The following is a 115,343-nucleotide window of genomic DNA, read 5'->3' on the forward strand; positions in this document are numbered from 1 at the left end:
GGGTGAGATGCCCTCTCGCCGAAAGACCAAGGGTTCCTGCTTAAAGCTAATCTGAGCAGGGTGAGCCGGCCCCTAAGACGAGCCCGAAGGGGGTAGTCGATGGGAACCACGTTAATATTCGTGGGCCTGGTGGTGTGTGACGGATCTCTTATGTTGTCGGTCCTTATCGGATTGGACCGGCTTCGACGAGGTTCCAGGAAATAGCCCCACCGTATAGACCGTACCCGAAACCGACACAGGTGGTCTGGTAGAGTATACCAAGGCGCTTGAGAGAAGTGTACTGAAGGAACTCGGCAAATTGCCTCCGTACCTTCGGAAGAAGGAGGCCCTTGTTCTGCGCAAGCAGTTCAAGGGGGCACAGGCCAGGGGGTAGCGACTGTTTAGCAAAAACACAGGACTCTGCTAAGTCGGCTTCAAGACGACGTATAGGGTCTGACGCCTGCCCGGTGCCTGAAGGTTAAGTGGAGGGGTGCAAGCTCCGAAATGAAGCCCAGGTAAACGGCGGCCGTAACTATAACGGTCCTAAGGTAGCGAAATTCCTTGTCGGGTAAGTTCCGACCTGCACGAATGGCGTAACGACTTCCCCACTGTCTCCAGTACATGCTCAGCGAAATTGAATTCTCCGTGAAGATGCGGAGTACCCGCGGTTAGACGGAAAGACCCCGTGCACCTTTACTGCAGCTTCAGAGTGGCATTAGGAAAGAACTGTGTAGCATAGGTGGGAGGCTTTGAAGCGACGGCGCCAGCTGTCGTGGAGCCATAGGTGAAATACCACCCTGTTGTTTTCTGATGTCTAACCTCGCACCGTTAGCCGGTGTAGGGACCCTCTGTGGCGGGTAGTTTGACTGGGGCGGTCGCCTCCTAAAGAGTAACGGAGGCGCGCGATGGTGGGCTCAGGCCGGTTGGAAACCGGCTGTTAGAGTGCAATGGCATAAGCCCGCCTGACTGCGAGACTGACAAGTCGAGCAGAGACGAAAGTCGGTCATAGTGATCCGGTGGTCCCTCGTGGAAGGGCCATCGCTCAACGGATAAAAGGTACGCCGGGGATAACAGGCTGATAACCCCCAAGAGCTCATATCGACGGGGTTGTTTGGCACCTCGATGTCGGCTCATCACATCCTGGGGCTGGAGCAGGTCCCAAGGGTTTGGCTGTTCGCCAATTAAAGTGGTACGTGAGCTGGGTTCAGAACGTCGCGAGACAGTTTGGTCCCTATCTGCCGTGGGCGTCGATATTTGAGAGGAGTTGACCCTAGTACGAGAGGACCGGGTTGAACATACCTCTGGTGGACCTGTCATTGCGCCAGCAGTGCAGCAGGGTAGCTATGTATGGACGGGATAACCGCTGAAAGCATCTAAGCGGGAAGCCTCCCTCAAGATAAGATATCACAGAGCCGTCGAAGACCACGACGTTGATAGGCCGGATGTGGAAGCGCAGTAATGCGTGGAGCTAACCGGTCCTAATTGCTCTATTCGCGCTTGATGAATCCCACCATCAACGACAGGATTGGACGAGCTGAGGCTCCGCCGAGCCACGCTTCATGCGGGGCTTGGAGAGACCCAGACCTTCCATCTGTCGAGACTAGATAAGTGCACGATTTCTAGAACTTCGTTGTTGCGCCGGCTCCATAGCTTGGTGGCCATAGCGTCTGTGACCCACCCGATCCCATCTCGAACTCGGCCGTGAAACCAGACTGCGCCGATGGTACTATTGCTTAAGCAGTGGAAGAGTAGGTCGCCGCCAGGCTTTGAAGCCGGCGCAGCAAACGAAGAAACCCATTCACATGTTTTTGCTTGGCCTCAGGTGCCGGCAGCCGCATCCGCGGCTTTGGCTTCCGCACCATAAGGTGCAACGGCCGGTCGGCCTTGCGGAGTCTCCGGCTCCGGCCGCCACGCAAAGCGAAATTGGCGCGGGATGGAGCAGCCCGGTAGCTCGTCAGGCTCATAACCTGAAGGTCGCAGGTTCAAATCCTGCTCCCGCAACCACCAATACAGAACTCCCTCGGAGCCCACCGGCTCCGGGGGAGTTTTCGTTTGCGGCCAAGGCCATGAGCGTCGTGACCGACGCCACGACCTCCGCCTCGGGGCCCGCACCGTCTCCAGGATAAATCGTGACGCTCTCGATGAGGGAGGACAAAGTCTCAGCCGCCTGCCGGCGGACCGCCTTGTCGTTGAGCGCCGCCCTAAGGTCCGCGACCTTCTCCTCGAACCGCTTGAGCAGCACCGGGTGGGGAAGGATCTCCGCAGTTGATCCGCCGACCATCTTCGACGTCATGGCGACGGGCAACATCGAGCTTTTTTCCGCCTATGTCCTGAAAGGGTTTAGGCAGGCCGCCGCTCAGGCAGTTGAGGAGCGCGAGCGCGTCGCTCGGGCGCGGTCCACGCTGCTGGAATATTATGATGGGGATGCGGAGCGTACGGAAGCATTTCTCCGAGGACCGCACCCACTGCTCGGAGGTGAGACGCCGCTCCAGAAGTCCCTGCGCTCGGACGAGGATGCTGCGGAGGTTATCGCCCTCGCGCGCGTCGATGTTGTCGGTGCCGTGCTTCGAGTGCTCGGCGGACTAGCCAAAGCCTGGTCCCTGACGGACTTGGAGCAAGCCCGCTTGCTCGGAGTAGAGCTGGCACAGCTGGAAGCGTGGCAGATAACAGAGCCGGATCAAATCCCACCGGACCTTCTCGAAAGGGCGTCCCTTCTGTTGGGAATCTTCAAGGCGATTAATACGCTGTTGCCGATCCCGGAGCGTGCGGATGCCTGGATCCGCAAGCCCAATGCGGCCCGGCTTTTTGCGGGGCGAGCACCCATCGGATTGATGCTGGCCGGGCTCGACGGCATGCGCGGGCTGTACAGGTTCCTGCGCCATCAGGCGGAATAGGAAGTACGGCCCATGTCTAACCTTTTGGCCGACCGCAGGCCGTTTCCCCGGGGAAACGCGGGGCCGTATGGCGGGGTGTCATTGTCTTGAACGATCCCCTCCAGGTTAATTGACGGGGATCGCCGCCGCTCCGCGCGTGCTGCGCGGAAGGGTGCGAACGTGCACCGATTGGCGCTACCGCAACGTCTATCGACTGGCGCTGTAGCCGCTACGCGCTTGAGAGGAGTTCGGCATGGACATTCGTCGTTACGACAACCGCGTCGTGGTCATGACGCGCGCTAGCGGCGGGATCGGACGTCAACATGCCGGGGATCTCGCGGTGCGGCGCGAAGATCGTCGCGAGCGATATCGGTGCGAGCTTGGACTGGATGGCGAGCAGGGACGATAACCGAGGGAAAAGACGAAGGGCGTGATGCGGAACTGGCCGTTGCACGTCATGCTGATGATCGCAGGGCGGCGGCTTCGCGGTCCGCTCGATCGCTTCCCACCGCAACATCGCCGAGCGGCTGTCGCACGCAACGCAGGCGCCGGTGCTGTTGCGGGCCTCTCATCTTGCGTCGGGCAGGAAACGCTCCTTCTTGTCAGTCACCCCTCATAGACGTCAAAACGGACCGCGCGCGCTTGTGCTGACTTACCCGGCCGCTGGGCTCAGCCGCATCCGAGAATGCCACCGTCGATCGGTATCTGAGCTCCCGTCAGATACGAACCCGCGCGCGAGCATAGAAAGACCACGATGCCCCCGATGTCGTCCGGGCGCCCCAGCCGGCCCAGCGGAATGCGGCTCAGCAGCGCTGACTCGTCAGTGTCTTTGGTGCGCATGTGCGCCGTCATCTTCGTAGGAAAAAAGCCGGGGACGACCGCGTTGACGGTGATGTTCCGGCCGGCTAAGTCGCCCGCAAGATCGCGCGTGAGCATGTGCATGGCGGCCTTGGACGCGGCATAGCTGTAGGCGGAAAGTCGTTCCGGTCTCATACCCGCGATGGAGCCCACGTTGACGATGCGGGCTGGTTCATCCGCCGATGCTGTTTGCGTGAGCTGTGGCAGCAGCTCCCGGATCAGCGCGAAGGGCGCCTGAACGTTGACCGCCATCACCGTCGGCCAAGCGTCGTCCGGAAACGTCTCGATGGGAGCACCCCAAGTCTTGCCGGCATTATTGACGAGGATGTGGCAATCCTCGGCCGCATCCCCGAACCGCTTTGCCAGGTCGATCGCCGCCACGGGCGAAGAAAGATCAGCCGGAAGCGCGATGCAGCGCCCAAGCGCCGACATCTCCGCCGCCGCCGCACGACAGCGGTCCGCGGTCCGAGACGTTATCGCGACCGTCGCGCCGGCGCGCAGCAGCGCCTCCGCAATCATCCGTCCTAGGCCCTGCGCGCCGCCGGTGACCAACGCGGACTTCCCAGCCACGCTGAAGAGGTCGCCGCTCATGCTCCTGCATCCGAAATGTGCTCGCGGCGATTGCCGGCGTGGCTGAACCTCCAGCTATGCCCGGTGCCGGAGCGGACAGTCATCGATCTTCCTTCGCCTGCCTGGAACGTCACGGATCGCTCAGGCGGAGGAAGGTACGAGACTCTTATTTTAGCCACGCCCCGATCCCCAAAATATTTGCTCCGGAAAATGAGACCGTCCAGGTTGCTCCGCCCGAATTACGCATCGAAGGCGTACATGATCGACTCAGAGCCGGTAAGCCGCAGCGCCTTGTACGGTGCATATTCGTCGCTGCTGATGAAGCCCTTCAACGACGTCAGGTCCGGGAACTTGATGATCGCTCCCATGTCGGGCAGCACCGCATCTCCCTCGATGATCTCCACGTTGGGCGTGGCGGCTACATATTCGCCTCCGAAGCGGGCAACGATGGCAGGAGCTTCCGCCCGATATTCCTCGCGCCAGGAGGCGTCTTGGACGGTCATTGCGACGATTAGATATGCAGGCATGATAGTTCCTTCCAGTATGGCCAATCAGGCGTCCACGGCCGATAATGATTCCAGATCGTCGGCAGCAGTGGCCAGTCGGTGAACGAACACCTCCGTGGTCTCGACCGGCTGCATGTCGGGCATCGAGCCCGATGGCCGGTAGGTGAGTGTCCAATAGGCGAGAGCGCCGAGCACTTGGGCGCGATAATGTCGGAACGCCTCGGCGTAATCGAGCGTCGGCCCGCCGTGCGCGGCAAGCCTGTCGAGATAATAGTGGAGCAGATCCTGCTCTTGCGCGCGACGCGCTTCGACGGGCAGCGCGGTGCCGAGCGTATACGCGACGTCGCGCGCCCAATGCCCCCGGCCGAATGCCTGCCAGTCGCTCAGCCCCATCTGGCCGTCCGGCCGGCGATACCAGTTCTTGAGGTGCACGTCGCTGTGGGTGAGAGTCTCGACCTGTCCCGCCTGCCAGTTTACCGCCGCGAGCGTCGTCTCCCACACACGGCCCCGCTGTTGGAACAGGCGGGCGGGCACCAGGTGTTCGGCCGCTTCTAGCCCTTCCTCGCAGCACACGCCGATGCCGTGCTGGCGATCCATGTTGTTCAGCCGCCAGTGGAACGGGAGAAGGCTGGCGAACTCGGTCTTGAGCCGGGGATCGTCGTAGAAGGGGCCGTGCAGCGAGGCGAGCAGATTGAGTTGGCTTTCGACCGACGCCCGGGTGAGCCTGGTGCGTTCGCTGCAGAACTCCACCTCTCCGGCCATGTCGCGCAGCAGCACGATCGCCGCCCAGGAATCCTTGTTATAGTCGGCATGGAAGGCGACTGGCGCGTCGAGTGTGAGGATTGGCCGGAAGCGGCGATAGAAGGTCACCTCGCTGAACGTTGCCGAGGCCGAGAGGAGAAGCCGGTTGGCGAGCCCCTGCGCGGCCTTGCAGAAGACGGTGCGGGGCAGCCCGGCGTCGCGGCCCACGGCGTTATAGTCGATGAACAGGCGGCGGCGATTGCACGTTCCGTCGTCGACCGCGTCCATCCAAAAGGCGGTCACCGTGCTGCCCGGCGTGTCCCGACAGAGGATCGCGCTTAGCCATTCCGGCGTGATCGCCTCGTAAAAGGGCGGAACCTCAGACGCATTGTAAACCTTGCGAGCCTCGGCGACATCGCTGTGGTAGGCCGCCTCGATGCGCTCGTGCTTCGACAGCATTCGGTCCTCCCGCTCCGTTCTTCGCCTGACCCGTCTGGCTTACGGGTTACGCTGGCCCGCTTCTTGTTCGGAGTGGCTGCGATGGAGGTGGGACGTCGTTAGCCGACCCGCGCAGTTCGATGCGTGCCGCACGGCCTAAGGGGCTTCACTGGTCCGCACCTCGCTCGCTGGCGTCGCAAGGAGAGAGGGTCGATGTTCTCAAGCGGCTCCTCGCGCGTCTCTACCCGCAGCAGCGTGGCAAGGGCATGCAGGCCGGCGCCGTGGACCCTGCGCGATGGTATCTACGTGCTGCGGCTCGATAACAGGCTGATGGTGAAGCGGCTTGCTTGAAACCCGGTGGGGAAGGGATCTCGATCAAGAGTGACAATCGCTAGTATCTGAATTGGCAGAAGATCGAGCCTACCCGGATCGACATTATTGGCTGAGTGTTATGGCTCGGCCGCATGCTGAGTTGAGCACCGCGTCCCGACTCCCGAGCATTACGATGAAGCAGTTGAGCCTGCGCGCCGTCGTTCAACGGCCAGAATCATTCACTGGTCGGCTCGGCGGCAACGGCGGCCATGGCGCCGAAAGCGCCTAAGTCGGGAAGCGGACGTTCGCGAGCTGTCAGCAACGATGCCCGATAGCGGCGAGGCCGTTAATGGCCACACAAGGCTTAGCAAATGCCTGCGATGGTCGCTGGGTGCGGATAGCCGCTCCGTGCAAGACTGCCATCCGGCCGTTCGGTAGGTCCATGTAGGTAGGTCGCGCGCGTCGCTTCGAGCGGCGTCAACTAGCCAAACGGAGAGCCGAATGGATAAACTCGAGCACATCATCAGCGACATCCGCGGGGTGTTCGATACGCTCGGCGAGCACACATCGTTGGACGAGATGCGGCAGAAGCTCGATCGTCTGTTCGGGAGCGGCGTTCGCGACGATAGCATCCGCCACGATAGCGTCGAATTCGGGCGGTCTGGCGGAGAGCTGATGGCCGCGGACGCTTCCCCAGAAGGCGCCCCCACAGTTCTGTATTTGCACGGCGGCGGTTATGCGGTCTGTTCGATTGAGTCTCACCGGGATCTTTGCGAACGCCTAGCCAAGGCGGTTGAGGGACGGGTGCTCGCGGTTGATTATCGCCTGGCTCCTGAAAACCCTTACCCGGCTGCTCTCGACGACGCGTTGGCCGGTTATGAGTGGCTCCTTCGAGAGGGTTACCCGGCAGGCTCCATTGCCATCGCGGGTGATTCTGCGGGTGGTGGGTTGGCCGTGGCAACGGCGCTGGCAATCAAGGAGCGGGGACTGCCGCTTCCTGGATGTGTGGCGGTCATGTCACCTTGGGTCGATCTCGAGCTGAAGGGCGCGAGCATGGACGAGAGAGCAGATGTCGATCCGATCGTTGAGCGGGCGGCTCTCGAGAATTGGGTCGCCTGCTATACGCCGACCGCGGACGTGACCAATCCCTTCATATCACCGCTGCACGGTGATTTTTCCGGATTTCCGCCGCTTCTCGTCCAGGTTGGAGGAAGAGAGGCGCTGTACGATGATGCAACGCGGCTCGTTGAGCGGGCCAAGCAAGCCGGGGTGGATGCAAAGCTCCAAAGCTTTCCGGAGCAGATCCACGTCTTCCAGATCTTTGGCTACCGACTTGAAGCGGCGCGTGCTGCAATATCGGACCTCGGCGACTTCATCCGCGAACGAGTGGTGGCATGACCCAGGCAAGGGTTTGCCGACACGCGTGAGGTCTTCGCGGCGATGATGTCCGACCCCGAACTGTCGGGCTAGGAATGACTTCCGTTTCCAAGTCGGAAGTGGAGATCGCCTGAGCACTTGTAAGGAGCGTCCAATGAAGCACACGTTGGTCTCGCTGACCGCAGCCAAGGCAGGCCAGGAAGCCGAGTTCAAGCAGTGGTACAGCGACACACATGTGAAGGAGGTGCTGGCGATACCCGGCATTTCGAACGCACGCGTCTCCAAGGTCGGAGCGGCCTTTGGATACATGCCTTGGCAGCAGGTTGCGATGTTCGATCTCGACTTCGCGAATCCCGAAGACGCCCTCGGCGAGATCCAGGCACGAATCAAAAACGGCAAGATTGGGCTTCACCCCTCGGTAGAGATGACAGCGGTCTCCCTTTTTACGTTCGAGACGCCGTGACCGCCTTCGATTCGCCTAAAGGACCTTTGGCCGGCATTCGGATCGTCGAGATCGACGGCATCGGGCCGCTGCCTTTGGCGGGAATGATACTCGCGGACATGGGCGCTGACATCATCCGTGTCACCAGGCCCGAGAACCGCGCTGGCGACTGGCCGGATGTCGGCGGTAGCGTCATCCATCGCAATCGCCGTTTCGTTCAGCTCGATCTTAAGTCTGCAGGCGGTCGCGCCGCTCTGATGGAGCTGGCAAGTAGGGCCGACGTCCTCATGGAGGCCTTCCGGCCCGGCACGATGGAGAAGCTTGGCCTGGGACCCGAATCCTGCCATCGGGTAAACCAGCTTCTGGTGTACGCTCGGCTTAGCGGATGGGGCCAGGATGGGCCGATGCGTACGGCTGCCGGCCACGACATAAATTATCTTGCGCTGTCAGGAGCATTGCACAGCTTGGGGCCCCGTGACCGACCACCGTTCCCGCCACTCAACTTCGTCGCGGACTATGGCGGGGGGACCATGTTCCTCATCTCTGGAATACTCGCCGCTCTCCTCGCGGGGACGCGTGGCGCGCGGGCACAAGTTGTTGATGTTGCTATCGCGGACACGGTGGCCACCCTGATGGCCAATTACTACTCATTTCTCGCAAGCGGGTTTTGGTCAGTCCAACGGGAAGCCAATCTGCTCGACGGCGCCGCGCCTTTCTATCGCTGTTACGAGTGTGCCGACGGAAGATACGTCGCAGTTGGGGCTTTGGAACCGCGATTTTTCCGAGAGTTGCTGCACGGTCTCGGCATTTCGGAAACCGTGGATCAGCACGATCCGTTAGGCTGGGCAGCGTTGCGGAAACGGTTCTCGGACATTTTTATCACGCGTCCGCGTGACGACTGGGCAGCGCTGTTTGCTGAAAGTGATGCTTGCGTCAGCCCTGTGCTCGATATGAAGGAGGCAGTGGCCAATCCCCAGTTCGTTGCACGTGGCTCCCACCATCGCCGCTCGGAGATCGTGCAACCTAGTGCGTCCCCCCGCTTCACCGCCGAACCGCCTCCTCCATCATTCGACCCCGTGGAACTCGCCGCGCATGAGATCGACGCCGTGTGGCGAACGGGGCGCTAGCGCCTAGAAGCAAGATTCGTCTCGGTCGGTACTGGTAAAGCCGGCTTGGCCTAGGAGCTGGGCGCGGCTCAGCTGGAAAGGAAGAATGTGATCGAGCTTCGGGATTACAGAGACAAGTATAGCGTCGCGCGCTTCGAACGAAGCGGCGGGATATTGGAGATCACCCTCCAGTCACCAAACGGCGGTCCTCTGGTCTGGGGCAAAGAAAGCCACTCGCAGCTGGGTCATCTGTGGGCCGATGTCGGAGCGGATCGCGACAACGAGGTGATTATCGTAACGGGCACCGGCGACGCTTTCATCCCCTCCATCGATATGTCCGGGGTGACCATTCCCGGTCCGGAGGACTGGGATGAGATAATGTCGAACGGCAAGCGCATTCGGCGCAACCTCCTTGCGATCGAGGTGCCCATGATCGCCGCCATCAACGGCCCAGCGCGCGTCCACTCCGAACAGGGGCTGCTCTGCGATATCGTGATCGCCTCTGAGGCCGCCGACTTCCAGGACGCGGCACACTTCATCAATGGGTTGGTTCCGGGTGATTTCGTGCAAGCCGTCTACATGAGTCTGCTCGGCAACAACCGCGGCCGATACTTCTTGTACATGGGTGAGATCATCAATGCACAGGACGCCAAGAGGTTGGGCCTCATTTCGGAAGTGGTACCAGCGGCCGGGTTGATGGAGCGCGCGCGAACGATCGCCCGCCACATCATGAAGCAGACGCGCATGGTTCGGAAGCACACAAGGGCCGTCACCATGGACCCGTGGCGTCGGCTCTATGCTGATCATCACGACATGGGGACGGCGCTTGAAGCGCTCGGCATCTGGGGCGCCGCCTATCCACCCTCCACGAAACGTCGTCCGTTCTAGATCAACCAAGAAACGCCAGGCCAATCGCTTGCAAGAGGCAATCAATGCGAACTCATTTTGATGTCCTAGTAGTCGGCGCAGGAATGGCGGGGATCTATAGCGTCTACCGCTTCCGGAACGACGGCCTCAGCGTTCATGCGCTTGAGGCCGGGAGCGGCGTCGGCGGTACCTGGTTCTGGAATCGTTATCCCGGCGCCCGTTGCGACGTCGAGAGTCTCGACTACAGCTTCTCCTTTTCCGACGACCTCCAGCGCGAATGGAAGTGGAGCGAGCAGTTTGCTGCCCAGCCGGAAATTCGCGCATATCTCGATGCGGTCGTCGATCGGTTCGGCCTTGGCGATCATTTTACGTTCAACGCGACGGTGGAGAGCGCCGCTTGGGATACAGAGAGATCTCTGTGGCTCGTTGAAGCAGCGGGTAAGTCCTACTCAGCGAAATATCTGATCATGGCGACAGGCCTGCTCAGCGTTCCAGTGGACCCGCAGATCCCGGGTCTCGAACGGTTCTCCGGTGACGTGCTCCGCACGGCGGAGTGGCCGGAGGGTGTGGAACTTTCCGGCCGCGCCGTCGGGCTGTTCGGCAACGGCTCCTCCGGCATGCAGGTGCTTCCGGCGGTGGCCGAAGTGGCGAAACGGATCACCTTGTTTCAACGCACCGGCGCCTATGCAGTGCCCGTGCGCAATGCGCCCATCACCAATGAGGAGCATGAGGCGGCCTGTGCCACCTACGCTGCCCGGCGGGAGGCCACGCGGAAATCGGCTGTCGGAACCTACTGGTCAGCTTATTTCAACGGAGAGAAGAGCGTATTCGAAGTTGATGAAGCCGAGCGGCTACGCGAATTCGAGAAATTCTGGGACATGGGCGGCCCCGGCTTCCTAATCGCTTACAATGACCTGCTCACGGATTTGAAGGCAAACAAGCTGGCCTCCGATTTCGCACGCGACCAGATCCGGTCGATCGTGAAAGATCCGGTCCTTGCAGAGAAGCTGCAACCCCCTTCGGAACTGCCCCTGGGCTGCAAGCGGCTCGCAGTTGAAAACGGCTATTTTGATGCTTTCAACCGCGACAACGTCGATCTTGTCTCCCTCAAGGAAGAGCCGCTCATTTCCGTTGAGCCCGACGGGATCCGCCTTGAGGACCGCTTCATTCCGCTCGACACGATCATCCTTGCCACCGGGTTTGACGCCTATTCCGGAGCCATGCTGAAAATGCGCATCCGAGGCGACGGAGTCGAACTGCGCGATGCGTGGGCAGAAGGACCCGAAAATTATCTAGGATTGGGAATGGCGGGGTTCCCGAACCTCTTCACGATCAACGGCGCCAATGCGCCGGCATCGAATTTCTTCCTTGTAACCGAGGCACAGGTCGACTGGCTCTCAGGGCTCATCGCCCACGCCGAGAAGGTCGGGGCGCGACGGATCGACACCGCGAAGGCGGGCGAAGTCGAATGGCGCCGGCACATCGAGGAAGTGGCCGCGTACGTCACCGTTACAAATCATTGTGTCACCTGGTTTCGCGGCACGAACATCGAAGGCAGGCCAGCCAAGGTCATGAACTACCTCGCCGGCCTGAACGCCTGGAATGATTACGCGGCCGCAGTGGAGCAGGAGGGCTATCGCCACTTCAGCTTCGGGATGAGCAAAGAGCCCTCCACGCTATAGGATTATCGATGATGCGCGACATGGAAAACAAGGTGATCGTTATGACTGGCGCGGCCAGCGGGATCGGGCGTGCTGCGGCCGAGCTCGCGGCGAGACGGGGGGCCAAAGTCGTTATCGCGGATATCGCTGAGGAACAGGGTGATAAGGTGGTGGATCTGATCCGCAGGGAGGGGGGAACTGCGACTTTTCTCCGTACGGACGTGACGAGCGAAGACGACATTCGCCGAATGGTGGATCATGCGGTCGACACCTATGGTCAGCTCGATGGAGCATTTAACAACGCCGGCATGCCGCCAACCTCGCGTCCGCTCCACGAAGTGACTCATGCCGAGTGGCAGCGTCACATCGCGGTGAATCTGACATCTGTTTTCCTTTGCATGAAATATGAGATCCCAGCGATGCTGGAGAAGCGCAAAGGTTCAATCGTCAACACCGCATCTGCAGCCGCCGTGCGCGGCAATATCGGCTTCTCGGAATATATCGCTGCCAAGCATGGCGTTCTTGGCCTCGGCCGGGCGGCGGGAGTCGAATACGGATCGGCGGGAATTCGCGTGAACACCGTTCTGCCTGGCGCCATCAAGACGCCGATGCTTCAGGATGCGATGGAGCTTGGGCTTAACGTATTCTCCGGCCCCAAATACCCAATGCAGCGACCAGGCGAGCCGAGTGAGCTCGGTGAAGCCGTCGTCTGGCTTCTTTCCGATGCCGCCTCTTATGTCACCGCGGCGCACCTCGCCGTCGACGGCGGCAGCACCGCCACCTGATCAGTTGAGCCGAGGAGTGACCGAAATGGATATACGCTATGATGATCGGGTCGTTGTTATCACTGGAGCCGCGGGAGGCATCGGGAGCCAATATGCTCGCGAGTTCGCTGCGCGAGGCGCGAAGGTCGTGGCGAACGATATTGGCGCAAGCCTCGATGGCAAAAGTATCTCTTCCGACGCCTTGACCAGCCTCGCGGCCGAGTTGGAACGGTCGGGGGCCGAGGTGGCCTTAAGCGTCGACGACATCACCGACCCGGCCGGCGCCGAAGCTCTAATCCGGATGGCCACCGATACGTTCGGCCGTGTGGATGTGCTCATCAACAACGCCGGTATCACTCGCAATAACCTGATCGAGCAGATGCCAGTAGACGACTACCGAGCCCTGCTCGACGTTCATCTTTTCGGATCGTTTCATTGCAGCAAAGCGGCGTGGCCAGTCATGCAGAAACAGGGCTACGGCCGGGTCCTGATGACTACCTCGCAATCTGGCCTCTACGGCATGGAGACGCACGCCAACTACAGCTCGGCAAAAGCTGGTCTGGTCGGGCTTGGATTGGCGCTCAGCCTCGAGGGGCGGGAGCACGGGATCAACGTGAACGTGATCAGCCCTATGGCCACGACACGAATGAGCGAAGCCTTCTTAACCGAGGAAATGAAGATCGCGATGCATCCGCGTTCGGTTGCGGCGATGGCGCTATGGCTGTGCTCCGAGGGTTGTTCGGAAACAGGGCAGATCCTGGAAGCGGGGATGGGCTATTTCGCCAAGGTTGCGCTCGTCGAGGCCGAGGGTTTGATCATCCCGCCAGCGACTGTAACTGCCGAGGTCGTGCGTGATAGGTTCGGTGAGATAACCGATATGTCCAACGCAAGCTCATTCGCATCCGTTGCTGATTATTTGCAGCGGGTGGGCGGACGTGTTTTCGCGCCTGCCGATTAACACCCTGCCTAGCAGGTCAAAGCAAGCCGGACCGCCAGTGCTCAGGTATCCACTCCTTAAATTCGAACTGCGCTCCTGCCGAGGAGAAGCGGTCGCAACGGGAGAGGGACTATGAGGTCTATGGCTTACAGCAAGCGCATCCTGCGGTCTGCAGCGGGCATGGCAGCCGTTGCCGGTTCCACGGCGGCGATGGCTCAACCCGCGCCAAGTACGCCGGAAGTCGAGGTTGCCGCCGCCCCCCAGGCGTCGGAGCTGCAAACCTCCGCAGTTGACGCCTCGGTCTCTAATAAGGACGAGGGCGAGATTATCGTCACCGCGCAAAAGCGCGAACAGGCGCTGCAGGATGTCCCCATGAGCGTCACTGCGGCAACTGGGAAGCAATTGGAAACCGCGGGGGTCGAGCAGATCGGCGACCTTGCCAAGATTGTCCCAGCGCTCAGCGTGGGACGCTCGCAATTCGGGTTTCCGATCATCTCCATGCGCGGTGTGAACTTGAATCTCGCTTATCTTTCAGCCCAGCCAACCGTAAGCACCTATGTCGATCAAGCGCTGCTCGCCTACCCTGCGATGACGCAAGGGGTATTCCTCGACGTGCAGAGGATCGAGGTCCTGAAAGGACCACAGGGCACTTTGTTTGGAGCTAACGTCACCGGCGGCGCGATCAACATCATTGCGGCCAAGCCGACCCGCGACTTGCGCTACGGCCTGCGAACCGAGGTCAACCATTTCGGTGGCGTTGACCTGGAGGGCTATGTCAGCGGCCCTGTGTCGGACACGTTGCGGGCCCGGATTGCGGCGTCGACTAAGCAGTTCGGAGCTTGGCAGCACTGCTATTTTGGCTGCAACCAGGAGAATGGAAAGCGAAGCGAAGGTGCTGCGCGCCTGCTGCTCGACTGGACTCCCACTGAAACCTTGACCGTGTCCCTGAACCTCAACGGCAATTATGACCGCGGGGAACCACAGCAGTTCCAGATCGCTTCGAAGGCGATCGTCTTCCCCCCCGGTGTGCCGGGCTATGCTGAATATCCGCTGCCGCCTGCCGACAATCGCGCGGCCGATTTCTTCTTTCCAGAAGGGCAGCGCACCAAGAAGAGGGATCGAACCCTTCAGGCCGTACTAAGGGCGGATCTCGACTTGGACTGGGCGGTACTCACCTCCATCACCAATTATGGCGACACCAAGCGCTTTGCCAATTTCGACGGCGACGGATCGGTTCTACCGCTCGGTTTCAATCAGACGTTTGGCCGCATCAAGAGCTTCAACCAGGAATTGCGGTTGGGCGGCGCGGCGCTTGGTAATACGCTGAATTATGTTGTCGGAGCCGCGTATCAGGACGACGAGATCCTCGATGGCCAGAGCGCGCAGTGGTTCGGCTATTCGGGCATCCCCATTGGTTCCGACGCGCTGATTGAGAATCCGGTCACATATCGCTCGGTTGGTCTGTTCGCCAGCGGGGATTGGGAACTCGCGCCGGGGCTAACTCTCACTCTCGGGGCGCGCTACGCCTGGATAAAGGAAACGACTGGCGGCTGCTTCGCCGACGGCGGTTCAGGGCAACTGGCGGGACTATTTGGCTTCGTGTCTGGCCAACTCCGTGCCGCCTTTGGGCAGCCTCCGCTTCCGGCCGGCACCTTTGGCCCTGGCAAGTGCTTTGCACTCGACGATCGTCCCGAGGTGCTCGGCACCGACCGCGCCTTCTCCCCATTCAACGAGGTTCTCGAACAGAAGGAAAACAATTTCTCGTGGAAGTCCGGCCTGAGCTGGGAAGCTACCGACGATGTTCTGCTATACGGACTGGTCAGTCGCGGCTTCAAAGCTGGCAGCATCACACCCGGCTACAACACCGTCGCTACTCAGTTTGCCAAGATAAAACAGGAGCAGCTTACGGCCTACGAATTAGGCGTTAAATCACAGTTTGCAGACCGCCGTATCACGTTCAACGCCGCCGCATTCTATTACGACTACAAGGACAAGCAGTTCGCGACAATTGAGCCGGGCATCATTGGCGATCAGCCGGTGGTCGTGAATATTCCTAAGTCGGAGGTGCTGGGTTTCGAAACCGAATTGCTCGCCAATGTTACCCGGAATTTCACGCTACGCGCCTCTCTTACGTACCTGGACACGAAAGTTGGACCCTACGTCTCCTATGTGGGGCTCGGCACTTTCAGAGAGATCGAGGGAACCCGCTTCAACCTCGCACCCGAATGGAGCGGCAACATCGATGCGGAATATCGCGCGCCACTGACCAGCTCGCTCGAGGGTTATGTCGGTGCGACGTTCGGGTTCAACAGTTCGACGTACGGCGTGCTTGGCGAGCCGGAGCCTTACTTCATCAAGGCATGGCAAGTGTTCGATGCGCGCATCGGTATCGAATCGGAGCAGGGCTGGTCGGCAGGTCTGTTCGCTCGAAACCTGACCGACGAATATTATTGGAATAACGCCACCTCGGGGAATGATGCAGTGCTAAAGACCACTGGGATGCCGCGGACATTCGGCGCGGTGTTCAGCTACCGCTTTTGACCTGGCAGGGCATGGAGGCAGGCATGGCGAACGAAGCGAACACCTATGATGTGGTCATCGTCGGGGCAGGATTTGCTGGCCTCTACGCGCTCTACAAGTTCCGGTCGCTGGGTTACCGCTGCCGAGTGCTCGAAGCCGGCAGCGGCGTTGGGGGAGTTTGGTACTGGAATCGTTATCCGGGCGCGCGGTGCGACGTAGAGAGCGTCGATTACAGCTATGGCTTTTCCGAAGAGCTCCAGCAGGAGTGGACCTGGACGGAGCGTTACGCGAGTCAGCCCGAAATTCGAGCCTATCTGGACCATGTTGCAGATCGCTTCGATCTACGCCCGGACATCCAGCTCAACACGTTCGTAAAGGCGGCTCGGATCGATTCGCAGTCGAACAAGTGGCGCATCAGCACTGGGCAGGGACAGGAGCTCTCCGCGACCTACTGCATCATGGCGACCGGACCGCTCTCCGTCCCGATCAAGCCCGACATTCCCGGGCTCGAGCAGTTCGAGGGACCGACCTATTACACCAGCTCCTGGCCAGAGAAGGGCGTCGACTTCAACGGGCTTTCAGTGGGGCTCGTTGGCACGGGGTCGTCGGGCGTGCAGGCGACGCCAGTGATAGCCGAGTCAGCCGCGCAATTGACCGTATTTCAACGCACCCCGAACTATAGCGTGCCGGCCCGAAACGAACCGCTAAACCCCGCCAAAATGGCTGACGTCAAAGCGCGCTATCCGGAGCTCCGTGCCATCTGCCGCCGGTCGGGTTTCGGGAACAGTGCCTGGTCGGCTGAGCAGACCGCCGGCCGCCGAGCGTTGGAAATGTCGCCCGAACATCGCGATCGCATATTTGAGGAGCAATGGGCGCTTGGTGGCCCCGGCTTCCTGACTGTCTTTCCGGATCTCATGACCAACCCGCAGGTTAACGAGACGGCCGGTGAGTTCGTCCGCCGGAAGATACGGGAGGCGGTGGAAGATCCCGCGGTCGCGGACGCGCTAACGCCTCCTGACGACCAACTGATCGGCTGCAAGCGTATCTGCGTCGATACCGATTATTTCGTGACCTTCAACCGACCCAATGTCTCGCTCGTCGACGTGAAGAAGGACAGGATTATCGGGATTGAAGCCAAAGGCCTGCGGACGGAGAATGGCTTCTATCCTCTCGATGCACTGGTTCTCGCAACCGGCTTTGACGCGCTGACAGGAGCACTCGTTCGCATCGATATCAGAGGTGTCGAGGGCATGTCGCTGCGGGAGAAGTGGGAACACGGACCGCTTAATTATCTTGGCATGGCCGTGAGCGGCTTCCCCAATCTGTTCATTATCAATGGCCCGGGAAGTCCGTCCGTGACGGCCAACCTCGTGCTTACCTCCGAACTGCAGGTGGACTGGCTCGCCGAGCTGATCACGGATGCGGAGAAGGGCGGGGCTACTCAGATTAGCGTCGAGAACGACGCCGAAGATGAATGGGTCAAGCTCGTCAACGACATTGCCCAGCAAACGATTTTCACGGCTGGCTGCAATAGCTGGTTCGTTGGTGCCAATGTGCCTGGGAAACCACGGCTGTTCACCGCGTTCGCCGGTGGGATCCCTGCATATATTGCGGCGATCGAAGATGCGAAGACGGCCGGCTACCGGGGCTTCAGCTTCGAGAGGGTGAATGAACTGGAGCGCGCATAGAAGGTTTGGCAGCTGGTGATAAATCTTGAGGGCAAGGTCGCACTCGTGACGGGGGCAGCCTCGCCGAGCGGCCTCGGGTTTGGGATTGCGCGCCGGCTGGCGCAACAAGGCGCTGCGATATTCATCACGGATGTCGATGGCCGGGTTCGCGATCGGGCGAGCGAGCTTGAGCGCGCCGGACATCGAGCAATGGCGGACCTCCACGACGTCCGGAAGTCCGGAGAATGGTCGGCTATCATCGAAACCGTGGTGGCAGGCCTCGGCCACCTCGACATCCTCGTCAATAACGCAGGCATCGCGATTGCTAAGCCAGTGCCGCAGCAGAGTGATGAGGAGTGGTGCCGCCAGATCGACATCAATCTGAGCGGAACGTATTACGGGTGTGTAGCGGCGGTAGAGCAGATGCGACAACAGGGAGGAGGCGGCTCGATCGTCAACATATCCTCCATCTCAGGGCTTGTCGGCTCGCACTCCACCACCGGGTACGCGGCGAGCAAGGGCGGCATCCGTATGCTGACCAAGTCGCTGGCGCTGGAAGGGGCTGTGGAGGGGATTCGCGTGAACAGCGTCCATCCAGGCATGATTTGGAGCGAGATCCACGAGCGCGCGCAGGCCGAAACGCCCGACACCTATGCCGCGTTGATGGCAAACGCGATCCCCATGGGACGGATGGGCACTCCCGACGACGTCGCCGCGATGGTTGCCTTCCTTGCTTCGGACGATGCTAGCTACATCACCGGCGCTGAATTCATCGTCGACGGCGGATTTACCGCCCGCTGAACCTGGAGCCGATCAATGCCTAGCCTCGAACATGAAATGACGGTCGCGGCGCTGGCCCAAGCCGGGATGGGCTCCAAAGCCTTTGCCGAGCAGCGCGCCTTTTACGATGCTGCACTGGGGGCCATCGCACTTCCGGCCAATGTTCCAATTGAAACGGTGGAAATCGCTGGACGTGAGGCCGATCTTGTTTTGGCGCCGGGCGCCCGCAGCGACCGCGTTGTTCTCCACCTGCATGGTGGCGGCTACGTTCTCGGATCGAACCGGATGTACCGCGAGTTCAGCACACGGTTGAGCCTGGCAACCGGGCTTAAACTCCTCGTGCCCGACTATCGCCTCGCGCCGGAGAACCAGTTCCCGGCTGCGTTGGACGATGCGGAAGCTGCGTATCGCTGGCTCCTGCAACAAGGCCACCTTCCGCGTGAGATTGCGATATCGGGGGACTCTGCGGGAGGTGGGCTTGCGCTGGCGCTCGCGATGAGGCTGCGCGACAGCAATGTGGCGCTACCGGCTGCGATGGTGCTGATGTCGCCTTGGACGGACCTCTCTTTATCTGGGCCGGCGAGTCAGCCGGGCGCGGTTGATGATCCCGTGATGGACCGATCGAACCTGATTGCCATGGCGCGAGCTTATGCGGGTGAGGCTATTGACCACCCTTCGGTCTCCCCTTCGCGAGGATCCGTCGCCGGGCTACCACCGATCTTGATCTTCGTGGGCACCCGCGAGTTGTTGTTTGACGATGCACGAGATCTCGCCGCGAGCCTGGCCGCCGCGGGTGTCGAGCATCGGTTGATTGAGGGCAAGGATCTGATCCATTGCTGGCCAGTCATGGCGGCTAACGCCCCGGAATCCCATTCCGCTTTATCCCAAGTCCACGATTTTCTCGCGGCTGCTCTCTCTTCCGAATAGCGCGCGCTTGACTCTTGTAGTGCAATCTGAAGTTATAGCGCACTATAAAAACAAAAAAGCGGAGAGTTGGATGATGAAAGGTCGCGGGAATGCGGCGGGTGCTGCATGTTTGGGAGCCCCTGCTATGATGGTTGGGACGGTCGGACGGCTTGCCTACCTTGGGCGTTTCGGGACTCATGACGTTCGGGTCATGGGTGCGGCTACCATCTACGTGTCGGTCGACAAGGCGTTCACACTGCGCATCGCGGGCACCGAGCGACAGGCGATCAGCGCGTATGTGCCCGCATATGAGCCACATCAGGTTATCAGCGATGACAGATTCGGGGCCCAGCTTGTTATCGAGCCCGAAACGTTCAACGATCCCGTCTTTCCGGACGGACTCCTGACCATTTCGCAGCAGAGGCGCGTCGCCGAGCAGATACTGGCAGGCTTTAGCGACGGGGCCGAACAATTAGAAGATTGTGCCGCCTTCGACCGCCTATTCTTTGGGCGGGAGCTGGCTAGCCGTAAGCTAGACGCGCGGGTGCGAGACGTGGCCGGGCAGATCAGCGCGAGCCCCTCGGAGAAGCATTCCGCCGATTATCATTCGCAAGCCATCGGGCTGTCCGTTTCCCGTTTCTCGCATCTATTCCGAGCGGAAGCTGGAACCACGTTCCGCCGGTACTGCGCTTGGAAGCGGGCGCGGGGAGTCATGCCACTAGCCAAGAACGTCGAAAGCTTGGTCGAGACGGCGCTGTCGGCCGGTTATGCGGATTCCACCCATTTTTGCCATTCGATCCGCCATTTTTTTGGAATTAGACCGCGTGACCTGGTCGAAATCATGGCGCCTGAAGACTTCCGCGTGGCACTTGCAGGCTTGGCAGCTGGCAACGCGTACCCCTCGTGAGGCGGATCTGTGAGTGAGGTAGGACTCGGCGAGGTTAGCGAGCGGCGACCGAATGCGCCGCGCAGCCGGCAGGGCCAGCTTCGGCGTCAGGCGATACTCGACGCCGCGGAGACGCTCATCCGTGGAGCGAATTCAACTGACTTCACCATGCTGAAGCTTGCCGAATGTTCAGGGGTGAGCCCAGCAACGCCTTACAACATCTTCGGCGGTAAGAGCTCCATCCTCTACGCGCTCTTGACACGCTCTCTCGACAGAATCTTCTTAGGGTTCGACGAAGCGACAGCGCTGATGGAGCCACACGAAGTCGTTGTTTTCGCCGGCAAGGCGGCAGCCGATTTCTTCATCGCCGACCCGAACTACTATCGTCCGCTTTACCTCTACCTCATTGGAGTCCCGGACCCCCTGTATCGCCCCGCCTACATGAACCGTGCCCTGAACTATTGGCGTAACGCGCTGCTACCGCTTCAAAGAGGCGGATATCTGGGAGATGATCGTGCACGCGATGCGCTCGCACGTGGGCTGATGATACAGTTTATCGGCTCGATCGACATGTGGGCACAGGGGGAGCTCAATCATGAGCACTTTCGGGCTCACATACGATACGGGCTCACGGCGTTGCTGGTTCACGTCACACGCGACGATTGGGGATCGCTCCTGAACAATGAGCGTCGCGAAGCGCTTGAGGCGATGCCACTCAAAATGGACTTTGGAGGTCAGCCCTCCTGACGGGCGTCGTAATGACGGGCATAGGCGGCGCGAAGGCCTGTCTTGATGAGTTTCCCAGTATTTGTCTGCGGAAGTTCCGGGACGAAAACGACATCGTCTGGGACCCACCAGCGAGCTACTTTGCCCTGGAAATGATCCAGAACCTGCTGGCGGTCTAGGGGCAGGTCCGACTGCGCGACGACTAGAAGAAGGGGGCGCTCGTCCCACTTCGGGTGTGGGACTGGAATGGCTGCCGCCCGAGTGATGCCGGGCAGTTCCATTGCAATCTGCTCGAGCTTCGCCGAGCTGATCCATTCGCCTCCCGATTTAATGATATCCTTCGCGCGATCGACAATTTCCATGAAGCCGAGTTGGTCGATTGTGGCAATGTCGCCGGTATCCAGCCAGCCATTGTCGAGCGCGGCTTCACTCTGTCCGAAGTACGCTTCGACCACCCAGTGCCCGCGGACCATGAGCGTGCCGCTGGTCACGCCGTCCCGAGGAACTTCCTTCCCTTGGTCGTCAACCACCTTCATCTCGATCCCACAGATACCCCGGCCTTGTTTGCGCTGGTTGGCAAGCCGCTGTTCGATCGGCCAGTCTGCCATGTCAGGCTTCTCGCGATTAATCGCGCCGATGGGGCTGGTCTCCGTCATTCCCCAGCCGTGGATGACCGGGATCCCGAATTCACTGTAGAATTGGTGGACGATCGGAAACGGGCAGGCGGCACCGCCTGCCTGCAGTCGTTCGACCGTCGGGATTGCTTCTCCAGTGTCCTGCAAGTGTCGGAGCAGCGCTGCCCATATTGTGGGCACGCCGACCGCGAAGGTGACCTTCTCCTGTTGGATCAGCCGTGTCACTGAGGGGCCGTCAAGAAGCGAGAGCTGCGAAAAGACCAGTTTCGCGCCGACCATTGGGCAAGTGTAGGGGAAGGCCCAGCAATTGGCATGAAACATTGGCACCAGCGGCAGTACGACATCTGCCGCACCGAGATTGAAAGCATCCTTCGAGTTCGCCGCATAAGCGTGAAGCACAGTTGACCGATGAGTGTAGAGCACACCCTTCGGATTTCCGGCAGTGCCGGACGTATAGCAAAGCGAGGATGGAAGCCGCTCGTCGAAGTCGGGCCACTCGTACTCTGAATTCCCCTCGGCAAGGAAGGTTTCGTAGTCGTGGAGACGTATGCGTCCGGGGAAGCGCGTGGATTGCGGCAACCCGCCAACCACGACAATGTCCGTGACGGAACCGATCTGCGTTCCGATTTCCTCAACCAGGGGCAAAAAGTCCCTGTCCACGAACAACACCCGGTCGTCGGCATCGCCAATGATGTAGACGAGTTGCTGAAGGAACAGGCGAGGATTGATCGTGTGGCAAATTGCACCCATGCAGCTCACGCCATAATAGAGTTCGAAGTGCCATTGGCTGTTGGTCATCAGAGTCGCGATTCGATCGCCCATTCGAATGCCGAGCCGGACGAGGCTACACGAGAGCTGCCGTGCCCTTCGCTCAATGTCTTGATAGTTGGAGCGGACGAGCCCCTGGGCCGTCATCGTGACCACTTCACGGTTCGCGTGCTCTCGCGACGCGAATTGGATCAGCTGCTTTATAAGAAGCGGGTGCTCCTGCATTGAGCGGGGCATAGATGTCGTTCTCCTCGACTCCGTTCTATTTCCGGCGCCCTGAGGATTCTTGTCTTGGGCGGCTACCGGGCAGCCGCCATCAATGCGAGAGCAAACCGGTTGGAAGCCTCGCCGATTGCCTGGGACATGGAGGTGCTGGGTCCGGGCGGGAGCTTACGTCGCGACGGCCCGAGCAGTAGCGTCTGCTAGCCCTGACGACTACACCCCGCACAGAGAGTTTACCGCGCCAACCGAGTCCAAGTCGTCGCACGCTGTTGAAAGGCGGTGAACGAAAAGGCGGGTCGTGCAAACAGGCTGCATTTTGGGCATCGCGTCAGATGGAATAAGTGTCATCGTCCACCATGCCAGTGCCGTCAGCATCTGTGCGCGATACATTACAAAAGCATCGTCAAACTCAAGACGCGGTCCGCCAGCTTCTGCCAAAAGATCTAAGTAGACCGTAAGATAGGCTCGTTCGTTGCTGCGCCTGGTGTCGGGTCGCAGTGCCGTACCGAGAAGATAGGCGAGGTCACGTGCCCAATGACCCCGACCGCTTGCCTGCCAATCGCCAATCCCCATCGCTCCGTCCCGTCGCCGATACCAGTTCTTGAGATGGACGTCGCCATGCGTGAATGTTTCTGGCTGCCCTTCCTGCCAAGCGACCGCTCGTTCTGTCGCTTCCCACACCCGATCACCCATTGCGAAAAGGGCCGGCGGCACCACTTCCTCCGCTGCGTGAAGCCCACGGCGAGAACAGGCCCCTATGCCGTGCAGTTTGTTGAGGTCGTGAAATCGCCTGTGGAAGGGGATGATGTCGGCCAAATCTGCATGAAACCGCGGACTTTCATAAAATCGTGCGTGCATCGTCGCGAGCAGCCTTAGCTGGCTGCGCACTTCGCGATGGCCGACAACCGTCTCCTCGGAGCAGAATTCCACGTCGCCTGTGAGGTCGCGCATAACGATGATTGAGGCCCAGGATTCAGGATCATAGGCCGCGAAAAGCGCTGATGGGCAGTCGATCGGCAGCTCGCCTCGGAGCCGGTTGAAAAAGGTAACCTCGCTGAAGGCTGCAGAGGAAGACAACAAGATCCGATTAGGAAGATCGAAGGTCGCTTTACAGAAGACACTTGGCGGCAGCCCGTCCGACTCGGCTGCTGTGTTGTACTCCAACAAGAGTCTTCGGCGATTTGTTGTGCCGTTATAGACATTGTCGAAGGAAAATCGTGTTACCGCAGCACCTTGAACATTCCTGCAAAGGATTTCAGTCAGCCATTGCGGGGTGATCGCATCGTAGAATGGGGGAACTTCCCGGCAGTGGATGACGGTCCGTCCCGCAGCGAGGTCGCGCCGGTAGGCGCTTGTGATCTGCTCGGTTAGGTTAATTTCGTCCATCCGCCAGCCCCTTGAGCACCACGCCTGCTGTCCAGCACCTGAAAATCCCTCGAGAAGCCAAGGGCCCCCGCCGTCTGCTGGAATTTATCAATGCGGCAGTGTCGATGCCGCCTTCAGCTACTTAAAGCTTTAAGTCGCTCGGTGGCGCTCTGCTTGGTCAGAATGAAGCGGCTGTAACCCTCTTCGACTGCCTGCTCACACTCTTCTCGATAGCCAGCATAGCCACCGAGATATATCATCATCCGATGGGGCTTTCCCGGGATATTGTCGCCTTGGTACCAGCTCTTCACCTTAGTAAATAGCGTCTGATCCGCGAGTTCGGCAACGATCCTTGACCAGCGTTTCTCTTCGTCAACGGTGGGCTCAATGCTCTCAAGGCCGTTCTGCTCAAGAAAATCGAAGCACCGCTCAATCCAGTCGGCTTGGTATTCGGCGATCTGGATGGGAGCCCAGAACCCGCTTGGGCTGCCTGGGCCATTCATGAATAGCAGGTTTGGAAATCCATGGCACATGAGGCCAGCATAGGTTTCGACACCGCCCGCCCAGTGCTCCTTGATCGTCTCCCCGCCGCGCCCGCGGATGTCGATGTTCTCGATAGCGCCGGTTAGGGCGTCGAAGCCGGTTGCAAAGACGATCACATCGCAGGGAATAAACTTTTCACCCACGACAATCCCATCCGGCGTCGCCCGCTGGATGGGCTCCTCGTTGACATCTATTAAAGTCACATTGTCTTGATTGAATGTCTCGTAGTAGTCGGTCTCGGTTGCCAGCCGACGCGCAAGGATTGGAAAGCCTTTTGGAACGAGCTTTTCTGCAGTTTCCGGATCCTTGACTCGCTCGCGGATCTTGTTTCTCACATACTCGGCCAAGGTCTCGTTGGCTGCAGGATCAACCAGCAGGTCCTTGAACGCGGTGTAGAAGCTCAAGCCACCGGCTGCCCAGCGCTCGTCATAGACGGACTGCCGCTCCTCGTCGCTCACATCCATGGCGTTCTTGGTCGGGTTTGGCGAGTCCATGAAAGTCAGCGGGAGAAACCCAGCTAATGTCTGAAGCTGCTTCTCACGTATTTCCTTGTACTGCGACTTGATAGCGCGATCGAAGTCAGGATCGGTCGGCCGATTTCGCACTGGGATGCAAAAAGAAGGGGTTCTTTGCAGGACCGTCAGATGAGAGGCGACTTTGCCAATTTCCTGAATGCACTGCACGCCAGTCGAGCCGGTGCCGATTACAACCACCCGTCTGCCGCTGAGGTCGACGTCCTCTGGCCACTGAGAGGTGAACAGCTGCATGCCCTCATAGTTCTCAAGACCGTCAATGGGCACCGCTTTAGGAATATACAGCAAGCCGGTAGCCAAGATGCAGAACTTAGCTCGTATTTTCTCACCTGCTGTCGTTGTGAGGGTCCATCGCTGGGCTTGCTCGTCATAGATGGTCGAGGCAATAGGGCTGTTAAACTGGATATGTGGCCGCAGATTAAAACGATCCGCTACGTGATTGGCATATCGAAGCAACTCGGGTTGAGCCGAATATCGCTCGGACCACTTCCATTCCTGCTGCAGTTCCTCCGAGAAAGAATACGAATATTCCAAGCTCTCGATGTCCACCCGCGCACCGGGATACCGGTTCCAGTACCAGGTGCCGCCGACACCACTCCCGGCTTCGAACAGCTTCACGTTCCGCTCGCTGTTTAACGCACGATAGAGCATGTGGAGTCCGGCGAACCCAGCGCCGACAATGGCCACGTCAAGTTCCGTAGTGTTGGCTGAGGCAAGCGTGCTCGTCATTTCTCTAGTTCCTGCTTTGAGCCGAACGATGCGATTTGAAGTGCGCGAATTAAGTGAGCTCGACGCGGCGATCGCGCCGGCGTTGGTTGCCGCGCTTGGGCGTAAGTGCTCGGCGGCGCCCGGCACCCCCATTCAGAGCAGTCCTGGTACATCACGAGTTTGAAGTAGAGTATCGGTCGATGGGCATCTTGTTCCCACATGCTGTGTGCCTCGGCGCGTCTGTCATCATGATGAGGACGCGAGCATCGGCTGAGCCTGCGTCGGATAGCGACGACGATCCCACCTGTGGTTTTCAGCCTGAGCAGAGGTCCAGAAGGTCGTGATCGCCGCTAGATCGGTGCGGAGGTCATTGTAGATCGTGGGGCCCTGTCAAACGCCGATCTCTCACTGGAGGCGTGGCGTAGCGCCTATATGCAAGAACTCGCTCGGGAAGCTTGTTAGGCCCGTTCCAGCGGCGTTTCGCTAAGGTCATGTGGGACGGTGCAGCCGCCAGCGCACAACGAACTTAGCGGGCGCGCGCGAGATCCAGGGACGGATGAACAATGGCGGATGTCTTCATCTACGATCACGTACGAACTCCGCGCGGTCGGGGGCGACCAGACGGTGCCCTTCACGAAATTCCGGCGGTTCAGCTAGCGACGCAGGTGCTCGAGGCGATCCGCGATCGAAACAGCCTCGACACCGCGCTTCTCGACGACGTTGTCATCGGCTGTGCACAACCCGTGGCCGAGCAAGGGGGGGGGTTGGCGCGAGCCGCTGTCGTGAACTCCGGCTATGCGAAATCCGTCGCGGGGCAGCAGATCCACCGCTTCTGCGCCTCCGGGCTGGAGGCGGTCAACAATGTCGCGGGCCAGATCGCCTCCGGCATGGCGCAGGCAGGCATCGGGGGCGGCGTGGAGTCGATGAGCCGCGTCCAAATGGGCTATGACAGCGGTGCCTGGGCCGCCGACCCGCGGGTCGCCTTCCACAATTATTTTGCGCCGCAGGGTATTGGCGCCGAGCTCATTGCGACGCTGGACGGCTATTCACGGAAGGATGTCGACAGTTACGCCGCGGAGAGCCAGCGCCGTGCGGCCGAGGCCTGGAGCGAGGGGCGCTTCGGCAAGTCGCTGGTTCCCGTGAGGGACGTGCTCGGAGAGGTCGTCCTCGACCGCGACGAGCACATGCGCCCGGAAACGACGGTCGAGAGCTTGGGCTCGCTAAAGCTGGCCTTTCCCGCATTAGGCGCTCTTGGGTTCGATCGGGTGGCGCGCGAGCGCTATCCGGAGATTGAAGAACTTTCCTACGTTCACACCGGCGGCAACAGTTCGGGGATCGTCGACGGCTCCGGTGCCGTCCTGCTCGGGAGTGCGGAGTTCGGCAAGGCCGCGAGTCTGAAACCCCGCGCCCGGGTCCGTGCCTGGGCCTCGATCGGCTCCGATCCGACGATCATGCTGACCGCTCCTGCCGATGTCGCGCGGAAGGCGCTGAAGAACGCCGGCATTGCCAAGGACGAAATCGATCTGTGGGAGCTCAATGAAGCGTTTGCTTCGGTGGTGCTGCGCTTCATGCGCGACCTCGATCTCGATCATGACAGCGTGAACGTCAATGGCGGCGCAATCGCCATGGGCCATCCGCTCGGCGCCACGGGGGCGATGATTCTCGGCACCGTCCTGGACGAACTCGAGCGCCGCGATCTCAATACCGCCATGACGCTGCTGTGCGCCGGTAACGGCCTGGGCACTGCGACGATCATCGAGCGCGTCTGACGAGCCTCTACAAAAGCGAGAAGCACATCATGCGTCATATCAAGTTGCAAAAGGGCGCCGACGGGATCGCCGTCCTCACCCTCGACAACGCCGACGAGTCGATGAACATCGTAACCGACTCCTGGCTCGCGGAAATGAGCGAGGCGATTGCCGAGGTGAAAGCCGACGACGCCGTCAAGGGCCTCGTCATCACCTCGGGCAAGACGGCATTCATGGCAGGCGCCGACCTGAAACTCCTCGTCGACGGCTACGGCAAGCTCAGCCGGCGCGAAGCCTATGCGTTCAGCCAGAGGGCGAGTGCGATGCACCGGGCGCTCGAAACGATGGGCAAACCCGTGGCGGCTGCCATCAACGGACTTTGCCTCGGCGGCGGCTTCGAGTTGGCGCTCGCCTGCCATTTTCGTGTGCTCGTGGAGCATCCCAAGGCGGTCGTCGGCCTGCCGGAGGTCAACGTCGGTCTGCTGCCCGGATCGGGCGGCACGCAGCGCCTGCCCCGCATCGCAGGCGTGAAGGCGGCGCTTGACCTGCTTCTGTCGGGGCGCCTGGTAAAACCCGCGGAAGCCCTGAAGCTTAAGGTCATCGATGCCATCGTAACGACGGACGAGCTGATCACAAAGGCCAAGGCGCTCATCCTTTCGGCTGAGGGCGCCGAGCAGGTCTGGGATCGAAAAGGCTTCGTACTGCCCGAGAGTCGCGGAATGGTGCTTCCCGAGGCGGCAGCCACGTTCACGATGGCGACGGCCGGCGTGGCGGGCAAGTCCGGCTACAACCTGCCGGCTCCGGTCGCGATCCTCTCCTGTGTGTTCGAAGGCGTGCAGCTTCCCTTCGATCGGGCGCTCTCCGTCGAGAGCAAATACTTCGCCACGCTCCTAACGGATCCGGTCGCGCGGAACATCATCCGGACGAGCTTCATTTCGAAGCAGGGGGCGGAGAAGGGCGCGCGTCGGCCGGAAGGTTTCGACAAGAAAGAAGTGCGCAAGGTCGGAATCCTCGGTGCGGGCATGATGGGTGCAGGTATCGCGCTCGTCGCGGCGCAGGCCGGCATCGAAGTTGTTCTGATCGACCGCGATGTCGCAGCGGCCGAGAGGGGCAAGGACTATGCTGTCAAGGTGCTCGGCAAGGCGGTGGAGAAGGGAAGGTCGACGCAAGCGTCTGCCGATGCGGTGCTGGCGCGAATCCGGCCGACAGATGATTATGGCCAACTTTCGGGCGCCGAGCTCATCATCGAGGCGGTGTTCGAAGATATCGGTATCAAAGCCGACGTGACCAGGAAGGCCGAAGCGGTGGTTCCGCCGACCGGGATCTTCGCCACCAACACGTCCACCTTGCCGATCACGGGGCTCGCTGAAGCCTCCGTGCGTCCCGGTCAGTTCATAGGCTTGCACTTCTTCTCGCCCGTCGAGCGGATGCAGCTGGTTGAGGTTATCCTGGGGAAGGCGACGGCGCCCGAGACGCTGGCGCGAAGCCTCGACTTCGTCGCGCAGATCAGGAAAACGCCGATCGTCGTCAACGACAGCCGCGGCTTCTACACCAGCCGGGTTTTCCAGATGCTCATCCACGAGGGCGCCGCGATGCTGGCGGATGGCATCAAGCCGGCACTCATCGAGAATGCCGCCAGGTCAGCGGGCCTCCCAGTTGGGCCGCTCGCGCTCCTCGACGAGGTAACGATCGACCTGCCGCTGAAGATCGTTCAGCAGGCGATCGAGCAGGAAGGCTCCAGCTTTGTGCCGCCTGCGGGAACACCGGTCATGCAGAGGATGCAGGCACTCGGGCGCAGCAGCCGCAAATCCGGAGGCGCATTCTACGATTATCCGGAAGGCGGCAAGAAGCAGCTCTGGAAGGGCCTCTCGGAGGTCTTCCCCCCGTCAGCCAGTCAGCCCGACCTCGAGGAGCTGAAGAAGCGCTTTCTGTACGCGCAAGCCATGGAAACGGCGCGGTGTCTGGAAGAGGGCGTGCTCGAGACTCCGCAGGACGCCGATCTTGGCGCCGTCTACGGCTGGGGCTTCCCGCTGTGGACTGGCGGTACGATCAGCTACATCGACACGGTCGGGATCGAGAGATTTGTCGCGGAGGCTGACATGCTCGCCCAGCGATACGGGGCGCGCTTTCTGCCTTCGCCGTGGCTTCGTGAGAAGGCTGCGAGAGGCGAGGGCTTCTATGCTGACACCGTCGCGGCAAAGATTTTGGAGCCGGCATGCGCCGCCTGATTTTCGAGCCGGAGCACGAGCAGTTCCGGGACAGCGTGCGCGGCTTCATGGAAGCCGAGGTTGCGCCGCATGGCGAGCGCTTTCGCGAGCAGGGGGCCGTCGACCGGGAGCTCTACGTGAAGGCGGGGGCGCAGGGTCTGCTCTGCACCTGGGCCGACCCGATATATGGCGGCGCCGGAGTCGATGATTTTCGCTTCGAGCAGATCATCATCGAAGAAAATATGCGGCACGGAGACATCGGGTTTTACATCAACCTGCACAGCGATCTGGTCGCTCCGTACATAGCCAAGCTCGGAAACGATCAGCAGAAGCAACGCTGGATGCCTGGCATCGTCAGCGGGGAAACGATTCTCGCCATTGCGATGACCGAGCCGTCGGCGGGGTCCGACCTTGCCGGCATGAAAACCCGAGCTGAGGACAAGGGCGACTATTGGCTCCTGAATGGAGCCAAGACCTATATCTCGAACGGCATTCTCTCCGACCTGATTATCGTCGCTGCGCGTACCGACCCGTCGTCCAAGCATGGCCTTGGGTTGTTCGTCGTTGAGCGGGGGATGGACGGCTTTGAACGCGGCCGCAAGTTGGCGAAGATGGGCCTGAAGTCGCAGGATACGGCCGAGCTTTTCTTCAGCGATGTACGCGTCCCAAAAGCGAATGTGCTAGGCGACCCTGCATCGGGCTTCAAATATCTGGCACGCTTCCTTGCGCAGGAACGGCTGGTCGCGGCGATCGGCTTCGTAGCGACAGCCCAAACCGCTTTCGACCTGACGCTCGAATATGTGAAGGAGCGCCGCGCATTCGGAAAGCCAATTGGTGCCTTCCAGAACACGCGCTTCAAGATGGCGTCCATGCGCGCCGAGCTCGACATGGCCCAGACTTTCGTCGACCAGTGCGTGCTACTCCTCAACGACGGCGATCTGAGCCCGGAGGACGCATCTACCGCGAAGCTGCTGACTTCCGAAATTGAGGGTCGGGTAATGGACGAGTGCGTCCAACTCCACGGTGGGGCTGGCTATATGGACGAGTACCGCATCAGCCGCATGTACACCGACGCGCGCATTAGCCGCATCTTCGCGGGCACGTCGGAAATCATGAAGGAGATCATCGGCCGCAGCCTAGGGCTCGACGAACGCAAGATGCACTAGGGTCGCGTGAAAGGAACATCGACATGCGGTTTGATGGGCGGGTTGTGATCGTTACTGGGGCGGGGCAGGGCCTTGGCCGCGCACACGCGCTCGAATTCGGCCGGCGCGGCGCACGCGTGATAGTCAACGATCTTGGCGGCGGGCTGAGAGGCGAGGGGGCCGATGCGTCGCTGGCGCAACGTGTGGCAGACGAGATCGTCGAAGGCGGCGGCGAAGCGGCGGCCAGCAGCGACAGCGTCGAACAGGGCCCGCGGATCGTGGAGGCGGCGCTCGACCACTTCGGACGGATCGATGTGGTGATCAACAACGCCGGAATTCTGCGCGACGCAAGCTTCGCCAAGATGACCGATGAGGATTGGGACCTGGTCTATCGCGTCCACCTCGAAGGCTCGTACCGGGTGACTCGTGCCACGTGGCCTCACATGCGTAAGCAGCAGTTCGGCCGTGTACTTATGACCACGTCGGCAGCGGGGCTCTACGGCAATTTCGGACAGGCGAATTACGCGGCCGCGAAGCTTGGCCTGGTTGGCCTCGCCCAGACGCTCGCGGTGGAAGGCCGCGAGCGCAACATTCATGTGAACGCGATCGCACCGACGGCGGGTTCGCGCATCACCGCAACAGTGTTCCCGGAACCACTGCTCGATGCGCTGAAGCCCGAATTGGTGACGCCGCTCGCCGTGCGCCTTTGCCACGAGGATGCCCAGGAGACGGGGCAGGTGTTCGAGGTCGGGGGTGGCTGGGTCACGCGGCTACGCTGGCAGCAGTCGGCCGGCGCGTTCTTTGACAAGGGCGCCCCGCTCACCGCTGAATCCCTCAACGCGCGCTGGGACGAAGTCCAGTCGTTCGATCACGTGCTGTACCCTGAACGCATCAACGATACCTTTGCAGTCCTCGGTCACAAGATCGGGCTGCACATCGCGCTCTAGCGAGCAATTTTCTCGGCTCGCCGATGTGCGCGAGCTGCCAAGCTCAGCGTCTCGGTGCAAGACGGCCAAAGGGCTATTCGGTCTAGCTGCAGCCGTGGCGAAGCCTTCTCTGCGAAGACGGCCACTATTTGGGAGAACCGCGGATGAGGATGCTGGATGGCAAAGTCGTTGTCGTCACCGGGGGATCGAGCGGGATAGGGCGAGCAATAGCTCTGGCGGCAGCACGGCACGGCGCGGCAGCCGTTGTAGTCGGCGACATTCGAGAGACACCGCGGGAGGGCGGTCAGCCGATCGTTGAAGAGCTACGGCAGCACGGGGCTACAGCGCATTATTGCGAGACTGACGTCTCCCGGCCGGAGAGCGTTGCCGGCCTGATGGCGGTGGCGGCGGAACTGGGCGGCGTAGACCTGATGGCATGCAACGCTGGTATCTTAATTGACGCGGATGGCGCGGACGTCACCATAGAAGGTTACCGGCGGGTCATGAGCATTAATGCCGACGGGGTCTTGTATTCCGCTCAGGCCGCTGCGGCTCAGATGAAAGACAAGCAGAAGTCCGGAAGCATTGTGCTGACGTCCAGTATCGGCGGGATGCGTGGATTTGGGCGCGCCGTCGCCTATTCGTCAAGCAAGGGCGCTGTCCGAATGATGGCTGCTTCCCTTGCGGATGCCCTTGGTCCAGACGGCATTCGAGTTAATGCCGTCTGCCCCGGCTTCGTCGCCACGCAAATGATGGCACTCGGACCGGTTGGAGATGACAGCGCCAACTCTGTCTTTGGGCAGAACACTCCGTTGCGGCGATTGGGCAAGCCCGCCGAGATCGGCGAGGCGGTTTGCTGGCTCGGCTCAGATCTAGCGTCTTTTGTGACGGGAGTTTCCTTGCCGGTCGACGGTGGTTTGTCCTCAGTCATTTACTGACTATCCGCATCTTGCGGCACGCCGGTATCATCAAGATGCTAGTTTAAAGCTGGGGCAGTGAACTCCTGTTCCTGCCTGCCCTGCGAAGTGGGTGGGTCTAGGCTCGGTTAGTGGCGTGCACGCAAGGGGCGATCCCCTAACCTCAAGTGGCGGGATGCGCGGCTGTGCAGCCTTATTGTGAAGGGCACCGCAGGAAGCCCATCGTTGTGCGTTATCGCGACGCCTTGCACCCAGGAAATCTGAACCGGGCAGTGCCTGACGGAGGTGGTGAGCATCTGCGCCAGCTGCTCGAAAAAACCGAAAGGGCAGCTTTCCGCATCGGCGATGCACAAGCGGGACGGCCGCGTTCGGCCAAGTCGAGCCGAAAGTCGGCCGAGCGTGGCGCCAGAGACGGTTATTCTGACCGTCCCTCTCTGTTGATCACGATTGCGTGGTCCGTCAGCCGAACACGAGTTCTGCAAAGGCCAAATCCTGCTCCCGCAACCAACAATACAGAACTCCCTCGGAACCCACCGGCTCCGGGGGAGTTTTCGTTTGCGGCCAAGGCCATCAGCGTCGTGATCGAAGCCACGACCTCCGCCTCTGGGCCCGCACCATCCCCAGGATAGATCGTCACGCTCTCGATGAGGGAGGCCAGCGTCGACGCCGCCTGCTGACGTACGACGTCGTCATTGAGCGCCGTTCGCAGGTCGGCCGGCCGAGACGCTCCGGGTCGAGGGGCGGTCCGGCGCCACCATCAGCTGGTCGTGCGCACGCCTGCGACCGACATCCTCATCGCAACTGGACGACGCCCGAACACCACGGGGATCGGCCTTGAGGAGGCCGGTGTCGCGCTAGATGACAGGGGCTATATTGCCGTGAACGAGCGGCTGGAGACCAGCGCGCCCGGCGTCTGGGCGATCGGGGAATGCGCCGGCAGTCCGCAGTTCACGCACGTGTCTCTCGACGATTTTCGGGTCATTCGCGACAATCTGGCCGGAGGAGATCGCACCACACGCAACCGGCTCGTTCCTTATTGCATGTTCATCGATCCACCTCTCGCACGCGTCGGGTTGAGCGAGGGCGAGGCCGAACGCAGAGGCATTCCGGTGCGGGTCGCCAAACTGCCGATAACCGCCGTGCTCAGGACGCGGACGACGGGCGACGATCAGGGATTCATGAAGACGGTCGTCCGCATGGATGACGATCGCATTCTCGGGTTCACAATGGTCGGGCACGAGGCAGGCGAGGTTATGGCCGCCGTGCAAACGGCGATGATGGCAGAATTGCCCTTTACCCGTTTTCGGGATGCGATCATGACCCACCCGACAATGGCAGAAGGTTTGGGCACGCTCTATTCGCAGGTGCCTGCACGCACGCACTAGCATGCGCCTCCCGGTCTCGCATCGATAGGTACCTGAGACCTTTCGGTCGACGGAGCGCTGAGCGAAAAGAAGGGTTGACCGGCCCCCTTCGCAGTTCGATGTTTAGAGTACGGGTAAGATCGTGCTAAGCACGGGACCGTCCAGGAACTTTGCAGCTCGAGAATGTCATCCGCCGACATCCTCTTCTCGAGTTGCGTTTTGTCTGCTCCGCAGGCCGCCGGCCTTCTCGATGAATTCGATCACTCGATCGAGGCCATCTTGCGTTTTCAAATTCGTGAACAGGAAAGGGCGCTCGCCACGCATCCGTTTGGCGTCCCGATCCATCACCTCGAGGCTAGCTCCGACATGGGGCGCAAGGTCCACCTTGTTGATGATGAGAAGGTCCGAGCGGGTGATGCCGGGACCACCCTTGCGAGGAATCTTCTCGCCGGCGGAGACGTCGATCACGTAGATCATGATATCCGCAAGCTCTGGGCTGAAGGTGGCAGCGAGATTGTCGCCGCCGGACTCGATTAGGACGATGTCGAGGTCGGGGAAACGGGCGTTCATCTGGTCAATCGCGGCGAGGTTCATAGACGCGTCCTCGCGGATCGCAGTGTGTGGGCACCCGCCCGTTTCGACGCCCATGATGCGTTCGCGCGGCAGGGCTTCGGCGCGCGTCAGGATCTCGGCATCTTCCTTCGTATAGATGTCGTTGGTGATCGCGGCGATGTCGTAGTGGTCTCGCATTGCCTTGCAAAGACATTCCATCAGGGCAGTCTTGCCTGAGCCGACGGGGCCGCCGATACCGATGCGCAGAGGGCCGTAATTCGAGTTCATGAGCGGAAGAGCCTCGTATACTGGGTTTCGTGGAGCATGGACGAAATGTCGGCGAGGATGCAGGCCGAACCGATATCCTCGCGGTCTGCCGCCATGGCCTCGTCCGCAATCGCAAGGATCGTGGGCTCCAGCTCGGCCGAGACTCTCAGCCCGTCCGTCTGCCCCAACGGTACGAGCCTCACGCCGGCGGCGACGAGATTTGCAGCAAATGCATGGAGATAAGCGACGATCACCGCCTCGAGCGGCAGCTCATGAGCAGCTGAGGCAACACCACAAGCGACAGGCAACGCGACCTGGACGGGACAGGCTTCGGCGAACTCATCTATGGCAGCATGCGGCCAGGCCGCCCTGACCGCCGTCTGGAATGCCGCCCCTTGGCTGAGGCTCTCCAACCTTCGTTCGGCACTGGGTTGCAGCGCCGCAGCAAGCTCGGCGGTTTCCCGCGCATCCGCCCAACGCAAGGACATGACCGCGCGCCAGATCTCGCAAAGGATGATAGCGTCCGACCTTCCGGCGCCATAGCGCAGGAGACCCTCGATCCAGTCCGCCAGCGAGCGCGCAGTCTGGACGTCGCCGACCTCGACCGCCCGCTCGAGCCCGTGGCTGTAGCTGAAAGCGCCGATCGGAAAGGCAGGGGAGAACCACGTCTGGAGCTTGACGAGCCCCTCATGAGAGAGCGCCATTCCGGGCGCTCGCGGCTCAACCGTGCTGGCGGAGATGTCCATCTTAGTCATGATCGACATGATGGTGATGACTGCGACTGGCGCCGTCGGTGCCGGCATAAGCGCCACCTTCCGGATCGAATGCAGCATCAACGCGCACGACCTTACCGCCCAGACCTTCCACCATGGCAGCGATGACATGGTCTCTCCGAATCCGCAGGCGGTCACCGAGGAGTTGGGTCGGCAAGTGGCGATTACCGAGATGCCATGCGATCCGCACGAGGCTTGGAAGGTCCGCCGCAGTGATTTCGATAAGCGGCTCCGACGCGGCGCTCACGCGGACTATCGAGCCATTCGCGAGCACCAACCCATCGCCGTCACGGAGAGCCCGCGCCCTTGGAAGATCGAGCAGGAAGCCAAGGCCCGCTTCTCCAGTCATCGTTAGACGCCGACGATGGCGATCATTAAAGTCCAGCACCACGGTGTCGACAGCGGTCGACTCATCCCAGGCGCCGGAGGGCAGGGTTTCATTGCAGGTTAATCTGGGCAAGCCCGTCTCTCCGGTCAGAACAGGAAATAGCGCTGCGCCATCGGCAGCATTTCGGCAGGCTCGCAGGTCAGCAACTCGCCATCCGCGCGCACTTCATAGGTTTCCGGATCAACCTCGATGTGAGGGGTCGCTGAATTGTGCACCATGGCGGCTTTGGTCAGACCTCCTCGGGTGTTGCTCACCGGCAAAGTCGGCTTGGTGAGAGCCAGTTTCTCGCCGACGCCCCTCGAATGGGCAGCTGGGCTCAGGAAGATCAACGCGGATGCGCTCGTAGCTCGCCCGAAAGCGCTGAACATAGGGCGGCTGTGCATCGGCTGGGGTGACCATATCGACCCGTTGGGATCGCCCATCATGGCCCTGGCGATCATGCCCATCTTAAGAACGAGATCCGGCTTCACCGCGAAGAACGCTGGATTCCAGACAACGAGATCGGCGAACTTGCCGACCTCAACCGAGCCGATATGCTCGGCCAGACCGTGCGTCGTGGCGGGGTTGATTGTGACTTTGGCGATGTAGCGCTTCACCCGGAAATTGTCGTTGTCGCCGGTCTCCTCGGGCAGGCGGCCGCGCTGCAGACGCATCTTGTGCGCCGTTTGGAAGGTACGGATGATCGTCTCGCCGACGCGGCCCATCGCCTGGCTGTCGGAAGCCACGATCGAGAAGGCGCCCATGTCGTGGAGGATGTCTTCGGCAGCGATGGTTTCCTTGCGGATGCGGCTTTCGGCGAAGGCGAGATCCTCCGGGATCTTCGGGTTGAGGTGATGAACGATCATCAGCATGTCGAGATGTTCGTCGATCGTGTTGACCGTGAACGGCCTCGTCGTGTTGTTGGAGGAGGGGAGGACATTGGCAAACCCGGCTAGCTTGATGATGTCGGGCGCATGACCTCCGCCGGACCCTTCGGTGTGGAAAGCATGGAGCGTGCGTCCCTTGATCGCGGCAATGGTCGTCTCGACGAACCCGGCCTCGTTCAGGGAATCGGCGTGGAGCATCACCTGAACATCATGATCGTCGGCGACCGAGAGGCAGCAGTCGAGGGCGGCGGGCGTCGAGCCCCAATCCTCATGTACCTTGAGGCAGGAGGCGCCAGCTTCAATCTGCTCGATGAGGGCCTCGGGCCGGGAGGAGCTTCCCTTCCCGGCGATCGCGACGTTGACGGGGGCGCCGTCCAGGGCCTGCAGCATGCGACTGATATGCCAAGGTCCTGGGGTGCAGTTGGTGGCAGTGGAGCCCGTGGCAGGTCCAGTTCCGCCGCCGACCATTGTCGTTACGCCTGCGCTCAGCGCCTCATCAATCTGCTGTGGGCAGATGAAGTGGATGTGGGTGTCTATCGCGCCCGCAGTGACGATCCTCCCCTCGGCCGAGATCACCTCGGTCCCCGCGCCGATGACGATGTCCACGTCCGGCTGGACGTCCGGGTTGCCCGCGTTGCCGATGCCCGAGACCCGCCCATCCTTGATGCCGATGTCGGCCTTCACGACTCCCCAATGGTCGATGATGATCGCGTTGGTGATGACAGTGTCGACTGCGCCTTCGGCGCGCGTCGTCTGCGACTGGCCCATGCCGTCGCGAACCACCTTGCCGCCGCCGAACTGTGCTTCCTCGCCATTCATGGTGAGGTCACGTTCGATCTCGATGATTAGTTCGGTGTCGGCTAGGCGAAGCCGGTCGCCGACTGTCGGACCGAACATAGCGGAATAATCCGGGCGCGACATTCGGTAGGCCATGCACCTCTCCCTTCAGGCTCTAGTCGAGAGCGCCATTAACCTCGGAGTTGAACCCGAAAATACGGCGTGCGCCGCCGAATGGGACCAGCGTCACGTCGCGGGATTGGCCAGGCTCGAAGCGCACAGCGGTGCCTGCGGGGATGTCGAGCCGGAGCCCGCGCGTCTTGTCGCGATCGAAGTCGAGATGATCGTTCGCTTCCGAGAAATGATAGTGGGAACCGACCTGTACCGGGCGGTCGCCGCGATTTGCGACGTGCAGCGTGGTCGTGGGCCGGCCGATGTTGAGTTCGACCTCGCCGTCTTCAAAGAAAAACTCGCCGGGTATCATGCCAAACCTCCGACGAGCACGAGACCGAAGCCGGCGATAGCTGCGCCGAGGCCGCGCGCGAACGGCGGGCGCCGCTGCGCCAGCGAGGTTCCGACCCAGAGCCCGGCGGCGAGCAGCAGGATTGTCGAGGTGCCGAGGCCTAGGCCGATCGCCAGCGCGTTACCGCTTGTCTCAGAGCCGTGGGCATGGCCGTGGAAGACGGCGAACAGGCCCGCGAGGCCCATCGAAGCGGCGAGCGGCAGGCGCACGGCGGCCGCGATCAGAAGTCCGAGGATGAGGACGGAGGCCGCTATACCGGGTTCGACGCCGGGGAGGGAGCCGCCTGAGGCAGCGAGAAGGAAACCTCCGACCATCGCAGCCACGAAGGCAACCGGAACCTGCCGCGTAGCTTTTCGGCCGAGAACGGCGGCCCATAGCCCGATCGCGATCATCGCTGCGACGTGATCGAGCCCGAGCAGAGGATGCGCCACGCCGCCCACGAACCCGTCGGTCCGGCCGTCAAGGGCCGGGTGAGCGAGAGCCGGCGCAGCCAGCACCATCAGTGCTGCTCCGGCAAGAAAAAGACGAACGGGCATTCGGTCCTCCTGTTCTCAACGAATGGGTTCGTGCACGGAAACGAGCTTCACGCCGTCCGGGAAGGTCGCCTCAACCTGGACGCTCGGGATCATCTCCGGCACGCCCTCCAGCACCTGATTTCTCTCGATGACATGGGCGCCGGCCTCCATCAGGTCTGCAACCGAGCGTCCGTCGCGCGCGCCCTCCACGATGAAGTCGCTGATCAGCGCCACGGCCTCGGGATGGTTGAGCTTGAGGCCCCGTTCGAGCCTTCGCCGGGCGACACTGGCCGCGATCGCTACCAAGAGCTTGTCCTTCTCGCGGGGCGTCAGCAGCATTGTCTTACCTCAGCAGGACCAGAACCGTGGGAGAGGGAGGGGCGCCCGCAAGCAGGCTAGCGCTGGAATAATGGAATGTCTCAACGAGGCGCCGATCGGCGCTGCCACCCGCGCCACGAGGATATCGCCGATGATGCTGGCGCCAGCCGGGCTTCCGGGAGCGAGGCTGAACGCGGCACGAAGCTCGTCGCGCTTGGCCGCCAGATCGCGCCCGACGTGCAGCAGCGACGCGAACGCCTTGTGGCCGTTTAGGGTCGCGGAGGAGCCTAGAGTCGAAGCCACGGGGTCGTCGATCCGGATGGCGTCCGCATAGAGTAGGTGCCCGTCGCGACGGACCGTCCAGAAGTCTGAAAGGCTGCCTTGCTTTACGGATTCACCCATCGCCGCGCGCCCGAATATCAGCGTCTCTGCGATCGTGATCTCGGCATCATGCGCGAGTTCAACCTCGAGCCTCCGTCGCACACGACCCCGATCAAAAACGATGGTCTCCTGAGGAATCCAGTCGAGCCGCGCAGCGCGGTCGACCCGAAGACGTTGCTCGATGGAGGCGTCACCGCCGGCCGAACGATAAATATGCTCGCACGCAGGAGTGGTAACGGTCGCGCTGGCCCCTTCACCCACGGCGACCTCGATCGATAGGCGATCGCCGCCGGTGAGACCACCGCTGATGTTCATCAGCGCCAGTTCGGGAATTAAACTTGAGCCAGAACGCGGGAGCCGAGCCTTCAGGCAACCCGATTGATAGAAGTGGGAGACGCGGGTTTCTCCGTCACGAGCGCGGCGGAAACTGACGTTCAACTCCCCACGCGCCCTTGGAAGCGCGGGGGACGGCTTACTCGAACTGGCTGGCGACGTGGCAGCGTTCATCGAGGGCGCCTCGCTCGCGAAATGACTTCGCAGCAGGTGAACCGCTGAACCGCGCAATGGTTCACCCAGGCAGTGGCTGCAGCCTCCGAAGAGCAGACGGGCGGCTTCCGGCCAGAATAAGCCGAAGAGCGGCACATGAATGAGCGCTCGATTCCGGCGAGCAGTCGGTACGTGGTGGATGACCGACTCTGGGTGTCGCCTGCCATGCCGACGCGCGGCCCAGAGTCACGCCGCCAGCCTAGTAGCGAGCACTCAGTGCCACCGGCTTCGTTGACCATCTTGTAGGTGTTGACCCCAAACCCTTCCATGTGCCGGTAGCTCGCTGGAACTCCACGCGGACTGAGCAGGTGAGTCAGCAGTTTCATCGATTCAGGAGTCTGACTCATGAAGTCGAAGATCCGGTTTGGCTCCTGCCGAAACGTCACCGGGTCGGGCTTTAGAGAGTGGATCACGTCCGGGAATTTGATTCGCATCGCGGATGAAGAAGACGGCGAGGTTGTTGCCAACCAGGTCCCAGTTGCCGTGCGACTTCAGAGGAATCCCGTCCGCCGATGACGGTGGAGAAGCGAATAGCGAGCGGCGTCTTCTTGCCGGGCGTCTGGAACACGATGGCCCGCGTGTATTTTGACGCCGGCTCGTCGCCGATCTTTCCAGTGACCTCAAGCTCCCCATAGCAGACAAAGCCGCGCGCGTGGACGACGCGCTCCGGGATTCGTTCTCGGTCGAAATGCGTGATCTTCTCCAGGAACTGGTAGTTTTCCAGCGTAGCGGGACCGCGCGAGCCAACGGTGCGTGTGGACTGGTTGTGGGAAATTGGGTGCCCTTGACGATTTGTCAGGATGCGGGCGTTTTCGTCATTCTCACGGTCTTCCACAATGCTCTCCATCTCGCGAAGATCGCCGGAAGGAGAGGCCCACAAAACGCTACCCGAGCGTCCGATTTCCGTGCGAAACGGCCAAGAACGAACAAACGTCCGGCCGTCGAGTGCGTTCCTGCCTATATGCTCGAGCAGATCGCCGACCTCGGCCTCGTGTTGGCGTCGCCGTCGCCATCGTCGGGGCGCTACTGATTTCCTCGTGCATGAATGTGGGGTACATTGTCAGCAAGCCCATTCGAGTCAGGTGTGTGGCGCGATTACGAGTGCTCCAGTGTCCATGTAGTCCAGCTGTTATGGTCGACCGCCTCGGAGGCTGAGGGTCCCACATGACATCCGCAACTTTTATGTCGGTTGTTCTACGCGCCGGGACCGCGCTTGCCGCAGCGGCGTCGGCGGCTGCCTGGGCAGCGCCTAAACCGACAGACATACAAGGCCTGGAAGCCAAGGTTCGCGCACAGGACGATCGTATCCGCCAGCTCGAGGATCAGGTGCAGCGGCTTCTGGCGCGTGTGCCCGATCCGCAACCCGCCAGCGCTCAGGCACCGCCGCCCGGCGCGAGTGCGCCGGCGCCTGCGCAGAGCGAGGCCAAAGCGTCCGGTGAGGGCGAAGAGGTCACGATCAAGCTGCGCGGGCGCGTTCAGGTCGATGCCTCGCTCGGCAGCGGCGAGGATGTCTCGTTCGGGACCCAGATACGGCGCTTCTACCTGGGCGCCGAGGGCAAGCTCGGCGGCGGGTTCCGCTACCTCGCCGAGGCCGATTTCGCCGGCAACGACGTCAGCCTGCAGGACGTGCTGATTGGATACGAGATCGATCCGGACACCGAACTCGTGGTCGGCCATTTCAAGCCGTCCAACACGAACGACGATCTTACCTCGGACGTCCACACCTTGTTCCTCGAGCGTTCGGCCTATGCGAGCGTGTTCGCCCCCGGCCGCCGGATCGGGGCCGGCGTCCATCATGCCGGCCGCGACTGGGGCGTGCGGGTAGGGCTGTTCGGCGAGCGTGAGGACCGGGCGCTCGATACCGACCGGGCCGAGGCCTGGCTGGCGAGCGGGCGGGTCCATGCCGATCTTCTCCCCGGCGACGACGTGCTGCACGTCGCCGTCTCCGGCTATTATTCCGAGCCCTCCAGCAGCGAACGATCGGTGCGGATCACGCAGAAGCCGGAATTGAATCGCGCACCGACCGTCCTCGACACCGGCGTCTTCGACCCCGACCACGGCATGTTCGGCGGCGCCGAGCTCGCCTTCGCCCACGGTCCCTTCACCGTCCAGGCCGAAGGCGGCGCGCTGAGCTACGAGGGCGCGACCGCCGGTCCGCTGTTCTGGGGTGTATCAGCACAGGCTTCTTGGCGGTGGACCGGCGAATCCCGTCCCTATGACGTCGCCTCCGGCACGTTCGGCCGCGTAAAGCCCGACCGCTCGTTCGCCGACGGCGGCGCCGGCGCGTTCGAAACCGGGGTGCGCTTCACCCATGTCGATCTTGACGACGGCAACCTGCTCGGCGGCAGGCTCACGACCTACGGCATCGTCCTCAACTGGTTCCCCGTCACGCGGGTGCGGGTGAGCGGGAACTTCATCCATGCCGAGACCGACCGGCTGATCGGGCCCGACCTCAAGCACAACCTCTTCGCGGTCCGCGGCGCGGTCGATTGGTGAGGCACAGCGAGTCTCGAGGAGCTGTTCGCCCCCCACGTTGCGTCTGAAGGGGCCGTACGATCCGCCTAGGTTGGCGAGACGGTCGAGTATCCAATCGGCAAAGACCGCAGGGGCTATCTCGTCTCGGCAACCGGATCGGTCGAGATCGACGGCGTCCGTGTGAATGCCCGCGATGGCGCGGCAATCGGAGAAGTCGACACGCTTCGAGTGAATGCCCGCGAGGACAGCGAAGTCGTCCTCGTTAACGCCGAGTAATCAGTTCAAGGGAGGGGCCGCGGCAACGAAGCTATGGCGCGTGTCGTGTTGCGCCGAGGAAGCTCTAGACAGTGTGAAGGATGAGCCCAAGCATTGTTACCTGGAAGAGGATAATCAATACCACGCCGAGGTAATGCGGTGGTGCCTGCTCCACCTTATTTTCGTCCGAGAAATCGCTTGCGGCAGGGAAGGAGCCCCAGGGGGCTCGAGCATGCCACTGGGGGATAGCTGCTGCTTTCACCTGCTGTGCGCGACCAGGACGATTATTATACTCCGTAAATCGATGTGCAGCGTTCAGAGTATTCAAGAGTTTTCTCCAAATGTTATTATTAAGAAATTGAAATGGCGAGATCGCCGCCGGGATGCGACTTTCAAGCAAACGACCGTTAGCTCATGTTGCGCTGTCGAATATCTTCCTTCCAAACGCCGGAAGTCGGATTCCGAGGAGGGGAAGCGGACGCGCCGGCTAGCTTGGTAGCGAAACCAGTGACTTTGCTGCCTGCTTCTAGGACGAAGCGGTCCGACCTCACGGACTTACTTCGCAACCTGCTGTCCGGACGTGTAGCCGAGCCCAAATAGTTAGCTTTCCCAATAATGGGATACCTACATATACTGTTTGAGATTTCGGCTGTGCCAAAACACAGTTATAATAAGAATGTCCGATAGGCGGGCCCCAAGTTGCGGTCCTGGTAGGACGGCAGACTAGGGGCCTAATCGTGCGTTGGGCTGCTTCCGGGAGGTAGATCCGAGCGCCGAAATCTTCGGTTGTTGGACATGGTTTCTATAAGGGGGGTGGGCCTGGATTGTCAAGATGTGGAAAATCGCGCGGGACTGAAACGCTGACCTTCGCTTCTGCGTCCGAAGCTGCAACTAGCCCCGATCCGCCCTCCGATAAAACTCGACGTGGAACCGCACCGGGCCAAGCGGCTCAACATGATGCAGCACGGTCGGCTCGACGATGCCGGGCGGCGTGTCGAGCGCCAATATCCGTTCGCTGGGCGGTCGGCGTGGATCGGTCACTACATAGCGGAGCTTGCCCGCCTCCATTCTTATGACGCCCCACGTCCCGCGCTTGGTCGAGTGATCGCGGAGCAATCCAGGAGGCACCGTTTCCTCGGTGAAGGTCGGGGTTCGCTGATACGGCTCGAGATCCGCGGGCAATGTCGTATTCATGCGATCCCGCCTCCGCGTTCGGTATCGGGATGGTCGGCCATGTGGGCATACTTCTCCGTTCGGCCAGCAGACGCAACAGGCTGATCGATTGAGTCAGCGCCGATATCTCCCTTAACTGAGGACAACTGTTCGGAAGTTTAGAAAAGAAGCCTCGATTTTATACGCCTCCCGGAAAGTGACGCACGAACCCAGATCCTTTGAAGAGGCCACAAAGGCTCAGTCATAGGAGTATTCAACATGAAGCGTTTCATTTTGCCAGTGGCAGCGGCTGTGCTCGCGACAGGCGCTGCGTCGTCAGCCGCCGCCGAGCCGTTCAACGGCCCCTATGTCGGCGTCCAGGGCGGCTGGAGCCAGAATGATCTTGGCAGCCCCTCCACGCCGCAGGGCATCGTGAATGTGGATCGTTCGGACGACGCGGTCTCCGGCGGCGTCTACACCGGCTATGACCTCAAGGTGAGCCCGAGGGTCGTGCTCGGCGCCGAGGCCGGCGTGCAGTTCGGCGCGAACGACAGCATCACGCGGGGCAATGTGACGGTGGATCCGAAGCGCTCGATCGATCTGACGGCGCGCGCCGGCTATCTCGTCAATGACGATACCCTTCTGTACGCGCGCGGCGGCTACACCAACACGCGTGTGCGCACGGCGATCGAGGAGCCGGCCGGGATACGCTCGGCCACAGCCAATCGCGACGGGTGGCTCGTTGGCGGCGGTGTCGAACACGCGCTGAGCGACAATGTTTCGGCACGGGCCGAATATCGCTACTCCGATCTTGGCGATGGCGGCGGCAAGTTCGACCGGCACCAGGCCCTGTTTGGAATATCCTACCGCTTCTAATCGTTGCGGGATCGGCGGAGGCGCCGCTTAGGCGTCTCGGCCGGTCTGCGCGACGCGCGTGCCTTCAAGTCTCTTCCTGGCGGCTCCGGCCCGCATCGACGAAGCGCTGGAGCAGCCATGAGGCCGCTGGGCCCGGCGGCGTGTCACTCCGATAAATGCCCGACATCCGATAGCTGATACCCGTGTCGTCCGGCATCGCCAGTTCGACCAATCGGCCCGAAGCCAGATCTGCATCGATCATCGGCCGGGGCATGCTTCCCCATCCAATCCCTTCACGAAGCAGCGCCAGCTTGGCGCCAAGGTCGCCGAGCCGCCAGGTGTGAGGGCTCACGACTCCAAAGTCCTTCCCTTGCGTGAGCGGCGAGCGATCCGTCAGGACCAGCTGGATATGCTCTCGGCCCTCTCCGGGCCGCAATTCCCCCGTCTGCGCCAATGGATGATTGGGTGATGCCACAGGGATCAGCGGCACGGACCCGATGATGACGTTTTCGAGCCCAGGCATATCGGCGGCAAGAGGCCCGCTCACGCCGATGACGGCTTTGCGGTCCAGCACCAGCGCGGTGACGGCACCCAGCGTCTCCACATGAAGGTTCAGCGCAACGGTGGGAAACTCTTCGTAGAAGGCGCTCAGCGCCTTCCCGAGCCACTGGAAAGGAAGCATCGCGTCCACCACAATGTCGATCTTCGCCTCCAGCCCCTGCAACAGCCCGCGTGCCTTGGCCCGGAGACCGTCCATGCTCTGGTCTATGATTTGCGCCTCGGCGAGAACCGCTTGCCCGGCCGCGGTTAGGCGTGGCCGGCGGGTGCCCTGCCGCTGGAATAGCTTGAGGCCGAGCTGCGCTTCCAGGTTCGCGATGCCGTAGCTTATCACCGAAGTGGCCCGGTTGAGACGCCGGCCGGCGGCCGCGAAGCTGCCGGTCTCCACGACGGTGAGAAAGATCCTCAGCTGGTCAAAGGTGGGCGTGCCTGGTTCCATCATTTCAACTCTGCAGGAAGAGTCCGGGTGAATCGTTCCAACGATCGGAAAAGACAATAGCCGTATAACCGATCTCGCGGCGCCCGGCCGCTTTTCTATTTTGTGGAACGAACCATTCGAGATTTGTCGGCTCCAACGAACGCCATTGGGTTCCCATATCGCAACGGTGGACGCAATTACGGAGGAAAAAGTGGCAACTGCACCAGCGACTTCGCTCAGCGACGGGCCCGAGTTCATATTGGCGAGCGCGCCGCACCGTGTCGGCCGCGTCTCGCTTGTCGTACACGATCTCGAACGCGTTTCTGAATTCTACCAGTCCGTCCTGGGGCTGCGGGTCGTCGAGGAGGTATCCGGCCGCGTGCGCTTGGGCACGAGCTCTTCCGTCCTTCTTGAGCTTGCGCATGAACCGGCGGCTCGACTGCGCAATCCGCAGGAAGCCGGCCTCTTCCACACCGCCTTCCTCCTCCCCCGACGCGACGCGCTTGGCGCCTGGTTGTCGCATGCGGCGGCGGCAGGCGTGAGGCTGACCGGCGCTGCGGACCACCTCGTCAGCGAGGCCGTCTATCTGAACGATCCGGAAGGTAACGGGATCGAAATATACGTCGACCGGCCGAGCGGCGCTTGGTCGCGCGCGGGCGGCATGATCGAGATGAGCACGGATCCGCTGGATCTGGATGGCCTCGTGAAGGCATCGACCGGCACCAATTGGTCAGGCTTTCCGGAAGCAGGCGTGGTCGGTCACGTTCACTTGCAGGTCGGCGATCTCGCCGCGGCCGACGCCTTCTACCGGGACCTGCTGGGGTTTGAGCTAACGACCCGTTACCCGGGCGCGAGCTTCTACGGCTCCGGCGGCTATCACCACCAACTCGCAGGCAACATCTGGAACAGCCGGGGGGCGCCCGAACGTACCGACGTCGCGACCGGTCTCGCGGAGGTCGAGCTCCTCGCCGACGAGGAAGTCCTGGAAGCGCTCCGTTCGAAGCCGCTGGCGCGAAAGCATGCTCTAGGTCCGGACGGGATCTCGCTGCGCGACCCGTGGGGCACGTCGATAAGTTTGCGGGAGGCCCGTCCGGAGAAAATGAAAGGAGAATGATCATGTTCAATTACGGAAAGTGGCCGCATCTGCAGCCAATCCCCGCGACAATCGAGGTTCATCGCGCCCGCCCGCGGCCCTCGGCTGCCAAGCGGCAGGATGAACTGCTGGACGATGCCCTGAAGGACACCTTTCACGCCAGCGATCCGATCAGCGTGGGTCGAGCCACCTGATCCGATTGCGCCTCACCCCCTCTGCGGAGGGACCAAACAGAACAGGAGAAATGACATGGCGACAGTCACCGAACTCAAAACCCCGACGGACCTCGAACGAAATTCGGTCCGATCGGTCGCCGAGGCGCTGAACGGCATCCTCGCAGACAGCTACGCGCTCTATCTCAAGACCAAGAACTTCCACTGGCACGTCACCGGCCCGCATTTCCGCGATTATCACCTGATGCTGGACGAGCAGGCGGCACAGATCCTCGGCACCACCGACGACTTGGCCGAACGCGTGAGGAAGATCGGCGGCACGACGTTGAAATCGATAGGCCACATCGCTCGGCTCCAGCGGATCAAGGACAATGATGCAGATTATGTGAGCGCGCAAGACATGGTCGTCGAGCTTCACCAGGATAATCTAAAGTTGGTCGAACATCTGCGCGAAGCGAAAGAGGCGGTCGACGCAGCCGGCGACAACGCCACGGCCGGTATGCTCGACGATTGGACCGACCAGGCGGAGGAGCGTGCATGGTTCCTGTTCGCAGCTCGCCAGGAGGGTTGAGGCGCACACCGCCGCTCCAACGTCAGCTCTTGTCTGGCGCTTCGAAGTGGATACTCCGCTTGGGCCAAATTCGGGTGTTCGGCTAAGCGCCAATTGCCGCCGTTCAGGACCCTGGCGCAGACGCGCGGAAGCGGACGTTCGTTCAGGCTCGCGAGCTATTTCGGTTACGACCCGTTGCGGACATTCGCCTCTCTTTACGTTCCGTAGCCGATCGTCACACCAAGGCTCGGACAGTGCATATCGCACGAACGCCAGCTTACTCTCCCTGCGTCAAGCCACCGGCGGAAATCACATGTCCACGGTCAGACTCATCTGAAACCGGCGAGGTTGGTTGTAGTAGAATCCTTCGCCGATATTGCTGAAGCCGTAGACATTGTTCAGCGTCCCGACCTGCGCCCGGAAAGTCGCGGGCTTGTCCACTATGTCGAAGCGGTAGCGGACACCCGGCGAAATGACGTAGCGGGCCGGGATGACGAAGCTGTTGTCGGCATTGGCGACGGTCTTGGACCGGCTTTCATAGCTGATGTCCAGTGACAGGCCATCGACCCAGGGCAGGTTCCAGTTGAGCGCGCCGGTCACGACGCGGCCGATCGAACCGACGGGCTTCTTCCCGATCAGCCCCAGCTCCACTTCGTCTCCGCTCACTTCGGCATCGAGGAAGACCGCTCCGAGCACGATGCTGAGCCGCGGCGTGATCTGCCCGGCAAGCGACAGCTCGATGCCGCGGTTGCGCACTTGGCCGAGCTCGCGAAACACCTTGCCGGGATCGAGCGCGAAATAGGGCTTGCGCACGTCGAAGACGCCGGCGACCAGGCGCAAGGCATCGGTGAGGTTAAGGCGGAACCCGGCGTCCATCTGCTCGGTGATGATGGCTGGCGGCGCCTCGCCATTGTTGACGGCGACTTCCGGCGCGACCGGGCTTTCCTCAAGCCCCTTGCTGTAGCCGAGGTAGAAGACGAGGTCGTCGCTGGCGATGACGGACAGGGCGCCGTTCAGCAGCCAGGGGCTTGCCTTCGACACCGGCAGCGGACCGGACGGCCGCACCACCTCCTTTTCGTAGAAGGTGCGCTGGATGCCGAGGGTGAGCTCGCCGACACCCCGCCAACGGCCCTCATAGCCGATCCCGCCGGTGAGCTGGCGGACCTGGTCCGTGGTTTGCGGGCCAAGCACCAGCTCGGGCTCGGGCGCGGCAATCGGCTCGTCGATGCGGCCGGGGCCGAAGTCGAAACGCTGTGTGCCGCCATAACGCCGGTCCCGGATGCGGCCGCGGGTCATCAAGTGGACGAGGTGGAGGCGGTCGCCTTCGATCCACTGTCGCGTGAGGCGCAGCTCGCCGGAGGTGGAGGCGAACCGGCGCGCCTGATCGGCGATGACCTGGCGGTCGGCCTGGCCGTCCGGGGTCGCGTCGAGGAAGACCGGAGTGAAGTTGCGATAGTCATGCGCGATCGAGCGGAAGGCGCCGCCGCGCAATGTCCAGTCGCCGAAGCCGAACGTGCCGAGCAGACCGTAATTGACGTCCTCGCCTTCGTTCTGCGCCCATTGCGGACCGAAATAGCGCCGCCGCGGAATCTCCGGCGGCAGATAGTCGCCGCCCGTGAAAATGATCGGCTGCGCCTGGCCGTCGCTTTCGTCCTGCAGGCTCCAGAAGGGGATGATCTCGACATTGTCCGCCGGGCGCCAGCGCGCGACGAGCGCGGCGGTCAGCACGCGCCAGTCGCCACCAAAATAGCTTTCCTGGTCGTTCGCCCCGACGCCGGCGGCGATGCCGAGAGTGTCGGTGACGGGAAGCTGCGCATCGACCTCCACCCGCGGGCCTCCGAACGGGCCAATGCCGACGACCGTGCTGGCGACGGCTTCGGAACCGGGCAGGCGCAGCGAAAAGTCTGCAACGCCCGTGGGGGCCGGAAAGGGATAGCCCTGCGCGGTCAGGCCGACGCGGACATTGTTCCCGGAGATCAGGCGCTGATTGAGGTCCCCCTGATAATCAAAATACATGCCGTTGATGCGGACATTGCCTGCCTGGATGGGACTGAAGCCGCGCGCGCTCTGCGGAAAATAGAGGCCGACGCGCTCGTTGCCGACGCTGGTGCCGAACGCATCCTGCGCCGAGGCCACGGCATTTTCGTTCGCGCGCTGCGCCAGGGCAGGCGTCGCGGAGGCGAGGAGAATGGCGGTAAGGCTGACGGACCGTAGCATGTCTGCTCCTTCGGATTTGGTCCGTCTTTTTTGCCTCTCCCGTACGTGCGGAATAAGTGCCGGAGGTCGCACCGGGGACCCATGACCTTTGGCCTATGGCAGGGCAGCCCGCTCTGTGGCAAAAATTCCCTCATGACAGAGCATCTTAAGTATCGGCATCAATGGACCTTTTGCGTCGCGGCGCTCGGTCTGTGGATTGCCTATGGCTGGCCGGTTTCCGAGCAGTTCTGGGGCGGTGGGGAGATACGCGGCGCTTCCGTGCCGCCGCTCTGGTTCGTGCCCTTCGGCGTGATGGGGGCGGCGGTCCTTGCCGCAATGATCCTGAAGCTGCGAACGAGCCTCTATTGGGCCTTGATCTGCGTCCAGCTGGCCGCGGTCGTCGCAATGACGATCCTGGTCCCCTGGGCCGGAATGTCGTCATTCCTCGTCATCATCGCGTGGCAGGTCGGGATGTCGACGACGCCTGCCAAAGCGCTGAGCTGGGTCGCCTTCCAGAATCTGGCGATCGTGGCCACGCTCGCCCAGGCTCTCAACCCCGATTTGTGCTGGGTCCTCACCAAGTCTTCCGCGCTGCAGCTATTGTTCGTTTTCACGGCGCAGGCGCTCAGGCGGGAAGCGGAAACGGCGCGGGCGCTTGCCCAGACGAACAGGGAGCTCAGGTCCGCACAGGCCATCATCGTCAACACCGCCCGGAATGCGGAACGCCTTCGTATCTCCCGCGACCTGCATGACGCCTGGGGCCATGAGCTGACGGCGCTCGGCCTCCAGCTGGAAATCGCAAGTCACGTGTCGGAGCCCGCACGGGCGAACGATCATGTGATGAAGGCGAAAGGCCTGGCCCGTGACCTTCTCGGCAAGGTGCGCGACGTCGTGTCCGATCTTCGCGAGGCGGAACGCTGCGACCTGAAGGAAGCGCTGGAGGCGCTTCAGAACAGCGTCCCCAGGCCTGCCATCCATATCGACTTCGCGCCCGGCATACGGGTCAGCCCCGATCAGGCCCACGCTTTGGTCCGCTGCGCGCAGGAAGCGGTAACCAATGCAATCAAGCATGCCGAAGCATCCAATTTGTGGCTCGAGGTGACGCTGGATGGGCAGGGCGTGCGGCTTGTCGCTCGAAACGACGGCAACGCGCGGCCCGCCGCTTCCTCCGCGGGATCGGGACTGGTGGGGATGCGCGAGCGGATGGAGGCGCTCGGCGGTAGGCTGGCGGTGCGGCCGGGTGTCGATTCCGGCTTCACCGTCGATGCCTGGCTGCCTCTGCCTGCGCCGCAGCCATCATGATCAGGGTGGTTCTGGTCGACGACCAGACTTTGGTCCGCCAGGGTGTGCGCGGCCTGCTCGAGCTGGTGCCGGACATCGAGGTGGTGGGCGAGGCTAGCGACGGCGAGGAGGCGCTGGGACTGATCCCGGAGCTGAAGCCCGACGTGCTCCTCCTCGACATCCGCATGCCCCGGATGAACGGCATCGCCCTTCTGGAGGCGCTGAGGCAAGCCGATGCGCTGCCGCCGACCCTGGTGCTGACGACTTTCGACGACGGCGATGCCGCCATTGCCGCGATCAAGGCGGGCGCCAAAGGCCTGATGCTGAAGGATGTGTCGCTCGAAGACCTCGCGGGAGCCATCAGGGCTCTTGCCGACAACAGGACGGCCTTCCAGCCGGCCATGACCGAAAGCTTGATGGCCGCGATCCGCCGCAGCCCTTCGGATCCGTCGGACAGCTACGTCGCCGAAACGCTCACCGTTCGAGAGCGGGAGGTGCTGCACCTGATCTGCGCCGGCTACAGCAACAAGGAGATCGCCGATCTATTGGCGCTCGCGGAGGGCACCGTGAAGAACCACGTGTCCAACCTCCTCCTGAAGCTCGACGCCCGCGACAGAACCCGGGCGGCGCTCAAGGGCTTGCAACAGGGTCACTTGGGCTAGACGGGCCTTGTGATCGCTTCACCGATCCCACATTCACGCCGGTGCGGCGCTTTCGATGAGCACGGGTTTCGCGACGTGGAAGCTTTGGTAAAGCGGAACCCGAACCATCCATTTCGGGCCGCCGAATAGCTCAACGTCCGGACGAGGCCAGAAAACCGGAGATGCTGGAGACCTATGCCGAAAGTCAGATGATCGTTCAGGAATAGGTCTAATGACTGCAAACGACCTATTGCGGTCATTAGCTCTCCCCGCTTACGGTAGAACAATCAGGAGGCGAGCGGGTGTACTGGGCCTATCTTGCGGTGTTTGTTCTTGTGGGTGTGCCGCTCGATTGGGCGGTCTTTGACCGGATGCGGAATCAGGTCGACATGTTCTGGCCAATCAAGGACGGTTTTGGATATCGCGACCTTCTTTTCCCTCGCGTGTGGATTACAATTCTCTCAACCATGATTGTCGGTATCGGGGCGTTGGAAGCTCCTCCGCACACTTGGCTTATAGTTCTCGGCGGAAGCCTATTCCTGCTTTCTCATTTTTACGCCCATTATAGGATTTGGCGCTTCGGCAGACGCCGATAACCGCGCATCGCGAATGACCGCTTTCCACCCTTAGCGGACGCTCGGCTCGGAATCTGCGCCCTGGCGACGGCAATGTCGGCTAAGGATGGAAATCGGACATAACGACAGGTACGGACGAAACTTGGAATGAGCAGTCTAACTACCGATATGATTGCGCTTCGTGGGGCGAGCGTATTGGCCCTCGGTGTGCTCGCCATGGCGGCGCTCAGTGCTTACACGGCGCGGCCCTCAAGGGAGCGACCCGACTCCCTGTGGTTAACCATCCCCTTCATGCTGGCCAAGATTGCAGTCTTCCTTGGGCCAGTTGCGCTCGCACTCGTAGTAGGCCGTGCGACCAGCCAGTGGAGCGAAACTGCAAGAATGACTTTTATCGTAGCCGCCGTCCTATGCGGGTACGCAGCAAGCTCGGCTTTGGTTCAGGTTGCGCAGAACATGCTTATCGGCTCGTCGGAGCCCCAGTCCAGCCAGTGCGCTTGTGGATACAGAACAGGCCTACGATGAGGCGGAGACGGCGCAACCGCTAATGTATGCAATGGGTGGATGGCGGACATTCCGCTAGGCGCGTCTCTCGCTCAACACGCATTAATAAGGGTGCCACCAATAGACGCCTTGGCCGGCTTCTTCGAACCTCCCGACCGGCTCTGGCGGGTCCTGCGCTTTTCTGGGCACGAAATACCCCCAGCCACCATCAAAATACGCCCGCGTCGTTATGCGGACGCCATCCGGGTTGATCACCACGAACTCCGGTTCAAGGCTCGCGATTGTATGAGGCCATCGCGCTCTTGGAGGGGCCGCATTGACGGGGTAGGCCCGCATGAGCATTTGAGCCTCGGCTCTAATCGCCTTCAGCTTCACAGGATCGCGGGTAGGCCGTTCGCACCCGCTAAGGACTGCCAATGCTGTTACGGCAGCGAACACAGCAACCGAGCTTTTCCGCTGCAACATCGCTCGATGATAGGGCCATGCAGCCAGTGTCTGCAATGGGTCGTAGACGGACGTAGAGCACGTGGAAGCCGCGAAGGTCCGCTTTCCCGCCATCGCGCCCAGAAGCGGACAGTCCGCTAACGGCCAAAACCCGCCGTCGAGTCAGCCTATAGTCTCAGCGGTGCTACGAGCGCTCACGATATCCCGCTCGCCTGTTGCCCTATGCGTTACCTAACGCCGAACGAGGTAATCGAAAAATGGCGCAATACTGGCGCGCCCTACATGGCAAAAATGGGCGCTCAGATTCTTGGGAAATTCTGGTCAAGGGCGCCTTCGGATGACTGCCACGCGCCCGCACCAAGCACGCGTGTTGAGGTGAATCGGGCGTGTTCCTTCCATTCCTCGGGGTCGCGGTCGGAAATTGCCCGCGACCCCGCCGCCCCAACAAAGTGATCGAACGAGCATAGCGCTGGTTCATGGAAGCCCGCTTCGGCCGCGGATCGGGCATAGCCTCCAGCTATATTTGACGACTGTATTGGTGCCTTGGCGGGCTGTCGTCGCCGTGTGACCTTGTTCTTCTTTGCCCGTGCTTCTGCACATGCGCAGCTAATCCTGCGTCGATCCTGCGTGCGGTGAGGCATCCTGTTCGTTGATTGTAGGAGATCTGTGATGAAGCGTCGACCTTCCGGAATATCCCTGCGCGCGTCCCTCTGCGCATCCGTTGTTGGGCTGGCGCTCCCTGGCGCGGCCTGGGCGCAGGTGACGACGATCGACACTCCGACGACCGCGTCGATCACTGCAACCGCGGGTCAGACACTGATCGTCACCGAGACTGGCAGCATCACCCGTAGTGGGCGAGCCGTGCTCATCACAGGTACTCCCGAAGCTGGCACCGTGACGATCATCAATCGTGGGATGATCCAGAATACTCAACAGAGTACGAATACGGGTGTGATCGGACCCATCGGCTCGTTCGGACTCAACCTGACCAACGAGGCCGGCGCCACGATCGAGGGTCCGACCGGAGTGTTCTTCGCCACCGGCGAACTGATCAATCGCGGCACCATTGTCGCGCGATCGACCGGTACTTTCGCCAAAGCCGCAATTTCCGCTGCGGATAACGCTATCGTGCGGCTCGATGCCGGCAGCGTCACCAGCGCCACGGGCGGGGGCAGCAACTATGCCGTGAGCTTCACCGGCAGTAACAACAGCGTCTATGTGGACGCGGGCGCCAGCGTAACCGGCTCAATTCGGACAAGTGGCGACGGCGCCGGGAACCGCGCGTTTTTCACCGACACCACTGGCGTGACCAGTGCGGGCCCGCAGACGATCGGTAGTTTTTCCAGCTTCAACCAGTACAATTTTGAATCAGGTCGCTGGTTTGTGGACATTGCGTTTGGGGCGGGGCTAGGCTCCACGGTCGCCAGCGGTGCGGAGCTTACCTGGGGCAATGGCGGCAACACTGGCAGCATCGGCGGGCGGATCGTCAACGACGGCACCTTCATCATCAATCGTTCGAGCCAGGTATCTGGCTTCGCCACCGGCTCGATCGGTGGCACCGGCGTCGTCATCATCAATGCCACCAACGCCCCTCCCGCCAATGCCGGGGACCCCGCAGGCCCCCTTGGTGGCCTGACGCTGAATGCTACGGGCACGGATTACAGCGGAAACACCATTGTTCGCAGCGGCACGCTTCGCGGAGGTAGCACCAATGCGCTGTCGGCCAATTCGGAAGTCATTGTTGAGACTGCGGGCATCCTCGATGTCGTCTCGGGTTTCGACCAGGAGATCGCGGGTCTGTCCGGCGTCGGGGCGACACAGATCAACGGCGCGTTGCTGACGCTGGGCACGGCCGGCAGCAGCACGACCTACAGCGGGGCCTTCTCGGGCGACGGCTCGCTGGTCAAGGCAGGCGCCGGCACGTTCACCTATGACGGCACCGGCGCGCTCGGCGGCATGACGGTGCGGGGCGGCGGCTTCCTCCTGAACGGCAACCTCACCTCCGGCCTGACGGTGGAGAGCGGCGCGACCTTCGGCGGCGCCGGCACGCTGGCGGGCGCGGCCACGGTCAACGGCACGCTTGTAGGCACCGCCGCCTCGACCTTGACCCTGAACTCGCTGGTGCTCGGGGCGGACTCCACCGTAGCGGCGAGGCTCGGCGCGCCCAGCACGACCGCGTTGTTCGACATCACCGGCGATCTGACGCTGGACGGCACACTCCAGGTTGCCCCCACCCTTGGGTTCGGGACGGGCGTCTATCGCATCTTCAATTACGGCGGCACGCTGACCGACAACGGGCTGGACGTCACGATTGCCGGCGGCGGCGCCGGCGCGGTGCAGACGAACACCGCCAATCAGGTCAATCTGCTCGTCACCAGCTCCGGCGCGCCGCTCTCGGATATCCAGTTCTGGAACGGTGCGCAGATGACCGGAAACGGCACCATCGCCGGCGGCTCCGGCACGTGGACCGCGGACACGGCGACCACCAACTGGACCGACGCGGCCGGGAACACCTCGGAGCGGTGGGGCGGGGATTTCGCGGTATTCGCGGGCCAGGCCGGCACGGTCACCGTCAGCACGGCATCGGGCGCCATTTCGCCGACGGGGATGCAGTTCGCGACGACCGGCTATCGCATCCAGGGCGATCCGTTGACGCTGGCCGCCGCGACCAATGTTCGCGTCGGCGACGGCAGCGCCGCCGGGGCGGCGACCACCGCCACCATCGCGTCCCAACTCACCGGCGCGGGCAGCCTGACGAAGCAGGATCTGGGCACGCTCGTCCTGACCGGGGCCAACGACTACAGCGGCGGCACCAACGTCCTGGCCGGCACGCTACAGGTCGGCGATGGCGGCGCCACCGGAGTGCTGCCGGGCAACGTCAATATCGGCGCCGCGGTCGGCGGATCGACGCCGACGCTGGCGTTCAACCGCTCGGACGATGTCAGTTATGGCGGGTCGATCACCGGGCAGGGCCGGCTGGCGCAGCAGGGTTCCGGCATCACGACCCTGACCGGTGACTCCAGCGCCTTCGCAGGCGCGACGGTGGTGTCGGCCGGTGGGCTGCGGCTGGCGGGCACGCTCGGCTCCGACGTAACGGTGGAGAGCGGCGCGACCTTCGGCGGCGCCGGCACGCTGGCGGGCGCGGCCACGGTCAACGGCACGCTTGTAGGCACCGCCGCCTCGACCTTGACCCTGAACTCTCTGGTGCTCGGGGCGGGCTCCACCGTCCTGGCGAACCTCGGCGCGCCGAGCACGACCGCGCTGTTCAACATCACCGGCAATCTGATGCTGGACGGCACGCTGGAGGTTTCCCGCGGCGTTGATTTCGGGGCGGGCGTCTACCGCATCTTCACTTATGGCGGCACGCTGACCAATGACGGGCTGGACGTCGCCGCGATCGGCGACAATTTCACCGGCACGGTGCAGACGAACATCGCGAACCAGGTCAATCTGGTCGTCGCCTCACAGATTTCCGACCCGCAATTCTGGAATGGTACGCGGACGACGGCGAACGGCACCATCGCCGGCGGCTCCGGCACGTGGACCGCGGACACGGCGACCACCAACTGGACCGGTACTGCCGGAACATCGTCTGAGCGGTGGGGCGGGGGTTTCGCGGTATTCGCGGGCCAGGCCGGCACGGTCACCGTCAGCACGGCATCGGGCGCCATTTCGCCGACGGGGATGCAGTTCGCGACGACAGGCTATCGCATCCAGGGCGATCCGTTGACGCTGGCCGCCGCGACCAATGTTCGCGTCGGCGACGGCAGTGCCGCCGGGGCGGCGACCACCGCCACCATCGCGTCCCAAGTCACCGGCGCGGGCAGCCTGACGAAGCAGGATCTGGGCACGCTCGTCCTGACCGGGGCCAACGACTACAGCGGCGGCACCAACGTCCTGGCCGGCACGCTACAGGTCGGCGATGGCGGCGCCACCGGAGTGCTGCCGGGCAACGTCAATATCGGCGCCGCGGTCGGCGGATCGACGCCGACGCTGGCGTTCAACCGCTCGGACGATGTCAGTTATGGCGGGTCGATCACCGGGCAGGGCCGGCTGGAGCAGCGCGGTACGGGCGCGCTGGTCCTGACCGGCAATTCCTCGGCTTTTGGCGGCACGACCGCGGTCCAGTCGGGCCGGCTGCTCGTGTCGGGCGCGCTGGGCGGCACGACGACGCTGCGCACCGGCGGCCGCGCCCTGGGCACCGGCACCCTCGGCAATCTGGTGATCGAGAATGGCGGTGTCATCGCCCCCGGCAACAGCATCGGCACGCTGACCGTCGCCTCGGCGACCTTCGGCACCGGCTCGCTCTATGAGGTCGAAGTTGCGGCGCACGGCGCCAGCGATCTGCTGCGGGCGACCGGCATAGCGACCATCAACGGCGGCACCGTCGCGGTGCTGGCGGAAAACGGCAACTATGCGCCCTCGACCGACTATACGATCCTCCAGGCGGATGGCGGCGTGGTGCGCGGCGGCCCGTCCAACGGCTTCGCCGGAGTTACGAGCAACCTCGCCTTCCTCACCCCGGCGCTGACCTATGGCGCCAATAGGGTGACGCTCAACCTGACGCGCAACGACATCGACTTTGCAGCCATCGCCCGCACGCCCAACCAGGCCAATGTGGCGGGCGTGCTCCAGGCGCGGGGCGCGGGCGATCCGCTGTTCGATGCGGTGCTCCCGCTCAGCGCCGACGGGGCGCGCAACGGGTTCGACCTCGTCTCGGGCGAGGCGCATGCCTCGGTCCGCACCGCGATGGTCGAAGACACGCGCCGGCCGCGCGCGGCGGTGCTGCAACGGCTGGGCGCTGCGACGGCGGATGACGGGCTCGGCCTGTGGCTGACGGGCTTCCAGAACTGGGGCGACAATCGTGACCGGCCGAACGCGGCGCTGCAGGAACGCGACACCACGGGGATCGCCGGCGGGGCCGACTTCGGTCTGGCGGGCATCCTCCTCGGCGCCGCCGCCGCCTACACGAACAGCGACCTGAGAGTGCCGGCCCGGGCGAGCTCGGGGACCGTCAAGTCGCTGCACTTCATGGGCTATGCCGGCGCAGATCTCGGCGCGCTGCGGCTGCGGGCGGGCGGCGGCTATTCCGACGTCCAGGCCGAGGTCAACCGCGTCGCGACGCTGGGCGCGCTGACATCGACCCATCGTGCAGCTTATGACGGCTCGACGCTGCAGGCGTTCGGCGAAATCGCGACGCGGCTGCCGCTGGGCGGCGGAGCGATCGAGCCGTTCTTGGGCGGCGCCTTGGTGCGCGCGCAGACGTACGGCTTCCGGGAAGAAGGGGCGGGTCCGCTGGGCCTGTCGAGCGGCCGAGTGCGCGAGATCTTCAAGACGTCGACGCTTGGCGTGCGGGGCGAGACCTCGACCACCAGCCCGCTGTCGATCCGCGCCAGCGCGGCGTGGCAGCATGGCTTCGACCGGATCGCGCCCGTCTCGCATCTCGCCCTTAGCGGCAGCGCGACTCGATTCCAGGTCTCCGGCGCGGCGCTGGCGCGCGATGCCGGGCTGATGGACGCGGAGGTGCGGCTGCGGCTGTCGGAGACGATGCGGCTCGGCCTGGGCTATTCGGGCGTCCTCAGCCGAAACGCCCAGGACCATTCCGCCAACGTCTCGTTCGGCCTGACGTTCTGATCCCACGACCGGTCGGCGCTGCCCCAGGGGCGCGCCGGCCGGACGCTCATCGATATCGACAGGCATGAACGGCCGGGGCACGTCATCGCCCTGCGGACGCTTCGCGGCGGATCGCCTTCGATCCGACGCAAATGTCACGTCGTCGATCCAAATCCGCTCCGGCACGATCCGCATGATCGCGGCCGACCAACCGCCCTGGTGCCGCAGCGGCCTTTCGGGCGCACCTGCAAGGCCCGGCCGCAGCACGGCCTTGTCGATCGACGTATGAGAGCCGCTGCCCGTGACCGATCCGGGCAGCCTTGGACCCCCGCCGCGCCTTCGTCCATCACCGCCTCGATCAGCGAGACCTTGGCGCGGCCGTGATGTCGAGTCCGTAGAAGGAGCTCAGGAACTGAGCCATTATGGTCGCAGTTGCTTCGCTGAAGCGCTTGCGGTTCTCCGCTGTGTCGCGAACACCAGGTCGCTGCGCCTCGATCTGCAATCCGCAGATCGGGCCGGCCGATTGGCCGCCCAGCGCGGTCGCGCCGGAGCCACAACCGTGGCGGACCGTGTTGTAGCCGCCATTGAAATAGGGGGCGCCCGCGACGCGCGGCTCCCTCGCGCTGGGGAGGGAGCGGGAACCCTGCTGGTCGTACAACGTGCCGATCGACTGCGGACCACGGACGATCGAGGCGAACGGAACGGTCGAACTCTCGCGATTGTGGCGAAGCTGGACCGCCGCATCGCGGTTGTATCCGAATTCAGCGCCGCGTCGCTCTGGTCGAGCTCGGACGAAGTCAGGAGATAGCCCAACTCAAGGCGCTCCTCCGCATGCCCGTGGCCATGGAGGTCGATCAACCAGCCCTTGCCATGGTCGAGGACCACGTGCGCCTTCGCCTGATCGATGAACCGGTGCCAGTCGGTGAAGGCGATCTCCGCATCGCGCCCGCCGCAGGCGCCTTCATCCATCGGCCGGTTCACGTCGAACTTGAAGCGCGCCAAGCGATTTATGACGACGTGCGGGTAACGGCCGTGGCGCTCGAAGAAGGTCTGCCCCATCTGGCGAGCAAGCTCCGCGGTGGCGGCGCCGTTGACCAGAGCGGTCAGCTTCCCACCATGTGCGCAATGGGTGGAAGACAACAGGCCGGCACGATCGTCCGCTTTTCCGCCGTCGCGCCGAGAAGCAGACAGTCCGCTTCCGGCCAAAAGCGGTCATAGCGTCACGTCGTCTTGTCAGGTACAACAGCATGATCCGTGAGCCGAACGCGAGTTCTACAAAGGTCAAATCCTGCTCCCGCAACCAACAATACAGAACTCCCTCGGAGCCCACCGGCTCCGGGGGAGATTTCGTTTGCGGCGAAGACCATAAGCAGCGCCAACGGTGCCACAACCTCGCCTCGAGACCGTTAAAGTCGCTCAGTCGGGCTGGGGGCGAGCGTTGAGGCGGTCGCTGTCGAAGTCCCGTGCGCTTGGCATGTCAGATAGAGACCGTGCGCGGATGCGCGCCGAGACGCGGCTGATCACGGCCTCGCCCGGGCCGGTGAGCACGTCCCGTCTTCTTCTGACCAGGCTCGCTTTTCTCTGCCGAAGATGGATTTGCCTGCGGGGAAGTTTGATCTCGTCGAATACGACGTCTCCTTGACCCAAAGGATCGGGCATCCGTTCCGTTGTTCCGCACGAGCAGCCGGTTAGGACCGGAAAGATAGTCGTGGCCTCAGGAATGGTCGCGGCGCGTTCGCGACGCTGCCTATCGGCTCATGGCTGCGGCGGGGCAGAGCAGGTTCCATCTACTCGCCCGGAGCGGTACTTCCGAATAGCGGTTGAGGCCCGCGCCGCCTCCTGACCTGCATCGTAGACGAAGCCGTAGGCGCGGCTCCCGTCGGGCTTGCGGATGATGTTGCCGCGCACCCACGAGCCGCACCGAGCGCGGGGACCGCGCTGGCCTGGCTGGCGCCGGCACTGCTCACCTATACGGTGCCGAGCGGTCTCGCGATCGCGGCGATGCAGTCCGCAGTCCCGGCCGAGCATCGCGGCTTAGCGGCGGCGCTCTATTATCTCCTAATGGGCCTTCTAGGCATGACCCTCGGGCCCCAGTCGGTCGCCTGCTCACCGACTTCGTCTCCGGCACCGACAGCCTTCGTTGGTCGCTGGCCGTCGTAGCGCTCACCTGCGCGCCGATTGCCGGCGCTTTGTTCTGGAACGCGGCCGGCCCGCACGCCTCGCTCGCCGACGAGGTAGCGACGGGGGAAGGCCACGCTGCCGCTTGAGCGGCAGTCCTGTGCACGGCGGCCGTACCACGCACATCATGGGAAGATCCACGACGCCGCCGGCGCGGCGGAGGTGGCAGCCAGCAGTCGGGGGGCGCCCCTTCCGGGCCGGCTAAACGCGGCTCGGCTGCCGGTTGCGGAACCGGGGTGGATCAGCCATTCTTGAAGATGAAGCCGGGTCCGGCCTCCTGAACGCACTCCTATCGAGGCGGTGGTCATTCATGTGTGGAATCGCAGGTTGGTACAGGCGCGGCGGGCGGCCAGTCGCGGAACCGGTCCTGGTCAGTCAATGCGACCAGATCGTTCACCGGGGACCGGACGACAGCGGATATTTTACGGACGGCGACTTCGGATTCGGCATGCGCCGCCTCAGCATCATCGACATTCCGGGCGGGCATCAGCCGATGTCTTCGCCGGACGGGCGCTATACCATCGTCTTCAACGGCGAGATCTATAACCACCTCGCCCTCCGCGGCGAGCTCGAGGCATCGGGCGTTTCCTTTTCGACCCACAGCGACACCGAAACCCTCCTCGCCGGCTTCGTCCGCTGGGGCGACGAGGTCTGGCTCAAGCTCGAAGGCATGTACGGCGTGGCCATCTGGGATCGCTCCACCCGGACGCTGACGCTCGCGCGGGATCCGCTCGGCATCAAGCCGCTCTACATAACACAGCAGCAGGGCGGGATCGCGTTCGCGTCGGAGCTTCGCGCGCTGCGCGTGCTTCCCGGTCTCGCATTCGATATCGACGAACGCGCCGTCCACGACTTCTTCAGCTTCGGCCACGTGCTCACGCCGCGCTCCATCTTCAGCCAGGTCCGCAGCCTCGAACCGGGCCACCTGCTCCGGATCGGCCCCGCTGGCGAGGCGACTAGCTGGCCCTTCTGGAAGCCGCGCTTTCGGGCCGGGGAAACGCTTTCGGAACAGGAGTGGATCGAAGAGACCAGGCGGCGGGTGCAAAGCAGCGTCGAGAAGCACATGCTCGCCGACGTGACGGTCGGCGTCTTCCTGTCGGGCGGCGTCGATTCAAGCGCCGTGGCCGCGGCGATGAGCCGGGTCTCGACCCAGCCGGTCAAGGCCTTCACGGTCGCATTCCCCGGAAGTGCGATCGATGAGGCGCCTGCCGCCGCGCGGATCGCCGACCATCTTGGCTGCGAGCATATCGTCCTCGCGCTCGATCCGGTCGCCACCGGCGATCTCCTGCCCGCTGTGCAGGCGGCGTTCGACGAGCCTTGCGCCGCCAGTTCGGCCGTGCCGCACTGGCATCTGTCTCGTCTCGCCGGGCAGCATGTGAAGGTCGCGCTCTGCGGCGAGGGCGGGGACGAAGTGTTCGCCGGCTATAAGAGGCAGCGCAACGCGCTTGCCGCGGCCCGCTGGGCCCCCTGGCTGCGGGCGATCGGCCCTGTCGCCAACGTCATCGAATCGCTGCCGGAAAGCCGCTGGCACAAATGGAACTACCTTCGCCAGAATGCCCGCCGTTTCCGCCACGCGGCGCAGCTCCGGAACAGCTTCCAGCGCTTCTTCGCCGGAACCCAGATTTCCTCCCGGGCGGTGCGCGCACGCCTGTACGAGCCTGCATTCTTTGCCCGCCAGGAGGGCCCAGCACCCCTCGCCGCTCTCGAACGGGAATATTTCGACCCGGCCGACGCGGCCGGCCTCGACGCGCTTCAGGAGTTCATGCTGGCCGATCTGACCGTGCACATGCCAAGCTCGCTCCTGCATCGCCTCGACCGGGCAAGCATGGCCCACTCGCTCGAGGCGCGCGTGCCTTTCCTCTCGCACGATTTCGTCGACTGGACGATGACGGTGCCTACCGACATGAAGCTGCGCGGCCGGACCGGCAAATATGTGCTGCGCAAGGCGGTGGAGCCCTGGCTGCCGCCGGGCGCGCTGATGAAGCGCAAGCTCGGCTTTCAACTGCCCTTCGCCGACTGGTTCCGCAGTGACTTCAGCGATTTCGCGCAGGAGGCCTGGGAGGAAAGCGGCGCGGCGGAAAGCGGCTACCTGCAGCGGCGCGTGGTCGACGAGTTGTTTGCCGAACATCGCTTCGGTTTCGCGAACCACGCCCGCCTCCTCTACGCGATCGCGATGTTCAGCTGCTGGTGGCAACAGAATATGCGCGGGAGCGGAGCCGCGCGGTCGGAGGCGGCGACGTCGTCATGCTGATCGACCTCCAGGCCGACCCGGACGCCACGCTCGAGCCCAGCGACGTCTGCATCGTCGGTGCGGGAGCAGCGGGCGTCACGCTGGCGCGGCGGCTCTCGCAGCGGGGCATTCAGGTCTGCCTTCTGGAAAGCGGCGGCTTCGATTTCGAGCAGGCGACGCAGGATCTCTATCGCGGCGCCAATGTCGGCATGCCTTATTACGATCTGGACCAGTCCCGCCTCCGCTTCTTCGGCGGGACGGTGGCGATTTGGGGCGGACGTTGCGCGCAGCTCGACCCGATCGACTTCGAGCAGCGCGCGTGGGTCCCCTATAGCGGATGGCCGATCACGCATGGCGATCTGGACCCTTATTACCGCCAGGCTCACGACATGCTCGAACTGGGCGAATTCCATTACCGGGATGATGTCTGGGATGCCCTGGGGACCGCGGGGCCGGGGCTCGATCCGCGCCGGATCGATACCGTCCTGTGGCGGTTCGATGAGGCCGTGGAGCGCTTCACCGCCGCCCGATCTCGCGATCTGACCGACGCCGCCAACGTCCGGATCGTGCTTCATGCCAATGCCGTGAAGCTGCAGGCGAGCCCCGACGCGCGCCGGATCGAGCATGTGGAGGTGCGTCCGCTCGGCGGTCCGTCCCGGCAGATCCGTGCGCGGCGCTTCGTGATCGCCTGCGGCGCGATCGAGAATTCGCGGTTGCTGATCGCCTCTAACGACGTGCAGACTGCGGGGATCGGCAACGACAGGGATCTGGTCGGACGCTTCTTCATGGAGCATCCGTCGGGGCGCCTCGGCAGGATCGAGACCCATCATGCCTTCGAGCTCTGGGCCGCGTTCCAGAAGCGCTTCATGCGCGAAGGGCCGCCGCTGGCCCCGGCGCTGCGGCTTGGCGACGCCACGCAGCGCGAGCGCGCCACGCTCAACAGCATCGCAACCTTGAAGCTGCAGCGCGATCCGTCGCGCGGCGTGGCGCTCGGCAACAGGCTGTATCAGAGCCTCAAACATTCGATTGCACCGACTAGGAAGGGCCGGGCGCTCGATCATGCCTATCGCGCCATCCGCGCCTGGATTCATCGCGAAGTGCGTCATTCGATCGAACATTTCCGCGCACGCACCGGAATGACCGGGCTGTATTTGATGATCCGGGCGGAGCAGGCGCCCAATCCGGAAAGTCGCGTACTCCTTTCCAACGAGCGCGATGCGCTGGGAAATCGCCGGGCGGACTTGCAGTGGCAGCTGAGCGCGATCGACAAGCACACGGCCAAGGTCATGGCCGAGACGTTCGACCTCGAATTGCGGCGCCTGAACAAGGGGTCGGTCGTGCCCAGCGCGTGGCTCGACGAACCCGGGCCGCAATGGCCGGTCGACCCGACGATCGGGAACCACCCGATCGGCAATTATCACCAGGTCGGCGGCACCAGGATGAGCGCGGAGCCGGCCGCCGGCGTCGTCGACGCGCATTCCCGAGTCCACGGTTATGGCAACCTGTATGTCGCGGGTAGCTCCGTTTTCGCGACGAGCGGCTGGGCCAATCCGACCCTTACGATTTTTGCCCTGGCGCTCCGCCTGGCCGATCACCTTGCCGCGGAGGGCCGCCCGGCGTCCTGAGCGATCGGCTCGGGCGGGGGAGGGGCGGCCCGGATGGCCCGTGCGTCAGCCCAGCCAGGAGCGTATCGCTTGGCCGCGCCCGCGCAGGGCGAGCGCCTGCGCCAGGCGCGCGCCGTGGAAGAGGCAGGAGACGAGGGTCCAGCATGCGACGGCGACGAGCCCCGTGTCGGGCCTGCCCAAGAGGGTCGCTACGAACAGGATAACCATATTGGGGTTGCGCCGGGCGGTGATCAGCCGGAACCGGGAGTCGAGTTCGCGCCAGACGTGGATGTGCATCCCGAACATGCGCATGAAGACGCCTTCGATGACCCGCTGGAGAAGATAGCCGCCGATGATCGCGACCATGACGATCGCGAAGGCATCGGGCGGGAGTGGCCGGCCGTAAGCGGCGAGTCCGACCCCCCATGCATACCACCAGAAAGGGGGATGTATCTGGTCGATGCCGTGATCGAAGAGATTGCCCCATTTGGACGACGTGATCGTGCAGCGCGCGAGTTTCCCGTCGACCGTATCCAGCACCATGAAGCCGAGCCCCGCCGCCATGCCCGCCCAATAATGGCCGAGTGCGAACAGGATCGCGGCCAAAATGCAGAGAAAGGCGCCTGCCATCGTCACCATGTTCGGCGTGATGCCCCATCGGGCCGCGAGGCGCGTCAGCACCAAAGCCCATTCCGGCCAAAGATATTTCGTCAGAAGGTCCGTCACGCCCTTATAGGCGCCGTAATAGCTAGCGCGCTCCGCCCGGCGGACGGTGGACGCGTCGAAGGCGAGCGCGAAGGGATGCTCCCGCTTGCGCAGCTGCTGGTTGACCATGGTGGCGCCGCTCTCATGCGCGATCGCAGTGAGGCCGCAATCGGCTGAGGCCGGCCTTCCGCCCAGCATTGCGGCCTCGACCGCGGCGCGTTCGCCCGCGCTTCGGCAATGCGCGATCGCCGGAACGCCGCCCACCGTGAGCATCTCTCCGGGGTGCTCGGCAAAGCTGCGCAGCCAGGCCGGATCGAAAACCATATAGGCACTTACGAGCAGGACGGGAGCGTTTCGATGCGGCCCCGGCTCGATCGGCAGCCCGTACATGTCCGCAATGCGCCGGACCCGCTCCGCTGGAGGCATTCCCCAGAACAAGGTCTGGTTCTGGCCTACGACCGAAACGGGTAGTTCGATGCTGACTGCCATGTAAGCCTACGCCTCAGAAGCGGAAGATGCCTTGGAGCCGATACGCACCGGGCTGCGGGAGAATGGAGCGAGACGACTCTTTTCCGGATATCCTCGAAGATCGCGATCAGGGTCCTAGAGCCCACCAGAATCCGAGCACGACGACAGGCGCGGTAAGCCAGGCAGGTCAATCTGCGGGATCATGTAGTGAAAAAGAGCATTTAGCGCAACGCACGGGGAGGAGCGAGCGCTTGCAGGAGGGCAATATACGTTGGCCAACGAGGCGCTGATCTTATCGAAGCAAATCTTATCGAAGCACCGGGGCAGCATCGACCAGTCGCACGTCGTGCATCTGGTTAAGATAGGCCTCATAATATCCCTTGTGCGATGCGCCGACGATCGCGAGCAGCCGCATGCCGGGATAGCGCGCCAGCACGTCGCGGATATTGGCCACCATGCGCAGGTTGCGCGTCTCCCAATAGCCGACATAGCGGCGCCCGAACTGCTGCGGCGACGGCTCGATGAGCGCGGCGCCGAAGTCGGACCGATAGGCCAGCATCGGCGCGTCGGGGGCGTTGAACGCGCGGTACATGTCGAGGACACCGTCGGGCCGTGCCAGCCCCTGCTCCAGCCGCGCATTCTCGTCGCGGCGGGCCTGCGTCGCCGGGTTGTCCCACGCGCGCCCGATCGCGTCGGCATGGGCCTTCTGCTCGGCGGGATCGGTGCTGCCTGCGCTGTCGGCTGAATGATCGTCGACGCTCCAGAGGCGCTCCAATCCCAGCCGGGCCGCGAGCGCGGCGGCCACCAGGCCCGTCTCGTTGCGGCGGTCCTTGAGCGTGTCCAGCGCGGCAACCAGTTCGTCGTTCAACCCGTCCTCCGCGCGCCGCTCTGCCGGGAGCAGCCGCAGCCACTGCACCAGCGCCGATCCCCGCTCGCCCGCGGCCAGGAAGACCGCCGCCAGATGCCGCCGCTGCGACGGCGTGGGCGTGGCCGGCCAGGCCGCAAGCAGCCGTTCGGCTTCGGCATTGGCTGCGGGCACGTCCAACCCGGTGGCGCGCGAAGCGGGCGTGGGATCGGGACAATAATCCTTCACCGTTTCGGCATAGCGCGACGGATAACGGCGCAGGTTGTCGCACTGGAGGCCGGACAGGTCTTCGGTGGCGATGCCGGTCGGCCGCCACGATGCCAGGCGATCGAGCAATGGCGCCAGCATCTCCGGCGCAAAGCGCTTGGGCAGGCCCGATAGGTGCGGAGTGCCGAGCACCAGCACTTCGTTGGCCGCCCCCGCCGGCGGACCTTTGAGCGTATCGGGATGAAAGGACGGCCGATAATCCTGCGCCTGCGCGCCGCTCGCAGCCAGGAGCAGGCCGCCGATCGCGAGGACGAGCGAGGAGCGCGGCGAAGGGCTGGCAAGGCGGGTCATCAAAGCACCTCCAAAGAATAAGGGGCTTGGCTAGCGCAACTGTACTATTTCAGCAATACACTTCGTTCCCGAGGCGGTCGCGTCCGGATTAAGGCCAAGCCCGCCGTGCGCCTCACCTTTTGGGCTTGGAACGGTGCGTGGCATCGGCCCATTGGCACCGTGTCAGTAAAGTAAGCGGTGGGTATGCGTGCGTAACGAGCGACTGATCCGGGTCTGCGACGACGATTCCTTGTTGCTCGACCTCCTCGATTATCGGCTGTCCGCGCGCGGCGACCTCGACGGCGACGGCGAAGATGCGCGGCGACGAGGTTCTGCTCGGCGGCCGCATAGGGGTCGAGGAAGGCGGGATCGCGGGTCAGGACATAGCCGCGCTGCCCGGTCTCGATATCCTGGTGGATCGACAGGATCGTCTTGAGGTGCTGGCGGATCTGATGGACCTGCTCCACCTCTTGGGCGAGCGCGCGAACATTCGCGAACTCGCGCTCAAGCATCTGGTTGACGATGACCATGATGATCGGGATGGAGGCGAGAATGAGCGCCTGGGGATCCGCCGCATCGCAACCGGCGACTGCGTCGCGCCACGCACCTCAACAAACCGGCCAACGCACCCTGCCGAGCCTGCTGCTCGACGGGAATCGTCCCGCACCGGCCGGCACCCCTATTTCGATCCTCGATTTTCGCCACCGGCCTTTGCGGAGTGGACACTCTTAGCCGGAGCTGGGCTGGGGTTGCATCCGCGCGAGGCGGCTCGCGCGCGCCCCGTAGAAGAGATAAACGACCACGCCGAGCGCGTTCCACCACAGGAATCGTTCCTGGGTGACCGTGGGAAGGCTCACAAAGAGGTAGACGCAGCCGACGATCGCGACTGAACCCACGAGCCAGGCGAGCGGCGCCCTGAATGGGCGCGGGCGCAGCGGGTCACGCAGCCGGAGCAGGAGCAGGCACGCTCCGATCGCGACAAAGGCCAGCAGCGTACCGGCATTCGCAAGTTCGGCGATCTCGCCCAATGGCAGGAGGCCGGCAATGACCGAAACCGCGCCGGCCGTGAAGATCGTCACCGCGATCGGGGTGCCGGTGCGGCGGCTGACGGCCCCGAGCCGCGCCGGCAGCAGGCCGTCGCGTGCCATGACGAAGAAGATGCGGCTCTGTCCGTAGAGGAAGGCGAGGATCACTGTCGGCAGCGCCACGATGGCCGCCAGTGCGATGAGCGTCGCTGCGAGCGGGTGACCGAGCATCCGCAACACATGGGCCAGCGGCTCGTCCGATGCGGCGATCTCGGCGAATGGCAGAGCCCCCACCGCGGCCGCTCCGACAAGCATATAGGCGATGGTGCACAGGCCCATCGATCCGAGAATGCCGATCTTGAGGTCGCGATCCGGATTCTTGGTCTCTTCGGCAGCAGTCGACACCGCATCGAACCCGTAGAAGGCGAAGAATATGATGGCCGCGGCAGCCATCACGCCGCGCGTTGCGCCGCCGGACTCGTGAGCGGCGAAACCATAAGGCATGAACGGCGTGAAATTGTCAGCGTCGAAGGCCGGCAGAGCCAGTGCGATAAAGGCGATCAGGGCGGTGATCTTCACCGCGACGAGGATCCCGTTCACCGTCGCGCTCTCGCGCGTGCCAAGCATCAGGAGACCGGCGACCGCCCATAGGATGAGGATCGCAGGCAGGTTGATGATGCCGCCGCCGCCCGGACCGGCCAGCAGCTCGGGGGGAAGGCCGAATCCGGCGGCGGCGAGAAACCCGCTCAAATAGCCGGACCAGCCGACCGCTACCGCGGCGCACACGACCGAATATTCGAGGATGAGGCTCCAGCCGACGATCCAGGCGAGACCCTCACCCAGCGTCACATAGCTGTAGGTGTAGGCGCTGCCCGCCGCCGGCATCATCGTGGCGAGTTCCGCGTAGGCGAGGGCGGCGCACGCGCAAACGAGACCGGCGATGACGAAGGCCAATATGACGGCCGGGCCGGCGCGATCGGCGCCGATGCCGATGAGCGTGTAGATTCCGGTCCCGATAATGGCGCCAACCCCGAGCATCACAAGGTGCGGCCAGCCAAGCGTACGGCGAAGCTGCTGCTCGCCGTGATGCTCCATGGTCTGGTCGAAAGTTTTGCGGCGGGTCAGGAACGACATTATGATCCCCTATCGCGAGTGGACCGAGGCCTTTCGTTCCTGCCGTTGCGGACGGGAACGGAAGGAGTCGATACAGCCGTGGCTTGAGCGAGACGGAAGCGACGTCGAAACGGCGGCGCTGCCGAGGCGGCGATCGCCGCCTCCGGAGACAAGGCTTAGTGTGGCGTTACGGCTTCTCGCCGGGGAACAGCGCGACCCAGTCCGCTTCCGCCTGGATGCGGGCGAAGAAGCCCCAGCTCTCGACGTCGATCGAGCGCTGCAGCCACGGCTTGGCCTTGTCGGCCTCGCCCTTCAGGATGTAGAAATTGGCGAGGCTGTAGGCGGTCGAGGCCGCCACGCCGTCGGCGGTGGCAAAGGCGCGGCCGCCATCCTTGTCGTTGAAGAAGCTGTTCGGGTCGCGGTGCCCCTTGAACAGCTGGATACCGTCGAAATAGGTATCCGAACCGCCGTCGGGGTGCACTTCGAACAAGGTCAGGTCGTAGCTGTCGAGCAGCTCCTGCGCCTCGCGCATATTGCCGCCGCGCGCGAGCGAGAGATATTCCCAATAGGTGTTGGCGGTGCGCGCCTCCACATCCTTGGTGAACATCGCCGCCTCTGCGGATTTCGCGAACCACTTGGCGGCATTGTCGAAATCATGCTTGGCGAAATAAGCCGCGCCGAGGTGGTAGTAGAGATAATATTGCACCACGTCCGGATCGCCGCGGAAGTAATCCGGACCCGGCTTCTCGCGTTCGAGCGGCTGGCCTTCGTAAAGCTTGGCCGCCTTCAGGCCGACCGCGATCGACTTGTCGAATTCGCGCAGCGAGAAATGGCGATGCGCGCGATGGCGCAGCAGCTTGGCGGAGTTGGGGAATTTCGCCAGCGCCTTGTCGTAAACGGCGGCGGATTCCTTGCTGTAGCCCTGGTAGAACAGGATGCGGCCATACCAGGTGGCCGTATCCACCGTCATATTCTTCTCGAAATCCGCCTTGGCGTCCGCGGCGGCGCGGTCCAGCAGCGCCACCGAAGCCACGCCCACATTGCGGGCAGGTTCGGTGATCATCGGCTTGCCGAGCAGCGAGGTGCCCTGCAGGCTGCCCTGGGCCGCGGCGGGGCTCGCACACAGCAGCAGGGCAGCGCCCATCCATAATTTCGTCTTGCTCAGCATCCCATAATCCTCCTGCTGTCTTCGTTTGATCTTATGCGTCGATGTCGAACTTCACGCCCTGTGCCAGCGGCAGAGAGGTGGAGAAATTCACGGTCGTGGTCATGCGGCGCATATAGTTTTTCCAGCTGTCGCTGCCCGAAACCCGGCCGCCGCCGGTGACCTTCTCGCCGCCGAATGCGCCGCCGATTTCGGCGCCGCTGGTGCCGATGTTGATATTGGCAATGCCGCAATCGCTGCCATGGGCGGACTGGAACCGCTCAGCCTCGCGCACGTCATTGGTGAAGATGCTGGAGGAAAGCCCCTGGGTCACGCCATTTTGCAGCGCGATGGCGTCATCGAAATCGCTGTAGGTGAGCACGTAGAGGATCGGTGCGAAGGTTTCTTCCTTCACGATCTCCGTCTGCGCCGGCATTTCGACGATGGCGGGGCGCACATAATAGCCGCCTTCCAAGCCGGCGACGTCCACGCGCTCGCCGCCATGGACGATGCCGCCCTGCGCCTTTGCAGCCTCGAGCGCCCTCTGCATGCCGTCAAATGCGGCCCGATCGATCAGCGGGCCGACCAGCACCCCGTCGTCCAGCGGATTGCCGATCTTCAGCGTGCCGTAGGCGGCCTTCAGACGACGCAGGAAACCGTCCTTCACGCTTTCATGCACGATCAGGCGGCGCAGCGTCGTGCAACGCTGGCCAGCCGTGCCGGTCGCGGCGAAAACCGCGCCGCGCAACGCCAGATCGAGGTCGGCGGTCGGCGCGATGATGGTGGCGTTATTGCCGCCCAGTTCCAAAATCGCGCGACCGAAGCGGCCGCCCACGCGCCTGTTCACGTCGCGGCCCATCGCTACGCTGCCCGTGGCGCTGACGATGGCCACGCCTTCATGGTCGGCCAGCGCCTGGCCGCACTCGGCGCCGCCGACGATGGTCTGGATGAGATGGGTGGGAGCGGCGTCGAATTCCTCAGCCACCTTGGCGAGCAGGCCCGCCATGGCGAGTGCGATCAGCGGCGTCTTTTCCGAAGGCTTCCAGATCGCGGTGTCGCCGCAAACGAGCGCCACGGTCGTGCCCCAGGCCCACACCGCCGCAGGAAAGTTGAAGGCTGAAATCAGCCCCAGCACGCCCATCGGGTGCCAATATTCGGCCAGGCGATGCTCGGGGCGCTCGGACGCGATGGCGAGGCCGAACAGCTGGCGCGACAAGCCCACGGCATAGTCGCAAATATCGATCACTTCCTGGATCTCGCCGCGCGCTTCGGTCAGGATCTTGCCGTTCTCGCGCGACAGCAGCTGCGACAGCTCCTCCTTGTGCGCACGCACCGCTTCGCCATAGCGGCGGATCAGCTCGCCGCGAACCGGGGCTGGAACGCCTTTCCACTTCTCGAAGGCCGTGCGCGCGCGCACGACCATCGCGTCGATATCCGACGCGGCGTCCACCTTCAGCGAAACGAGCTTCGCGCCGTCGACCGGCGAAACGACCTCCAGCCCATCGCCCAGATAGGAGTCGATGGACACGCCAAGGCGGAAGAAGCTGCTGGCAACGAGAGCTTCGCGGGATGGTGACTTAAATTCCATGTTTCTCACAGATTTGCGTTTCGATGTCTGTCACTTGGATGGCGCGTCGGCAGGATGCTTGATCACTTCGCCGCCCTTGATCACGGCGGCGACCGCCTCCAGCAGCGTCACATCCTCATAAGGATCGCCGTCGACCGCGATCAGATCGGCAAGCTTGCCGACCTCGATCGTGCCGATCTTGTCCGATTGGCCGAGCAGCTCCGCTGCGGACACCGTCGCCGCGCGCAACGCCTCCGCCGGCGTCATCGGCCCCTGCTCGACCATATAGCGGAATTGCCGGGCGTTCTTCCCGTGGGGCGAGACCCCGGCATCGGTGCCAAAGGCGACGTTGAGCTTATATTTGACGGCAAGGCGGATGTTCTGCCCCGCAAACCGGCGCGCGTCGGCGATCTTGGCGCGCACGGCGGGCGTGAAGCGCGCCGCCTCGTCGCCGTCGAACTCGAGTAGGCCGAGCGTCGGCACCAGCCAGGTGCCGCGCTTCGCCATCAGCTTCGCGGTCTCGTCGTCGAGATAGGTGCCATGCTCGATCGAATCGACGCCGGCGCGCACCGATGCGATGACGCCTTCGCGGCCATGGGCATGCGCCGCGACCTTGAGGCCGAGGCTGTGCGCAGTGGTGACGATCGAGGTCAGTTCCTCGTCGCTCAGATGCTGACCGAGCCCGCGCGCCTGCTGCGACATGATGCCGCCGGTCGACGTGATCTTGATGAGGTCGGCGCCATATTTGGCGGCTTCGCGGACGCGCAGCGCGCATTCGACCGCACCGGTGCAGGCGCCGGTATAGTCATAGGGAAAAAGCGCCTCGGTCGCCCTGCGGTTCAGGCCGGACATGTCGCCATGGCCGCCGACGATCGACAGCGAAGTGCCCGAAAGGAAGATGCGCGGGCCCGTCACGGTGCCTTCGTTGACCGCGTCGCGCAGCGCGTGGATCGAATCCCCGTCCGACCCGACGTCGCGGACCGTCGTGAACCCGGCCTCCAAGGTCTTTTTCGCATTGGAAAAAGCGAAGAGCGCCACGTCTTCCGGCGTGTCGACCGCGGCCGACCACAATTTGGTCTCCGGCGCGAAGCTGAAATGGACATGGGTGTCGATCAGGCCGGGCAGCAACGTGCGCGTCTTCAGGTCGACCGTGGGCACACCCGCCACAGCGACGTAACCGGGCCTGATCTCGGCGATCCGGCCATCGCGAACCACGATCGTGGTGGGACCGAGCGCGCGCTCGCCAGGCACTGCAATGACCGCGCCGGCGTGGATCGCGAGGCTTGCCCGGACGGGCGGCTCGGCGGCGGCGGCCACCGCTGGTGCCGACAGGCCCAGCGCGAGCAGGAGCCCGACAACAACGCGGGACGAGCGGCCGAGCGCAGACGGTTCAGCCATCTCCATTGCGAAATCCCCCGTCGATCCGTCGCCGCAGACCCATCTGCACAAAGCGCATGGCTCCATAGGAATATTTTCCTAGATGAGCAAGAAATTTTATGATAGGAAATTTCCTGATTAATGAGAAGAAGTCCGGAATCTCCAATGTTTCCGGCGGGGTTTGAGTCACCAGGGAGGGTATAGTGTCGAAGTTCGTTTCACGTCTGTTATTGTCGTCGGCTATCGGATTCGCGATTGCGCCGGCCGCGCAGGCTCAGACCGCGCCGCCGGAAGCGGAGGGCGCCACGACCGATGAATCCGGCGAAGGCATCGTCGTCATCGGCTCGCGCCGCAAGGACCGCTCGATCACCGACAGTTCGGTCGCGATCGACGTCATCTCGCCCGAAGAGATCACCACGACCGGCTATACGGACATGAACGACGCGCTGCGTACGCTGGTGCCCGCCTTCAACGTCCAGCGCCTCCAGGGCAATGACGGCTCGTCCTTCGTGCGGCCGGTCACGCTGCGCGGCTCGCCGGCCGATCACGTCCTCCTGCTGATGAACGGCAAGCGCCGCCACCGCGCCTCGATCGTGCAGATCGGCACCGGCCACGCGTCGACCTCGGGCTCGCAGGGCCAGGATTTCAACGTCATCCCGCCCATCGCCTTCTCCAACGTGGAAGTGCTGCGCGACGGCGCGTCGGCCCAATATGGCTCGGACGCCATCGCCGGCGTGGTCAATCTGGAGCTGAAGAAGCAGAAGAGCGGCGGCTCGATCATGGCGCAGGCCGGTGAATATTATTCGACCGGCGGCCGCACCTACGACATTCAGGGCCACCTCGCGGTTCCCGTCGGCGAGAACGCCTATTTCAACATTGCCGCCCAATATACCGACCAGGCCAAGGCCTTCGCCAAGAAGGCCCGCCATGCCGGCGCCGAGGCGCTCAAGGCCGCGGGCGTGCCGGGCGTGCCGGCCCATCCCGAAGGCAATCTCGATCCGCGCTACATGGCCTTCAAGTCGGTCTGGAATGCCGGCGTCGAACTGGGCGAGGAAATCGAACTTTATACGTTCGGCAACTATATGATGGGCGAGAGCTCGGTCACTTTCGGCCTGCGTCAGCCCTTCGCTGCCGGCGGCCTGAACGGCCACAGCACCTATGCCAATTCGGCCTATGATCTCAGTCCCGCGCACCCGCAGGCTTTCAACCTTGCCAGCATCTATCCGGGTGGCTTCACGCCGGAGTTTGCGGGCGATCTCGAAGATTTCAGCTCCGTGGTCGGCGTGCGCGATCAGGTCGGCCGGTTGAGCTGGGACCTGTCGGCGCGGTACGGCAACAACACCGTCGATTATCTGATCACCGGCACGATCAACGCCTCGATGGGCGTCAATTCGCCGACCGCGTTCAAGCCGGGCTCGTTGACCCAGCGCGAACTGCAGTTCGACGGCGAAATGTCCTATGAACTGACCGACGAAGTGCTCGTCTTCGCCGGCGTCAGCCATCGCAAGGAAACCTATGTCATCGGCCAGGGCGACCAGGCCAGCTACACCACCGGCCCCCTGCGGGACCTGCCGGCCGGCTCGAACGGCTTCCAGGGCTTCTCCCCGGAATTCGCCGGCAGCTTTGACTCGTCGAGCTACGCCGTGTTCGCCGAAGTCGATGCCGACATCACGCCCTGGTGGAACCTGTCGGTCGCCGGCCGCTACGAAGATTACGACCAGTTCGGTACGAACTTCAGCTACAAGGCCGCCACCCGTTTCGAGCTGAGCGATGCCTTCGCTCTGCGCGGCTCGGTCAGCACCGGCTTCCGCGCTCCGGCGGCCGGCCAGGTGTTCGGAACCAGCCTCACCTCGCAGCTCGACGGCAGGGGCGGCTTCATTCTTGATGCCGTGCTGGTTCCGGGTTCGCCCGCGGCCCAGGTGTTCGGCTCGCAGCCCCTGACGCCGGAAACCTCGTTCAACATGTCGGCCGGCGTCGTCTTCACCGGCATCGATCGGTTCCTCACGACGCTCGATTTCTATCAGATCGACGTCGACGATCGCCTCCTGCTGACGCCTTCGCGGAACACCACTGCAGCCGAGCGCGCGGCGCTGGCGGCCATCGGATTCCCGAACGGGGCAGACATTGAGCAAGTCCGCTACTTCCAGAACGAGATGAACACCCGCGTCCGCGGCTTCGATCTCGTCAGCACCTATCGCCAGCCCTGGTCGGACAATGCCTCGACCGACTTCAGCCTCGCGGTGAACTATAACGAACAGCATTTGCGCGGTGCGCCGCCGGTAGGCTTCAGCCCGGCCATCGTCACCGAGTTCGAGCGGGGCACGCCGCGCTGGCGCGGCAACTTCTCGACGACGACCAGGGTCGGCGATTTCTCGCTCATGGGTCGCGCTACGCACTATGGCGCGTGGCGGCGTCTGGATGGCGCCGCCTTCCTGCCGCGCAAGGCCGTAACCTTGTTCGACGCGGAAGTGACGTATTCCGGCATCGAGAATGTCGATCTGAGCATCGGCGCGCGCAACCTGTTCAACATCTTCCCGCCCGATCGCGGTGCTGCGCGCGCACGTGCCGGCCTGATCTACGACAACCACAGCGTGTTCGGGGTTGCCGGCGGCTTCTACTATGTAAACGCCAAGATGACGTTCTGATCTCGACTATCCGGTAACGGCGCACATTTCCGGTGGGCACTTCGGCGAAGGCATAGCGAATATGCCAATGCCGTAGCCCATCGGAAATTTGTGTTTTATATGTCGGGCGTAGCGGATTGGACGGCCCGTTCCCGAGCCTCAGCCCGATCCGCCGCCGCCGTACGATCTTCGAACAAGACAAGGGATGAAGCGATGCCGCCCAGGAGTGGAGACGAGCCGGGCGTTCCGGGTGCCATGCACAGCGGCAAGCGCCCACGCTCCGAAGGCTTCCATCTCGGCAAGCGGCTGCGCGAGCTGCGCCGCGAGCGCAGCATGACGCTCGAGGACGCAGGACGGTTGACCGGGCTCGCGGCCTCGACCCTGTCGAAGATCGAAAACGACCAGATGTCCCCCACCTTCGACGTGGTCCAAAAGCTGGCCGCGGGCTTCGGCATCGACATCACCGAGCTGTTCGCGACCAAATCCGGCCAGGACACGCCCGGGCTGCGGAGCGTGACGCTGGACGGCACCGGCCGGCTCATGGAAACGGAGGTCTATAGCCATCGGCTGATCGCCTCCGAACTCAAGAACAAGAAGATCCTGCCGTTCGTCACGACGATCAAGGCGCGCAAGCTCGAGGATTTCAAGAACTGGTCACAGCATAGCGGGGAGGAATTCCTCTATGTGCTCGAAGGCGAGATCTGCTTCCAGACCGAGCATTACGAGCCGGTCATCCTGGGCGTCGGCGACAGCATCTATATCAATAGCAGCATGGAGCATGCCTGCTACTCGACGAGCGAGGAGGACGCCGTCGTGCTGTGGGTCAATACCGGCTGACGCGCGCCCAAGGCGCGGCCCACGCAGGCGCTTGCGTAATATTTCCTATCCGCTATTCTATTTTCCAATAGAGAAATAGAGGGGCGACGCTATGGACAGACGGCAGTTCATCCTTTCCGGAGCGGCGTTGTCGACCGCCATGGCCTTTGCGCCGGGCGCGGCGGCGGCGCGCGCGAAGCCGCGACCGCTCACCTTCGACGCTATGGGCGAAGTCCGCTTCGAATATGACGCTGCCCTGATCGGGCAGATGCGTGCGAGCGGGCTCGACGCGATAACCGTGACTTTGTGCGACCCCAAATCCTATGAAGGCCGTGCCTATGAGGAGGCCGTGCAGGCCGTGCTCGACCACGACGCGCATATCGCCGCCCATCCGTCGCTGTTCCTGAAGGCGACGCGCGTGAGCGACATCGATGTCGCGCGCAGGAACGGTCAGATCGCGATCTTCTACCTGTTTCAGAACAGCACCCAGTTCGGCCGCGACCTCGACAATGTCGACCTGTTCCACAAGCTCGGCGTGCGCTCGGCGCAGATCACGTACAACGACCAGAATTGGGCGGGCGCGGGTTGCAAGGAGCTCGGTGCGAACGGCCTCACCCATTTCGGCCGAGATCTCGTCGCGCAGATGAACGAGCGCCGGATGCTGATCGACCTGTCCCATGCGAACATGCAGACGACGGGCGACGCGATCGCCGCGTCCAAGACGCCCGTCATCGTCTCGCATACCGCCTGCATGGCGGTGCACAGCAACGTCCGCAACATCACCGACGCCAATCTGCGCGCGCTGGGCGACAAGGGCGGGGTCGTCGGCATCTGCCAGATGCGGCCGTTCCTCACGACCAAGCGCGCCGACGCGCTTCCCGAATATTTCCGCCATATCGATCATGCCGTCAAAGTGGCCGGCGCAGACCATGTCGCCATCGGCAGCGACCGCGACCACCGCGTCGTCGAAATGACCGACGCCTATATCGCCGAGCTGAAGCGCGAAGAGGGCGCCAATTTCAACGATGCCGACTGGCCGCTCTTCATCAACGAGCTCAACGGCCCGCGGCGGATGGAAGTGGTGTGGGATGGCGTGCGTAAGCTCGGCTATCCCGAAAGCGTGGTCGAAAAGATCATGGGGACCAATCTCCGCCGGATCTACCAGGAGGTGATCGGATGAACCGCGCGCTCTTTGCCATGCTCGCCACCGCCGGCTTGCTTGCCTCCGGAGCGGCCGGTGCCGCGGCAGAGGTGCCGCCGAGCACCGTCGCCGCCGGCTTCTGCGACAAGACGCTGATCGGCACCCCACTTCGTCGCCCCGATTTCTCTGCGGCTACGCAGCGGCGGCTCGACCAGGACATTGAGATCGCCCGGGCGGCGCTGCGCATTGCGCCAGATCGCCCGGAATCCCACTTCTGGCTGGGCCGCCGCCTCGCTTATGCCGGGCGCTTCTGCGAAGCGATCGACGTCTTCACCCGCGCGATCGCGAAGTTTCCCGACAATTACGAGCTCCGCCGTTATCGCGCGCGCAAACTGGCGCGCGCGCGCCAGTTCGATCTTGCGCTCGCGGACTATCGAGAAGGCTTGCGGTTGATGGAGGGCAAGAAGGATCATTTCGAGCCCGACGGCCTGCCCAATCCGCTGGGCCTCACGATCGGCACCTACCGTGGCAACATGATCTACTATGCGGCGCAGACCAGCTTTGCGAAGGGCGACTATCGAGCGGTGGTCGACGGCATGGCCCGCGCGCTGGAACTGGCCCCCACGTTCGCCAGGAACGACATGCTCGTGCCGACGGCTTACTGGACCTATCTCGCCTATCGGAAGCTGGGCGAGCACGACAAGGCCCGCGCAGCGATCGATGCCGTCCCGGCTGACCTCGATCTCATCGAGAACCAGGTCTACCATCAGGGCGTAAAGGTGATGCAGGGGCGCATGCCGCCGGCGCAAATCGCCGGGAACGCCGACAGCACGATCAAGTTCGCGGCGGCGATGGAACATCGCTTCGCCGGCCGCGAGGCCGAGGCCGGCGCGATGCTGCGCGAGATCGTGACGGAAAACGCCCAAGGCCACTGGCCGTCGGAGGTTGAGCTTGTCGCCCCCGCGAGGCGCGTCGGCGCGGCGGGCGCGACGCCCTGAGCTAGAGAGGCCCCTCGCGATGATCCAGCCGTGAGGGGCGAGGCGTCGAGGCGCCCTTCTCATCGCAGGACTGGGCCGTCTGGCTTGCCCACTAGAAAAGGGCGCGATGCCGGAATAGGATGACCGGACTCGGAACGGTTTACGACAGTCGCTCGGAAATCGTCTGCGGAAGGGGCCAAGTAAATGCCCATGAAGAAGCTTCGGAGACGGATCGCTGGCCTAGGGCTTTTCCTGCTGTGGCCAAATATGGCTGCGGCTTCGATTGGCGATCCGGCCGGATCGGGGGTGATCGTCTCGGCGGTGCGCTGGCTCGAGGGGACTTTGCTTGGCACGATCGCCACCGTCGTTGCCGTCATCGCGGTCGCTTCGGTCGGGCTGCTGATGCTGACCGGTCGGATCAACTGGCGCTATGGAGCGACCGTCATCCTCGGCTGCTTCATCCTGTTCGGTGCGGCCAGCATCGTCGCCGGCATCCAGTCGACCGCCAGCCTTGGCAACTGACGGATGAACGGGCTCGAGCGCGATCCGCTCTTCGTCGCCCTGACGCGCCCCCAGATGTTCGCCGGCGTGACCTACTCCTATTTCGTCGCCAACGCGGTCCTTGCGACCGAGGCGTTCCTGATCTTCCGCTCGGCCTGGGCACTGGCCGCCGCCGTCATCGTCCATCTCGCCGGCATGCTGATGTGCCTGCGCGAGCCGCGCTTCTTCGACCTCTGGCTGACCCGGCTGCAGCGCTGTCCGCGCGTGCGCAACTATGCGATCTGGCGATGCAATTCCTACCGCCCCTGACCCGCGACGAGCGAGCCGCCGCGCGCGAGCGGCCGGCGGGCTTCCATCTCCCTTATGCGCGCCACGTCGACGATGCGACGATCGAGACGCGCGACGGCCTGCTGATGCAGGTGATCCACGTCCGCGGCCTCTTGTTCGAGACCGCCGACACCGACGAGCTCAACTACCGGAAGCGGCTGCGCGACGCGACCTTGCAGGCGATCGGATCGTCCCGCTTCGCGCTCTACCATCATATCGTCCGGCGGCGGATCGCGGACGAAGGCGCGGCCGATTATCCCGATCCCTTCTCGCGCCGCCTGGACGCGGCGTGGCGGGCGCGGCTCGCGGGCAAGCGGCTCTACGTCAACGATCTGTTCCTGACCCTGGTGCGCCGCCCGCTGCAGGGCCGGCTGAGCGGGCTCGACCGGCTGCGCGCGATGCTTGGGCGGACCGGCAGCAATGAAGAAGAGGCCGAGGCGGTCTACGAACTGCGCGCGCTCGATGCGGCCCGCGACGCCCTGCTCGCCGCGCTCGGCAATTACGGGCCGCGGCTGCTCGGAATCTACCAGACGCCGCAGGGGCCGTGCTCGGAGCCGCTCGAATTCCTCTCCACGCTCTACAATGGCGAGATGCGGCCGGTGCTGCTGCCGATGCAGGATCTCGGCGCCTATCTCCCCTATCGCCGGGTGAGCTTCGGCCAGACGGTCGAGCTCGGCCCGGCGGCGCCGTCGCCGCGCAGCTTCCTCGGCATCGTCTCTTTGAAGGATTATCCGGGCCAGACCGCGCCCGGCATGCTCGACGAATTGCTGCGCCTGCCGTTCGAGATGGTGGTGTCGCAATCGTTCGGCTTCGTCGACCGCCAAGCGGCCCTGGGTCGGATGAACCTGGCGCTGCGGCGGATGCGCTCGGCCGAGGACGAGGCGTTGAGCCTGCGCGCCGACCTCGCCACCGCCAAGGACGAAGTCGCGGCCGGCCGCGCCGGCTTCGGCGAGCATCACATGACTTTGGCGCTACGCGGCGACACGCCGGCCGCGGTCGACGAGGCGGTGGCCGAGGCGCAGGCGGCTCTCGCCGATCTCGGCATCATCGCGGTGCGCGAGGAGATGGCGCTGGAGCCCGCTTTCTGGGCGCAATTCCCGGGCAACTTCAAATATATCGCGCGACGCGGCCTGGTCTCGACCGGCAATTTCGCGGGGCTGGCCAGCGCTCACAATTTCCCGCTCGGCCAGGCCGAGGGCAACCATTGGGGTGAGGCGATCACCCTGCTCGAGACGACGGCGGCGGGGCCTTATTATTTCAACTTCCACCAGGGCGACCTCGGCAATTTCACCGTGATCGGCCCATCGGGATCGGGCAAGACGGTGGTGCTCAATTTCCTGCTCGCCCAGGCGCGCAAGATCTCGCCCCGCATCATCTTCTTCGACAAGGATCGCGGCGCCGAATTGTTCATCCGCGCGATCGGCGGCCGCTACGATCTGCTGCGGCCCGGCACGCCCTCGGGGCTCAACCCGCTCCAGCTCGACGACAATCCGGTCAACCGCCAGTTCCTGATCGATTGGCTGGCCCTTCTCGCCGGTGGCGCCGACATCGACGAGATCGCGCGCATCAAGGACGCGGTCGACGCCAATTTCGGGCAGCCGCCCGAGCATCGCCGCCTCGCTTATCTGTCCGAATTGTTCCGCGGCGGCGAGCGACCGCACGGCGCCGACCTGTGGGCGCGGCTGCGGCCCTGGCATGGCGACGGCGAGCGCGCCTGGCTGTTCGACAATCCCGAGGACCGGATAGACCTCTCCGCGCAGGCGGTCGGCTTCGACATGACCCAGATCCTCGACGACCCGGCGGTGCGCACGCCGGCGATGATGTACCTCTTCCACCGTGTCGAGGAACGGCTCGACGGAACGGCGGCAATCATCGTCGTCGACGAAGGCTGGAAGGCGCTGGACGACGAAGTGTTCGTGCGCCGTATCAAGGACTGGGAGAAGACGATCCGCAAGCGCAACGGCATCGTCGGCTTCGCCACCCAAAGCGCGCAGGACGCGCTCGAGAGCCGCATCGCCAGCGCGATCATCGAGCAGGCCGCGACCCAGATCTTCATGGCCAATCCCAAGGCGCGCGCGAGCGACTATATCGAGGGCTTCGGGCTGACGCCGCACGAATACGAGCTGGTCCGGACCTTGCCCGACAACGCCCATTGCTTCCTCGTCAAGCATGGCGGCGAAAGCGTGGTGGCGCGGCTCGATCTGACCGGCGAGCGCGATCTGCTCACCATATTGTCGGGGCGCGAACGGACCGTCCGCCTGCTCGACGAGATCCGCGCGCACAGCGGCGACGACCCGGAAGACTGGCTGCCCCGCCTGCTGGAGGTGGCGTGATGGCCTGCCCGACCTTCGGCCAGAGCAGCGAGTTCCTGCGCAGCACGCTCGCCACCGTCGACTGCTACGCGCAGACGATCGGCGAGGCCGGCTACCAAGCCCTGTCCGCTCCGGGCTCGGCCACGGCGGTCGCGCTGACGGCGGCGCTCACCATCTTCGTCGCCTTGTTCGGTTACCGGCTGCTACTCGGCGACGCGCCCACCGCGCGCGAGGGCGTGGTCGCGGTCGTGAAGATCGGCATCGTCCTGGCGCTGGCGACGAGTTGGCCTGCCTTTCGGACCCTCGCTTATGATGTCGCTTTCCGCGGCCCCGCCCAGATCGCCGCCGAGATCGGCGGCCCGGCCGGCCTGCCGGGGGTGGAGGGCAGCCTGATACTGCGCCTGCAGGGCGTGGACACGATGCTGGCCGAGCTCTCCGTGATCGGCACCGGCCGGCCGCCGCAGGCCGAGATGCCGCCGGCCCCCGAAGCCGCCCCGTCGCTGGGCGAGCTGGACCTGATCGCGCGGCAGAACCGGCCGCGATGGGACGCGAACCGCGATGCCAAGACGGTGGCGCAGGCGAGAACCGTCTATCTGGCCGCGACGATCGGCGCCTTCGCCTCGGTACGGCTGGTCGCCGGCCTGCTGCTCGCGCTCGGCCCCTTGTTCGCTTTGTTCCTGCTTTTTGCCGGCACGCGCGGCCTTTTCGCAGGCTGGCTGAGGGGCCTGATCGGCGTCGCGCTCGGCGCGCTGGGGACGTCGATCATCCTCGCCGTCCAGCTGGCGCTGATGGAGACGTGGCTCGCCTCGGTCATCAGCCTGCGGCGGCTGGCGGTGCCGACGCCCAACGTGCCCGCCGAGTTGCTCGGCATGACCCTGGTCTTCGCCTTGTGCCTGCTCGCCACCTTGATCGCGGCGGCCGCGGTCGCGCGGGGACTGCTTCTGCCCACCGCATGGCCGCCGGTCTGGAGCCGCGCCAGCCAGCGGCCGGTCGAAACCGTCGTGGCAGCATCGTCCACATCCCGCATCGATATCGCGGCCGACCCGCGATCGCGGGCCGTCGCCATCGCCGATTCAGTCACGGCCGCCAAGCGGCGGGAGGAAGGGCCCGTGGTCGCAGCGGTCCCGGCTTTCGCAGGGGCGGCGCTCTCGCGCGCGACCTCGGTCCAGGTCCGGCCGCATGATCCGGCGCCGCCGGCCCCGGTCCCGCTCGGCCAGTCGTTCCGCCGCACCCGCAACCGCGTCTCGGCGAGCGCCGAGCGGCGCAACCACGGGGGCCGCCGCGCATGAACAAGCAGTCCCGCGAGGCGCTCGACGCTTATTATGCCGAAGCCGAGAGCTGGGCGCGCGACCGGCGCGAGGCCCTGCGCGCTTCGCGGCGGACGGCGTGGATCGTCGCCGCGGCGGCAGGCTCGATCGCGGTGCTGGAGGCGCTCGCTTTGCTGATCCTGACCCCGCTCAAGACGGTCGAGCCCTATACGTTGCTGGTCGATCGCAACACCGGCTTCGTCCAGGCGCTGGAGCCGCTCGATCCCAAGCGCTTGGCGGGCGACACCGCGCTCACCCAGTCCTTCCTCGTCCAGTACGTCATCGCCCGCGAGAGCTTCGACATCGACACGCTGCAGGCCAATTACCGCAAGGTGGCTTTGTGGTCCGACGGCACCGCGCGGTCGGGCTATATCGCCGGCGTCCAGATCTCGAACCCGGAGAGCCCGCTGGCGCGCTACCCGCGCTCGACCGTGGTGGAAACGCGGGTGAAGAGCGTCTCCCCGGTCGGCACCAACGTCGCCTTGGTGCGGTTCGACACGCAGCGCCGCGACGCCAATGGCCGCACCGAGCCGGCCCGGGCGTGGGTCGCCGTGATCCGCTACCGCTATTCGGGCGAGCCGATGCGGATGGAGGACCGGCTGGTGAATCCGCTGGGCTTCGAGGTCGTGCGCTACCGGCGCGATGCCGAGGCACTGCCGCCGCCCGAGACCGTATTTGTGGCGCCGCCGCAGGCCGCGCCACAGCCGATCGCGGTGGTCCCCGTCGCCACAGTCCCCGTCGCCACGGTCCCGGTCCGGCCCGCGCCGCCACGGCCGGCAGTGCCGGAGCCCGAGCTATGAGAGCGGCGGCGCTCAGCTTCGCGCTCCTCTTGTGCGCGGCGTCGCCGCTCGCGGCACAATCCGAGACATCGGCCCCAGCCGAAACGCAGATTCAGGCCGAGACCCAGACCCAGACCCAGGCCGAAACACAGGCCCAGCCCGAGACACCGCCGCAGCCCGAGCCCCAACCGCCGCCCGAGGCCGCGGCCCAGCCGCTCCCTCCGCCTCCCACGGCCGACCCCCGCGTCCAGACCGTCGACTATCGCGAGGACCAGGTGATCGTCCTGCAGGCGGCGCCAGGCTACCAGCTCACCGTCGAGCTCGGCGCCGACGAGAGGGTCGAGAATGTCGCGGTCGGCGACAGCGGCGCCTGGCAGGTCACCGCCAACCGCCGCGGCGACATGCTGTTCATCAAGCCGCTCCAGTCGGGCGTCACCACCAACATGACGGTGGTGACCGATGCGCGCCTCTACGCGTTCGATCTCGTCCCGCTCTACGGCCCCAGCCCCGAAATGGCCTATCGGGTGCGCTTCCGCTATCCGGCCGCCCAGGGCGCCGCCCCTGCCGACGACGCGGCGGGCGAGGCGACTCTGATCGAGGGCCGCTACCGGCTGAGCGGGGTGCGCGCACTGCGCCCGGCCCGGATCAGCGACGACGGCCGCCACACCTATATCGAATGGCCCAAGGACGCCGCGCTGCCCGCGGTCTACGCGCTCGATGCGCGCGGCGAGGAGACCCTGGTCAACGGCATGATGCGCGACGGCCTGTTCGTGGTCGACAGCGTCGTGCCGCGCCTCGCCTTCCGCATCGACCGGCAGGTAGCGCGCGCCACGCGGGTCGTCCCGCGCAGGCGGCGCTGATGCCGGCGCGCCCGCCGCCGCACGATCCGCGGACCGAGGCGTTCGTGCCGGGCGAGGGCGGGGTCATGCCGATCGTGGCGCGGCCGCGCGCCGGCCTGCCGCTCTGGCTGATCGGGCTCGCCGCCTTGATCGCCGGGCTGCTGCTCTTCGCCGTGCTCGACGCCCGCCGCCGCGCCGCGACCGCGCCTTCTGTCCGGGTGCGCGCCGCCGACGCGCTGGCGATACAAGCGCCGCCGCCGCCGCTCTATATCCCGCCCGAGCGGCCGCCGCCGCCGGCCGTCCTCCTCGCGCCGAGGACGGTGACGCCGACCCCGCCGCCACCGCCGCCCGCGCCGCCGCAGATCGTCTATGTGCCGCAACCGGTCCCGACGCCGATCCCGACCGAGCCGCCACCGCCGCCGGCGCGGGTGACGACCGATCCTGCGCTGGTCGTCGATACCGGCGCCGGCCAGACCGCCGCCGCCCAGGCCGCGGCCGAAGGCGCCGCCCCGCCGGCCGCTGGCGCCGGCGCCCCGCTTTCCACCGGCCGGGTCCGCTCGGGCGCCTTCGCCAACCGCTCGACCACCGTCGTGCAGGGGACCTTGATCCCGGCCGTGCTCGAGACCGCGCTCGATTCGACCCGTCCCGGCTTCGCCCGCGCGATCGTCTCGCGCGACGTGCGCGGTTTCGACGGCACGAGGGTGCTGATCCCGCGCGGCAGCCGGCTGATCGGCGACTATCGCTCAGAAGTCGCGCCCGGGCAGCGCCGTGCGCTCGTCACCTGGACTCGCCTGATCCGGCCGGACGGGGCGACGATCGCGATCGGGTCGCCGGCCGGCGACCCGCTCGGCCGCGCCGGCATCCGCGCCTCGGTCAACACCCATTTCTTCGAGCGCTTCGCCGGCGCCATCCTCCAGTCCGCGCTCGACATCGGCGTCAACCTCGCCTCGCGCACCAAGGACGGCACCGTGATCGTCGCGTTGCCGCCGAGCACGCAGGGGGTGACGCAGATCATCCAGCCCGCGCAGATCACGCCGACGCTCAAGGTCCGGCAGGGGACCAGCATCAGCATCTTCGTCGCGCGCGACCTGGATTTCACCGGCGCCGAGAGCCGGCGATGAGCGCGGCCGAGGAGAGCGGCCAGGTCTATCTCCGCTCCTATCTCGCGCCTTTGACCGGGATGCTGGGCCGGCCCGACGTGACCGACATCTACGTCAACCGCCCCGGCGAATTGTGGGTGGAGACGACCGGCGGCGCGATCGAGCGGCACGACGCCCCGGGGCTCGACGAACCGACGCTGGCGCGGCTGGCGCGGCAGATCGCTTCCCTCTCCCACCAGGGGATCAGCCGCGAGCACCCGTTGCTGTCGGCGACTTTGCCGGACGGGGCGCGCGTTCAGATCGTAGCGCCGCCGGCGACTCGCGGCCCGCTCGTGCTGGCGATCCGCAAGCATGTCGCGGCCGATCTCACGCTCACGGACTACGCCGCCGGCGGTGCCTTCGCGGAGACCAAGGGCCGCGACCTCCATGCACGCGACGACACCGACCGCGCCCTGGCGGCCCAGCTCGCCGCAGGCGACATCGCCGGCATGCTCGCCGCCGCGGTGCGGGCGCGCAAGAACATCCTCGTCTCGGGCGGCACCTCGACCGGCAAGACGACCTTCCTCAATGCCCTGATCCGCGAGATCCCGGCGGAGGAGAGGCTGATCCTGATCGAGGACACGCCGGAGCTGCTGGTGCGCCACGAAAATGCCGTCGGCCTGCTCGCGGCGCGCAGCGCGCTCGGCGAATCGCACGTCACCGCCAACGATCTCGTGGCGGCGTCGCTACGCATGCGGCCCGACCGGATCCTGCTCGGCGAACTGCGCGGCGACGAGGCCTATGCCTTCCTGCGCGCGGTCAACAGCGGCCACCCCGGATCGATGACCACCGTCCATGCCGACAGCGCCGAGCGCGCGATCGAGCAGATCGTCCTGCTCGCGCTCCAGGCCGGCACCCAGCTCGGCCGCGACGACGTCCGCCATTATATCCGGACGACCGTCGACATCTTCGTCCAGCTCACCCGCGAAGCCGGCCACCGCCGCGTCGCGGAGATCGTGCTCAGCCGTTAGCTGCTATCGGGAATGTAGAGACCGGGCGCGGCCGGCTCGACGATTAACCCAGCTTGTCGCCCCAGAAGTCGCGGCGTTCGCGCGGGCCGGCGGGGGCGTCGCCGTCGGTCCGCTGGCCGTTCGCGATCGCGTGCATCCATTTGGCGAGCGCGGCCTCGCCGAGCGGGCGGGAGAATTGGATGCCGGCGACGCCGTCGCGATACCAGCGCACGGTGCCGCTGAGGCTGTGGAAATTCTCAAGCGCGATCTGGATCGTCCGGCCGGGCGGCTGCGGCGCATCGAGCGTCACCTTGCAGCCGCTCTTCGAAATGTCGGACAGTTCGGCGCGGTGGAAGCCGTCCTCCACGCAGATCGTGGCGCTGCAGCGCATCGTGTCGCGCCGCGCCCGCTCCTTGTGCTGCGGCGCTGAAGCGCGCTTCGAGAACAGTTTCAGCATCTTCCCCCCTGACAAGTCCCGACGCCATGCTGCGGCACGTTGTGCATATTCCTGCAACGAACAGTGTCAATGAAGGATGAAGGACTGCCCGCGGTCAGTCGTGGAAGGCGTTCTCGACGGTGATCGAATAGACGAACTTGCCGCCGATCAGGCCGTTTTCGGTCCAGCGTACGGTGGCGAGGCGCCAGCCGATCCTGGGAACGTGGAGGAACAATTCGGTGCCGGCCGGGAAATCGATCGCGCACCGCCCCATGAAGCCGCCGCTGGAGAGGTTGCAGATCGCCATCTGCGTGTCGGGGTGGCGGACCGAGCGCGTGGGTGCGGCGAAGGACACTGGAACGCGTTCGTGCCGGCGCCGCGAGGGGCCGGTGCCTTCCGCTTTTGGTCGTAGCGCAAACCTCATCCGCACCTCCCACGATTCGCTTCCTAGAGGAGGGAGGTGAATCGACTCGTCAGGTTCGTGGTTAGCGAGTTCGTAACGGCCGCGACCGACGCGGCTCGCGGATCAGAAGTGGATGGTGGCGCCGGCGCTGATCGCCCAGGGGTCGAGGCGGATGTCCGCGGCGACGGGTGCGCCGCCGAAGCTGCCGCGTGCCTCGGTGCGCAGGAACGCCTTCTTGGCCTCGAGGAAAATGCCGTGACGCTTGGTCACCATGAACTCGACGCCGGCCTCGAGCGCGGGGGCGAGATCATCGTCGATCTCGACGTCCTGGAAGCTGCCGTCCTTGGCGCTGAAAATGAGCATGTAGCAGGCGCCGGCGCCGACATAGGGCCGGACGGTGCCGTCGCGGTTGAGGTGGTATTGCACCATCAAGGTGGCGGGGCCGTAGGTCGTCTCGGCCAGCTTGCCGAACGGCTGCAGCGCATCGCGGCCCGCGATCGAGATGTGCGGCGGAAGACCGCCGGTAAAGGCCACCGCGACATTGTCGGCGACGAAGCGGCCGACATGGACCGTCGGGGTGACATGCGGCTTGGTGTTCATGCCGGCATTGGGCACCGGGTTGCCGCCGACTTCGAGCGCGATGTCGTCGGCTAGCGTCAGCCGGGTCGCGGCGAGCTTGACGAACCAGTCGGGTCGATCGCCGTCGGCCGCATGCGCCGGCGCGGCGCCGGCGAGCAAGGCCGCAAGGCCGGATGTCAGAACGAAGCGCTGCATTGTCTTATTCCCCCTTGTCGGCGCCCGGCCTGAGCGTTGCCCCGCAGACCCGCTCCTTAGAAGCGGACCACCGCCCCGGCCTGCAGAATGAACGGATCGAGCTGCGGCTCGGCGGTCACCGCGCTGGGGCCGAGATTGGCCGAAGCCTTGGTTTTGATGAACGCCTTCTTGGCGTCGATATAGACGCCGAAGCGCTCGTTCAGGTTGAACTCGGCGCCCGCCTGGATGACCGGGCCGACCTTGTCCTTGACGTCGAGATTGTCGGCGAGCTCGTCGCGGATCGACCAGACATGAAACCATTCGAGGCCCGCGCCGACATAAGGCGAGACGGTGCCGCCGCGCAGCGGGTGCCAGGTGGCGGTGGCCGTGAACAGGCTGAACTTGTCGGTGCCGAGGTTCGGCGTGCCGTCCAGCGTGCCGTTGGGCAGGTTCGGCGTCTTGACCGGAGTGGTGCCCGCAACCTGCACGGCGATGGTCTTGCCGACGAAATAGCCGAGATCGAAGCTGCCCATCCACTTTTCGGGCGTCGTGTAGCCGGCCCCGGCGATCGGCGCCCCGTCCATCGCCAGTCCGCCCTTGTCGGCGAGCTTGAGACGGGCGACGCCGACGCGCGCAAAGCCGTCATGCGCGGCGGCCGGCTGTGCCGCTGCGGGCGCATGAAGCGCGGCTGCGGCGACGGCGGCAAGAAGAGAAGCGCTTTTCATCTCGTTGAACCTCTTGATCATTGCGGCCTCCTAACGAGTCCGCGTTAACGACCCACTAAATATGAAAGCCGTGGTTTTTCCTTGGGTTTGCACCTAGCCGGCCGCCCTGCGGGAGCCGCGTGCGCCCGAATCGCGCGGCGCGGCCTCGACCACGTCGCCGCCCGTGGAGCGGCTGGTGCGCTTCGGCTTGGCGGCGATCGCATCGATGGTAGTGAAATCGGCGGTTCCGTTCTGCAGCGCTTCGAGCTGCAGCCCGGCGTCGCCGCGGGCCACGCCGAGGCGGTGGACGGAGTCGATGATGTCGCGGCTGGTATGGCCGGCCATCACCTGCATGCGGAAACGGGCCTGGCCCTTCGGAACGGCCGGGAACTCGACCAGGTTCGACAGCAGACCGAGCTCGGGAAGGCGGCGTGCGACGAGGCGGGCGAGGCCTTCGCTGCCCATCTTCACGCAGACGATCGGCGAGGGATCGCCATAGGTCTCGAAGCTGGTGCCGTGGAGCAGTTCGCGCAGGAAGCGGATGTTGGTCATCAGGCTCTTGCGGAGCGCCGCGCCTTCCGCGGAATCGACGATCTGAAATGCCTTCAGAACGGTCGCGGCCTGGATCGGCGACAGCGCGTTGGAGAAGGTGCAGGGCGACGCGTAATATTTGAGATATTCCTTCACGCTGCGCTGGTTGGTCGCGACGAAGCCGCCGTTGGACGCGAACGTCTTCGAGAAGCTGCCCATCACCACGTCGACCTTGCCGATCATGTTTTGCATGCCGATGTGGCCGCGGCCGTCGTCGCCGAGGCAACCGAGATCGTGGGCGACGTCGACCATCAGGGTGGCCCCAAATTCGTGGGCCAGCTCCTGGAGGCGGGTGATATCGGGCGTATCCGAATCCATCGAGAACAGGCTCTCGGTGATCACCAGGATGCCGTTGTCCGGATCCTTGGCGCGGATCGCGGCGAGCTTCTCGCGCGCGGAATCGAGGTTGTTGTGGCGGAACAGGTGGATGTTGCGCGTCGAGGCCTGCGCGCCCTCCTGCAGGCAGGCGTGCGACAGGGCGTCCATCACGATATGGTCGGACGGGCGCACCAGCCCCTTGACGACGCCGAAGCCCGCGGCCCAGCCGGTCGGGAACAGCGTCACGTGCTCCATCTTGAGGAACTCGGCGATCTTGCGCTCGAGCGCGAGGGAGAGCGAGGTGTTGCCGACGAGGGCAGGGGAGCCCGCGCTGTGCACGCCGAATTCCTTGATCGTATCGATCGCGACGTCGGAAATCGCCTTGTGCGCGGAGAGGCTGAGATAGTCCTGCGAGGCGAAGTTGATGCCTTCGAACATCTCGCCTTCGTCGGTGCGGGCGACGCACTTGCTGCGTGGGCCCGTCTCGGTCGAACGGCCGAGCGGCCACAGGCCGGTCTCGCGACGAAGCTCCTGCCACTCGTAGAAGGCCTGGACGCGCGCCAGCAGGTCCGATCCGGGGAGATACCGGAAATCGCGCATGCTTCCGCCCAGCGCCCGAAGGCGGTCCTCGTTCAACTGCGACATACTGTTCCCCCCAAAAAGCGATTAAAACGGAAGCTCTTAAATAGATAATATATAACGGTAACGGCGCCGCCGGGTTTAGCCGCCGACATATTTCTCGATCTTCGTGATGAGGTCGGTGAGCGAGATCGGCTTGGTCTCGAAATCGACGCAGCCGACCTCGACGCTCTTGCGCCGATCGCTCTCGAGCGCGTGGGCGGTGAGCGCGATGATCGGGATATGTCGGGTGCTGGGAGTGGCCAGAATCTGGGTCGAGGCTTCCCACCCGTCCATCTCGCCAAGCGCGACGTCCATCAGGATGATGTCCGGCTGCAATTGCTGCGCGAGGCGGATTCCGTCCGGACCGTCGACCGCGCACGCAATCTCATAGCCGCGCCGCTCCAGCCGGCGCTGCAGCATGTCCCGGTTCATTTCATTGTCTTCGACGATAAGGACTTTGGTCATTGCGGTTGCGATCCAGAATACTGCGCGTTGGTTGGGATGCCCGTTCAGCTGGCGAGGGCCAGCTGCTCCGCTCTGGGAGCCTCGAGCGGAAGGGTGATGGTGAAGGTGCGCTCGCCGAACGCGCCATGGGTGACGCCGATCGTACCGCCGACGAGCATGACGAACTTCTGGCCGAGCGCGAGGCCGATGCCGGCGCCGCCATATTTGGTCGGGCTCGCGTCGCGATCGTCGTGGAAGATGTCGAACAATTTGTTGATCGGGCGTCCGTCGGCGGCGCCGTTGGCGTCCACGATCTTGATGAGGCACATGCCTCCGCGCCCGGTGCCGACCTGGAGATGCAGCGATCCACCGGTCGGGGACGCGGCCGCGCCGAGGAGGACATGGCCCACGGCCTTGGTGAGGGCGCCCCAATCGGTCTCCATCAGGACGCCGGGCTCGGGCAGGCGCGAGGTCAGCGTATAGCCGCGCTCGGCCAGTTCGGGCCCTACCGACCGTTCGATCTCGGCGAGGCGCTGGGCGACGTCGTCGCGCGTCGCGAAGACTTCCATCTTGCCCGCTTCGATCTTCGAGAAATCGAGGATGTCGTTGACCAGCTTCAGGAGGTGCGTGCCGGCGCCGCGGATATTCTCGAGGTCCTTGACCATCGCGTCGTCGCCCTCGTCGAGCGCGTCGTCGAGAAGCAACTGGCTATAGCCGATCACGGCGTTGAGCGGCGTGCGCAGCTCGTGGCTCGTGCTGGCCACGAAATCGGCCTTGGCGACGCTGGCCTGCTGGGCGGCGGTGGTGAGGCTGCGCAGATTCTCCGCCGTCGCCAGCAGGTCGCCGACTTCGCGCTCGAACTGCTGCTGCTCCTGGAGGACGCGCGCGAAATAGAGCGACATCATCGCCACGTAGATCGAGGCGCTGATCGTCGAGATGATGCCGATCACCTGAAACATGTCGAGGTCGACCGGCGGGAAGTGGAAGTCGAAGACGACCAGCCCGGCGAAGATCAGCACGTTGACGGCGATCAGGGCGAGCAGACCGTCGCGGACGCGGCCGGTCGACGGCAGGTAGAAGAAGGCCAGCGTCGGCGTGATCAGCAGCCAGGGCAGGAAGGGGGAATAAATGCCGCCATAGGCATAGCAGGCCCACAGGATGCAGAAGAGCAGGTTCTCGACCGAGATGAACGCCAGCACGGTGTAGGCGCGAGTCCATTTCAGGAGGAAGGGATAGACCCAGAAGGCGGTGATCGAGCAGGCGAAGGCCCAGAAGCGGTAATCCAGCTCCATGCCGACGATGTAGAGATAGAGCGGGATCACATTGCCCAGGAACGGCCCGAACACGTGGCTCAGCATGAACATACGGGCGCGGCGATGCGAATCCGGGCGGACCCGGATTTCGGTCGGGATGAAATAATCCAGGAAGGCGTCGAGACGCGCCGATATGCGCTGTGCACCGAGGCGCATGTGTCGAAACTCCCCCCTGGGTCACCCCCCTGGCGCCCGTTCGTGGGGCCTGGAATACAGGCCACCGGTTACCGCCGCGTAAAGAACCTTTCGCCCCGCATTTACGAGAAATTCAGATCGAAGGGTTAGCCGCGATCTCCTGCAAGGGGGGATCATCGTGGCTTGGTTGAGGAACGTCGTCGATTATTTCGTGCCGCCAGAGGCGCGCGGCGAATCATCGCGCTACCTGATGTTCGCCACCTTCGTGTTCCTGCACCTGCTCGGGCCGCTGCTGGGGCAGTCGGTGACGGTCTTCCTCTATCGCGCGTCCGAGGAGATCGGCTGGATCTTCTGGGCGATCGAGCTCAACATCTGCTTCTTCTGGCTGATGCCGTTCCTGGTGCGGCGCACCAAGGGCCTGCTCGTTCCGGCGATGCTTTCGGTGCAGGCGCTGGTGACGCTCAGCCTGTTCGGATCCTTCTTCTACGGCGGCATCAGTTCGCCCTTCCTGCCGTGGCTGCTGATCGCGTTGCTGCTGGGCTTCTTCTACCTGGCCGACAGGGCGCGCTTCGTCCTTACCGGCGTCGCGATCCAGCTCGTCCTGTTCACCGCCGCGCGCGTGATGGTCGGCGAGTTTCCGGACTTGCTGCCGCTCGAAAGCCTGTGGCTGGTTAACCTTCTGTCGATCTCGTCGGCCTTGATCTACGTGACCCTGGTCGCGCTTTATTATGAGAGCGTGATGCGCGACAGCTCGGCGCTGCGCGAGGCTGCGACCCTTCACCGGCATCGCACGGAGGAATTGCGCGAGGCGATGCGCCAGGCCGAAGAGGCCAGCCACCAGAAGTCGATCTTCCTCGCGAAGATGAGCCACGAGCTGCGCACGCCGCTCAACGCCGTGATCGGCTATAGCGAGATGCTGCGCGACGATCTCGAGGACAGTCCGGGCGCGAGCCAGAAGATCGCCGACCTCGACCGGATCAACGCCGCCGGCCGGCACCTCAATGCGCTCGTCAACGAAGTGATGGACCTGTCGCGGATCGAGAGCGACGATCTCCATGTCGAAAATAGCGAGATCGACCTCGAGGAATTGATCCACGAGGCGGTCGCGACGGTCGAGCCGCTCGTCACCGTCCACGGCAACCGGCTCGAGCTCCAGATCTCGTCCGATCCGGGGCGCGTGGTCGCCGATCCGCTGAAATTGCGCCAGTCGATCCTCAACCTGCTCAGCAACGCCGCCAAATTCACGTCGAAGGGTGTGATCACGCTGACCGTGATGCGGCGCCAGGCCGACCATGGCGACGTCATCATGATCGAGGTGCGCGATACCGGCATCGGCATTTCGCGCGACGGCCTCAAGAAGCTCTTCCGCAATTTCAGCCAGGCGGAGGAGGGCACCTCCAACCGCTATGGCGGCACAGGCCTGGGCCTCGCCCTCACGCGCCGCTTCTGCAAGGCGATGGGCGGCACGATCGACGTGGAATCGGAGGTCGGCGTCGGCTCGAGCTTCAAGATCGAGATACCGGCGCTGCCGCGCCGCGCGCCCGAAGGCGCGATCCCGTCCGTGCCCCGGCACGATGTGGATATGACCGAATCTTTAACCTTCGACGGGCCATATTCGCCGGAAGGCGCGGCCGAAGCCGCGGCGCGCTAGAGGGCAGGACGAGCAGATGTACTCCGACAAAACCCGTCTCCATCCTCCCTCCGGCGAGAAACCGGCTGGCGCGGTCGGCCGCACGGTCGCTTTCTGGTCCGCCGGATTCGCGGTCCTGTGCGGCGCTGCCGGTATCGGCGCCACGCTCGCGGCAACGCAGCTGGGTCTTTCGTTCGCGCTGATCCTCACCGTTTCCGCCCTGACCGTCGCGCTGTTCGCGGCTGCGGTCTTCGTCATTGCGCGCAATTGGGGCACCCGCCTGTCCGTCCCGACCGACCTGCTGCTTGCTATGCCGGTGGAGCAGGATTCGCACATCAGCACCGGGTCACCGCTGCGCGATCTCGAGGCGGCGTGTCAGGCCATCGCGGCCACGGTGCGTCAGCGGCTCGACAAGGACGCCGCGACGATCGCCGAGCTCAGTCGCAGTCGCGACAATGCGATCAGCGCGAACCTCGCCAAATCGCAGTTCCTCGCCAATATGAGCCACGAGCTGCGCACGCCGCTCAATGCCATCATCGGCTATTCGACCCTGCTCCAGGAAGATGCGATCTCGGGCGGGCGCAGCGAGGAAGTGGCCGATCTTGGCCGCGTCCTCGAGGCCAGCCGTAACCTGCTCGAGCTGATCAACGACATACTCGACCTTTCCAAGATCGAGGCGGGCCGGACCTCGTTCCAGCGCTCGATCGTCGACATTGCCTCGCTCGTCACCTCGGCCGTATCCGGGTTCGACCTGAAGCGCGACGGCAACGGCAATCGGCTCGAGTTCGAGATCGAGGACCATATCGGCATCATGGTCGGCGACGGCGCCAAGGTGCGCCAGTGTCTGCTCAACCTGGTCAGCAACGCGCTGAAGTTCACCCGCGCGGGCGAAGTCCGTCTTGCCGTGGCCGCCGTCGAGCGCGACGGACGGGAGAGCATCGAATTCACGGTGGCCGACACCGGCATCGGCATGACGCCCGAGCAGGTTGCGCGGCTGTTCCAGGACAATGCCGGCCCGGCCGACAGCAATGTCAGCGGGCCGAAGCTCGGCCTCGCCATCACCCACCGTCTCGCGACGATGATGGGGGGCGGGGTCACGGTCCGGAGCATTCTTAACCAGGGTTCGGTGTTCACGCTCTCGATCCCCCGCGAAATGCCGCGCGATATAGCCGCGGACGACGAGCTTCCGTTCATGGAAACGGCCAATACGCTGCGCCGCGAAACCCAGAAGACCGCGCTCATCATCGACGACGAGCCGACCGCGGTCGACATCATGGGCCGGTGGCTGTCGCGACTGGGCTATGCGATCCTCAGCGCCGAGGACGGCACCAAGGGCCTGGAGATCGCCCGTGCTGAACGGCCGGACGTCATCCTGCTCGACATCTTCATGCCCGGACCCTCCGGCTACGAGGTGCTGGAAGCAATCCGCGCCGACGATGCGATCAAGGCGATTCCGGTCATCATCGTCAGCGTTTCCGACGACCGCGCGCGCGGGCTGCGCTCGGGCGCTTCGGACATATTGATGAAGCCGGTTCGGCCCGACCAGCTCGAAGAAGTGCTCGACGTTTATTGCAAGCAGGTCGCCGGCGAGATTCTGATCATCGAGGACGACGCCGATGCCGGCGAGCTGATCCAGCGCACCGCAGCCCAGATCGGCCTTGCCGCCCGCCGCGCGTCCAACGGCGAGGAAGGCCTCGAAATGGCCCGGCGCCATCCGCCCGCGGCGATCGTGCTCGATCTCAGCCTTCCGGGGATGAGCGGGTTCGACGTGCTCGACGCAATCACCGCCGACGACCGGCTGAGGCGCATTCCGGTGCTGATCATTTCGGGTCGCGAGATCAGCGTTTCCGAGCATCAGGCGATCACCCGCGCCGGCGGCATCTTCCATCCCAAGGGCAATGTTTCGCCCCGCCAGATCGCGCAGAGCCTGCGCCTGGTGGTGGCGCAATGAGCATGCACCTCGGCGGCCTCGACGTTGCGGGCTGCAGGATCCTCATCGTCGACGACATCGAGGACAACCGCGTCGTGCTCGATCGCCAGCTGCGCCGTGCCGGCTTCGACACGAGCCTGTGCCCCGATGGTATCAGCGCGCTCAGCCAGATTTCGTCGAATCCGCCGGACCTGGTCATTCTCGACTGGATGATGCCCAACCTTTCGGGCCTCGAGACGCTGAAGGCGATGCGCGAGCATTACGACCTCAACCGGCTGCCGATCATCATGTGCACGGCGCGCGACGAGGAAAGCTCGATCGTCGACGCGATCGAGGCAGGCGCCAACGATTATATCCAGAAGCCGATCAAGATGCCGGTGCTGCTCGCACGGATCTCGGCCCAGCTGATGCGGCGCAGGGCGATGGCCGCACTGGGCGCGGTCAATGCCGATCTCGAGGCGACGCTGGCGCAGCGCACGCGCGAACTGTTCGAATCGCAGCGTAGCGATCAGGAGTGAATTCCGCAGGGCGGCCGGGGGGCCGCTCCGCGGCAGTATAGAGTAAGCGTTTGTGGGGGATTTCCTGGTGTTCGTTCCGTACCTGTTTCTCGCTTTGACCTGCGCCGTGGCGGCCGCAGCCATATATCGGCTGTGGCGGTCGCGTACGGCGCTGCAGGGCAGGGTGTGCGAGCTGGAAAAACTCGAGGCCCAGTCGCGCCTCCAGGCCTATACCGACGCGATCACCGGCCTGAAGAACCGCATCGCCTTCAGCCAGGAGCTGGAGGCGATCGTCGCCGCCGGCCGACAGAGCGAAATCGCGGTGCTGTTCCTCGACCTCGACCGCTTCAAGGAGGTCAATGACAGCCTCGGCCATAAGGTCGGCGACGGGCTGCTGAAGGCAGTCGCCGAGCGGCTCGAGGGCGTGATCGGCCCGGAGGACACGCTCGCTCGCATCGGCGGCGACGAATTCGCCGCGATCATCAAGATGGAACCGTCGCGCCCGATCGAGGACGTGGCGGTGGCGATGGTCGAGACCGTTTACGAATCCTATCTGATCGACGGACATCTCGTCCATGTCGGGACCTCGGTCGGCGTCGCGGTCGGGTCACCGTCCACCACCTGCGCTTCGGACCTGCTGCGCCATGCGGACATCGCCATGTACGAGGCGAAGGTGAACAAGGGCGCCTCGTTCAAATTGTTCGACGACCGCATGAGCGAGATGGTCGCCGTCCGCTCCTCCATGCGCGGCGAGCTCGAGCAGGCGATCCAGGGCGACGGGCTGGCGCTGGCGCTGCAGCCGGTGGTCGACGCCCGCACCGGGGTCCTCTCGAGCGTCGAGGCGCTGCTGCGCTGGCCCAATTCCTCGCGCGGCGCGATCTCGCCCGCGGACCTCATCCCGATGGCCGAGGCCAGCGGCCAGATATTGGAGCTGGGCGAATGGGTGCTGGACAGCGCGCTGGAGATCGCCCGCGACCTCAAGAACGTGCCCGTCGCGGTCAACGTCTCGCCGATCCAGTTTCGCCACCACGGTTTCGCCGCCCAGGTCAGCGAGAAATTGCTCGCCGCCCGGGTTGCGCCGCATCTGCTGCGGCTGGAGATCACCGAAGGCGTGCTGATCTCGCATATCGATGCCGCCAAGAGCACGATCCGCCAGCTTCGCCAGATCGGCTGCGAGGTCGTGCTGGACGATTTCGGGACCGGCTATTCGAGCCTGTCCTATCTGCAGAATCTCGATTTCGACTGCGTGAAGATCGACAAGTCCTTCCTGAAGGATCTCGGCCGCCACCAGCGCGCCGTGCAGATTATGCGCTCGGTCATCGACCTCGGCCACAGTCTCCAGCTCAAGGTCGTCGCCGAAGGGGTCGAGAATGACTGGCAGGCGCGCCTGCTCCAATTGCTCAACTGCGATTACCTGCAGGGCTATTTTCTGGGCGCGCCGATGTCGCTGGGCGATCTGAAGGCGTTCATCGCCAACCAGCAAGCCAATCCGCCGGCGGCGCTGGCTCGCTTCGGCGACGATCAGCCAGTCGGAGCCCACCAGCTCCACTAGGCGCGAGGGGCGGCGTCGCCCCCTCCGCTCAGCCTCGGTGCGGGTCGGAAATCAGCGCGGTCAGCGCGTCGAACAGGGCCTTGAGGTCGGGCGCGTCGCCAGGTTGTTCGCCAGCGACGTGTAGTTCCCCCGCTGCCGTCTCGATCGCGGCGATCGTGCCGCTGAAGCTGGCGAGGCGACGTGCCATGTCGTCGGCGTCGTCGGCGGTGTCCTCGGCCTGCATGTTGATGGTCTGCGCGACGGTGCGCTGCTGGACGGTAGCCTGGAAGATCGAATCGGCGGTGGCGTTGAGTTCCCCGATATGGCTGCCGAGGTCGGCCAGCGCGCCGCGCGCGAGCGTCGCCCGCTGCCGCACGCGCGCCAGCAGGTCGGTGATGCTCCCGCTCGCCGCCGTGGTCTCGGCCGCAAGCGCCTTCACTTCTCGCGCCACGACCGCAAAGCCGCGGCCGGCATCGCCCGCGCGTGCCGCCTCGATCGCGGCGTTGAGCGCGAGAAGGTCGGTGGCGTTGGCGATCGCGCCGATCATCGCGACCAGCGCGCCGATATCGTCTGCCTGGGCGCCCAGCGCCTCGACCGCGTCGGTGCTTACGGCAGAACTGGAGAGCAATTTCGCGCTTAGGGCCGCCTGCTGTTCGACGCTGTTGCCGATATGCAGGATCGAGGAGGAGAGGGTGGTGACGCCGGAGGCGAGGCTCTGCGCATTCTTGGTCGCCAGCGCCGATCCCTCGATCATCTTTTGCGATTGGCGGCTGGCTTCGCGCGCCGTGCCGCGCAGGCGCTCCACCGGCTCGCGGCTCGCCGCATTCCGCTCTCCTGCCTCGTCGATAATGCCGATGGCGGCCCGGCCGAAGCGCTCGGCGGCTTCCGCGATCGCACGCAGCTTGCGCGCCTGCTCGGCTTTGTCCGCCTCCCGCTCCGCCTCAAGCTCCGCCAGTGCCCGGCGAGCCTCGGCCAGTTCGGCGGCGAGGTCGGGTGCGAGCAGGTCGCCGGCATGAGGAGGGTTCTGCGCAGGCACGTTCAGCACGGGCACAGCCTGCGGCCGGGGGGAAGGGTCTGGTCCATGGGTCTCGCCTAACCCGCTGAAGTGTAATTCGCGTTAAGCGACCGCCCCATCGCGGCGACCCGCCCTAGGCCCGGCGCGCGAAGATCGATTCGACGAGCGCCAGATCGGAGGGCTTGTCGACGTCGATCGCGGCTTCGGCCTGGCTGAGGCGCACCGCGCGAACGGCCAGCCCGGCCTTGCGCCCGACAGTGCCGAGCGCGTCGTCAAGCGAGATCAGGCCCAGCGCCGCGCGGAGCGCCAGCAGCGGGCCGAAATGGAACAGGAGGCGCAGCGCCTTCTTCCGGTCGCGCTCGACCTCGGCCCACAAATCGAGCGCCTTGCGCGCATTCGGCCCGGCCAGCGCGAAGAGATTGGCGCCGCTATAATGGCCATCGCTGAACTTGATCCACGTCCGGCGGGTCTCGGGATAGGCGGCCTCGACAACGCGGCGCTCGACGACGGCTGCCGCCGCGTCCGCGCCTTGCGTCCCGGCCACGAATTCCTCGACCATCGCGGCCGTCAGCAAGGCGTGATCAGCGGTGACGACCAGCACCGGCCAGGGCGCCGCCGCGCTGCCGGCGAGAGCCTGGACGCTGGCCGAGATGCCGTCGCCGCTGAGCGCGGTGGCGATGCGCGGTTCGTCCGCCATCCAGTCGAGCCGACCCGTCATCAGCGCTTGCGGCTCCTGCGCCAGCACCACGATCCGGCCGACCGAGGGCGTCTGCAGCAAGGTGCGCGCGACGCGGCCGAGCATCGGTTGGCCGGCAACCGGGATCAGCGCCTTCCAGGTGAGCCCGTGCGCCGCGGCGAATTCATTCTCGCCCGGGCGCTGTCCTGCCAGGATCACCGCCGTCCATTTGCTGTCTGACGTCACGTGGTTCCTCTGGAGGCTTGCGGTCGCGCAGTGCCTAACGAAAAAAGTGACGCGGGCAAGCCAAAGCGGTAAAGGCCCGGACGGGCGCTGTGCCTGTGGAAGTAATTTTGCGGGCGTCGCTCATGGGAATCGAAAAGGCCATCATCCTCAGCGCGGGCAAGGGGTCGAGGCTCCACCCGCTGACCGACGACCGGCCCAAATGCCTGATCGAATTTTCGGGCAAGTCGCTGCTCGAATGGCAGCTCGACATGCTCCAAGCCAACGGGATCGGCGACATCGTGATCGTCACGGGTTTTCGCGAGGATCTCGTCGATGCCGTGGCCCGGCGGCGCGAGGGCGTGCGGACATTGTTCAACCCCTTCTATCACGTCGCCGACAATCTCGGATCGGTGTGGATGGCGCGCACCGAATTCGACCGCGACACCCTGCTGCTCAACGGCGACACGTTGGTGTCCGAGACCCTGGTCGCCAGGGTGCTGGCGGCAAACGGCGCGGCGATCACCGTCACCGTCGACGAGAAGGACGATTACGACGCCGACGACATGAAGGTGCTGCGCGAAGGCACGCGCCTGATGCGCATCGGCAAGGCGCTCGAGCCGGGCCAGTATAATGCGGAATCGATCGGCCTCCTCGCCTTTCGCGGCGAGGGCGGGCGGATCTTCGTCGACCAGGTCGAGCGGATGATGCGCACCTCCGAAGGGACGCGCCGCTGGTATCTCCGCGCCATCGACGGCCTCGCTGCGGCGAACGACATCCAGACCGTCTCGATCAAGGGCGAACTGTGGCAGGAGGTCGATTTCCCCGAGGATCTCGACAAGGCCGGCGCCGTCACCGCGGTGTGGGCCGCGCGACAGGACTAGGGCCGGCGGTTCAGGCGGGCCACAGTTCCTTCAGCCAGCCGGTGAGCAGCGCGACCTGCGGCTCGTCGAGCGTCATCGCATGGCCGAGCTCGGGAAGCTTGGGCCAGCCCGGATCGCCGATCGTGATCGGACCATGGCTGCGCTCGCCGTCGTAGCGCGGGATGACATGGTAGTGGACGTGCGGGTCGACCATCATCAGCATCAGGTAGTTGACCTTTTGGTAACCAACCGCCTTGGCGAGGGTGGCCTCGATCGCGCCGACCACCTCGTGCATCTGCTCGAATGCCGCCGGAGGCAGGTCCGAAAATGCGAGATAGTCGCCCTTGGCCGCGAGGATCAGGCTGCCGAGCGTCGGCTGCGCCGGCCGGAGCAGCACCACCCAATGCTCATAGTCCGCGACCAGGGTGGCAGGGTAACCGAACCGTTCGATCGTCGCGTTCATGTGTCTCTCCTCAGCCGAGCCAGCTAATGATGGGCCGGCCCTGCGCACGCACGCTCCACGCCTGCATCAGCCGCACGAAATGCACGACGAGCGAGATCAGGGTCCAGCCGGCGACCGCGACCAGGCCCCAATCGGGCCGGCCGACGACCAGGCCGACCAGCAATATCACCATATTCGGGTTGCGGCGCGCGGTGATCAGGCGGAACCAGCTGTCGAAATGCTCCCAGACGTGGATGTGCATCCCGAACTGCTTGATGAACGCGCCCTCGATCAGCCGCTGCAGCACGTAGCCGCCGACGATCACCGCCATCACCGCGTAGAAAAGCTCGTCGGACAGCGGCCGGCCGTAGGCGTGCAGGCCGATGCCCCAGGCGTACCACCAGAAAGGCGGGTGGACGAGATCGATGCCGTGGTCGAACACATTGCCCCACCAGGACGAGGTGATCGTGCAGCGCGCGAGCTTTCCGTCGACCGTGTCGAGCACCATGAAGACGAGGCCGGCGGCGAGCCCGGTCCAGAACCAGCCATAATAAAAGAGGAACGTGGCCGCGACGCACAATGCGGCGCCGACCGCCGTCACCATGTTCGGCGTGATCCCGAAGCGCGCGGCGATTCGGGTCAGGACCAGCGCCCATTCCGGCCAGAGATATTTGGTGAGGACGTCGGTGACGCCCTTATAGGCGCCGAAATAGCTCGCCCGCTCCAGGCTGCGCACCGTTTCCGGCACGAGCCGGTCCATGAATGGCCGCTCGCGTTTGCGCAGTTCGTCGTTGGTCAGGCCCTCGCTATGCTCCTGCGCCACGATCGTGAGGCCGCCGGCGGCGTCCAGGGGCCGGTTTGCGGCCATGGCCTCCCGGACCCGGGCGCGGTCGCCGGCCTCGGCGCAGTGGGCCAGCACCGGCACGCCGCCGAACGTGACGACGTGGTCCGGGCGCGCGGCGACGAAGCGGAGCCAGGTCGGGTCCCAGACGTAAGCGAGATTGGCGAGCACCACCGCGTCGGCATGATCGACCGGCGTCAGGCCCTGCGCCCGGACAATGCGGCCCAGCCGTTCGGCGGCGGTCAGCCCCCACAGCTTCGTCTCGTTCGCACCCACTCCCGCAATCGTCGTCACGCCCAACACTCCGCAATCATGTCCGCTGCCGTTATCGAGAGACCGGCGAGATACCAATAAGAGATATGGGACCGGGAGAGCGAGCCCGGCCGGCTAGAACAGCTCTTCCTGAACTTCGGCCGAGAAGCGGCCACTGATGACCGCATCCTGCGCCCAGGCGAGGTCGGTCGCGAAATAGCGATCGGACACGTAAAAGGGGATCGCCTCCCGCACCTGGGTGGCGACCCGGTCGAGCGCGGCGGAGCTGCGCAGCGGCGCGTGGAAGTCGAGCCCCTGGACTGCGGCGAGCAGCTCGACGCCGATCACGCCGGCGGCATTGCGGGCGATCGTGCCGGCCTTGCGGGCCCCGTGCGTCGCCATCGAGACATGGTCTTCCTGGTTGGCCGAGGTCGGGATCGAATCGACGCTGGCCGGGAAGGCGAGGGTCTTGTTCTCGGACACCAGGGCCGCGGCGGTCACCTGGGCGATCATGAAGCCCGAATTGACGCCACTGTCCTCGACCAGGAAGGGCGGCAGGCCGCTCATCTTGGGATCGACCAGAACGGCGGTGCGCCGCTCGGAGATCGATCCGACCTCGCACAGCGCCATGCTCAGCATGTCGGCGGCGAAAGCGACCGGCTGGGCGTGGAAATTGCCGCCCGAAATGGCCTCGTCGCCGAACAGGATCGGATTGTCGGTGACGGCATTGGCCTCGATCTCGAGCGTCCGTGCGGCGTTCTTCATCAGGTCGAGCGCGGCGCCCACCACCTGCGGCTGGCAGCGGAAGCTGTACGGGTCCTGCACCTTGTCGCAGTCGGCGTGCGAGGCGCGGATCGCGCTGCCCTCCAGCAAGGATTTGATCGCGGCGGCGACGGCGATCTGGCCCGGCTGTCCGCGAACCTCGTGGAGGCGCGGGTCGAAGGCGGCATCGGTGCCCTTGAGCGCGTCAACCGAAAGCGCCCCGGCGATCACGCCGGAGGCGAGCACGCGCTCGCCGGTGAACAAGGCGTCGAGCGCGATCGCCGTCGACACCTGCGTGCCGTTGATCAGCGCCAGCCCTTCCTTGGGGCCGAGCACCAAAGGCTCGAGCGCGAGCCGGGCGAGCGCTTCCAACGCTGGCATGATCTCGCCCTGATAGGCGATCGTCCCTTCGCCGATCAGCGCGGCGCTCAAATGCGCGAGCGGAGCGAGGTCGCCCGAGGCGCCGACCGAGCCCTGGGCGGGGATGACGGGCAAGGCACCGGCCTCGAGCAGGACGAGCAGCCGGTGGACGACCATGCGGCGGACGCCGCTATGGCCACGGGCGAGGCCGATCACCTTCAGCGCCATCATCAGCCGGACGATGCGGGCCGGCAGCGCGTCGCCGAGGCCGCAGCTGTGCGACAATATCAGGTTGCGCTGCAGCTCGGCGAGCCGGTCGTCGGGGATGCGGGTCTGGGCGAGCAGGCCGAAGCCGGTGTTGACCCCGTAGACGGTGCGCCCGGACTGGACGATGCGGGCGACGGCATCGGCCGCCTCGTCGATCCGGATGTGCGCGTCCGGCTCAAGCTCGACGGGCGCGCCGGCCCAGATCGCGCGAAGCTGGGCTAGGCTGACCTGGCCGGGGCGGAGGGTGACCATGCTCATTCTCGCGCTCCGTTCGGGCTGAGTTTGTCGAAGCCCCTGCCTCTGCTCGCGGTGGACAAGGAAGACCAGGCCTTCGACAGGTTCAGGCCGAACGGATGGGCGGGAAGGGTCATGCCTTGCCTCCGATCATCGGCAGATCGAGGCCCTGCTCGCGCGCGCAGTCGATGGCGATGTCGTAGCCGGCGTCGGCGTGACGCATGACGCCGGTGCCGGGGTCGTTCCAGAGCACGCGCTCGAGCCTCCGCGCCGCCGCATCGGTGCCGTCGGCGACGATGACCATGCCGGCATGCTGCGAATAGCCCATGCCGACGCCGCCGCCATGGTGCAGCGATACCCAGGTCGCGCCGGACGCGGTGTTGAGCAGGGCGTTGAGCAAGGGCCAGTCGGAGACGGCGTCGGAGCCGTCTTGCATCGCCTCGGTCTCGCGGTTTGGGCTGGCGACCGAGCCCGAATCGAGATGATCGCGGCCGATCACGACCGGGGCCTTCAATTCGCCGCGGGCGACCATCTCGTTGAACGCCATGCCGAGGCGGTGGCGCTGGCCGAGGCCGACCCAGCAGATGCGCGCGGGCAGGCCCTGGAAGGCGATCCGATCGCGCGCCATGTCGAGCCAGCGGTGGAGGTGCGGATCGTCGGGGATCAGCTCCTTCACCTTGGCGTCGGTCTTGTAGATGTCCTCGGGATCGCCGGAGAGCGCGACCCAGCGGAACGGGCCGATGCCGCGGCAGAAGAGCGGGCGCACATAGGCCGGCACGAAGCCGGGAAAGTCGAAGGCATGGGCGACGCCTTCGTCCTTGGCGACCTGGCGGATGTTGTTGCCATAGTCGAAGGTCGGGATGCCCATCGCCTTGAAGGCGAGCATCGCCTCGACATGCACCGCCATCGATTTGCGCGCCGCCTCCTCGACCGCCTTGGGGTCGCTCTCGCGCCTCGCGATCCACTGCTCGACCGTCCAGCCGATCGGCAAATAGCCGTTGACCGGATCGTGGGCCGAGGTCTGGTCGGTGACGGCGTCGGGGCGGATGCCGCGCTTCACCATCTCGGGCAGGATTTCGGCCGCATTGCCGAGCAGGCCGACCGAGGTCGGCTCGGTCGCATTGCGGATGATCTCGAGCGCCTCGTCGATGCTGGTCGCGCGCCTGTCGAGATAGCGCGTCTCGAGCCGCTTGCTGATGCTGCTTTCCTGGCATTCGATCGCGATGCAGTGCGCGCCGGCCATCACCGCGGCGAGCGGCTGCGCGCCGCCCATGCCGCCGAGGCCCGCCGTCAGGATCCAGCGGCCCTTGAGGTCGCCGCCATACTGCTGGCGGCCCATTTCGGCGAAGGTCTCGTACGTGCCTTGGACGATGCCCTGCGTGCCGATGTAGATCCACGATCCAGCCGTCATCTGGCCGTACATCATCAGGCCCTTGCGGTCCAATTCGTGGAAATGCTCCCAGGTCGCCCATTTCGGCACGAGGTTCGAATTGGCGAGCAGGACGCGCGGCGCGTCGGCGTGGGTACGGAACACGCCGACCGGCTTGCCCGACTGGACGAGCAGGGTCTGGTCGTCCTCGAGCCGCTCGAGCGTCTCGACGATCTTGTCGAAGCTCGCCCAGTCGCGCGCGGCGCGGCCGATGCCGCCATAGACGACCAGCTCCTCGGGCGCCTCGGCGACGCCGGGGTCGAGATTGTTCATCAGCATGCGCACCGCCGCTTCGGTCGCCCAGGACCGGGCCTTGATCTCGGTACCGGTGCGGGCCTGGATGCGGCGGCTGTTGTCGCGTCGGTTCAAAGCTCGTCTCTCATTCGTGTGAACACCTGTTCGTCATTGCGAGGAGCGGAGCGACGAAGCAATCCAGCTTCGCACCTGAAGGCTGGATTGCTTCGCTGCGCTCGCAATGACGGCAATTCAACTATCCCGTCCGGCGACGATGCGCCGCTCGGGGCCGGGATGGCCGATCCAATAGCAGAGTTCCGCCGGCCGGCTGATCCGCCATACGCACAGATCGGCCGCCTTGCCGGCGGCGATCGTGCCGATCTCGTCCAAGTTGCCCAGGGCCCTGGCGCCCTCGCGCGTCATTCCCGCCAGCGCCTCTTCCGGGGTCAGGCGGAACAAGGTGCAGGCCATGTTGAGCATCAGCGTCGGCGAGAGCACCGGCGACGTGCCCGGATTGCAGTCGGTGGCGATCGCGATCGGGACCTTGTGCTTGCGCAGCAGGTCGAGCGGCGGCTTCCTAGTCTCGGACAGCGCATAGAAGGCGCCGGGCAGCAAAACTGCGACCATGCCGGCGGCGGCCATCGCCGCGATGCCGGCTTCGTCGGCATGTTCGAGATGGTCGGCCGAAAGCGCGCGATATTCGGCGGCCAGCGCCGCGCCGTTCAAATTGCTCAATTGCTCGGCGTGGAGCTTGACCCGAAGGCCATGGCCCCTGGCTGCGTCGAACAGGGCGCGGACCTCGTCGGGCGTAAAGCCGATCCCCTCGCAAAAGGCGTCGACTGCCTCGGCGCGCCCGGCGGCGGCCGGGATCATCTCCTCGATCGCAAGCCGCACGAAATCCGCGCGCCTTTCCTTATATTCGGGCGGCAAGGCATGGAGGGCGAGCAAAGTCGGCGCGATGCGCACCTTCTCGCTCGCGCCCAGCGCCCTGGCCGCGTCCAGCATCCTAATCTCGGTCGCGGTGTCGAGCCCGTAGCCCGACTTGATCTCCACCGTGGTGGCGCCGCCGCGCATCAGCGCCTGCAATCGCGGCCGTGCCTGCTCGACCAGTTCCTCCAGCGAGGCTTCGCGCGTCGCCCGCACCGAGGAGAGGATTCCGCCGCCGGCGCGAGCAATCTCCTCATAGGTCGCGCCGCCGAGCCTCTGCTCATATTCGGCGGCGCGGTTGCCGCCGAAGACGAGGTGGGTGTGGCAGTCGACCAGGCCCGGCGTCACCCACGCCCCGCCCATCGGCTCGACCGACCGGGCGCGGTTGCCGGCCAGCTCGACGCGGCGGCCGACGCGGAGGATGCGCCCGTCTTGAATCGCGATCGCGCCGTCCTCGATTGCGCCGAACGGGGCGTCGATCGAGGGATCCATCGTGGCGATATTGCAGTCTGTGATCAGCCGGTCCCACATGGCTCGCCTATTGGCACGAAGCTGCCTAAAGGGTCAAAGCCATGGACCCGCAATCCTCTCGATCCGCCTGGCCGCGCATGACCGACCTGTTCGTGGCCGAAGCCGCCGATCTGGCCCTGCTCGGCGCGCCGATGTGCGAGGGCTCGGTGACGCCGGGCCGCTGCGATCTGGCGCCGGCCGCGATCCGCCAGGCGCTCAGCCGATTCAGCACCTACGATCTGGAAACGCGGCAGGAACTGGCGGTGGCGATCCGCGACGCCGGTGACGTGGCTTTGCGCGGGGCGATGCCGGCCGAGGGCTTCGCCCCGATCCGCGACGCGGCCGCCGCCTGCATCGCCGCCCACGGCCTCACCATCCTGCTCGGCGGCAACAATGCGGTGACCCGGCCGGCGGCGCACGGGCTCGGCGTGGCGTTGGGCAACGTCGGGCTGATCACGCTCGACGCCCATTTCGACCTGCGCGAGACCGACGAGGGGCCGCGCAACGGCAATCCGATCCGCTGCCTGCTCGAGGACGGGCTGCCCGGCGCCAATATCTGCCAGATCGGCCTCGCCCCGTTCGCCAACACCGCCAAGATGCACCGCGACGCCGAAGCGGCCGGGATCGGCGTCACCACCATTTCCGAATGCCGGCGGCGCGGGATCGTGCCCGTGCTGAAGGACGCGCTGGCGCGGATCGCCCATGCCGAGGTCGTGATGGTCGATTTCGACATCGACGTGATCGATCGGTCGCAATGCCCGGGCGCGCCCGGCGCGCGCCCCGGCGGCATGCCGGTCGAAATGTTCTTCGAAGCCGCGCGCTGGCTGGCCGCGCAGCCACGCGTGAGGCTCGTCGACCTGACCGAGTTCGATCCCTCGCTCGACGTCAGCGATATTACCGCGCTCACCGCCGCCCGCTGGGTCTGCGAGGTAGCGGCCGGCTTTGCGGCCCGCTAAGGCAGCCGGATGAGCGAGAGTGATCCGGAGCTGGGCACGGCCTTCCGTCAGGCGATGCGCCGCGTCGCCTCCACCGTGAACGTGATCAGCATCTGCGCCGATGGCCAGCCGATGGGCATCACCGCCACGGCCATGTCGAGCTTGGCCATGGACCCGCCGAGCCTGCTCGTCTGCATCAACCGCGCCGCCCGGCTCCACGCCTCGATGGAGGACGTGTCGCATTTCGGCGTCAACGTGCTGCACCGCGACCAGGAGGATCTCGCCCAGATGTTCGCCGACCGCGAGCGCCACGCTCTGCGCTTCGTCGAGGGCTGGGAGATGGACGGCGCCCGTCCGCCGCGCCTCGCCGACGCGCAGGCCTATCTGCTCTGCCGGCGCACCGACCACCACCAGTTCGGCACGCACAGCATCTTTATCGGCGTGGTCGAAAAGGTCGAGGTGCGGGAGGACGTGCATCCCTTGGTCTACCTCGACGGCCGCTACGGAAGCGTCAGCTGAGGCGCTAGGGTCGCGATCGGGCGCCCCCCTTGGGGTGGAACGCGGACGCTTGCCGGGATATCAAGGATCGGTCGATTTAAGGAGCGGAGCGCGTGCCGATAGGTCGCTGCTGCCTGTCCGTCCTGTTGGGACTGACGCTGATGGCCTCGGCGGGCGACGGCGTGCGGGCCCAGGCCCCGCTGATCCGCAAGCCGCGCCCGGTGCCGCCCACGGAAATGCCTCCGCTGCCACCCGCGGTGATCGACGATACGCTCGCGATCGGCGGAGAAGACATCAACGCGCGCAAGGTCAACACGCGCATGACCATCGAGGTGCAGGTCAATGGCCGGGGGCCATACCGTTTTCTCGTCGACAGCGGCGCCGATACTTCGGCGATCGGCTTGCGCATCGCGCGTGAATTGCAATTGCCGGTCGGTACGCCGGTGATCTTGCACGGGATGACCGCCAGCGCCGAGGTGGATCGCGTAATGGTCGAGGAGCTGTCGCTCGGTCAAAGCACGATCAGGAATTTGCAGCTTCCCGCCTTGCGGGAACTGGACATGGGCGGCGAGGGCATGATCGGGATCGACGCGCTCGTCCAGCAGCGGCTGATGATGGATTTCGAGAAGCGCCTGATCAAGGCCGAGGACGCACGCCGGCCGCCGCCGAAACTGCTCCCCGGCGACATCGTGGTGACGGCGCGACGCCGGCGCGGCCAACTGATCCTGACCCAGGTCAGCGCGGCCGGCCTGTCGCTCGAGGCGGTGATCGATACCGGATCGGAGATTACTATCGGCAACCTGCCTCTCCGCGACCGGCTGATGCGGCGCCATCGCGACAAGTTCGTGACGGTTCCGGTGATCGGCGTCACCGGGGTGACGGCCCATTTGCAGCTGGCGCGCATCGGCGAGCTTCGCGTCGGTTCGGTCACCCTGCGCAATGTGCCTATGGCTTTCGCCGACGTGCCTCCCTTCACGGTGTTCGGCCTTGCGAAGGAGCCCGCTTTGCTGCTCGGGACCGACCTGCTCGAGACGTTCCGCCGGGTGTCGCTCGACTTCCGTGCCCGCAAGGTCCGCTTCCAGCTGAGGCGATGCGGCTCGACCGGGATCGTCATCAGCACCCAGCCCTCCGCGATCACGCGCGTATCGTCGGGCGACAACAAGGAAGTGTGCCGCCGGTAGCAGCGCCAAGCCTCGCTTTATTGCTTGACGAACAGCTTCGCCGGGTCGGCCATCGCCTTGAATTCGAGCGCGTTGCCAGAGGGATCGAGGAAGAACATCGTCGCCTGCTCGCCGGGCAGGCCGCGGAAGCGGACATTGGGCTCGATCACGAATTGCGTGCCGGCGGCGGTGAGCCGGTCGGCCAGTTCCTGCCATTGCGCCATCGGCAGCACCGCGCCGAAATGCGGCACCGGCACGTCGTGGCCGTCGACCGGATTGTGGTGCGCGCGCGGCTTCGCGTCGGGCGAGAGATGCGTCACGATCTGGTGCCCGAAGAAATCGAAGTCGATCCACTGCGCATCGCTGCGCCCTTCCGGGCAGCCGAGCAGTTCGCCGTAGAAAGCGCGGGCGGCGTCCAGGTCGTGGACTGGAAAGGCGAGGTGGAAGGGGGGGAGTGTCATGCCGGCCTCTGTAACGCCGATTGAAAATCGCATCCATCCCACACATAGAAGCGCCGGATGAAATTCCTCCTCCTTTCCCTGCTCGCAGGTCTCGCCGCCGCGCTCGGCTTCGCCCCGGTCGGCTGGTGGCCGCTCACCATCCTCGGCTTCGCAGCCTTGCTCTGGCTGATCGAGCAGGCCCCGTCGCTCCGCAGCGCGCTGGCGCGGGGCTGGTGGTTCGGCGCCGGCCATTTCGTCCTCGGCCTGAACTGGATCGCGACCGCCTTCACCTATCAGTCGGCGATGCCGGCCTGGCTCGGCTGGGTCTCCGTCGTCCTGCTCTCGCTCTATCTCGCCGTTTTTCCGGCGGTGGCGGCCGGGCTGGCCTGGCGCTGGGGCCGTGCGGACCGGCTGCGGCTCGTGCTCGTCTTCGCCGCCGCCTGGATCGTCACCGAATGGCTGCGCGCGGCCCTCTTCACCGGCTTCGCCTGGAACCCGGCTGGCGTATCTTTGCTGCCGACGCAGGTCTCGCGCCTCGCCACCCTGATCGGCACCTATGGCCTTTCGGGCGTGACGATGCTGCTCGCTGGCTGCCTTCTGCTCCTGCTGGAGCGCGGCATGCGTCGCGCGATCCTGCTCTTCTCAGCCCTCGCGGTCGCGACGGTGCTGGCGCCGCTCGCCTCGCCGCAGGCACCGGCGAAACCGGGCATTCGCCTCACCATCGTCCAGCCCAATATCGGCCAGCAGGACAAATGGGAGGAGGGATTCCGCGAGCGCAACTTCGCCCGATTGCGGGAATTGTCGCGCTCCGACGATTCCGGCCCGCGCCTGCTGCTCTGGCCCGAGGCGGCGATCACCGATCCGCTCGAGGACGACCGCAAGGACCCTTATTATCGCGAGCGCACCTTCCGCCTGCAGAAGGAGGTCGGCGCCCTGCTCGGTCCGCAGGATCTGCTGCTCACCGGCGGCATCGCCTTCCATTCGGCTGACGGCGAGCGCGTGACCAGTGCCACCAACAGCGTGTTCGCGATGGACGCGCACGGCCATTCGCTCGCTCGCTACGACAAGGCGCATCTCGTACCTTATGGCGAGTATCTGCCGATGCGGCCGATCCTGTCGCGCCTCGGCCTCTCGCGCCTCGCCCCCGGCGACATCGATTTCGACGCCGGGCCGGGGCCGCGCACGATCGGCATTCCGGGCCTCGGCAAGGTCGGCTTCCAGATCTGCTACGAGATCATCTTCTCGGGCCAGGTGGTCGACCGCGCCAACCGCCCGGCCTTCCTGTTCAATCCGTCGAACGACGCGTGGTTCGGCGCCTGGGGCCCGCCCCAGCATCTCGCCCAGGCCCAATTGCGCGCGCTGGAAGAGGGGCTGCCAGTGTTGCGCTCGACGCCGACCGGCATCTCCGCGGTGATCGATGCCGACGGGCAGGTGCTCCACAGCCTGCCGTGGCAGACTGCCGGCGTCATCGACGCGCGGCTGCCCGCGGCCAAGGCGCCAACGCCGTTCGCGCGCCTGGGCAACATCCTGCCGCTCCTGTTCGCGCTGATTCTGGTCGCCATCGCAATTGCTCTCGCGCGCAAACAGCGCTAGGGGAACACATATAAGGATATCTTTATATCCTAATGTCCCGTTCTCGTTGACCATCGAAAAGGCCCGGTTTCCTGATGCGCAGCAACTATATCTTCACGTCCGAATCCGTCTCCGAGGGGCACCCCGACAAGGTCGCGGACCAGATTTCCGACGCGATCGTCGATCTGTTCCTCAGCCGCGATCCGGAAGCGCGCGTCGCCTGCGAGACGCTCGTCACCACCCAGCGCATCGTCGTCGGCGGCGAAATCCGCTGCAAGGGCGTCTTCGACGAGACCGAGTTCGCCGACACCCACGGTTGGGCGCCGGGCGTGCGCGACGAGATCGAGCGGACCGTCCGCCACGTCGTGCAGAAGATCGGCTACGAGCAGGACGGCTTTCACTGGCAGACGGCCACCTTCGACAACCACCTCCACGGCCAGTCCGCGCATATCGCGCAGGGCGTCGATGAGAGCGGCAACAAGGACGAGGGCGCCGGCGACCAGGGCATCATGTTCGGCTACGCCACCGACGAGACGCCGGACCTGCTCCCCGCCACGCTTTATTATTCGCATCGCATCCTCGAGCGGCTCTCGGCCGACCGTCACAGCGGCAAGGCGCCGTTCCTTGAGCCCGACGCCAAGAGCCAGGTGACCCTGCGCTACGAAAATGGCGCGCCGGTCGCCGCGGCCGCCCTGGTCGTCTCGACCCAGCATGCGCCGGGCTATTGCGACGACGGCCGCGAGGGCTCCGATCCCGTCCGCTACAAGGAACTGCGCGACTATGTCGTCGGCGTCTTCGAGGACGTGCTTCCCAAGGGCTTCATCACCGACGAGACCAAAATCTACGTCAACCCGACCGGCCGCTTCGAGATCGGCGGTCCGGACGGCGACGCCGGCCTGACCGGCCGCAAGATCATCGTCGACACTTATGGCGGCGCGGCGCCGCATGGCGGCGGCGCGTTCAGCGGCAAGGACCCGACCAAGGTCGATCGTTCGGCCGCTTATGTCAGCCGCTATCTCGCCAAGAACGTGGTCGCCGCGGGCCTCGCCAAGCGCTGCACGATCCAGCTTTCCTACGCGATCGGCGTGGCCGAGCCGCTGTCGCTCTATGTCGACCTCCACGGCACCGAGAAGAACGGCGTCACCGCCGAGCAGCTCGAGCAGGTTCTGCCGAGCCTGGTGCGCCTGACGCCCAAGGGCATTCGCACGCATCTCGGCCTCAACAAGCCGATCTACCAGCCCACTGCCGCCTACGGCCATTTCGGCCGCAAGGCCGAGGGTGACCTGTTCAGCTGGGAAAAGACCGACCTGGTCGAGAAGCTGAAGGCCGCGCTCTGATTCGCTTCCCCTCCCGCTCGCGGGAGGGGTCAAGCCGGCAGGTCCGTGCCCCGCACGGACCCGAGAAGCCGGCTTGAAGGGGTGGGCTAACCGCGCCTAAGGGGTCCGTGAATTTCCCACCCCCGGCCCCTCCCGCAAGCGGGAGGGGAGGAGCCTTATGTCCGATCCCACGACCATCCGCCGCCTCTACGGCCGCCGTTCCGGCCACAAATTGCGCCAGGGCCAGGCCGCCCTCGTCGAGGAATTGCTGCCCGCGATCAGCGTTCCCGAAGGGCCGCTTTCCGCTCCGGCTTTGTTCGGCGATGAGCGCCCGCTCCATTTCGAGATCGGCTTCGGCAGCGGCGAGCATCTCGCCTACCGAGCGGACCTGCTTCCCGATCACGGCTTCATCGGCTGCGAGCCGTTCCTGAACGGCGTCGTCGGCGCGCTCGGCCATGTCCGCGACAAGGCTTTGCCCAACGTCCGCCTGCATATGGGCGACGCGCTCGAAGTGCTCGAGCGGCTGCCCGATGCGTCGCTCCGCTTCGTCTATCTGCTCCACCCGGACCCATGGCCCAAGGCGCGCCACGCCAAGCGCCGGATGGTCAACCACGGCCCGCTCGACATCATCGCCGCCAAGCTCCAGCCCGGCGGCGAGTTCCGGCTCGGCACCGACGATCCCACCTATTGCCGCTGGTCGATGATGATCATGAACCAGCGCCGCGATTTCGAATGGCTGGCCGAGAGCGCGAAGGATTTCCTCGTCCGCCCCGGCGGCTGGCCCGAGACGCGATACGAAGCCAAGGCCCGCCGCAAGGGCCACGAAGTCTGGTACTTCCGCTACCGCAGGGTGTGAGCTCACCGTCATGCCGGACTTGATCCGGCATCCATGAACACGGGCCTTTACGAATAAGCCCGTGTTCATAGGCCCCGGATCAAGTCCGGGGTGACGTCGTAGGGGCGGTTGTTCCCTACCGCGCCGTCAGCTTGAGCAGGCGGCCGCCGCCGGTCTTGTCCTGGTCCTCGAGCAGATAGACCGAGCCGTCCGGGCCCTGCTCGACCTCGCGGATGCGGGTGCCCATGTCCCACTGATCGCCCTTGCGCGCATTGGTACCGTCGAGATCGACGCGGATCAGCGCCTTGCCGGAAAGCGCGCCCATCAGAATGTCGCCCTTCCAGGCCGGGAACATGTCGCCCGAATAGACGATCATGCCGGCCGGCGAGATGGCCGGGTTCCACCAGACCTTGGGCGCCTCGAATTCGGGCCGGGTCGGGTGGTCGGGAATGTCCTTGCCGTCATAATGGTCGCCGTTGGAGACGATCGGGTAGCCATAGTTCTTGCCTTTGACGATCAAATTGACCTCGTCGCCGCCCTGCGGGCCCATCTCATGCTCCCACAGGCGCCCCTGGGCATCGAAGGCGATGCCGAGCGGGTTGCGGTGGCCGAGCGTCCAGATCTGCGCGGTCACGCGGCCCTTGTCGTAGAAGGGATTGTCGCTCGGCACCCCGCCGGCGTCGGTGAGGCGGATGACCTTGCCGAGATTCTGGCTCATGTCCTGGGCGGGATCGAACTTCTGCCGGTCGCCGCTGGTAATGAAGAGGTAGCCGTCGGGCGAGAAGGCCATGCGGTGGGCGAAATGGCCCCGGCCGGTGACCTTGGCCTCCTGGCGCCAGATCGGCTGGAGGCCTTCGATGCGGGCCGTGTCGCCGGCGAGGACCAATTTGCCGCGGCCGACCACCGCGCCGCGCGTATCCCCGTCGCCCGCCTCGACCCAGCTCAGATAGATGAATTGGTTATTGGCGAAATCGGGGTGGAGGACGACGTCGCCGAAGCCGCCCTGGCCGCCATAATCGACCGGCGGCACGCCGGCGAC

Annotated in this window: 98 protein-coding genes, 1 tRNA gene, 2 rRNA genes and 2 pseudogenes (2 of these 103 cut by a window edge); 60 read left to right on the top strand and 43 right to left on the bottom strand. The window is 64.5% G+C overall.

Going from position 1 to position 115,343, the window contains the following annotated elements:
* The 5 genes from SH591_RS11360 to SH591_RS11380 all read left to right on the top strand — a co-directional run.
* Window positions 1–1,481, top strand: a 23S ribosomal RNA gene (locus tag SH591_RS11360); it begins 1,314 nt to the left of the window's first position.
* 148 nt (window positions 1,482–1,629) lie between these two features.
* Window positions 1,630–1,744, top strand: a 5S ribosomal RNA gene (rrf, locus tag SH591_RS11365).
* 162 nt (window positions 1,745–1,906) lie between these two features.
* Window positions 1,907–1,983 (top strand) — tRNA-Met (locus tag SH591_RS11370).
* Window positions 1,984–2,108: 125 nt separating this feature from the next.
* Complete coding sequence (locus SH591_RS11375; RefSeq protein ID WP_324749210.1) at window positions 2,109–2,873, top strand: antitoxin Xre-like helix-turn-helix domain-containing protein; 765 nt, start codon at window positions 2,109–2,111, stop codon at window positions 2,871–2,873.
* A gap of 232 nt (window positions 2,874–3,105) precedes the next feature.
* Window positions 3,106–3,261, top strand: coding sequence for a hypothetical protein (locus SH591_RS11380; RefSeq protein WP_322832271.1), 156 nt, complete (start codon window positions 3,106–3,108; stop codon window positions 3,259–3,261).
* 260 nt (window positions 3,262–3,521) lie between these two features.
* Here SH591_RS11380 and SH591_RS11385 read toward each other — a convergent pair whose 3' ends face one another.
* From SH591_RS11385 to SH591_RS11395, 3 genes are all read right to left on the bottom strand, one after another.
* Window positions 3,522–4,301: an SDR family oxidoreductase gene (locus SH591_RS11385; RefSeq protein WP_324749211.1), complete on the bottom strand. Its 780-nt coding sequence runs from the start codon at window positions 4,299–4,301 to the stop codon at window positions 3,522–3,524.
* Between the two features lie 218 nt (window positions 4,302–4,519).
* On the bottom strand, window positions 4,520–4,807 hold the full coding sequence (locus SH591_RS11390; RefSeq protein ID WP_322832269.1) for a DUF1330 domain-containing protein: 288 nt from the start codon (window positions 4,805–4,807) through the stop codon (window positions 4,520–4,522).
* Window positions 4,808–4,831: 24 nt separating this feature from the next.
* Window positions 4,832–5,986: a hypothetical protein gene (locus SH591_RS11395; protein WP_324749212.1), complete on the bottom strand. Its 1,155-nt coding sequence runs from the start codon at window positions 5,984–5,986 to the stop codon at window positions 4,832–4,834.
* Window positions 5,987–6,778: 792 nt separating this feature from the next.
* Between SH591_RS11395 and SH591_RS11400 the strand changes: the two genes are divergently transcribed.
* The 13 genes from SH591_RS11400 (at window position 6,779) to SH591_RS11460 (ending at window position 20,937) form a co-directional block, all read left to right on the top strand.
* Window positions 6,779–7,675 carry an alpha/beta hydrolase gene (locus SH591_RS11400; RefSeq protein ID WP_322832267.1) on the top strand — a complete coding sequence of 299 codons (897 nt, stop codon included), beginning with the start codon at window positions 6,779–6,781 and terminating at the stop codon, window positions 7,673–7,675.
* Between the two features lie 133 nt (window positions 7,676–7,808).
* The gene (locus SH591_RS11405; RefSeq protein ID WP_322832266.1) at window positions 7,809–8,117 is read left to right on the top strand and encodes a hypothetical protein; all 309 of its coding nucleotides are present in this window, start codon (window positions 7,809–7,811) and stop codon (window positions 8,115–8,117) included.
* A complete protein-coding gene (locus SH591_RS11410; RefSeq protein ID WP_322832265.1) occupies window positions 8,114–9,223 on the top strand; it encodes a CaiB/BaiF CoA transferase family protein in 1,110 nt (369 codons plus the stop codon). The genes SH591_RS11405 and SH591_RS11410 overlap by 4 nt, the downstream gene beginning before the upstream one ends.
* Before the next feature lie 87 nt (window positions 9,224–9,310).
* Window positions 9,311–10,090: an enoyl-CoA hydratase/isomerase family protein gene (locus tag SH591_RS11415; RefSeq protein WP_322832264.1), complete on the top strand. Its 780-nt coding sequence runs from the start codon at window positions 9,311–9,313 to the stop codon at window positions 10,088–10,090.
* 83 nt (window positions 10,091–10,173) lie between these two features.
* Window positions 10,174–11,751 (top strand): flavin-containing monooxygenase, encoded by a 1,578-nt coding sequence (locus SH591_RS11420; protein WP_324749213.1) that lies wholly within the window; start codon window positions 10,174–10,176, stop codon window positions 11,749–11,751.
* 8 nt (window positions 11,752–11,759) lie between these two features.
* Complete coding sequence (locus SH591_RS11425; RefSeq protein WP_322832262.1) at window positions 11,760–12,515, top strand: SDR family NAD(P)-dependent oxidoreductase; 756 nt, start codon at window positions 11,760–11,762, stop codon at window positions 12,513–12,515.
* 25 nt (window positions 12,516–12,540) lie between these two features.
* Complete coding sequence (locus SH591_RS11430) at window positions 12,541–13,452, top strand: SDR family NAD(P)-dependent oxidoreductase (RefSeq protein ID WP_324749214.1); 912 nt, start codon at window positions 12,541–12,543, stop codon at window positions 13,450–13,452.
* A gap of 120 nt (window positions 13,453–13,572) precedes the next feature.
* Entirely contained in the window at window positions 13,573–15,972 is a 2,400-nt protein-coding gene (locus SH591_RS11435) for a TonB-dependent receptor (RefSeq protein ID WP_324749215.1), read from the top strand.
* 23 nt (window positions 15,973–15,995) lie between these two features.
* Window positions 15,996–17,639 carry a flavin-containing monooxygenase gene (locus SH591_RS11440; RefSeq protein ID WP_324749216.1) on the top strand — a complete coding sequence of 548 codons (1,644 nt, stop codon included), beginning with the start codon at window positions 15,996–15,998 and terminating at the stop codon, window positions 17,637–17,639.
* 15 nt (window positions 17,640–17,654) lie between these two features.
* The gene (locus tag SH591_RS11445; protein WP_324749217.1) at window positions 17,655–18,419 is read left to right on the top strand and encodes an SDR family NAD(P)-dependent oxidoreductase; all 765 of its coding nucleotides are present in this window, start codon (window positions 17,655–17,657) and stop codon (window positions 18,417–18,419) included.
* A 15-nt stretch (window positions 18,420–18,434) separates the two neighbouring features.
* Window positions 18,435–19,325 carry an alpha/beta hydrolase gene (locus tag SH591_RS11450; RefSeq protein ID WP_322832257.1) on the top strand — a complete coding sequence of 297 codons (891 nt, stop codon included), beginning with the start codon at window positions 18,435–18,437 and terminating at the stop codon, window positions 19,323–19,325.
* 124 nt (window positions 19,326–19,449) lie between these two features.
* Window positions 19,450–20,211 carry a helix-turn-helix transcriptional regulator gene (locus SH591_RS11455; RefSeq protein ID WP_324749218.1) on the top strand — a complete coding sequence of 254 codons (762 nt, stop codon included), beginning with the start codon at window positions 19,450–19,452 and terminating at the stop codon, window positions 20,209–20,211.
* Window positions 20,212–20,358: 147 nt separating this feature from the next.
* The gene (locus SH591_RS11460) at window positions 20,359–20,937 is read left to right on the top strand and encodes a TetR/AcrR family transcriptional regulator (protein ID WP_322832255.1); all 579 of its coding nucleotides are present in this window, start codon (window positions 20,359–20,361) and stop codon (window positions 20,935–20,937) included.
* Here SH591_RS11460 and SH591_RS11465 read toward each other — a convergent pair.
* From SH591_RS11465 to SH591_RS11475, 3 genes are all read right to left on the bottom strand, one after another.
* Entirely contained in the window at window positions 20,925–22,556 is a 1,632-nt protein-coding gene (locus tag SH591_RS11465) for a long-chain fatty acid--CoA ligase (RefSeq protein ID WP_324749219.1), read from the bottom strand. The two genes, SH591_RS11460 and SH591_RS11465, sit on opposite strands and share 13 nt — an antisense overlap.
* A 198-nt stretch (window positions 22,557–22,754) precedes the next feature.
* Entirely contained in the window at window positions 22,755–23,927 is a 1,173-nt protein-coding gene (locus SH591_RS11470) for an aminoglycoside phosphotransferase family protein (RefSeq protein WP_324749220.1), read from the bottom strand.
* A 113-nt stretch (window positions 23,928–24,040) separates the two neighbouring features.
* Window positions 24,041–25,843, bottom strand: coding sequence for a flavin-containing monooxygenase (locus tag SH591_RS11475; protein ID WP_324749221.1), 1,803 nt, complete (start codon window positions 25,841–25,843; stop codon window positions 24,041–24,043).
* A 410-nt stretch (window positions 25,844–26,253) separates the two neighbouring features.
* On the opposite strand from SH591_RS11475, the gene SH591_RS11480 reads away from it, so the two are divergent.
* The 6 genes from SH591_RS11480 to SH591_RS11505 all read left to right on the top strand — a co-directional run bounded on the left by SH591_RS11480 (window position 26,254) and on the right by SH591_RS11505 (window position 34,018).
* Window positions 26,254–27,459: an acetyl-CoA C-acetyltransferase gene (locus SH591_RS11480; protein ID WP_324749222.1), complete on the top strand. Its 1,206-nt coding sequence runs from the start codon at window positions 26,254–26,256 to the stop codon at window positions 27,457–27,459.
* Between the two features lie 29 nt (window positions 27,460–27,488).
* Complete coding sequence (locus tag SH591_RS11485; protein ID WP_324749223.1) at window positions 27,489–29,666, top strand: 3-hydroxyacyl-CoA dehydrogenase NAD-binding domain-containing protein; 2,178 nt, start codon at window positions 27,489–27,491, stop codon at window positions 29,664–29,666.
* The gene (locus SH591_RS11490) at window positions 29,654–30,811 is read left to right on the top strand and encodes an acyl-CoA dehydrogenase family protein (RefSeq protein WP_322832249.1); all 1,158 of its coding nucleotides are present in this window, start codon (window positions 29,654–29,656) and stop codon (window positions 30,809–30,811) included. Before SH591_RS11485 ends, SH591_RS11490 begins: the two co-directional genes overlap by 13 nt.
* 23 nt (window positions 30,812–30,834) lie before the next feature.
* The gene (locus SH591_RS11495) at window positions 30,835–31,737 is read left to right on the top strand and encodes an SDR family oxidoreductase (protein WP_324749224.1); all 903 of its coding nucleotides are present in this window, start codon (window positions 30,835–30,837) and stop codon (window positions 31,735–31,737) included.
* A gap of 143 nt (window positions 31,738–31,880) precedes the next feature.
* On the top strand, window positions 31,881–32,654 hold the full coding sequence (locus SH591_RS11500; protein ID WP_324749225.1) for an SDR family NAD(P)-dependent oxidoreductase: 774 nt from the start codon (window positions 31,881–31,883) through the stop codon (window positions 32,652–32,654).
* A 746-nt stretch (window positions 32,655–33,400) separates the two neighbouring features.
* Window positions 33,401–34,018, top strand: a complete 618-nt coding sequence (locus tag SH591_RS11505; RefSeq protein ID WP_324749226.1) for an FAD-dependent oxidoreductase — start codon at window positions 33,401–33,403, stop codon at window positions 34,016–34,018.
* A 165-nt stretch (window positions 34,019–34,183) separates the two neighbouring features.
* On the opposite strand, the gene ureG is transcribed toward SH591_RS11505, so the two are convergent.
* The 10 genes and pseudogenes from ureG to SH591_RS11550 all read right to left on the bottom strand — a co-directional run.
* Window positions 34,184–34,837: an urease accessory protein UreG gene (gene ureG, locus SH591_RS11510; RefSeq protein WP_324749227.1), complete on the bottom strand. Its 654-nt coding sequence runs from the start codon at window positions 34,835–34,837 to the stop codon at window positions 34,184–34,186.
* Window positions 34,834–35,571, bottom strand: coding sequence for an urease accessory protein UreF (locus tag SH591_RS11515; RefSeq protein ID WP_324749228.1), 738 nt, complete (start codon window positions 35,569–35,571; stop codon window positions 34,834–34,836). Before SH591_RS11515 ends, ureG begins: the two co-directional genes overlap by 4 nt.
* Window positions 35,564–35,980 (bottom strand): urease accessory protein UreE, encoded by a 417-nt coding sequence (locus SH591_RS11520; RefSeq protein WP_324751373.1) that lies wholly within the window; start codon window positions 35,978–35,980, stop codon window positions 35,564–35,566. The genes SH591_RS11515 and SH591_RS11520 overlap by 8 nt, the downstream gene beginning before the upstream one ends.
* A gap of 83 nt (window positions 35,981–36,063) precedes the next feature.
* Window positions 36,064–37,776, bottom strand: coding sequence for an urease subunit alpha (gene ureC / locus SH591_RS11525; RefSeq protein WP_324749229.1), 1,713 nt, complete (start codon window positions 37,774–37,776; stop codon window positions 36,064–36,066).
* 19 nt (window positions 37,777–37,795) lie between these two features.
* Window positions 37,796–38,104 carry an urease subunit beta gene (locus SH591_RS11530; RefSeq protein ID WP_324749230.1) on the bottom strand — a complete coding sequence of 103 codons (309 nt, stop codon included), beginning with the start codon at window positions 38,102–38,104 and terminating at the stop codon, window positions 37,796–37,798.
* A complete protein-coding gene (locus SH591_RS11535) occupies window positions 38,101–38,679 on the bottom strand; it encodes a HupE/UreJ family protein (protein ID WP_324749231.1) in 579 nt (192 codons plus the stop codon). Before SH591_RS11535 ends, SH591_RS11530 begins: the two co-directional genes overlap by 4 nt.
* A 15-nt stretch (window positions 38,680–38,694) precedes the next feature.
* Window positions 38,695–38,997, bottom strand: a complete 303-nt coding sequence (locus SH591_RS11540) for an urease subunit gamma (RefSeq protein WP_324749232.1) — start codon at window positions 38,995–38,997, stop codon at window positions 38,695–38,697.
* 9 nt (window positions 38,998–39,006) lie between these two features.
* Entirely contained in the window at window positions 39,007–39,672 is a 666-nt protein-coding gene (locus SH591_RS11545; RefSeq protein WP_324749233.1) for an urease accessory protein UreD, read from the bottom strand.
* A 188-nt stretch (window positions 39,673–39,860) separates the two neighbouring features.
* Complete coding sequence (locus SH591_RS16295; protein WP_416385183.1) at window positions 39,861–40,337, bottom strand: catalase; 477 nt, start codon at window positions 40,335–40,337, stop codon at window positions 39,861–39,863.
* Between the two features lie 43 nt (window positions 40,338–40,380).
* A pseudogene (locus tag SH591_RS11550) lies at window positions 40,381–40,750 on the bottom strand (catalase); the annotation flags it as partial.
* A 335-nt stretch (window positions 40,751–41,085) separates the two neighbouring features.
* On the opposite strand from SH591_RS11550, the gene SH591_RS11555 reads away from it, so the two are divergent.
* On the top strand, window positions 41,086–42,399 hold the full coding sequence (locus SH591_RS11555) for an OprO/OprP family phosphate-selective porin (RefSeq protein ID WP_324749235.1): 1,314 nt from the start codon (window positions 41,086–41,088) through the stop codon (window positions 42,397–42,399).
* Between the two features lie 72 nt (window positions 42,400–42,471).
* Window positions 42,472–42,654 (top strand): annotated as a pseudogene (locus SH591_RS11560) (pirin family protein); the annotation flags it as partial.
* A gap of 870 nt (window positions 42,655–43,524) precedes the next feature.
* On the opposite strand, the gene SH591_RS11565 reads toward SH591_RS11560, so the two are convergent.
* Complete coding sequence (locus SH591_RS11565) at window positions 43,525–43,827, bottom strand: TehB family protein (RefSeq protein ID WP_324749237.1); 303 nt, start codon at window positions 43,825–43,827, stop codon at window positions 43,525–43,527.
* 237 nt (window positions 43,828–44,064) lie between these two features.
* On the opposite strand from SH591_RS11565, the gene SH591_RS11570 reads away from it, so the two are divergent.
* Window positions 44,065–44,661, top strand: a complete 597-nt coding sequence (locus SH591_RS11570; protein WP_324749238.1) for an outer membrane beta-barrel protein — start codon at window positions 44,065–44,067, stop codon at window positions 44,659–44,661.
* 64 nt (window positions 44,662–44,725) lie between these two features.
* Here the strand turns inward: SH591_RS11570 and SH591_RS11575 are convergent, their stop codons facing one another.
* The gene (locus SH591_RS11575) at window positions 44,726–45,640 is read right to left on the bottom strand and encodes a LysR family transcriptional regulator (protein WP_324749239.1); all 915 of its coding nucleotides are present in this window, start codon (window positions 45,638–45,640) and stop codon (window positions 44,726–44,728) included.
* A gap of 142 nt (window positions 45,641–45,782) precedes the next feature.
* On the opposite strand from SH591_RS11575, the gene SH591_RS11580 reads away from it, so the two are divergent.
* From SH591_RS11580 to SH591_RS11590, 3 genes are read left to right on the top strand one after another with little or no spacing between them, the layout of a single operon-like run.
* Window positions 45,783–46,730, top strand: a complete 948-nt coding sequence (locus SH591_RS11580) for a VOC family protein (protein ID WP_324749240.1) — start codon at window positions 45,783–45,785, stop codon at window positions 46,728–46,730.
* Window positions 46,727–46,903 carry a hypothetical protein gene (locus SH591_RS11585; RefSeq protein WP_324749241.1) on the top strand — a complete coding sequence of 59 codons (177 nt, stop codon included), beginning with the start codon at window positions 46,727–46,729 and terminating at the stop codon, window positions 46,901–46,903. Before SH591_RS11580 ends, SH591_RS11585 begins: the two co-directional genes overlap by 4 nt.
* Before the next feature lie 55 nt (window positions 46,904–46,958).
* Window positions 46,959–47,453, top strand: a complete 495-nt coding sequence (locus tag SH591_RS11590; RefSeq protein ID WP_324749242.1) for a Dps family protein — start codon at window positions 46,959–46,961, stop codon at window positions 47,451–47,453.
* Between the two features lie 288 nt (window positions 47,454–47,741).
* On the opposite strand, the gene SH591_RS11595 is transcribed toward SH591_RS11590, so the two are convergent.
* Window positions 47,742–49,649 carry a TonB-dependent receptor gene (locus SH591_RS11595; protein WP_324749243.1) on the bottom strand — a complete coding sequence of 636 codons (1,908 nt, stop codon included), beginning with the start codon at window positions 49,647–49,649 and terminating at the stop codon, window positions 47,742–47,744.
* A gap of 132 nt (window positions 49,650–49,781) precedes the next feature.
* On the opposite strand from SH591_RS11595, the gene SH591_RS11600 reads away from it, so the two are divergent.
* The 4 genes from SH591_RS11600 (at window position 49,782) to SH591_RS11615 (ending at window position 58,704) form a co-directional block, all read left to right on the top strand.
* Window positions 49,782–50,930 carry a sensor histidine kinase gene (locus SH591_RS11600; protein ID WP_324749244.1) on the top strand — a complete coding sequence of 383 codons (1,149 nt, stop codon included), beginning with the start codon at window positions 49,782–49,784 and terminating at the stop codon, window positions 50,928–50,930.
* A gap of 5 nt (window positions 50,931–50,935) precedes the next feature.
* A complete protein-coding gene (locus tag SH591_RS11605; RefSeq protein WP_324749245.1) occupies window positions 50,936–51,571 on the top strand; it encodes a response regulator transcription factor in 636 nt (211 codons plus the stop codon).
* 281 nt (window positions 51,572–51,852) lie between these two features.
* Entirely contained in the window at window positions 51,853–52,146 is a 294-nt protein-coding gene (locus SH591_RS11610) for a hypothetical protein (protein ID WP_324749246.1), read from the top strand.
* Window positions 52,147–53,739: 1,593 nt separating this feature from the next.
* Window positions 53,740–58,704 carry an autotransporter domain-containing protein gene (locus SH591_RS11615; protein ID WP_324749247.1) on the top strand — a complete coding sequence of 1,655 codons (4,965 nt, stop codon included), beginning with the start codon at window positions 53,740–53,742 and terminating at the stop codon, window positions 58,702–58,704.
* Window positions 58,705–59,041: 337 nt separating this feature from the next.
* On the opposite strand, the gene SH591_RS11620 is transcribed toward SH591_RS11615, so the two are convergent.
* Window positions 59,042–59,341 carry a hypothetical protein gene (locus tag SH591_RS11620; RefSeq protein ID WP_324749248.1) on the bottom strand — a complete coding sequence of 100 codons (300 nt, stop codon included), beginning with the start codon at window positions 59,339–59,341 and terminating at the stop codon, window positions 59,042–59,044.
* A 173-nt stretch (window positions 59,342–59,514) separates the two neighbouring features.
* Between SH591_RS11620 and SH591_RS11625 the strand changes: the two genes are divergently transcribed.
* The 3 genes from SH591_RS11625 to SH591_RS11635 all read left to right on the top strand — a co-directional run bounded on the left by SH591_RS11625 (window position 59,515) and on the right by SH591_RS11635 (window position 64,716).
* Window positions 59,515–59,901 (top strand): hypothetical protein, encoded by a 387-nt coding sequence (locus tag SH591_RS11625; RefSeq protein WP_324749249.1) that lies wholly within the window; start codon window positions 59,515–59,517, stop codon window positions 59,899–59,901.
* A 1,270-nt stretch (window positions 59,902–61,171) separates the two neighbouring features.
* On the top strand, window positions 61,172–63,112 hold the full coding sequence (asnB, locus tag SH591_RS11630; RefSeq protein ID WP_324749250.1) for an asparagine synthase (glutamine-hydrolyzing): 1,941 nt from the start codon (window positions 61,172–61,174) through the stop codon (window positions 63,110–63,112).
* The gene (locus SH591_RS11635; protein WP_324749251.1) at window positions 63,049–64,716 is read left to right on the top strand and encodes a GMC family oxidoreductase; all 1,668 of its coding nucleotides are present in this window, start codon (window positions 63,049–63,051) and stop codon (window positions 64,714–64,716) included. The genes asnB and SH591_RS11635 overlap by 64 nt, the downstream gene beginning before the upstream one ends.
* A gap of 45 nt (window positions 64,717–64,761) precedes the next feature.
* On the opposite strand, the gene SH591_RS11640 is transcribed toward SH591_RS11635, so the two are convergent.
* From SH591_RS11640 to SH591_RS11670, 7 genes are all read right to left on the bottom strand, one after another.
* The gene (locus tag SH591_RS11640) at window positions 64,762–65,889 is read right to left on the bottom strand and encodes a CDP-alcohol phosphatidyltransferase family protein (RefSeq protein WP_324749252.1); all 1,128 of its coding nucleotides are present in this window, start codon (window positions 65,887–65,889) and stop codon (window positions 64,762–64,764) included.
* 286 nt (window positions 65,890–66,175) lie between these two features.
* Entirely contained in the window at window positions 66,176–67,291 is a 1,116-nt protein-coding gene (locus SH591_RS11645; RefSeq protein ID WP_324749253.1) for a DUF5694 domain-containing protein, read from the bottom strand.
* A 44-nt stretch (window positions 67,292–67,335) separates the two neighbouring features.
* Window positions 67,336–67,800: a CHASE3 domain-containing protein gene (locus tag SH591_RS11650; protein WP_324749254.1), complete on the bottom strand. Its 465-nt coding sequence runs from the start codon at window positions 67,798–67,800 to the stop codon at window positions 67,336–67,338.
* A gap of 198 nt (window positions 67,801–67,998) precedes the next feature.
* Window positions 67,999–69,429 carry an amino acid permease gene (locus SH591_RS11655; RefSeq protein WP_324749255.1) on the bottom strand — a complete coding sequence of 477 codons (1,431 nt, stop codon included), beginning with the start codon at window positions 69,427–69,429 and terminating at the stop codon, window positions 67,999–68,001.
* A gap of 166 nt (window positions 69,430–69,595) precedes the next feature.
* Window positions 69,596–70,576, bottom strand: coding sequence for a tetratricopeptide repeat protein (locus SH591_RS11660; RefSeq protein WP_324749256.1), 981 nt, complete (start codon window positions 70,574–70,576; stop codon window positions 69,596–69,598).
* A gap of 31 nt (window positions 70,577–70,607) precedes the next feature.
* A complete protein-coding gene (gene amaB / locus SH591_RS11665; RefSeq protein ID WP_324749257.1) occupies window positions 70,608–72,080 on the bottom strand; it encodes an L-piperidine-6-carboxylate dehydrogenase in 1,473 nt (490 codons plus the stop codon).
* Window positions 72,081–72,170: 90 nt separating this feature from the next.
* Window positions 72,171–73,517 (bottom strand): metal-dependent hydrolase family protein, encoded by a 1,347-nt coding sequence (locus tag SH591_RS11670; protein WP_324749258.1) that lies wholly within the window; start codon window positions 73,515–73,517, stop codon window positions 72,171–72,173.
* A 182-nt stretch (window positions 73,518–73,699) separates the two neighbouring features.
* On the opposite strand from SH591_RS11670, the gene SH591_RS11675 reads away from it, so the two are divergent.
* From SH591_RS11675 to virB11, 12 genes are all read left to right on the top strand, one after another.
* On the top strand, window positions 73,700–76,141 hold the full coding sequence (locus SH591_RS11675; protein ID WP_324749259.1) for a TonB-dependent receptor plug domain-containing protein: 2,442 nt from the start codon (window positions 73,700–73,702) through the stop codon (window positions 76,139–76,141).
* Between the two features lie 192 nt (window positions 76,142–76,333).
* The gene (locus SH591_RS11680; RefSeq protein ID WP_324749260.1) at window positions 76,334–76,957 is read left to right on the top strand and encodes an XRE family transcriptional regulator; all 624 of its coding nucleotides are present in this window, start codon (window positions 76,334–76,336) and stop codon (window positions 76,955–76,957) included.
* A 91-nt stretch (window positions 76,958–77,048) separates the two neighbouring features.
* Entirely contained in the window at window positions 77,049–78,116 is a 1,068-nt protein-coding gene (locus SH591_RS11685) for a dipeptidase (protein WP_324749261.1), read from the top strand.
* Window positions 78,113–79,075: a tetratricopeptide repeat protein gene (locus SH591_RS11690; protein ID WP_324749262.1), complete on the top strand. Its 963-nt coding sequence runs from the start codon at window positions 78,113–78,115 to the stop codon at window positions 79,073–79,075. The genes SH591_RS11685 and SH591_RS11690 overlap by 4 nt, the downstream gene beginning before the upstream one ends.
* Window positions 79,076–79,321: 246 nt before the next feature.
* Entirely contained in the window at window positions 79,322–79,576 is a 255-nt protein-coding gene (locus SH591_RS11695) for a TrbC/VirB2 family protein (RefSeq protein WP_324749263.1), read from the top strand.
* A 3-nt stretch (window positions 79,577–79,579) separates the two neighbouring features.
* Window positions 79,580–79,864, top strand: a complete 285-nt coding sequence (locus SH591_RS11700; protein ID WP_322832878.1) for a VirB3 family type IV secretion system protein — start codon at window positions 79,580–79,582, stop codon at window positions 79,862–79,864.
* The gene (locus SH591_RS11705) at window positions 79,843–82,215 is read left to right on the top strand and encodes a VirB4 family type IV secretion/conjugal transfer ATPase (RefSeq protein ID WP_324749264.1); all 2,373 of its coding nucleotides are present in this window, start codon (window positions 79,843–79,845) and stop codon (window positions 82,213–82,215) included. Before SH591_RS11700 ends, SH591_RS11705 begins: the two co-directional genes overlap by 22 nt.
* Window positions 82,215–83,483 carry a type IV secretion system protein gene (locus tag SH591_RS11710; RefSeq protein WP_324749265.1) on the top strand — a complete coding sequence of 423 codons (1,269 nt, stop codon included), beginning with the start codon at window positions 82,215–82,217 and terminating at the stop codon, window positions 83,481–83,483. The genes SH591_RS11705 and SH591_RS11710 overlap by 1 nt, the downstream gene beginning before the upstream one ends.
* Window positions 83,480–84,301: a VirB8 family type IV secretion system protein gene (locus SH591_RS11715; RefSeq protein WP_324749266.1), complete on the top strand. Its 822-nt coding sequence runs from the start codon at window positions 83,480–83,482 to the stop codon at window positions 84,299–84,301. The genes SH591_RS11710 and SH591_RS11715 overlap by 4 nt, the downstream gene beginning before the upstream one ends.
* The gene (locus SH591_RS11720; protein ID WP_324749267.1) at window positions 84,298–85,140 is read left to right on the top strand and encodes a TrbG/VirB9 family P-type conjugative transfer protein; all 843 of its coding nucleotides are present in this window, start codon (window positions 84,298–84,300) and stop codon (window positions 85,138–85,140) included. The genes SH591_RS11715 and SH591_RS11720 overlap by 4 nt, the downstream gene beginning before the upstream one ends.
* Complete coding sequence (locus SH591_RS11725; RefSeq protein WP_324749268.1) at window positions 85,140–86,240, top strand: TrbI/VirB10 family protein; 1,101 nt, start codon at window positions 85,140–85,142, stop codon at window positions 86,238–86,240. The genes SH591_RS11720 and SH591_RS11725 overlap by 1 nt, the downstream gene beginning before the upstream one ends.
* Window positions 86,237–87,229, top strand: a complete 993-nt coding sequence (gene virB11 / locus SH591_RS11730; RefSeq protein ID WP_324749269.1) for a P-type DNA transfer ATPase VirB11 — start codon at window positions 86,237–86,239, stop codon at window positions 87,227–87,229. The genes SH591_RS11725 and virB11 overlap by 4 nt, the downstream gene beginning before the upstream one ends.
* Window positions 87,230–87,272: 43 nt before the next feature.
* Here virB11 and SH591_RS11735 read toward each other — a convergent pair whose 3' ends face one another.
* The 7 genes from SH591_RS11735 to SH591_RS11765 form a co-directional block, all read right to left on the bottom strand.
* Window positions 87,273–87,665 (bottom strand): PilZ domain-containing protein, encoded by a 393-nt coding sequence (locus tag SH591_RS11735; protein ID WP_324749270.1) that lies wholly within the window; start codon window positions 87,663–87,665, stop codon window positions 87,273–87,275.
* Window positions 87,666–87,759: 94 nt separating this feature from the next.
* A complete protein-coding gene (locus SH591_RS11740; RefSeq protein ID WP_324749271.1) occupies window positions 87,760–87,999 on the bottom strand; it encodes a hypothetical protein in 240 nt (79 codons plus the stop codon).
* A 171-nt stretch (window positions 88,000–88,170) separates the two neighbouring features.
* On the bottom strand, window positions 88,171–88,821 hold the full coding sequence (locus SH591_RS11745; RefSeq protein ID WP_324749272.1) for an OmpW/AlkL family protein: 651 nt from the start codon (window positions 88,819–88,821) through the stop codon (window positions 88,171–88,173).
* Window positions 88,822–88,877: 56 nt separating this feature from the next.
* Entirely contained in the window at window positions 88,878–89,546 is a 669-nt protein-coding gene (locus tag SH591_RS11750; protein WP_324749273.1) for an OmpW/AlkL family protein, read from the bottom strand.
* A 72-nt stretch (window positions 89,547–89,618) separates the two neighbouring features.
* Complete coding sequence (locus tag SH591_RS11755; RefSeq protein WP_322832240.1) at window positions 89,619–91,013, bottom strand: aminotransferase class I/II-fold pyridoxal phosphate-dependent enzyme; 1,395 nt, start codon at window positions 91,011–91,013, stop codon at window positions 89,619–89,621.
* A 120-nt stretch (window positions 91,014–91,133) separates the two neighbouring features.
* Complete coding sequence (locus tag SH591_RS11760; protein ID WP_322832239.1) at window positions 91,134–91,499, bottom strand: response regulator; 366 nt, start codon at window positions 91,497–91,499, stop codon at window positions 91,134–91,136.
* 44 nt (window positions 91,500–91,543) lie between these two features.
* Window positions 91,544–92,947: a sensor histidine kinase gene (locus SH591_RS11765; RefSeq protein ID WP_322832238.1), complete on the bottom strand. Its 1,404-nt coding sequence runs from the start codon at window positions 92,945–92,947 to the stop codon at window positions 91,544–91,546.
* 157 nt (window positions 92,948–93,104) lie between these two features.
* On the opposite strand from SH591_RS11765, the gene SH591_RS11770 reads away from it, so the two are divergent.
* Genes SH591_RS11770 through SH591_RS11785 form a run of 4 tightly spaced genes read left to right on the top strand, consistent with a single transcriptional unit; the run spans window position 93,105 to window position 98,535 of the window.
* Complete coding sequence (locus tag SH591_RS11770) at window positions 93,105–94,577, top strand: sensor histidine kinase (RefSeq protein ID WP_322832237.1); 1,473 nt, start codon at window positions 93,105–93,107, stop codon at window positions 94,575–94,577.
* 16 nt (window positions 94,578–94,593) lie between these two features.
* Window positions 94,594–96,507 carry a response regulator gene (locus tag SH591_RS11775; RefSeq protein WP_324749274.1) on the top strand — a complete coding sequence of 638 codons (1,914 nt, stop codon included), beginning with the start codon at window positions 94,594–94,596 and terminating at the stop codon, window positions 96,505–96,507.
* Entirely contained in the window at window positions 96,504–97,004 is a 501-nt protein-coding gene (locus SH591_RS11780) for a response regulator transcription factor (protein ID WP_324749275.1), read from the top strand. The genes SH591_RS11775 and SH591_RS11780 overlap by 4 nt, the downstream gene beginning before the upstream one ends.
* A gap of 52 nt (window positions 97,005–97,056) precedes the next feature.
* Window positions 97,057–98,535, top strand: coding sequence for a putative bifunctional diguanylate cyclase/phosphodiesterase (locus SH591_RS11785; RefSeq protein ID WP_324749276.1), 1,479 nt, complete (start codon window positions 97,057–97,059; stop codon window positions 98,533–98,535).
* A gap of 28 nt (window positions 98,536–98,563) precedes the next feature.
* Here the strand turns inward: SH591_RS11785 and SH591_RS11790 are convergent, their stop codons facing one another.
* Both SH591_RS11790 and SH591_RS11795 read right to left on the bottom strand, forming a co-directional pair.
* Window positions 98,564–99,559 carry a methyl-accepting chemotaxis protein gene (locus SH591_RS11790; RefSeq protein ID WP_324749277.1) on the bottom strand — a complete coding sequence of 332 codons (996 nt, stop codon included), beginning with the start codon at window positions 99,557–99,559 and terminating at the stop codon, window positions 98,564–98,566.
* A 103-nt stretch (window positions 99,560–99,662) separates the two neighbouring features.
* On the bottom strand, window positions 99,663–100,451 hold the full coding sequence (locus SH591_RS11795; protein ID WP_324749278.1) for a nucleotidyltransferase family protein: 789 nt from the start codon (window positions 100,449–100,451) through the stop codon (window positions 99,663–99,665).
* Window positions 100,452–100,573: 122 nt separating this feature from the next.
* Here SH591_RS11795 and SH591_RS11800 point away from each other — a divergent pair, with 122 nt between their 5' ends.
* On the top strand, window positions 100,574–101,311 hold the full coding sequence (locus SH591_RS11800) for a phosphocholine cytidylyltransferase family protein (RefSeq protein ID WP_324749279.1): 738 nt from the start codon (window positions 100,574–100,576) through the stop codon (window positions 101,309–101,311).
* A 10-nt stretch (window positions 101,312–101,321) separates the two neighbouring features.
* Here the strand turns inward: SH591_RS11800 and SH591_RS11805 are convergent, their stop codons facing one another.
* From SH591_RS11805 to hutI, 5 genes are all read right to left on the bottom strand, one after another.
* Complete coding sequence (locus tag SH591_RS11805; RefSeq protein WP_324749280.1) at window positions 101,322–101,753, bottom strand: HIT family protein; 432 nt, start codon at window positions 101,751–101,753, stop codon at window positions 101,322–101,324.
* A gap of 10 nt (window positions 101,754–101,763) precedes the next feature.
* A complete protein-coding gene (locus SH591_RS11810; RefSeq protein WP_324749281.1) occupies window positions 101,764–102,867 on the bottom strand; it encodes a CDP-alcohol phosphatidyltransferase family protein in 1,104 nt (367 codons plus the stop codon).
* Between the two features lie 93 nt (window positions 102,868–102,960).
* Window positions 102,961–104,472, bottom strand: a complete 1,512-nt coding sequence (gene hutH, locus SH591_RS11815) for a histidine ammonia-lyase (protein WP_324749282.1) — start codon at window positions 104,470–104,472, stop codon at window positions 102,961–102,963.
* A 109-nt stretch (window positions 104,473–104,581) separates the two neighbouring features.
* Complete coding sequence (gene hutU, locus SH591_RS11820) at window positions 104,582–106,246, bottom strand: urocanate hydratase (RefSeq protein WP_324749283.1); 1,665 nt, start codon at window positions 106,244–106,246, stop codon at window positions 104,582–104,584.
* Between the two features lie 117 nt (window positions 106,247–106,363).
* A complete protein-coding gene (gene hutI, locus SH591_RS11825) occupies window positions 106,364–107,569 on the bottom strand; it encodes an imidazolonepropionase (protein ID WP_416385184.1) in 1,206 nt (401 codons plus the stop codon).
* A gap of 77 nt (window positions 107,570–107,646) precedes the next feature.
* On the opposite strand from hutI, the gene SH591_RS11830 reads away from it, so the two are divergent.
* The 3 genes from SH591_RS11830 to SH591_RS11840 all read left to right on the top strand — a co-directional run bounded on the left by SH591_RS11830 (window position 107,647) and on the right by SH591_RS11840 (window position 110,162).
* On the top strand, window positions 107,647–108,504 hold the full coding sequence (locus SH591_RS11830) for an arginase family protein (RefSeq protein WP_324749284.1): 858 nt from the start codon (window positions 107,647–107,649) through the stop codon (window positions 108,502–108,504).
* A 9-nt stretch (window positions 108,505–108,513) separates the two neighbouring features.
* The gene (locus SH591_RS11835) at window positions 108,514–109,002 is read left to right on the top strand and encodes a flavin reductase family protein (RefSeq protein ID WP_324749285.1); all 489 of its coding nucleotides are present in this window, start codon (window positions 108,514–108,516) and stop codon (window positions 109,000–109,002) included.
* Window positions 109,003–109,094: 92 nt separating this feature from the next.
* The gene (locus SH591_RS11840; protein WP_324749286.1) at window positions 109,095–110,162 is read left to right on the top strand and encodes a retroviral-like aspartic protease family protein; all 1,068 of its coding nucleotides are present in this window, start codon (window positions 109,095–109,097) and stop codon (window positions 110,160–110,162) included.
* A 17-nt stretch (window positions 110,163–110,179) separates the two neighbouring features.
* Here SH591_RS11840 and SH591_RS11845 read toward each other — a convergent pair whose 3' ends face one another.
* Window positions 110,180–110,602 carry a VOC family protein gene (locus SH591_RS11845; protein ID WP_324749287.1) on the bottom strand — a complete coding sequence of 141 codons (423 nt, stop codon included), beginning with the start codon at window positions 110,600–110,602 and terminating at the stop codon, window positions 110,180–110,182.
* Between the two features lie 57 nt (window positions 110,603–110,659).
* Between SH591_RS11845 and lnt the strand changes: the two genes are divergently transcribed.
* From lnt to trmB, 3 genes are all read left to right on the top strand, one after another.
* On the top strand, window positions 110,660–112,174 hold the full coding sequence (gene lnt, locus SH591_RS11850) for an apolipoprotein N-acyltransferase (RefSeq protein WP_324749288.1): 1,515 nt from the start codon (window positions 110,660–110,662) through the stop codon (window positions 112,172–112,174).
* Between the two features lie 74 nt (window positions 112,175–112,248).
* Complete coding sequence (gene metK, locus SH591_RS11855) at window positions 112,249–113,490, top strand: methionine adenosyltransferase (RefSeq protein WP_324749289.1); 1,242 nt, start codon at window positions 112,249–112,251, stop codon at window positions 113,488–113,490.
* A 157-nt stretch (window positions 113,491–113,647) separates the two neighbouring features.
* Entirely contained in the window at window positions 113,648–114,325 is a 678-nt protein-coding gene (trmB, locus tag SH591_RS11860; RefSeq protein ID WP_322832221.1) for a tRNA (guanine(46)-N(7))-methyltransferase TrmB, read from the top strand.
* A gap of 115 nt (window positions 114,326–114,440) precedes the next feature.
* On the opposite strand, the gene SH591_RS11865 is transcribed toward trmB, so the two are convergent.
* Window positions 114,441–115,343: the 3' portion of a PQQ-dependent sugar dehydrogenase gene (locus SH591_RS11865; protein WP_324749290.1), read on the bottom strand. 249 nt of this gene lie beyond the right edge of the window; 903 of the gene's 1,152 nt are visible here — the last part of the coding sequence; its start codon lies beyond the right edge, outside the window; the stop codon is at window positions 114,441–114,443.

Origin of the sequence: Sphingomonas sp. LY54 (assembly GCF_035594035.1) — a bacterium.
Lineage (GTDB): Bacteria > Pseudomonadota > Alphaproteobacteria > Sphingomonadales > Sphingomonadaceae > Allosphingosinicella.

Bases quoted from the DNA above. Each gene is read 5' to 3' on its own strand.
- SH591_RS11380 (WP_322832271.1), top strand. From the start codon at position 3,106: ATGGACATTCGTCGTTACGACAACCGCGTCGTGGTCATGACGCGCGCT.
- SH591_RS11385 (WP_324749211.1), bottom strand. From the start codon at position 4,301: ATGAGCGGCGACCTCTTCAGCGTGGCTGGGAAGTCCGCGTTGGTCACC.
- SH591_RS11390 (WP_322832269.1), bottom strand. From the start codon at position 4,807: ATGCCTGCATATCTAATCGTCGCAATGACCGTCCAAGACGCCTCCTGG.
- SH591_RS11395 (WP_324749212.1), bottom strand. From the start codon at position 5,986: ATGCTGTCGAAGCACGAGCGCATCGAGGCGGCCTACCACAGCGATGTC.
- SH591_RS11400 (WP_322832267.1), top strand. From the start codon at position 6,779: ATGGATAAACTCGAGCACATCATCAGCGACATCCGCGGGGTGTTCGAT.
- SH591_RS11405 (WP_322832266.1), top strand. From the start codon at position 7,809: ATGAAGCACACGTTGGTCTCGCTGACCGCAGCCAAGGCAGGCCAGGAA.
- SH591_RS11420 (WP_324749213.1), top strand. From the start codon at position 10,174: ATGGCGGGGATCTATAGCGTCTACCGCTTCCGGAACGACGGCCTCAGC.
- SH591_RS11425 (WP_322832262.1), top strand. From the start codon at position 11,760: ATGATGCGCGACATGGAAAACAAGGTGATCGTTATGACTGGCGCGGCC.
- SH591_RS11430 (WP_324749214.1), top strand. From the start codon at position 12,541: ATGGATATACGCTATGATGATCGGGTCGTTGTTATCACTGGAGCCGCG.
- SH591_RS11435 (WP_324749215.1), top strand. From the start codon at position 13,573: ATGGCTTACAGCAAGCGCATCCTGCGGTCTGCAGCGGGCATGGCAGCC.
- SH591_RS11440 (WP_324749216.1), top strand. From the start codon at position 15,996: ATGGCGAACGAAGCGAACACCTATGATGTGGTCATCGTCGGGGCAGGA.
- SH591_RS11450 (WP_322832257.1), top strand. From the start codon at position 18,435: ATGCCTAGCCTCGAACATGAAATGACGGTCGCGGCGCTGGCCCAAGCC.
- SH591_RS11455 (WP_324749218.1), top strand. From the start codon at position 19,450: ATGATGGTTGGGACGGTCGGACGGCTTGCCTACCTTGGGCGTTTCGGG.
- SH591_RS11460 (WP_322832255.1), top strand. From the start codon at position 20,359: ATGCTGAAGCTTGCCGAATGTTCAGGGGTGAGCCCAGCAACGCCTTAC.
- SH591_RS11465 (WP_324749219.1), bottom strand. From the start codon at position 22,556: ATGCCCCGCTCAATGCAGGAGCACCCGCTTCTTATAAAGCAGCTGATC.
- SH591_RS11470 (WP_324749220.1), bottom strand. From the start codon at position 23,927: ATGGACGAAATTAACCTAACCGAGCAGATCACAAGCGCCTACCGGCGC.
- SH591_RS11475 (WP_324749221.1), bottom strand. From the start codon at position 25,843: ATGGGGGTGCCGGGCGCCGCCGAGCACTTACGCCCAAGCGCGGCAACC.
- SH591_RS11480 (WP_324749222.1), top strand. From the start codon at position 26,254: ATGGCGGATGTCTTCATCTACGATCACGTACGAACTCCGCGCGGTCGG.
- SH591_RS11485 (WP_324749223.1), top strand. From the start codon at position 27,489: ATGCGTCATATCAAGTTGCAAAAGGGCGCCGACGGGATCGCCGTCCTC.
- SH591_RS11490 (WP_322832249.1), top strand. From the start codon at position 29,654: ATGCGCCGCCTGATTTTCGAGCCGGAGCACGAGCAGTTCCGGGACAGC.
- SH591_RS11495 (WP_324749224.1), top strand. From the start codon at position 30,835: ATGCGGTTTGATGGGCGGGTTGTGATCGTTACTGGGGCGGGGCAGGGC.
- SH591_RS11500 (WP_324749225.1), top strand. From the start codon at position 31,881: ATGAGGATGCTGGATGGCAAAGTCGTTGTCGTCACCGGGGGATCGAGC.
- ureG (WP_324749227.1), bottom strand. From the start codon at position 34,837: ATGAACTCGAATTACGGCCCTCTGCGCATCGGTATCGGCGGCCCCGTC.
- SH591_RS11515 (WP_324749228.1), bottom strand. From the start codon at position 35,571: ATGACTAAGATGGACATCTCCGCCAGCACGGTTGAGCCGCGAGCGCCC.
- ureC (WP_324749229.1), bottom strand. From the start codon at position 37,776: ATGGCCTACCGAATGTCGCGCCCGGATTATTCCGCTATGTTCGGTCCG.
- SH591_RS11530 (WP_324749230.1), bottom strand. From the start codon at position 38,104: ATGATACCCGGCGAGTTTTTCTTTGAAGACGGCGAGGTCGAACTCAAC.
- SH591_RS11535 (WP_324749231.1), bottom strand. From the start codon at position 38,679: ATGCCCGTTCGTCTTTTTCTTGCCGGAGCAGCACTGATGGTGCTGGCT.
- SH591_RS11540 (WP_324749232.1), bottom strand. From the start codon at position 38,997: ATGCTGCTGACGCCCCGCGAGAAGGACAAGCTCTTGGTAGCGATCGCG.
- SH591_RS11545 (WP_324749233.1), bottom strand. From the start codon at position 39,672: ATGAACATCAGCGGTGGTCTCACCGGCGGCGATCGCCTATCGATCGAG.
- SH591_RS16295 (WP_416385183.1), bottom strand. From the start codon at position 40,337: ATGCGAATCAAATTCCCGGACGTGATCCACTCTCTAAAGCCCGACCCG.
- SH591_RS11555 (WP_324749235.1), top strand. From the start codon at position 41,086: ATGTCGGTTGTTCTACGCGCCGGGACCGCGCTTGCCGCAGCGGCGTCG.
- SH591_RS11565 (WP_324749237.1), bottom strand. From the start codon at position 43,827: ATGAATACGACATTGCCCGCGGATCTCGAGCCGTATCAGCGAACCCCG.
- SH591_RS11570 (WP_324749238.1), top strand. From the start codon at position 44,065: ATGAAGCGTTTCATTTTGCCAGTGGCAGCGGCTGTGCTCGCGACAGGC.
- SH591_RS11575 (WP_324749239.1), bottom strand. From the start codon at position 45,640: ATGATGGAACCAGGCACGCCCACCTTTGACCAGCTGAGGATCTTTCTC.
- SH591_RS11585 (WP_324749241.1), top strand. From the start codon at position 46,727: ATGATCATGTTCAATTACGGAAAGTGGCCGCATCTGCAGCCAATCCCC.
- SH591_RS11590 (WP_324749242.1), top strand. From the start codon at position 46,959: ATGGCGACAGTCACCGAACTCAAAACCCCGACGGACCTCGAACGAAAT.
- SH591_RS11595 (WP_324749243.1), bottom strand. From the start codon at position 49,649: ATGCTACGGTCCGTCAGCCTTACCGCCATTCTCCTCGCCTCCGCGACG.
- SH591_RS11600 (WP_324749244.1), top strand. From the start codon at position 49,782: ATGACAGAGCATCTTAAGTATCGGCATCAATGGACCTTTTGCGTCGCG.
- SH591_RS11615 (WP_324749247.1), top strand. From the start codon at position 53,740: ATGAAGCGTCGACCTTCCGGAATATCCCTGCGCGCGTCCCTCTGCGCA.
- SH591_RS11625 (WP_324749249.1), top strand. From the start codon at position 59,515: ATGCCCGTGGCCATGGAGGTCGATCAACCAGCCCTTGCCATGGTCGAG.
- asnB (WP_324749250.1), top strand. From the start codon at position 61,172: ATGTGTGGAATCGCAGGTTGGTACAGGCGCGGCGGGCGGCCAGTCGCG.
- SH591_RS11640 (WP_324749252.1), bottom strand. From the start codon at position 65,889: ATGGCAGTCAGCATCGAACTACCCGTTTCGGTCGTAGGCCAGAACCAG.
- SH591_RS11645 (WP_324749253.1), bottom strand. From the start codon at position 67,291: ATGACCCGCCTTGCCAGCCCTTCGCCGCGCTCCTCGCTCGTCCTCGCG.
- SH591_RS11650 (WP_324749254.1), bottom strand. From the start codon at position 67,800: ATGGTCATCGTCAACCAGATGCTTGAGCGCGAGTTCGCGAATGTTCGC.
- SH591_RS11655 (WP_324749255.1), bottom strand. From the start codon at position 69,429: ATGTCGTTCCTGACCCGCCGCAAAACTTTCGACCAGACCATGGAGCAT.
- SH591_RS11660 (WP_324749256.1), bottom strand. From the start codon at position 70,576: ATGCTGAGCAAGACGAAATTATGGATGGGCGCTGCCCTGCTGCTGTGT.
- SH591_RS11670 (WP_324749258.1), bottom strand. From the start codon at position 73,517: ATGGCTGAACCGTCTGCGCTCGGCCGCTCGTCCCGCGTTGTTGTCGGG.
- SH591_RS11680 (WP_324749260.1), top strand. From the start codon at position 76,334: ATGCCGCCCAGGAGTGGAGACGAGCCGGGCGTTCCGGGTGCCATGCAC.
- SH591_RS11685 (WP_324749261.1), top strand. From the start codon at position 77,049: ATGGACAGACGGCAGTTCATCCTTTCCGGAGCGGCGTTGTCGACCGCC.
- SH591_RS11690 (WP_324749262.1), top strand. From the start codon at position 78,113: ATGAACCGCGCGCTCTTTGCCATGCTCGCCACCGCCGGCTTGCTTGCC.
- SH591_RS11695 (WP_324749263.1), top strand. From the start codon at position 79,322: ATGGCTGCGGCTTCGATTGGCGATCCGGCCGGATCGGGGGTGATCGTC.
- SH591_RS11700 (WP_322832878.1), top strand. From the start codon at position 79,580: ATGAACGGGCTCGAGCGCGATCCGCTCTTCGTCGCCCTGACGCGCCCC.
- SH591_RS11705 (WP_324749264.1), top strand. From the start codon at position 79,843: ATGCAATTCCTACCGCCCCTGACCCGCGACGAGCGAGCCGCCGCGCGC.
- SH591_RS11710 (WP_324749265.1), top strand. From the start codon at position 82,215: ATGGCCTGCCCGACCTTCGGCCAGAGCAGCGAGTTCCTGCGCAGCACG.
- SH591_RS11715 (WP_324749266.1), top strand. From the start codon at position 83,480: ATGAACAAGCAGTCCCGCGAGGCGCTCGACGCTTATTATGCCGAAGCC.
- SH591_RS11720 (WP_324749267.1), top strand. From the start codon at position 84,298: ATGAGAGCGGCGGCGCTCAGCTTCGCGCTCCTCTTGTGCGCGGCGTCG.
- SH591_RS11725 (WP_324749268.1), top strand. From the start codon at position 85,140: ATGCCGGCGCGCCCGCCGCCGCACGATCCGCGGACCGAGGCGTTCGTG.
- virB11 (WP_324749269.1), top strand. From the start codon at position 86,237: ATGAGCGCGGCCGAGGAGAGCGGCCAGGTCTATCTCCGCTCCTATCTC.
- SH591_RS11735 (WP_324749270.1), bottom strand. From the start codon at position 87,665: ATGCTGAAACTGTTCTCGAAGCGCGCTTCAGCGCCGCAGCACAAGGAG.
- SH591_RS11745 (WP_324749272.1), bottom strand. From the start codon at position 88,821: ATGCAGCGCTTCGTTCTGACATCCGGCCTTGCGGCCTTGCTCGCCGGC.
- SH591_RS11750 (WP_324749273.1), bottom strand. From the start codon at position 89,546: ATGATCAAGAGGTTCAACGAGATGAAAAGCGCTTCTCTTCTTGCCGCC.
- SH591_RS11755 (WP_322832240.1), bottom strand. From the start codon at position 91,013: ATGCGCGATTTCCGGTATCTCCCCGGATCGGACCTGCTGGCGCGCGTC.
- SH591_RS11760 (WP_322832239.1), bottom strand. From the start codon at position 91,499: ATGACCAAAGTCCTTATCGTCGAAGACAATGAAATGAACCGGGACATG.
- SH591_RS11765 (WP_322832238.1), bottom strand. From the start codon at position 92,947: ATGCGCCTCGGTGCACAGCGCATATCGGCGCGTCTCGACGCCTTCCTG.
- SH591_RS11775 (WP_324749274.1), top strand. From the start codon at position 94,594: ATGTACTCCGACAAAACCCGTCTCCATCCTCCCTCCGGCGAGAAACCG.
- SH591_RS11780 (WP_324749275.1), top strand. From the start codon at position 96,504: ATGAGCATGCACCTCGGCGGCCTCGACGTTGCGGGCTGCAGGATCCTC.
- SH591_RS11800 (WP_324749279.1), top strand. From the start codon at position 100,574: ATGGGAATCGAAAAGGCCATCATCCTCAGCGCGGGCAAGGGGTCGAGG.
- SH591_RS11805 (WP_324749280.1), bottom strand. From the start codon at position 101,753: ATGAACGCGACGATCGAACGGTTCGGTTACCCTGCCACCCTGGTCGCG.
- hutH (WP_324749282.1), bottom strand. From the start codon at position 104,472: ATGAGCATGGTCACCCTCCGCCCCGGCCAGGTCAGCCTAGCCCAGCTT.
- hutI (WP_416385184.1), bottom strand. From the start codon at position 107,569: ATGTGGGACCGGCTGATCACAGACTGCAATATCGCCACGATGGATCCC.
- SH591_RS11830 (WP_324749284.1), top strand. From the start codon at position 107,647: ATGACCGACCTGTTCGTGGCCGAAGCCGCCGATCTGGCCCTGCTCGGC.
- SH591_RS11835 (WP_324749285.1), top strand. From the start codon at position 108,514: ATGAGCGAGAGTGATCCGGAGCTGGGCACGGCCTTCCGTCAGGCGATG.
- SH591_RS11845 (WP_324749287.1), bottom strand. From the start codon at position 110,602: ATGACACTCCCCCCCTTCCACCTCGCCTTTCCAGTCCACGACCTGGAC.
- lnt (WP_324749288.1), top strand. From the start codon at position 110,660: ATGAAATTCCTCCTCCTTTCCCTGCTCGCAGGTCTCGCCGCCGCGCTC.
- metK (WP_324749289.1), top strand. From the start codon at position 112,249: ATGCGCAGCAACTATATCTTCACGTCCGAATCCGTCTCCGAGGGGCAC.
- trmB (WP_322832221.1), top strand. From the start codon at position 113,648: ATGTCCGATCCCACGACCATCCGCCGCCTCTACGGCCGCCGTTCCGGC.